The sequence below is a fragment of the Microbacterium sp. NPDC058062 genome (assembly GCF_042885375.1).
In the GTDB taxonomy this organism is placed as follows: Bacteria; Actinomycetota; Actinomycetes; order Actinomycetales; family Microbacteriaceae; genus Microbacterium; species Microbacterium trichothecenolyticum_C.
The window spans coordinates 225,586-324,300 of record NZ_JBHVSC010000006.1; the positions used below are offsets into that span (position 1 = coordinate 225,586).

General features: G+C 70.8%; 97 protein-coding genes (1 of these 97 only partly in view). 65 read left to right on the forward strand and 32 right to left on the reverse strand.

What is annotated here, in order from left to right:
- The 3 genes from efeO to ACFVSU_RS19290 all read left to right on the forward strand — a co-directional run.
- Positions 1-955: the 3' portion of an iron uptake system protein EfeO gene (efeO, locus tag ACFVSU_RS19280; RefSeq protein ID WP_387146720.1), read on the forward strand. It extends 275 nt beyond the left edge of the window; only the last 955 of its 1,230 coding nucleotides appear in the window; the start codon falls outside the window, past its left edge; its stop codon occupies positions 953-955.
- A 61-nt stretch (positions 956-1,016) separates the two neighbouring features.
- Positions 1,017-2,291, forward strand: a complete 1,275-nt coding sequence (gene efeB, locus ACFVSU_RS19285) for an iron uptake transporter deferrochelatase/peroxidase subunit (protein WP_387146999.1) — start codon at positions 1,017-1,019, stop codon at positions 2,289-2,291.
- Positions 2,292-2,342: 51 nt separating this feature from the next.
- The gene (locus tag ACFVSU_RS19290) at positions 2,343-3,191 is read left to right on the forward strand and encodes an SDR family oxidoreductase (RefSeq protein WP_387146723.1); all 849 of its coding nucleotides are present in this window, start codon (positions 2,343-2,345) and stop codon (positions 3,189-3,191) included.
- A 47-nt stretch (positions 3,192-3,238) separates the two neighbouring features.
- On the opposite strand, the gene ACFVSU_RS19295 is transcribed toward ACFVSU_RS19290, so the two are convergent.
- Together ACFVSU_RS19295 and ACFVSU_RS19300 are read right to left on the reverse strand one after the other, a co-directional pair.
- Positions 3,239-4,441: an oxygenase MpaB family protein gene (locus ACFVSU_RS19295; protein WP_387146727.1), complete on the reverse strand. Its 1,203-nt coding sequence runs from the start codon at positions 4,439-4,441 to the stop codon at positions 3,239-3,241.
- 170 nt (positions 4,442-4,611) lie between these two features.
- On the reverse strand, positions 4,612-5,793 hold the full coding sequence (locus ACFVSU_RS19300) for an acyltransferase family protein (RefSeq protein ID WP_387146730.1): 1,182 nt from the start codon (positions 5,791-5,793) through the stop codon (positions 4,612-4,614).
- Positions 5,794-5,925: 132 nt separating this feature from the next.
- Between ACFVSU_RS19300 and ACFVSU_RS19305 the strand changes: the two genes are divergently transcribed.
- Both ACFVSU_RS19305 and ACFVSU_RS19310 read left to right on the forward strand, forming a co-directional pair.
- Positions 5,926-7,422 carry a carboxylesterase/lipase family protein gene (locus tag ACFVSU_RS19305; RefSeq protein ID WP_387146733.1) on the forward strand — a complete coding sequence of 499 codons (1,497 nt, stop codon included), beginning with the start codon at positions 5,926-5,928 and terminating at the stop codon, positions 7,420-7,422.
- Between the two features lie 13 nt (positions 7,423-7,435).
- A complete protein-coding gene (locus ACFVSU_RS19310; protein WP_387146736.1) occupies positions 7,436-8,317 on the forward strand; it encodes an alpha/beta fold hydrolase in 882 nt (293 codons plus the stop codon).
- A gap of 40 nt (positions 8,318-8,357) precedes the next feature.
- Here ACFVSU_RS19310 and ACFVSU_RS19315 read toward each other — a convergent pair whose 3' ends face one another.
- From ACFVSU_RS19315 to ACFVSU_RS19330, 4 genes are read right to left on the reverse strand one after another with little or no spacing between them, the layout of a single operon-like run.
- Positions 8,358-9,275 carry a carbohydrate ABC transporter permease gene (locus tag ACFVSU_RS19315; RefSeq protein ID WP_387146739.1) on the reverse strand — a complete coding sequence of 306 codons (918 nt, stop codon included), beginning with the start codon at positions 9,273-9,275 and terminating at the stop codon, positions 8,358-8,360.
- Entirely contained in the window at positions 9,275-10,213 is a 939-nt protein-coding gene (locus ACFVSU_RS19320) for a carbohydrate ABC transporter permease (RefSeq protein ID WP_082497075.1), read from the reverse strand. The genes ACFVSU_RS19315 and ACFVSU_RS19320 overlap by 1 nt, the downstream gene beginning before the upstream one ends.
- Position 10,214: 1 nt before the next feature.
- On the reverse strand, positions 10,215-11,501 hold the full coding sequence (locus ACFVSU_RS19325) for an ABC transporter substrate-binding protein (protein WP_387146743.1): 1,287 nt from the start codon (positions 11,499-11,501) through the stop codon (positions 10,215-10,217).
- Between the two features lie 33 nt (positions 11,502-11,534).
- Positions 11,535-13,703, reverse strand: coding sequence for an alpha-galactosidase (locus tag ACFVSU_RS19330; RefSeq protein WP_387146746.1), 2,169 nt, complete (start codon positions 13,701-13,703; stop codon positions 11,535-11,537).
- Between the two features lie 125 nt (positions 13,704-13,828).
- Here ACFVSU_RS19330 and ACFVSU_RS19335 point away from each other — a divergent pair, with 125 nt between their 5' ends.
- The 3 genes from ACFVSU_RS19335 (at position 13,829) to ACFVSU_RS19345 (ending at position 16,963) form a co-directional block, all read left to right on the forward strand.
- On the forward strand, positions 13,829-14,944 hold the full coding sequence (locus tag ACFVSU_RS19335) for an ROK family protein (RefSeq protein ID WP_387146749.1): 1,116 nt from the start codon (positions 13,829-13,831) through the stop codon (positions 14,942-14,944).
- Between the two features lie 167 nt (positions 14,945-15,111).
- Positions 15,112-16,311, forward strand: a complete 1,200-nt coding sequence (locus ACFVSU_RS19340) for an LLM class flavin-dependent oxidoreductase (protein ID WP_387147002.1) — start codon at positions 15,112-15,114, stop codon at positions 16,309-16,311.
- Between the two features lies 1 nt (position 16,312).
- Positions 16,313-16,963 carry an FMN reductase gene (locus ACFVSU_RS19345; RefSeq protein ID WP_375872812.1) on the forward strand — a complete coding sequence of 217 codons (651 nt, stop codon included), beginning with the start codon at positions 16,313-16,315 and terminating at the stop codon, positions 16,961-16,963.
- Between the two features lie 3 nt (positions 16,964-16,966).
- On the opposite strand, the gene ACFVSU_RS19350 is transcribed toward ACFVSU_RS19345, so the two are convergent.
- Together ACFVSU_RS19350 and ACFVSU_RS19355 are read right to left on the reverse strand one after the other, a co-directional pair.
- Positions 16,967-17,779, reverse strand: a complete 813-nt coding sequence (locus ACFVSU_RS19350) for a DNA/RNA non-specific endonuclease (RefSeq protein ID WP_387147004.1) — start codon at positions 17,777-17,779, stop codon at positions 16,967-16,969.
- A 54-nt stretch (positions 17,780-17,833) separates the two neighbouring features.
- Entirely contained in the window at positions 17,834-18,442 is a 609-nt protein-coding gene (locus ACFVSU_RS19355; protein WP_387146753.1) for a DedA family protein, read from the reverse strand.
- A 139-nt stretch (positions 18,443-18,581) separates the two neighbouring features.
- Here ACFVSU_RS19355 and ACFVSU_RS19360 point away from each other — a divergent pair, with 139 nt between their 5' ends.
- On the forward strand, positions 18,582-20,564 hold the full coding sequence (locus ACFVSU_RS19360) for a GDSL-type esterase/lipase family protein (protein WP_387146756.1): 1,983 nt from the start codon (positions 18,582-18,584) through the stop codon (positions 20,562-20,564).
- A 132-nt stretch (positions 20,565-20,696) separates the two neighbouring features.
- On the opposite strand, the gene ACFVSU_RS19365 is transcribed toward ACFVSU_RS19360, so the two are convergent.
- From ACFVSU_RS19365 to ACFVSU_RS19380, 4 genes are all read right to left on the reverse strand, one after another.
- A complete protein-coding gene (locus ACFVSU_RS19365) occupies positions 20,697-21,353 on the reverse strand; it encodes a hypothetical protein (protein WP_387146759.1) in 657 nt (218 codons plus the stop codon).
- Positions 21,350-22,717 (reverse strand): glutamate decarboxylase, encoded by a 1,368-nt coding sequence (locus ACFVSU_RS19370; protein WP_387146762.1) that lies wholly within the window; start codon positions 22,715-22,717, stop codon positions 21,350-21,352. Before ACFVSU_RS19370 ends, ACFVSU_RS19365 begins: the two co-directional genes overlap by 4 nt.
- 168 nt (positions 22,718-22,885) lie before the next feature.
- Positions 22,886-23,578 carry a response regulator gene (locus ACFVSU_RS19375; RefSeq protein ID WP_387146765.1) on the reverse strand — a complete coding sequence of 231 codons (693 nt, stop codon included), beginning with the start codon at positions 23,576-23,578 and terminating at the stop codon, positions 22,886-22,888.
- Positions 23,575-24,840 carry an ATP-binding protein gene (locus ACFVSU_RS19380; RefSeq protein ID WP_387146768.1) on the reverse strand — a complete coding sequence of 422 codons (1,266 nt, stop codon included), beginning with the start codon at positions 24,838-24,840 and terminating at the stop codon, positions 23,575-23,577. The genes ACFVSU_RS19375 and ACFVSU_RS19380 overlap by 4 nt, the downstream gene beginning before the upstream one ends.
- A gap of 184 nt (positions 24,841-25,024) precedes the next feature.
- Here ACFVSU_RS19380 and ACFVSU_RS19385 point away from each other — a divergent pair, with 184 nt between their 5' ends.
- Positions 25,025-26,476 (forward strand): cation:dicarboxylate symporter family transporter, encoded by a 1,452-nt coding sequence (locus ACFVSU_RS19385; protein WP_387146771.1) that lies wholly within the window; start codon positions 25,025-25,027, stop codon positions 26,474-26,476.
- Between the two features lie 44 nt (positions 26,477-26,520).
- Here the strand turns inward: ACFVSU_RS19385 and ACFVSU_RS19390 are convergent, their stop codons facing one another.
- From ACFVSU_RS19390 to ACFVSU_RS19400, 3 genes are read right to left on the reverse strand one after another with little or no spacing between them, the layout of a single operon-like run.
- Complete coding sequence (locus ACFVSU_RS19390; protein WP_045297299.1) at positions 26,521-26,706, reverse strand: hypothetical protein; 186 nt, start codon at positions 26,704-26,706, stop codon at positions 26,521-26,523.
- Between the two features lie 13 nt (positions 26,707-26,719).
- Entirely contained in the window at positions 26,720-26,854 is a 135-nt protein-coding gene (locus ACFVSU_RS19395; RefSeq protein WP_310289824.1) for a hypothetical protein, read from the reverse strand.
- Between the two features lie 9 nt (positions 26,855-26,863).
- The gene (locus ACFVSU_RS19400) at positions 26,864-27,046 is read right to left on the reverse strand and encodes a DUF5302 domain-containing protein (RefSeq protein WP_310289826.1); all 183 of its coding nucleotides are present in this window, start codon (positions 27,044-27,046) and stop codon (positions 26,864-26,866) included.
- Positions 27,047-27,357: 311 nt separating this feature from the next.
- Between ACFVSU_RS19400 and ACFVSU_RS19405 the strand changes: the two genes are divergently transcribed.
- The 3 genes from ACFVSU_RS19405 (at position 27,358) to ACFVSU_RS19415 (ending at position 31,709) form a co-directional block, all read left to right on the forward strand.
- Positions 27,358-29,637, forward strand: coding sequence for a polyribonucleotide nucleotidyltransferase (locus ACFVSU_RS19405; protein ID WP_387146775.1), 2,280 nt, complete (start codon positions 27,358-27,360; stop codon positions 29,635-29,637).
- 289 nt (positions 29,638-29,926) lie between these two features.
- Entirely contained in the window at positions 29,927-30,979 is a 1,053-nt protein-coding gene (locus ACFVSU_RS19410; RefSeq protein ID WP_387146779.1) for an aldo/keto reductase, read from the forward strand.
- 127 nt (positions 30,980-31,106) lie between these two features.
- Complete coding sequence (locus ACFVSU_RS19415) at positions 31,107-31,709, forward strand: histidine phosphatase family protein (protein ID WP_387146782.1); 603 nt, start codon at positions 31,107-31,109, stop codon at positions 31,707-31,709.
- A gap of 13 nt (positions 31,710-31,722) precedes the next feature.
- Here the strand turns inward: ACFVSU_RS19415 and ACFVSU_RS19420 are convergent, their stop codons facing one another.
- Positions 31,723-32,196, reverse strand: a complete 474-nt coding sequence (locus ACFVSU_RS19420) for a GNAT family N-acetyltransferase (protein ID WP_387146785.1) — start codon at positions 32,194-32,196, stop codon at positions 31,723-31,725.
- A gap of 71 nt (positions 32,197-32,267) precedes the next feature.
- On the opposite strand from ACFVSU_RS19420, the gene ACFVSU_RS19425 reads away from it, so the two are divergent.
- Together ACFVSU_RS19425 and ACFVSU_RS19430 are read left to right on the forward strand one after the other, a co-directional pair.
- Complete coding sequence (locus ACFVSU_RS19425) at positions 32,268-33,083, forward strand: 4-hydroxy-tetrahydrodipicolinate reductase (RefSeq protein ID WP_387146788.1); 816 nt, start codon at positions 32,268-32,270, stop codon at positions 33,081-33,083.
- The gene (locus ACFVSU_RS19430) at positions 33,080-33,529 is read left to right on the forward strand and encodes a hypothetical protein (protein ID WP_387146791.1); all 450 of its coding nucleotides are present in this window, start codon (positions 33,080-33,082) and stop codon (positions 33,527-33,529) included. Before ACFVSU_RS19425 ends, ACFVSU_RS19430 begins: the two co-directional genes overlap by 4 nt.
- A gap of 13 nt (positions 33,530-33,542) precedes the next feature.
- Here ACFVSU_RS19430 and ACFVSU_RS19435 read toward each other — a convergent pair whose 3' ends face one another.
- The 4 genes from ACFVSU_RS19435 to ACFVSU_RS19450 all read right to left on the reverse strand — a co-directional run bounded on the left by ACFVSU_RS19435 (position 33,543) and on the right by ACFVSU_RS19450 (position 35,992).
- Entirely contained in the window at positions 33,543-34,472 is a 930-nt protein-coding gene (locus ACFVSU_RS19435) for a TIGR01777 family oxidoreductase (protein ID WP_387146794.1), read from the reverse strand.
- Complete coding sequence (locus tag ACFVSU_RS19440) at positions 34,465-34,890, reverse strand: OsmC family peroxiredoxin (RefSeq protein ID WP_045297285.1); 426 nt, start codon at positions 34,888-34,890, stop codon at positions 34,465-34,467. The genes ACFVSU_RS19435 and ACFVSU_RS19440 overlap by 8 nt, the downstream gene beginning before the upstream one ends.
- Positions 34,891-35,019: 129 nt before the next feature.
- Positions 35,020-35,562: a DUF4395 domain-containing protein gene (locus tag ACFVSU_RS19445; protein WP_387146797.1), complete on the reverse strand. Its 543-nt coding sequence runs from the start codon at positions 35,560-35,562 to the stop codon at positions 35,020-35,022.
- Complete coding sequence (locus ACFVSU_RS19450; RefSeq protein ID WP_387146800.1) at positions 35,555-35,992, reverse strand: TlpA family protein disulfide reductase; 438 nt, start codon at positions 35,990-35,992, stop codon at positions 35,555-35,557. The genes ACFVSU_RS19445 and ACFVSU_RS19450 overlap by 8 nt, the downstream gene beginning before the upstream one ends.
- A 149-nt stretch (positions 35,993-36,141) precedes the next feature.
- Between ACFVSU_RS19450 and ACFVSU_RS19455 the strand changes: the two genes are divergently transcribed.
- The 18 genes from ACFVSU_RS19455 (at position 36,142) to dapF (ending at position 53,388) form a co-directional block, all read left to right on the forward strand.
- Positions 36,142-36,951, forward strand: coding sequence for a thymidylate synthase (locus ACFVSU_RS19455; RefSeq protein ID WP_387146803.1), 810 nt, complete (start codon positions 36,142-36,144; stop codon positions 36,949-36,951).
- The gene (locus ACFVSU_RS19460; RefSeq protein WP_387146806.1) at positions 36,948-37,472 is read left to right on the forward strand and encodes a dihydrofolate reductase; all 525 of its coding nucleotides are present in this window, start codon (positions 36,948-36,950) and stop codon (positions 37,470-37,472) included. The genes ACFVSU_RS19455 and ACFVSU_RS19460 overlap by 4 nt, the downstream gene beginning before the upstream one ends.
- Before the next feature lie 22 nt (positions 37,473-37,494).
- Positions 37,495-38,259 carry an SDR family NAD(P)-dependent oxidoreductase gene (locus ACFVSU_RS19465; RefSeq protein WP_387146809.1) on the forward strand — a complete coding sequence of 255 codons (765 nt, stop codon included), beginning with the start codon at positions 37,495-37,497 and terminating at the stop codon, positions 38,257-38,259.
- Positions 38,260-38,315: 56 nt separating this feature from the next.
- The gene (gene dapA, locus ACFVSU_RS19470) at positions 38,316-39,293 is read left to right on the forward strand and encodes a 4-hydroxy-tetrahydrodipicolinate synthase (protein ID WP_310289856.1); all 978 of its coding nucleotides are present in this window, start codon (positions 38,316-38,318) and stop codon (positions 39,291-39,293) included.
- A 70-nt stretch (positions 39,294-39,363) separates the two neighbouring features.
- Positions 39,364-41,040 (forward strand): ribonuclease J, encoded by a 1,677-nt coding sequence (locus tag ACFVSU_RS19475; RefSeq protein WP_387146812.1) that lies wholly within the window; start codon positions 39,364-39,366, stop codon positions 41,038-41,040.
- Between the two features lie 58 nt (positions 41,041-41,098).
- Positions 41,099-41,593 (forward strand): GNAT family N-acetyltransferase, encoded by a 495-nt coding sequence (locus ACFVSU_RS19480; RefSeq protein ID WP_387146815.1) that lies wholly within the window; start codon positions 41,099-41,101, stop codon positions 41,591-41,593.
- A 98-nt stretch (positions 41,594-41,691) separates the two neighbouring features.
- Entirely contained in the window at positions 41,692-44,442 is a 2,751-nt protein-coding gene (locus ACFVSU_RS19485) for a DNA translocase FtsK 4TM domain-containing protein (protein ID WP_387146818.1), read from the forward strand.
- A gap of 58 nt (positions 44,443-44,500) precedes the next feature.
- Complete coding sequence (pgsA, locus tag ACFVSU_RS19490) at positions 44,501-45,073, forward strand: CDP-diacylglycerol--glycerol-3-phosphate 3-phosphatidyltransferase (RefSeq protein ID WP_387146821.1); 573 nt, start codon at positions 44,501-44,503, stop codon at positions 45,071-45,073.
- Positions 45,070-45,552: a CinA family protein gene (locus tag ACFVSU_RS19495; protein ID WP_387146824.1), complete on the forward strand. Its 483-nt coding sequence runs from the start codon at positions 45,070-45,072 to the stop codon at positions 45,550-45,552. Before pgsA ends, ACFVSU_RS19495 begins: the two co-directional genes overlap by 4 nt.
- Before the next feature lie 150 nt (positions 45,553-45,702).
- On the forward strand, positions 45,703-46,011 hold the full coding sequence (locus ACFVSU_RS19500; RefSeq protein ID WP_018172206.1) for a helix-turn-helix domain-containing protein: 309 nt from the start codon (positions 45,703-45,705) through the stop codon (positions 46,009-46,011).
- 17 nt (positions 46,012-46,028) lie between these two features.
- Positions 46,029-46,253 (forward strand): DUF3046 domain-containing protein, encoded by a 225-nt coding sequence (locus tag ACFVSU_RS19505; protein WP_387146827.1) that lies wholly within the window; start codon positions 46,029-46,031, stop codon positions 46,251-46,253.
- Between the two features lie 259 nt (positions 46,254-46,512).
- Positions 46,513-47,562 (forward strand): recombinase RecA, encoded by a 1,050-nt coding sequence (gene recA, locus ACFVSU_RS19510; protein ID WP_387146829.1) that lies wholly within the window; start codon positions 46,513-46,515, stop codon positions 47,560-47,562.
- A complete protein-coding gene (locus ACFVSU_RS19515; protein WP_387146831.1) occupies positions 47,562-48,425 on the forward strand; it encodes a regulatory protein RecX in 864 nt (287 codons plus the stop codon). Before recA ends, ACFVSU_RS19515 begins: the two co-directional genes overlap by 1 nt.
- A 67-nt stretch (positions 48,426-48,492) precedes the next feature.
- Positions 48,493-49,485 (forward strand): phosphotransferase family protein, encoded by a 993-nt coding sequence (locus ACFVSU_RS19520; RefSeq protein ID WP_387146835.1) that lies wholly within the window; start codon positions 48,493-48,495, stop codon positions 49,483-49,485.
- 67 nt (positions 49,486-49,552) lie between these two features.
- Complete coding sequence (miaB, locus tag ACFVSU_RS19525; RefSeq protein ID WP_387146838.1) at positions 49,553-51,103, forward strand: tRNA (N6-isopentenyl adenosine(37)-C2)-methylthiotransferase MiaB; 1,551 nt, start codon at positions 49,553-49,555, stop codon at positions 51,101-51,103.
- An 8-nt stretch (positions 51,104-51,111) separates the two neighbouring features.
- On the forward strand, positions 51,112-52,050 hold the full coding sequence (gene miaA / locus ACFVSU_RS19530) for a tRNA (adenosine(37)-N6)-dimethylallyltransferase MiaA (RefSeq protein ID WP_387146841.1): 939 nt from the start codon (positions 51,112-51,114) through the stop codon (positions 52,048-52,050).
- Positions 52,047-52,469, forward strand: a complete 423-nt coding sequence (locus tag ACFVSU_RS19535; RefSeq protein WP_387146843.1) for a GNAT family acetyltransferase — start codon at positions 52,047-52,049, stop codon at positions 52,467-52,469. Before miaA ends, ACFVSU_RS19535 begins: the two co-directional genes overlap by 4 nt.
- A gap of 46 nt (positions 52,470-52,515) precedes the next feature.
- A complete protein-coding gene (gene dapF, locus ACFVSU_RS19540; RefSeq protein ID WP_387146846.1) occupies positions 52,516-53,388 on the forward strand; it encodes a diaminopimelate epimerase in 873 nt (290 codons plus the stop codon).
- 6 nt (positions 53,389-53,394) lie between these two features.
- On the opposite strand, the gene ACFVSU_RS19545 is transcribed toward dapF, so the two are convergent.
- Complete coding sequence (locus ACFVSU_RS19545; RefSeq protein ID WP_387146849.1) at positions 53,395-54,051, reverse strand: class I SAM-dependent methyltransferase; 657 nt, start codon at positions 54,049-54,051, stop codon at positions 53,395-53,397.
- A gap of 115 nt (positions 54,052-54,166) precedes the next feature.
- Between ACFVSU_RS19545 and hflX the strand changes: the two genes are divergently transcribed.
- Positions 54,167-55,684, forward strand: a complete 1,518-nt coding sequence (gene hflX, locus ACFVSU_RS19550; protein ID WP_387146852.1) for a GTPase HflX — start codon at positions 54,167-54,169, stop codon at positions 55,682-55,684.
- 24 nt (positions 55,685-55,708) lie between these two features.
- Here the strand turns inward: hflX and ACFVSU_RS19555 are convergent, their stop codons facing one another.
- Complete coding sequence (locus tag ACFVSU_RS19555) at positions 55,709-57,643, reverse strand: prolyl oligopeptidase family serine peptidase (protein ID WP_387146855.1); 1,935 nt, start codon at positions 57,641-57,643, stop codon at positions 55,709-55,711.
- A 274-nt stretch (positions 57,644-57,917) separates the two neighbouring features.
- Between ACFVSU_RS19555 and ACFVSU_RS19560 the strand changes: the two genes are divergently transcribed.
- Together ACFVSU_RS19560 and metE are read left to right on the forward strand one after the other, a co-directional pair.
- Positions 57,918-58,880 carry a methylenetetrahydrofolate reductase gene (locus tag ACFVSU_RS19560; protein ID WP_387146858.1) on the forward strand — a complete coding sequence of 321 codons (963 nt, stop codon included), beginning with the start codon at positions 57,918-57,920 and terminating at the stop codon, positions 58,878-58,880.
- A 95-nt stretch (positions 58,881-58,975) separates the two neighbouring features.
- Positions 58,976-61,372 (forward strand): 5-methyltetrahydropteroyltriglutamate--homocysteine S-methyltransferase, encoded by a 2,397-nt coding sequence (metE, locus tag ACFVSU_RS19565; protein WP_387146861.1) that lies wholly within the window; start codon positions 58,976-58,978, stop codon positions 61,370-61,372.
- On the opposite strand, the gene ACFVSU_RS19570 is transcribed toward metE, so the two are convergent.
- Positions 61,369-62,889: a hypothetical protein gene (locus ACFVSU_RS19570; protein WP_387146864.1), complete on the reverse strand. Its 1,521-nt coding sequence runs from the start codon at positions 62,887-62,889 to the stop codon at positions 61,369-61,371. The two genes, metE and ACFVSU_RS19570, sit on opposite strands and share 4 nt — an antisense overlap.
- A gap of 69 nt (positions 62,890-62,958) precedes the next feature.
- Positions 62,959-63,639, reverse strand: a complete 681-nt coding sequence (gene lexA, locus ACFVSU_RS19575; RefSeq protein WP_387146866.1) for a transcriptional repressor LexA — start codon at positions 63,637-63,639, stop codon at positions 62,959-62,961.
- Positions 63,640-63,902: 263 nt separating this feature from the next.
- On the opposite strand from lexA, the gene ACFVSU_RS19580 reads away from it, so the two are divergent.
- The 7 genes from ACFVSU_RS19580 to ACFVSU_RS19610 all read left to right on the forward strand — a co-directional run bounded on the left by ACFVSU_RS19580 (position 63,903) and on the right by ACFVSU_RS19610 (position 69,788).
- Positions 63,903-64,313 carry a LysM peptidoglycan-binding domain-containing protein gene (locus ACFVSU_RS19580; protein ID WP_387146869.1) on the forward strand — a complete coding sequence of 137 codons (411 nt, stop codon included), beginning with the start codon at positions 63,903-63,905 and terminating at the stop codon, positions 64,311-64,313.
- Positions 64,314-64,371: 58 nt separating this feature from the next.
- Positions 64,372-65,466, forward strand: a complete 1,095-nt coding sequence (locus tag ACFVSU_RS19585) for a histidinol-phosphate transaminase (protein ID WP_387147008.1) — start codon at positions 64,372-64,374, stop codon at positions 65,464-65,466.
- Positions 65,463-66,071 carry an imidazoleglycerol-phosphate dehydratase HisB gene (gene hisB / locus ACFVSU_RS19590; RefSeq protein WP_387146872.1) on the forward strand — a complete coding sequence of 203 codons (609 nt, stop codon included), beginning with the start codon at positions 65,463-65,465 and terminating at the stop codon, positions 66,069-66,071. Before ACFVSU_RS19585 ends, hisB begins: the two co-directional genes overlap by 4 nt.
- The gene (gene hisH / locus ACFVSU_RS19595) at positions 66,068-66,739 is read left to right on the forward strand and encodes an imidazole glycerol phosphate synthase subunit HisH (protein ID WP_387146875.1); all 672 of its coding nucleotides are present in this window, start codon (positions 66,068-66,070) and stop codon (positions 66,737-66,739) included. Before hisB ends, hisH begins: the two co-directional genes overlap by 4 nt.
- A gap of 72 nt (positions 66,740-66,811) precedes the next feature.
- Positions 66,812-67,558: a bifunctional 1-(5-phosphoribosyl)-5-((5-phosphoribosylamino)methylideneamino)imidazole-4-carboxamide isomerase/phosphoribosylanthranilate isomerase PriA gene (priA, locus tag ACFVSU_RS19600; RefSeq protein WP_045297251.1), complete on the forward strand. Its 747-nt coding sequence runs from the start codon at positions 66,812-66,814 to the stop codon at positions 67,556-67,558.
- Positions 67,542-68,333, forward strand: a complete 792-nt coding sequence (locus tag ACFVSU_RS19605; RefSeq protein WP_387146879.1) for an SseB family protein — start codon at positions 67,542-67,544, stop codon at positions 68,331-68,333. The genes priA and ACFVSU_RS19605 overlap by 17 nt, the downstream gene beginning before the upstream one ends.
- A 60-nt stretch (positions 68,334-68,393) precedes the next feature.
- Positions 68,394-69,788 (forward strand): pyridoxal phosphate-dependent decarboxylase family protein, encoded by a 1,395-nt coding sequence (locus tag ACFVSU_RS19610; protein WP_387146882.1) that lies wholly within the window; start codon positions 68,394-68,396, stop codon positions 69,786-69,788.
- Between the two features lie 28 nt (positions 69,789-69,816).
- Here the strand turns inward: ACFVSU_RS19610 and ACFVSU_RS19615 are convergent, their stop codons facing one another.
- Positions 69,817-70,233: a DUF1844 domain-containing protein gene (locus ACFVSU_RS19615; protein WP_387146885.1), complete on the reverse strand. Its 417-nt coding sequence runs from the start codon at positions 70,231-70,233 to the stop codon at positions 69,817-69,819.
- Between the two features lie 269 nt (positions 70,234-70,502).
- On the opposite strand from ACFVSU_RS19615, the gene infC reads away from it, so the two are divergent.
- From infC to ACFVSU_RS19670, 11 genes are all read left to right on the forward strand, one after another.
- Entirely contained in the window at positions 70,503-71,192 is a 690-nt protein-coding gene (gene infC, locus ACFVSU_RS19620) for a translation initiation factor IF-3 (protein ID WP_310290083.1), read from the forward strand.
- A 71-nt stretch (positions 71,193-71,263) separates the two neighbouring features.
- The gene (rpmI, locus tag ACFVSU_RS19625; RefSeq protein ID WP_045297246.1) at positions 71,264-71,458 is read left to right on the forward strand and encodes a 50S ribosomal protein L35; all 195 of its coding nucleotides are present in this window, start codon (positions 71,264-71,266) and stop codon (positions 71,456-71,458) included.
- Positions 71,459-71,490: 32 nt separating this feature from the next.
- On the forward strand, positions 71,491-71,874 hold the full coding sequence (gene rplT / locus ACFVSU_RS19630) for a 50S ribosomal protein L20 (protein WP_045297244.1): 384 nt from the start codon (positions 71,491-71,493) through the stop codon (positions 71,872-71,874).
- A 127-nt stretch (positions 71,875-72,001) separates the two neighbouring features.
- The gene (locus tag ACFVSU_RS19635; RefSeq protein WP_387146890.1) at positions 72,002-72,802 is read left to right on the forward strand and encodes a TrmH family RNA methyltransferase; all 801 of its coding nucleotides are present in this window, start codon (positions 72,002-72,004) and stop codon (positions 72,800-72,802) included.
- Between the two features lie 76 nt (positions 72,803-72,878).
- On the forward strand, positions 72,879-73,694 hold the full coding sequence (locus ACFVSU_RS19640; RefSeq protein WP_387146893.1) for an amino acid ABC transporter ATP-binding protein: 816 nt from the start codon (positions 72,879-72,881) through the stop codon (positions 73,692-73,694).
- A 117-nt stretch (positions 73,695-73,811) separates the two neighbouring features.
- Positions 73,812-74,729 (forward strand): glutamate ABC transporter substrate-binding protein, encoded by a 918-nt coding sequence (locus ACFVSU_RS19645; RefSeq protein ID WP_387146896.1) that lies wholly within the window; start codon positions 73,812-73,814, stop codon positions 74,727-74,729.
- A gap of 78 nt (positions 74,730-74,807) precedes the next feature.
- Positions 74,808-75,455, forward strand: coding sequence for an amino acid ABC transporter permease (locus ACFVSU_RS19650; protein ID WP_387146899.1), 648 nt, complete (start codon positions 74,808-74,810; stop codon positions 75,453-75,455).
- Entirely contained in the window at positions 75,452-76,369 is a 918-nt protein-coding gene (locus ACFVSU_RS19655; RefSeq protein WP_387146903.1) for an amino acid ABC transporter permease, read from the forward strand. Before ACFVSU_RS19650 ends, ACFVSU_RS19655 begins: the two co-directional genes overlap by 4 nt.
- Before the next feature lie 44 nt (positions 76,370-76,413).
- A complete protein-coding gene (gene pheS / locus ACFVSU_RS19660; RefSeq protein ID WP_387146905.1) occupies positions 76,414-77,463 on the forward strand; it encodes a phenylalanine--tRNA ligase subunit alpha in 1,050 nt (349 codons plus the stop codon).
- Positions 77,463-79,997, forward strand: a complete 2,535-nt coding sequence (pheT, locus tag ACFVSU_RS19665; RefSeq protein WP_387146908.1) for a phenylalanine--tRNA ligase subunit beta — start codon at positions 77,463-77,465, stop codon at positions 79,995-79,997. Before pheS ends, pheT begins: the two co-directional genes overlap by 1 nt.
- Before the next feature lie 22 nt (positions 79,998-80,019).
- Complete coding sequence (locus ACFVSU_RS19670) at positions 80,020-80,760, forward strand: dienelactone hydrolase family protein (RefSeq protein WP_387146911.1); 741 nt, start codon at positions 80,020-80,022, stop codon at positions 80,758-80,760.
- Positions 80,761-80,809: 49 nt separating this feature from the next.
- Here ACFVSU_RS19670 and ACFVSU_RS19675 read toward each other — a convergent pair whose 3' ends face one another.
- On the reverse strand, positions 80,810-82,219 hold the full coding sequence (locus ACFVSU_RS19675; protein ID WP_387146914.1) for a PLP-dependent aminotransferase family protein: 1,410 nt from the start codon (positions 82,217-82,219) through the stop codon (positions 80,810-80,812).
- A gap of 78 nt (positions 82,220-82,297) precedes the next feature.
- On the opposite strand from ACFVSU_RS19675, the gene ACFVSU_RS19680 reads away from it, so the two are divergent.
- A complete protein-coding gene (locus tag ACFVSU_RS19680) occupies positions 82,298-82,870 on the forward strand; it encodes a dihydrofolate reductase family protein (RefSeq protein ID WP_387146917.1) in 573 nt (190 codons plus the stop codon).
- Between the two features lie 61 nt (positions 82,871-82,931).
- Complete coding sequence (locus ACFVSU_RS19685) at positions 82,932-83,912, forward strand: NAD-dependent epimerase/dehydratase family protein (RefSeq protein ID WP_387146920.1); 981 nt, start codon at positions 82,932-82,934, stop codon at positions 83,910-83,912.
- Here the strand turns inward: ACFVSU_RS19685 and ACFVSU_RS19690 are convergent.
- From ACFVSU_RS19690 to ACFVSU_RS19705, 4 genes are read right to left on the reverse strand one after another with little or no spacing between them, the layout of a single operon-like run.
- Positions 83,903-84,655: an ABC transporter permease gene (locus ACFVSU_RS19690; RefSeq protein WP_387146923.1), complete on the reverse strand. Its 753-nt coding sequence runs from the start codon at positions 84,653-84,655 to the stop codon at positions 83,903-83,905. The two genes, ACFVSU_RS19685 and ACFVSU_RS19690, sit on opposite strands and share 10 nt — an antisense overlap.
- The gene (locus ACFVSU_RS19695) at positions 84,655-85,596 is read right to left on the reverse strand and encodes an ABC transporter ATP-binding protein (protein ID WP_387146926.1); all 942 of its coding nucleotides are present in this window, start codon (positions 85,594-85,596) and stop codon (positions 84,655-84,657) included. Before ACFVSU_RS19695 ends, ACFVSU_RS19690 begins: the two co-directional genes overlap by 1 nt.
- Entirely contained in the window at positions 85,593-85,892 is a 300-nt protein-coding gene (locus tag ACFVSU_RS19700) for a transcriptional regulator (RefSeq protein ID WP_387146929.1), read from the reverse strand. Before ACFVSU_RS19700 ends, ACFVSU_RS19695 begins: the two co-directional genes overlap by 4 nt.
- Complete coding sequence (locus ACFVSU_RS19705; protein ID WP_387146932.1) at positions 85,885-86,547, reverse strand: hypothetical protein; 663 nt, start codon at positions 86,545-86,547, stop codon at positions 85,885-85,887. Before ACFVSU_RS19705 ends, ACFVSU_RS19700 begins: the two co-directional genes overlap by 8 nt.
- 280 nt (positions 86,548-86,827) lie before the next feature.
- Here ACFVSU_RS19705 and argC point away from each other — a divergent pair, with 280 nt between their 5' ends.
- The 7 genes from argC to argH are packed head-to-tail and all read left to right on the forward strand — an operon-like array spanning position 86,828 to position 94,736.
- Positions 86,828-87,919, forward strand: a complete 1,092-nt coding sequence (gene argC, locus ACFVSU_RS19710) for an N-acetyl-gamma-glutamyl-phosphate reductase (protein ID WP_387146936.1) — start codon at positions 86,828-86,830, stop codon at positions 87,917-87,919.
- Positions 87,916-89,073: a bifunctional glutamate N-acetyltransferase/amino-acid acetyltransferase ArgJ gene (gene argJ / locus ACFVSU_RS19715; protein ID WP_387146939.1), complete on the forward strand. Its 1,158-nt coding sequence runs from the start codon at positions 87,916-87,918 to the stop codon at positions 89,071-89,073. The genes argC and argJ overlap by 4 nt, the downstream gene beginning before the upstream one ends.
- Positions 89,070-89,969, forward strand: coding sequence for an acetylglutamate kinase (gene argB, locus ACFVSU_RS19720; protein WP_310289958.1), 900 nt, complete (start codon positions 89,070-89,072; stop codon positions 89,967-89,969). Before argJ ends, argB begins: the two co-directional genes overlap by 4 nt.
- Positions 89,966-91,180, forward strand: a complete 1,215-nt coding sequence (locus tag ACFVSU_RS19725) for an acetylornithine transaminase (protein WP_387146942.1) — start codon at positions 89,966-89,968, stop codon at positions 91,178-91,180. The genes argB and ACFVSU_RS19725 overlap by 4 nt, the downstream gene beginning before the upstream one ends.
- Positions 91,177-92,100 (forward strand): ornithine carbamoyltransferase, encoded by a 924-nt coding sequence (gene argF, locus ACFVSU_RS19730; protein ID WP_387146945.1) that lies wholly within the window; start codon positions 91,177-91,179, stop codon positions 92,098-92,100. The genes ACFVSU_RS19725 and argF overlap by 4 nt, the downstream gene beginning before the upstream one ends.
- A 13-nt stretch (positions 92,101-92,113) precedes the next feature.
- Positions 92,114-93,259 carry a heparan-alpha-glucosaminide N-acetyltransferase domain-containing protein gene (locus tag ACFVSU_RS19735; RefSeq protein WP_387146948.1) on the forward strand — a complete coding sequence of 382 codons (1,146 nt, stop codon included), beginning with the start codon at positions 92,114-92,116 and terminating at the stop codon, positions 93,257-93,259.
- A gap of 43 nt (positions 93,260-93,302) precedes the next feature.
- A complete protein-coding gene (gene argH / locus ACFVSU_RS19740; protein ID WP_387146951.1) occupies positions 93,303-94,736 on the forward strand; it encodes an argininosuccinate lyase in 1,434 nt (477 codons plus the stop codon).
- Between the two features lie 26 nt (positions 94,737-94,762).
- On the opposite strand, the gene ACFVSU_RS19745 is transcribed toward argH, so the two are convergent.
- Both ACFVSU_RS19745 and ACFVSU_RS19750 read right to left on the reverse strand, forming a co-directional pair.
- A complete protein-coding gene (locus tag ACFVSU_RS19745; RefSeq protein ID WP_387146954.1) occupies positions 94,763-95,359 on the reverse strand; it encodes a hypothetical protein in 597 nt (198 codons plus the stop codon).
- Between the two features lie 4 nt (positions 95,360-95,363).
- Positions 95,364-95,963, reverse strand: a complete 600-nt coding sequence (locus tag ACFVSU_RS19750) for a DNA-binding protein (protein WP_387146957.1) — start codon at positions 95,961-95,963, stop codon at positions 95,364-95,366.
- Between the two features lie 200 nt (positions 95,964-96,163).
- On the opposite strand from ACFVSU_RS19750, the gene tyrS reads away from it, so the two are divergent.
- On the forward strand, positions 96,164-97,465 hold the full coding sequence (gene tyrS / locus ACFVSU_RS19755; protein WP_387146960.1) for a tyrosine--tRNA ligase: 1,302 nt from the start codon (positions 96,164-96,166) through the stop codon (positions 97,463-97,465).
- A 45-nt stretch (positions 97,466-97,510) separates the two neighbouring features.
- Positions 97,511-98,332 (forward strand): DUF4184 family protein, encoded by an 822-nt coding sequence (locus ACFVSU_RS19760; protein ID WP_387146963.1) that lies wholly within the window; start codon positions 97,511-97,513, stop codon positions 98,330-98,332.
- The last annotated feature ends 383 nt before the right edge of the window (positions 98,333-98,715 follow it).

Genomic DNA, 98,715 nt, shown 5'->3' on the forward strand with positions numbered 1-98,715 from the left:
GCGCACCCTCACCGTCGTCGCCCAGCCCGGCGACTACTACACGCTCTGCAAGCCCGGCATGATCGGCGAGGGCATCGGCAAGGCCGCGTTCGCGGTCTCGGGCGACGCGGTCGAGCTGTCGGGTGAGGATGCCGAGCAGAAGCAGCAGGCCGTCGACCTGTACGCCGCGTTCGTCAAGGACCAGGTCGGGCAGCTCGCCCCGGCCGTGTCGGAGTTCGTCGCCGCATACGAGTCGGGCGACGACGAGACGGCGCGCACGCAGTTCCCCGCCGTGCGCGCGTACTACGAGCGCATCGAGCCGGTGGCAGAGGCGCTGGGCGACCTCGACCCGCGCATCGACTACCGCGAGGTCGACGCGGTCGCCGAGGGTCTCGATTGGACCGGCTTCCACCGCATCGAGAAGGACCTGTGGGTGCCTGCCGCGGACGCGCTGAACGCCGACCTCGAGACTCCGGCGTGGCAGGACTGGGCGCCGTCGACGACCGAGGAGCGCGCCGCGTTCGGCGACCAGCTCATCGCCGATGTGCAGGAGTTGTACGACTACGTGCACTCCGACGAGTTCCAGGAATCGCTCGACGCGCAGGGTATCGCCGGCATCTCGAACGGTGCGATCGCGCTCCTCGACGAGGTCGCGACCGGCAAGATCCAGGGCGAGGAGGACTGGTGGTCGGGCACCGACCTGTCGGACTTCGCGGCGAACGTCGAGGGCTCGAAGATGGCGTTCTCGCTGGTGCGCGACTTCGCCGTGGCGCAGGGCGACGACGGCACGGCGCTCGCCGACGAGATCGACGCCGGGTACGCCGATCTCGAGGCCGCGCTGGCGGAGTACGGCTCGCTCGACGACGGCTTCGTCGTGTACACCGAGCTCACCGACGACGACAAGCGCGGGCTCACCGACCTCATCAACGCCCTCGCCGAGCCGCTCGCGCAGCTCACGAACACGGTGCTCGCCTGAGGTGACCGCGTCCTCGACCGGCCCGAAGGCCGCTGACGGCACCGTCTCCACCACGGAGGCGGTGCCGCCGGCGCCCGCGGGGCTGTCGCGCCGCGGCGTCCTCGGTCTCGCGCTCGGTGCCGGTGCGGCAGGCCTCGCGCTGGGTGCCGGCGCGGGTGCGACGGCGGGGGTCGCCGTCGGGCGGGCGCGCGAACAGGATGCCGCGGCATCCGTCTACGACTTCTTCGGCGCCCATCAGGCCGGCGTCACCACCCCGGTGCAGGACCACCTGCACTTCGCGTCGTTCGACATGATGGCGCGCACCGATCGAGACGACCTCGTCACACTGCTGCAGGACTGGTCGTACGCCGCGGCGCGCATGACGCAGGGACTCGACGTAAGCGCGACGGGCGCCGTCGGCGGGTCTCCCGAGGCGCCGCCGGACGACACCGGCGAGGCGCTGGGGCTGGCGGCGAGCGGCCTCACGATCACCTTCGGCTTCGGTCCCACCCTCTTCGAGAACGACGGCGAGGACCGTTACGGCCTCGCCGCCCAGCGGCCGGCGCAGCTCGAGAAGCTCCCCGCGTTCCTCGGCGACGACCTCGACCCGGCCCACTCCGGCGGCGACCTGTGCATCCAGGCATGCGCCGACGATCCGCAGGTCGCCGTGCACGCGATCCGCAACCTCAGCCGCATCGCCTTCGGGCGGGCGCGCCTGCGGTGGTCGCAGCTCGGATTCGGGCGCACGTCGCGCACGACCGCCGCGCAGTCGACGCCCCGCAACCTGTTCGGCTTCAAGGACGGCACCGCGAACATCCTCGCGACCGACCAGGCCGCCCTCGACGACCACGTGTGGGTCGCGGCATCCGATGAGCCGGCATGGATGGCCGGCGGCTCGTACCTGGTGGCGCGCAAGATCGCGATGCTCATCGAGACGTGGGACCGTGTGCGCCTCTCCGAGCAGGAGTCGATCATCGGCCGCACCAAGGGCGCCGGCGCCCCGCTCTCGGGCGGCGAGGAGTTCACCGAGCCCGACTTCCACGCGATCGGGGCCGACGGCGAGCCGGCGATCCCGGTGACGAGCCACGTGCGTCTCGCGCACCCCGAGCTCAACGACGGCAACCGGATCCTCCGCCGCGGCTACAACTTCGTCGACGGCAACAACGAACTCGGTCCCCTCGACGCGGGCCTCTTCTTCCTGTCCTATCAGCGCTCGCCCGGGCAGTTCGTGACGCTGCAGCGCGCGCTGTCGACCGACACGATGAACGAGTACATCCGTCACGTGGGCTCGGGGCTGTGGGCGATCCCGGCCGGCGCCACGCCGGGCTCGTACGTCGGGGCGGCGCTCTTCGCCTGAACCCGTCGCGCACCCGTTGCGCCCGCGACCGTCGTCCGGTGTGCTGGACGCATGACGCGTCCCCCACGCAACGTGCTCGTGACCGGCTGTTCCACGGGCATCGGCCGCCATGCGGCATCCGCCCTCGCCCTGCGCGGCTGGCGCGTCTACGCGACGGCTCGTCGTCTCGACGCCATCGCGGATCTCGAGAGGCATGGATGCCGCCTCCTCGAGCTCGACGTGACCGATGAGGCTTCGCGGGCCGCCGCCGTCGATGCGGTCATGGCGGCTGAGGGCGCGGTCGGCGTGCTGGTGAACAACGCCGGCATCAGCGAGCTCGGTGCGACGGCGGCCATGCCGGTGGCGCGCGTGGAGCGGATGTTCGCGACCAACGTCTTCGGCATGCTGAGCCTCACGCAGCTCGTGGTCCCGGGCATGCGCACCCGCGGCGCCGGGCGCATCGTGAACATCGGCTCGATGAACGGCCGCTGGACGATGCCGGGCATGGGCTCGTACGCCGCCACCAAGCACGCGCTCGAGGCGTTCAGCGACGCCCTGCGCTACGAGCTCCGGCCCTTCGGCATCGAGGTCTCGCTCATCGCGCCCGGCATGGTGACGACCAGGTTCGGGCACTCGGCGGCGCAGCGCAGCGACGCCGCCGCAGATGACGCGCAGTGGGCGGACTTCACGGCCCGCGCGTCGGAGCTGACGCTCACGTGGGACGCGGGGCCGCGCGCCCGGCTCGCCTGCTCGCCGCGCGACGTCGCCGAGCGCGTGGTGCGCGCAGCCGAGTCTCCGCGGCCGCGGGCCCGCTACCGGGTCGCGCCGTCGGCGACGATGATGCTGTCGCTGCGCCGGGTGCTTCCGGAGCGGGCGTTCGAGCGCGTGCTGCGCACGCAGTTCCCGTCCCCGCGGCCCTGACGCCGGCCGATGGCCGGGCCGGCGAGCGACCCGGCCATCGGCGATCGTCAGGAAGTGGGGCGGTTCATGTCGGGGATGGTGATCGGAGTGGTGGTCCCCGATGCGCCGCGATTCAGGAAGGCCATCGCGATCCCGCGGAGCAGCTGGTCGAACAGGTAGAAGTTCGCCGGCATGATCGGGAGGAGTCCCTCTCGGAACGCGATATAGCTCGGCCAGCCGACCCGGATGGTGGCGGCCGACACGTAGTCGCGCGGCAGGCCCAGCCAGTCGCCGATCTCGTTGCCGAGCTGGTACCGGACGAACTCGTTGAGGAAGCCGCGCGTCACGCCGAGGTCGACCTGTGCGGTGAGCCCGAGAAGCGTCTCGGCGAGCTCCTGGCCCTCGGGCGTCCACGCGAGCTTGGGCGTCAGGATCTGCGCAGCCTGGGCGTGTGCGGCATCCCAGGTCGCGGGGATGTACTCGTCCCGAACGCCGAGGAAGTGCAGCGCCACCTGCCACGAGTGCAGGAAGGCGTCCTGGTCGGCCGTCGACATCGGCACCCGCCACTCCTTGAGCTTCTTGTGGGCGAAGGTGCCGGTGCTGTGGAAGGTGACGAGGATGTCGTGGTTGCTGATCGGGATCTGCTCGTCGTGCCCGCTCTGCTGCCAGTGCGGCGACTGCGGCAGGAGGTGGCGGACGGCGGAGTGCACCATGCGCGTCTTGTTCGACGTCACCATGAACTCGCCCGTCCTCTCGAACGCGTTGATGTCGCTCAGGTCGTAGCCGAAGCTGAACGTCTTCGCCGCGCGGTCCTGCATGTCGGCGCCGCCCTTCGAGTGGTACACCGACCGCGCCTCGCGCGGGATGACGGTGCTCATGATGCCGCCGCCGATCCCGTAGATCATGAAGAGGTAGGTGTCCTTGCGGCGGTTGAAGTCCGCCGCGCGGCGCAGCTTGGTCCGGTCGGCCCAGGACGGCAGCTGGGTCGAGCCCTGCAGGAAGCCCGCCAGCTCCGGCGGGAGGCCGGTGGGCACCGGCTGCCAGTTGTTGACCCACGGCAGGATCGCGTCGTTGACCGCGGCCGTCTGACCGCTGGAGATGACGGAGGCCATGATGCGGTCGAGGTCGTCGTCCCACACCCACTGCGGATCGACGCCGGAGCCGGTGCCGAGCACCGACCCGGCGGGCGACCACGACCAGGCCGCTTTGGGGATGGCGACGCCGGCGAGACCGAGCGCGGCCCCCAGCGTCAGGACGGAACGTCTGGTCATTTCGGGCATGGGGGTACCTGCTTCCCGACGGGGGACGGATCACGCCCGGCGACATCCTCGACGCCGGTTCCCGCGTGTCGATCCATCCAGGACGAATGTGATTCGCCGTTAACATATGTGGTGCGGGCGCGCCGCACAACCCCCTGATGTCCAGGGGTTTCGGAACGGGGTCAGCCGTTCTGGCGCGGATCGGGTCGGGGCGCCCGCGGTTCCTCCCGCGGCCGGCGCGATCCGGTGGGATCGTTGCGCCGTCCCTCGCGGCGGGCGAGGGTGGGATCGGCGAACAGCCAGGTCGGACGCGGCTCGACCAGCGGGCGGAAGATGCGCCGCACGGGTTTCGTCGCAAGCCCGAGGGCGATCAGCACGGATCCGACGATCACGAGCGGCAGCCACAGCCACGTCGGCTCGGCGTTGCGCAGTAGGCCGTTCTCGCGGAACGGGTAGAGCACGAACGAGTGCAGCAGGTAGACGTACATCGTGTACTGGCCGAAGTGCGTCCACCAGTGCGTGTCCCGCGGCACGAGCGCGAAGAACGCGGTCGACAGCACCACCGCGACGAGCATCAGCGCGAGGCGGACGCCGCCCGCCCACCATTGCGTGCCGCCGATCGAGGCGTAGTTCTCGTCGTAGAACAGCCACTCGCGCAGGTTCATGGCGCGCCAGTCGTCGACGAAGAACCACGCCGCCCATCCGGCGACGGCGAAGAGTCCGAGCCCGCCCGCGAGCACCCACCACGGCCGGCGGTCGAGGAGCCGAAGCCGTGCGACGACGTCGTGCTCGCGCAGCCACCAGCCGAGCGTGAAGAACGGCAGCAGGCCGAGCGTGCGCGACAGCGAGAACGTCGAGCCGATGTTCGGCAGGTAGCCGGCGCCGATCGAGATCACGATGGTCCACAGCAGCGGCCAGCGCAGCAGCGCCAGATACGGCAGCACGAGTCGGAAGATGCCGAGCGCCAGCAAGAACCACAGCGTCCAGGAGGGCTGGGTGATGTTGGGGTTCGCCTGACCCTCGACGATCCACTTGGTGAGGGTCCACAGCCCTTCGAACACGATGTACGGCACCAGGATGTCGGTGATCACGCGTGCCATCTGCGTCTTGGTCGGGGCATCCGACTTCGAGAAGTAGCCCGAGATGATCGCGAACGCCGGCATGTGGAACGCGTAGATCACGAGGTACAGGCCCAGCGCGATGTCGGAGTCGTACGTCAGCCGCTGCACGGCGTGGCCGAGCACCACGAACACGATGCACGCGAAGCGCGCGTTGTCCCAGAACGGCGTGCGCCGCCGCGGACGGGCGATGGATCCCGTCGGGGTGGGGGTCGTCGCCGTGGGCGGAACGCTGCTGCCGTTCATCGTCACCTCTCGCCGGGGCGCAGACCAGACTAGCCGCGTGCGCCGCGCGGCGCTCTCGCTTGACACCGAGTCCCACGCTGGCTGAATCTGAGTACGAGCGTGCCGACGGCGGTCGCCGGGAGGGATTCACCGATGACGGATGCTGCGACCCAGGCCGGTGCGACAGGCTCGGTGGGCGCCCGCCCGGTGGTGACCGTGAGCACCGGCGCGCTCCGGGGCACCCGGGAGGGCGCGCTCGACCGCTTCCTCGGCATCCCGTACGCCGCCCCGCCGGTGGGTGAGCGCCGCTTCCGGGCTCCCGAGCCCGCCGCGGCGTGGGTGGGGGAGCGGGATGCCTCGGCCTTCGGTCCGACCGCGCCCCAGCGGCCGTACAGCCCGGCGATCGCGAAGTACCTCGCCTCCGTCGAGATCCCCGGCGACGACATCCTCACCGTAAACGTGTGGACGCCTGCGGACCGCACCCCGGACGCCGCTCTGCCCGTGCTGGTGTTCGTGCACGGCGGCGCGCTCACGCGGGGCGCGACGGCGCTGCCCACCTACGACGGCGAGCGATTCGCGCGGCACGGCATCGTGTACGTGTCGATCCAGTACCGGCTCGGCCAGGAGGGCTTCGCGGTGCTCGACGATGTGCCGCAGAACCTCGGCGTGCTCGACCAGGAGCTCGCCCTGCGCTGGGTGCGCCGCGAGATCGCCGCTTTCGGCGGAGACGCCGCCCGCGTCACGGTCATGGGGCATTCGGCCGGCGCCAACACGCTGACGGCTCTGCTCGCCCTGCCGCACGCGAAGGAGCTGTTCGACCGGGCGATCCTGCAGTCAGGCCCGCTCGAGGCGCGGCCGCCCAAGAAGGCGGGCCGCATGACCCGCGAGATCGCCCGGCGCCTCAAGGTCGCCACCACCCGTGCGGGGTTCTCCGGCGTCCCCGCGGACGAGCTCGTCTCGCAGCAGACCGCGCTCGCCGTCGGCGGTTCTCCGCTCGGCGGCGGGCCGACGGTAGCGCTGGTGATCGGGGGCGAGGCCGTGCCGCGCAGCCCGCTCGATGCGCTGCTCGCGGGAGCGGGTCGAGGCATCCCGGTGCTGATCGGCTCCACCAGCGAGGAGTATCGGCTCTGGCTCGTCCCATCCGGGGCGGTCGACAAGGCGAGCTGGCTCACGGTGACCGTCGCGCGGCTGGCCGCGCGCGTGCCGGCGCGGATCGTGCGGGCTCACCGCGCGCGCCGCCCCGGCGCGAAGCCCGGAGAGGTGCTGGGCGAGGTGATCGGCGACATGCTGCTGCGCGGACCCATCACGCGGTTCGCCGACAGTCGCGTCGGCGCGCCGGAGTCGCCGACGTGGGTGTACGAGTTCCGCTGGCGCAGCCCCGTCGACGGACTCGGCGCCGCACATGTCATGGAGCTCGGGTACGTGTTCGACAGGCTCGCCGAGCCCGACGCGGTCGGCATCGGCGGCCCCGACGGACCGCAGGCGCTGGCCGACGCGATGCACCGGGCGTGGGTGTCGTTCGTGGTCGACGGCGACCCGGGCTGGGAGGCATGGTCGGCGCGGCGGCCGGTGCAGGCGTTCGATGCCGACGGCGGGCACATCGACTACGCGCCGCGTCAGAACGAGCTCGACGGTCTTCCCGAGGGGTAGTCTCGCAGGCGCGATGACGACGATCGACGACGCGCTGCAGCGCGACCAGGCCATTCCCGACCTCGATTGGCATGTGTTCCCGAGTGGCACCGAGCGCGACGTGTTCCGCGCCCCGAGCGGCGGCCTCGCACGGGTGCGCCTGGGCGACCGCGATGCGCCGAGGGTCGTGCTCGTCCCCGGCGTGGCGGGATCGAAGGAGGACTTCGTCCTGCTGTTCCCGCTGCTCGCCGCCGCCGGGTACCGCGTCGAGTCGTACGACATCGCCGGCCACTACGAGTCGGCGGGGGCCGGCCCGCAGCACCTCCACCCGCCGCGCGACCAGTACGACTATGCCCTCTTCGTCGACGATCTCATCGCGGTCCTCGAGGACGGCGGCCCCGCCCACGTGCTCGGCTACAGCTTCGCGGGGCTGGTCACCGAGCTCGCGCTCGTCGAGCGGCCCGATCTGTTCCGCAGCCTCACGCTCATGGCTGCGCCGCCCGCGACCGGCCAGGTCTTCCGTGGTGTGAAGCACATCGGGCCGATCTCCGACATGTCGCCGCACCGCGCCGCGGGGCTCATCCTGTGGGGTATCCGGTACAACCTCAACCGCACGCCGCCCGGCCGCATCGCCTTCGTGCGCGAGCGGCTCGGCGTCACGGGCCGCGCCTGCATCGACGACGTCGTCGGACTCATGATGTCGACGCCCGACTTCGCCGACGCCGTCGCGGCCACGGGCATCCCGAAGCTCATCGCCGTCGGCGATCAGGACCTCTGGCCCCAGGCGCAGCACGATGCCTACGCCGCGCGCATCGGCGCCCGCGTCGCGACGTACCCCACGGGGCACGCGCCGTGCGAGACCGCCCCGCACCAGCTCGCGCGCGACATGCTGCAGCTCTTCGCCGACGCGCAATGAGGGGAGTGGATGCCGCGGGCCGCGGCATCCACCCCTCGTCTCACTTGATCGAGCCCCGCGTGACGCCCGAGATCACCCAGCGCTGGCTGAAGATGTAGACGATGAGCAGCGGCGCCATCGCCATCAGGTAGGACGCGAACGCCACCGTGTAGTCGGTGTTGAACTGCCCCTGGAAGACGTACTGTGCGAGCGACAGCGTCCGCGCCGCGGGCTCGGTGAGCACGACGAGCGGCATGATGAAGTCGTTCCACGCCCACACGCACGTGAGGATGCCGACCGTCGCGTTCATCGGCATGAGCAGCGGGAAGATCACCTGCCAGAACACCCTCCACGTCGATGCGCCGTCGACGCGCGCGGCCTCTTCGAGCTCGATCGGAATCGAGCGGATGTAAGCCGTGTAGATGAAGATGTTCAGCGACAGCCCGTAGATCGTGTACAGGATGATCATGCCGGCCTGGTTGTCGAGTCCCAGGATGGACGTCTGCTTGACGAGCGGCAGCATGATGATCGGGAACGGGATGAACAGCGCCGCCAGCAGGTAGAAGAACACACCCTTGAAGAACGGGCGGTGGATGTTGCGTGCCAGCGCGTACGCCACGATCGAGCTCGTCAGCAGTGTGAACGCCACCGAGCCGACCGTGATGATCGCCGTGTTCAGCAGCGCCTGCGGGAAGCTCGTCCGCACCCAAGCGTCGGCGAAGTTCTCCCAGCGGATCGGGTTCGGCAGTTCGAACCCGGTGCCCTCGGTCAGCTGAGCCGGCGTCTTGAGGGCGACGACGACCGCGAGGTACAGCGGGATCAGCACGGTGAGCGAGCACACCGCGATGAGCGCCGTCGCCCACCAGTTGGTCTTGCGCGTGTCGTCGTCAGGCTCCCTGCGACGCTTGCGGCGATCGTTCGCCGTGACGGCGTCGACCTCCTGCTCGAGCTGGGACGCGGTGTTGGTCATGGTGGTCATCAGAAATCGGCCTCTCTGCGCTGAAGGACCCGGAACTGCAAGAGCGAGACGACGGTGATCACGATGAAGAAGATCACCGCGTTGGCCGTCTGGTAGGCGAACTCGCCGCCCGAGAAGCCGCCCCGGAAGATGAGCAGCGTCACCGATTCGGTCGACGTGCCCGGTCCGCCGTTGGTGAGGGCGACGATCGGGTCGAAGACCTGGAGGAACCCCTTGAGGCTCAGCACCACGTTGATGGTGAAGAAGGCGCCGATGAGGGGGAAGGTGATCGACCGGAACTGCCGCCACGGGCTGGCGCCGTCGAGGGACGACGCCTCGTAGAGCTCCGACGGGATCGTCTGCAGCCCCGACAGGTAGATGATGATCGCGAAGGCGCACGCCTGCCAGACGGCGAGCGCGACGATCGCGGTCCACGCCCACGTCTCGTTGGTGAGGATGTTGTCGCGGAACAGCGGGATGCCCGAGAGGATCTTCGGCAGCGAGTTCGAGAAGAAGAACTGGAACACGTAGCCGATCACGAGGATCGCGAGGATGTAGGGCACGAAGTACACGCCGCGCCAGAAGTTTCGCGCCTTGATCTTCGCGTTCAGTCCGAGGGCGATCGCCAGCGAGAACACGTTCGTCAGGATCGTGGCGACGATGGCGAACAGGAACGAGAAGCCGTAGGCCTGCAGGACGCGGTCGTCTTTGAACAGGTTGAGGTAGTTCGACAGACCCACGAAGTTCCAGGCGCCGTAGCCGGCGTAGTTCGTGAAGCTGAAGAAGATGCCCACCACGACCGGCAGGGTGTGGAACGCGGCGAACGCGATGACCGCGGGCCACACCATCCAGTAGTAGGCGGGGAGGGCACGCGAGGAGTCGCTGCGCGTGCGGGACGCACGCTTGCGCGCGGTGCCGACCGGAGTGGACCGAACGGCTTGGGTCAGGGTGGTGGCCATGTCATTCTCCCGTCACGGGGATCGTGCGGGCGGCCACTTTGGCCCACTCGCTGTCGAGGGTCTGGAGCGCCTTCTGGGCGTCCCCGTCGAACAGGAACTGCTGGTCGGTGGGGATGAGGGGAAGGGCCGGCGGGATCTGGTGGTCGATGAAGCCGGTGATCCGCTGATCCTCGAAGTACGGCCGCACCGACTGCAGCGCGGGATCGTCGCTGAGCTCGGCGCCCTCGACCGAGGGCACCATGTTCTGCGAGGCGGCGAACTTCTCGATCACCTCCGGCTGGAACACGTAGTCGATGAAGCGCATCGCCGCGTCGTGCTTGGGGCTGTCCTTTCCGAGCGTGAAGACGACGTCGACGCCCGAGACGAGGAGGCTCTCACCCGGCTCGTCGGTGGGGTAGGGGAAGATCCCCATCCGGATGTCGGGGTTCACCTGCTTGATCGGGTTGGTGGCCCATATGCCTTGCAGCAGCATCGCCGATTCGCCGCGTGCGAACGCCGCGTTGCCGTCGTCGTAGGTCTTGCCGCGGTAGCCGTCCTGCATGTACGAGTACAGCTGGTACTGGCGATCCATCGCCTCGGCGAAGTCCTTCTCGAACGACACCTCGGAGTCGGGGCCGACGTTCTCGCCCTCTTCGCGCATCTTGTCGAAGAAGCCGTCCTGCGCCGGGTAGGCTCCCAGCGCGTTCCACGAGGGAATGCCCGTCCACGAGTCGGCGAGCGTGCCGTAGAAGGGCTGGATGCCGGCATCCTGCAGTGTGTCGCACACGGCGATGAACTCGTCCCAGGTCTGCGGGACCTCCAGCCCCTGCTCCTCGAAGATGTCCTGGTTGTAGATCACACCGTTGGCGTTGTTGACGTAGCCGAGCCCGTTCACCTCGTCGCCGTAGGTGCCGAGGTCGGCGAGGATGTCCTGCACGGCGGGGCTGATCGTGTCGAGCACCGGCTCGTTCGAGAAGTCGTAGAACACGCCGGCCTGGGCGAGCCGGCCGAAGTTGCCGTTCGCGTTGAGGGTGATGACATCGGGGATGCGATCCTTCACCAGCAACGTGCGGATCGCGGTGTCGGCGTCTGCGACCTGGTTCTGCACCACCTTGATGTCGGGGTTCTCGGCCTCGAAGCCCGCGATGATCTCGTTGAAGTCCTCGAGCGCCTCGCCCTTGAACTGGAAGAAGTTCAAGGTCGTCACGCCGTCGGCGGGGTTCTGGGCGCAGCCGCCGACGGCAACGGCGGTTGCGGCGACGACCGCGACCGCGAGCGGCCGGATCCATCGTCGGTGAATGGTTCTCATCGTGCGCCTCCTTGCGCGTGGGGTGGGGAGTGTTCAGTTCTCGGCGATGAGTTCGACGACCATCGCCTGTTGCGGGCGCTGCACGGGTGGGCGCACGCCCACTTCTGCGAGCTGCAGCCCGGTGAGCACGGTCGTGGTCTCGGCCCATTCGAGGGAGGACTGCCCGGCCTCTTCGCGATCGCGCGTCAGGACGCGAAGCCGGTAGGTCCGTGCCGGCTCGAGTCCCGGCATCCGGATGCGTCCGGGCGGGTAGGCGGCGCTCGTCGCGGTCTGGACGATGGTGAACACGCCGGATGACGCATCCGCCGCGACCACACCGCGCACGTCGATCCCCGGCTCGACGCCGTCGACATGAACCACACGGCCCGACGCGATGAGCGGGCGCAGGCGCTTCGCCAGCGCGACCCACTCCGCCACCTCGGCACGACCGGCGTCGTCGAGGGTCGTCAGATCCCACTCGATGCCGAAGTGGCCGAGCAGGGCGACAGCGCCGCTGAGGCCGACGGAGACCGTGCGACCGGAGGAGTGGACGACGGGGGTCGTCAGGTGCATGCCGAGCATCTCGGGCGGCACCACGATGCCGGTGTGCTTCTGGTTGTCGAGCCGCTCGAGCGGATCGAGGCTGTCGCTGGTCCAGACGCGGTCGGTGCGGTCCAGGATCCCGAGGTCGACGCGCGCGCCACCGGAGGCGCAGCTCTCGATCTCGAGTCCGGGGTGCGCCGCCTTGAGCTCGTCGAGCAGGCGGTAGACCGCGAGGGTGTGCTCGTGGACCCGGGCGGAGCCGGCGGGCCCGCTCGCCGCGTCGACGAGGTCGCGATTGTGGTCCCACTTCAGATACGCGATGGGGTACTCGTCGAGGAGCGCATGCAGGTGCTCGGCGATGTGGGCGTACGCCTCCGGGTGTGCGAGGTCGAGGACCTGCTGTTGGCGTGCCGACGGCGGCAGCGACATCCGTCCCCGCAGGATCCAGTCCGGATGCCGGCGCGCGAGGTCGCTGTCGGGGTTGACCATCTCGGGCTCGACCCAGATGCCGAACTCCATGCCGAGCGCGCGCACGTGGTCGACCAGCGGATGCAGGCCGTCCGGCCACACGTCGGTGTCGACCGTCCAGTCGCCGAGTCCGGCGGTGTCGTCGCGACGGCCCTCGAACCAGCCGTCGTCGAGGACGAAACGCTCGATGCCGACGGATGCCGCGGCATCGGCGAGTGCGGTGAGACGCTCGAGGGAGTGGTCGAAGTACACCGCCTCCCAGGTGTTGAGCGTGACAGGGCGAGCTCGCCGCGGATGCTGCGGGCGCGCGCGCCACTCGGCATGGAAGCGCGCCGAGAGCTCGGTCAGGCCGTCGCCCCACGAGCCGATCACCCAGGGGGAGCTGTAGGCGGCGCCGGCGGCCAGCACTACCTCGCCGGGCAGCAGCAGCTCGCCGCCCGAGAGGAACGCGTCGCCCGTGGTCGTCCGCTCGGCGATGACCCGGTGATTGCCGCTCCACGCCACGTGGATGCCGTGCACACGCCCCCGCTCGAAGCCGAAGCCCGGCCGGCCGGCCGCGAGCAGGATCGCGGAGTCGGCGCCGGTGCGGCCGCGACGGCTCTCGCGGACGTGGGAGCCGATGCCCAGGGTGCGCCGCTGCGGTGAGCGTTCGCGGAGGTGGTGGCCTGTCGTGTCGAAGACCTCGGTGGCGTCCCAGGGGAGAGGGAAGGTGGGATGGGCCGACTGCAGGGTGTAGGGCGTGCCACCGGTGTTGCGCACGGTGACGCGCTGGTGGAACAGGCCGCTCATGCCGATCCTCACCTCCACGCGCACCGCGAGGCCCGCCTCGGCGTCGGCGAGAGCGATGCTCGCGCGGTGGTCGCCGGCCTGGACATCGGCCAGCGCGAGCCGGGTGCTCAGCCCCGAGCCCTCGCGGTGTCCCTCGAGACCGGGGGTTCCGAACCAGCCCTCGGCGCCGGTGGGGAGCAGTGTCAGTGCGGGCGTCGCGTCGAGACCTCCCGACACGCGCTGTGCTCGGGCGGCGATGGCGAGCGAGCGGAGCGTCTCCGGCGTCGAATCCGCGAGAGCAGCGCCCCAATGGACGATGGCCGGCGCCGGGGCGGCATCGAGATCGATGACGACACTCGTTCCTCCCCGGCCGAGGTGGAGAACGCGAGGATCCGGGGCAGAGACGGTGTGCTCGGCGGCGAGCTGCCTGTCGGTGCTGTGCATGGAGTTAGTTCTACCATGGAAGTAATAATGGGAGCAAGGGGGTGATTGTGCACGGGTATCCCGCTTCAGTAGTGCGATTCGTGCCAGAATGAAAGCATTTCGGCCCGGATGGGAGATCAACGAGGATGCTGACCGACAGCGAGCGCGCACTCGCCCGAGCCGTGCTCATCCATGGCCCGATCGCTCGCAGTGCACTGACGACCCGCCTGGGGCTCTCGCCGGCGAGCCTCACCCGACTCGCGAAGCCCTTCCTCGATCGCGGGTACCTCGTCGAACTCGACGACCTCGCCGACGGGTCGGTCGGGCGGCCGGTGCGCCCGCTCGACGTCGCGCCGGGCCTCGGGAGCTTCGCCGGAGTGAAGATCACCGGCGACGCGATCGAAGTGGTCGTCACCGACGTTCGTGCGGGGCTCCTCGCCCAGCGCACGCTGCCGCTCGACACGCACGAACCCGCGATGGTCGCTGTACGTATCGCCGAGGCGATTCGCGCGCTCGACATCGACTCGCTCGTCGGAGTCGGCGTCGCGCTCGGCGGAGCCGTCGACGCGGGCGTCGTGCGATACGCCCCGTTCCTGGAGTGGGAGGATGTCGCGTTCGCGTCGCTGCTCGAGCAGCATCTCGGTGTTCCGGTCGCGCTCGAGAACGACCTCGTCGCGCTCGCCGAGGCGGAGCGCTGGTTCGGACTCGGTCGGGGCATCTCCGGCTTCGTCGTGCTGACGATCGGCGCGGGCGTCGGCTACGGCCTCGTCGTGGGCGGCGAGGTGGTGCGCACGGCGGAGGCAGGGCTCGGCCTGGGCGGCCACATCCCCCTGAGCGACAACGGTCCGCTCTGCCAGGCCGGCCATCGTGGCTGCTCGCAGGCCATGCTCACGTCGGGGTCGATCGCCGCGCAGGTGTCGGCGGCACTGCAGCGCCCCGTGAGCTACGACGAGGTGCTGGCGCTCGCCGCCGGAGGTGAGCCTGCCGCCGTGACGGTGGTCGACGCCGCGGCCGACGCGCTCGGCCGGTTCATCGCGCTCGCGGCCAATCTCACCTTCCAGACTGCGGCGGTGCTGGCCGGCGAGGGCATCGGGCTCTACGCGATCGGCGAGGAACGCGTGCGCGCGGCGATCTCCGCGGGGCGGGATCCGCGGGCGGAGCCCGTTCGGCTCTTCGTCGATGACTCGGCCTTCACCGCGTGGGCGCGCGGCGCGGCCGCCGTCGCGATCCAGGCGGCCGTCGACCGGCTGCGCCTCGACTGAACACCGGCGCGCGCGGACGGCGCGAGGTCGCGGCATCCGTTTCGGAATAATCTTGGTGCGCACACGTTGCACGAGATACATTCATTTGCATGAATTCGCACGACGGAGAACCCGCACGGCGAAAGAGCGGAGAAGCGATCGTGAGCGAGAGCACCACGTGGTCGGGTATGCAGTTCGGCATCTTCACGGTGTCCGACATCACCCAGGACCCGACCGACGGCACCACGCCCAGTGAGGCGGAGCGGATCAAGGCGACCCTGAAGATCGCCAAGCACGCCGAGGAGGTGGGCCTCGACGTCTTCGCGCTCGGCGAGCACCACAACCCGCCGTTCTGGTCGTCGTCGCCGACCACGACGCTCGCGTACATCGCGGCGCAGACCGAGCGCCTCATCCTCTCGACCGCCACGACGCTCATCACCACGAACGACCCGGTGAAGATCGCCGAGGACTACGCGATGCTGCAGCACGTGTCGAACGGCCGCGCCGATCTCATGATCGGACGCGGCAACACCGGCCCGGTGTACCCGTGGTTCGGCAAGGACATCCGCCAGGGCCTGCCCCTCGCGATCGAGAACTACAACCTGCTGCACCGCCTCTGGCGTGAGGACGTCGTGGACTGGGAGGGCCAGTTCCGCACGCCGCTGCAGGGATTCACTTCGACCCCGCGCCCGCTCGACGGCGTGGCGCCCTTCGTGTGGCACGGCTCGATCCGCACGCCCGAGATCGCGGAGCAGGCCGCGTACTACGGTGACGGCTTCTTCGCGAACAACATCTTCTGGCCCAAGGAGCACTACCAGCGCCTGATCCAGCTCTACCGCCAGCGCTACGCGCACTACGGTCACGGCACGCCCGAGCAGGCGATCGTCGGCCTCGGCGGACAGGTCTTCATGGCTGCGAACTCGCAGGACGCGGTGAAGCAGTTCCGCCCGTACTTCGACAACGCGCCGGTCTACGGCCACGGCCCGTCGCTCGAGGACTTCAGCGAGATGACGCCGCTCACGGTGGGATCGCCCCAGCAGGTGATCGACCGTTACGCCGCGATGCGTGAGACCTACGGCGACTACCAGCGCCAGCTGTTCCTCATGGACCACGCCGGGCTGCCCCTCAAGACCGTGCTCGAGCAGCTCGACATCCTGGGCGGCGAGGTGGTTCCGGTGCTGCGCAAGGAGCTGCAGAAGAACCGTCCGGCGGACGTTCCGGATGCCCCGACCCACGCGAACCTCGTGACCGCGAAGTACGGCGACGAGGCGCCGCGCCAGGCCGTTCCCGGCGCGAACCGCGGCGACAACCTCGTGGGCTCGAGCCCCTACGCCGACACCCCCGCCCCTGCGGGCGCGGCGTTCGGTCTCGGCCGGAAGGAGGCATGACATGACCAGCTCCGCACGCCGCATCGCGGTGATCTCGGCCGGACTGTCGAACCCGTCGTCGACCCGCATGCTCGCCGACCGGCTCGCCGCAGCGACCGCGAAGCAGCTCTCCGAGCGCGGCATCGAGGTCGAGGTCGACGTGTTCGAGCTGCGCGACTACGCGCACGACATCACGAACAACCTCCTCACGGGGTTCGCGCCGCCGGCGCTCGAGTCGGTGATCAACGCGGTCGTGTCGGCCGACGCGGTCATCGCAGTGACGCCGATCTTCTCGACCAGCTACTCGGGACTCTTCAAGTCGTTCATCGACGTGCTCGACCCCGACGCGCTCACCGGCAAGCCCGTGCTGATCGGCGCGAACGCGGGCACCGCCCGCCACTCGCTCGCGATCGACTACGCGATCCGGCCGCTGTTCACGTACCTGCACGCCGAGCCCGTCTCGACCGGAGTGTTCGCCGCGTCCAGCGACTGGGGTGCCTCGGCCGACAACATCGCCCCGCTGGGCGAGCGCGTCGACCGCGGCGCCCGGGAGCTCGCCGACGCCATGGCGCGCCGCGAGCCGGCCTCCGACGCCGACCCGTTCGACCCCGCCAACTACCTCGGCGAGGGACGCTCGTTCGGCCACCTGCTCGGCGGTCTCGCGGGGGAGTAGCCCTCAGCCGAGAACGACATCCTCCGGTTCGCGGAGGGGGCGCCACGCGCTCTCTCCGCGGACCGTCGTCGTTGCGAGCACATCGGCATCGACGAGCGCGCCGAGGTCGATGCCCGACAGCTCCTCGATGTCGGCGATCCGCACCTGGAAGGTGCGGAAGGCGCCGAGCGTCGGCACGTCGAGCACCCCCTCGCGCAGGTCGATCAGCTCCGACTGATCCAGCACGAACCCGGCCGCGGCGAGGCGCGGCGCCCCGTCCTCCCGCGTCGTCCACGCGGCGACCTTGAAGAATCGGCGCGGGACGTGGATGCCGCGGTACGGCGGATCGTCTTCGGCCAGCACCGGTGCGGTGAAGACGCTGATCCGCTCGTCGGTGGTCTCGGCGAATTCGAGCACGTGGTCCTCGAGTCCGAGCCACAGCTCCTTCGACTGGTTGAACCCGCTCGCCTGCGGTGCGGCGTTCGGGTAGGTGAACGTCGCCTCCGTCGCCCGCCGGGCCTCTTCGGCCGACCCCCAGCCGGGGTCGCGGCGCCGCACGAGGTGGCCGCGGTCCAGGTCGTTCGAGGCGTAGACGGCCGGACCCGCCTGCTCCGCCGCGGGGATCCGCGGATCGAGATCCCAGCTGCCCGTCCGTGGCGGGTCCTGCAGCGCGGCGCCGTCGATGTTCACTCCGGTCACCGCCGCGAGCCGGCGCTCCGGATCGAGCAGCACGGTGAACCGCGGGTAGGTCAGCTCGCGCACGTCGCGTCCGTCGCCGGGACGGGGGAGCGGGAGCGGGATGCCGAGGAAGGCGTCGTCGTATGCGTCCGAGGTCACGTCTGCCACGCGCCCATCATGGCCCCGGCGGGCGACATCGCGCGACGCCGCGGCTCACTCACCGTCGGCCGCCCTTCTCGCGCCGAGCCGACGGGCGAGGACCGCGTCGATGGCGAGCCCGAGTCCGACCGCGAACGCGACCGAGACGACCACGGCCACGACCGGCCCGCCGGGCACCAGCGTCGCCACCACCGCCCCCACGAGGGCCTGGTAGATCGCCCAGGCGAGGGCGGCGAGGCCCGCGACCGCGAGGTAGCGCGGCGCGGGCAGGCGCGTCGCACCCGCCGTCAGGTTGACCGCGAGTCGTGCGAACGGGATGAACCGGGCGGTGAACAGCACCAGGGCCGCGCGGCGCTCCAGGCGCAGCCGCGCCCAGGCGAAGGCGGCCTGCGCGCGCGACGTGCGCATCCAGCGCCACCGCTGGAGGCCGATCGTGCGCCCCACGAGGTAGCACGCCGCGTCGCCGGTGAGAGCGGCCGCCGCGGCCACGAGCACGATCGCCACGAGGGCGGGCTCGCCCTGCGACACCGCCAGCGCCCCCAGCGCGGTGACGGCGGCCTCGCCCGGTATCACCACCAGGAACGCGTCGCCCAGCACGAGCACGAACAGCAGCGGCAGCGCCCATGCGCTCGACGCCACCGTGGTGAGCAGGTCCTCGACCATGTCTTCTTGGTAGCCGCCCGCGGTGAACGGCGACGGAACGGGGCACGTCCGGTGACCCGCCGCGGTGCATCCGGTGAACTCTTGCGCACGGACGCCGGTTCGCGGCATCCGTCCTCGTTCGTCCCGTCACCCTGGAGGCGTGAGAGTCGCACTGCTCGCCGAATCGTTCCTGCCCCACATGAACGGGGTGACGGGGTCGGTGCTCCACGTCCTGCGGCATCTGGCCGCCGAAGGACACGAGACGCTCGTCATCGCACCGCGCGCCGGGGAGATCACCACCGATCTCCACGGCGCCCGCACCGAGCTGCTGCGCTCGGCGCCCCTGCCGTCGTATCCCGAGGTGCGCGTGGTGTTCGCGCGCGCCGCCCGGCTGACGGCGATCCTCCGCGAATTCCGGCCGGACGTCGTGCATCTGGCGTCGCCGTTCGTACTCGGCTGGCAGGGTCTCGCGGCCGCCGACGCGCTGCGCGTGCCCTCCGTCGCCGTCTACCAGACCGACGTGGTCGCGTACGCGGAGAAGTACGGGATGCCGCAGGCCGCCGCGCTCGTCGGACGCCACATCGGGCGGCTGCACCGACGCGCGACGCTCACCCTGGCGCCGTCGACGGCGTCGCTGCTGCAGCTCGAGCGCCTCGGCGTCGACCGCCTCCGCCGCTGGGGGCGCGGGGTCGACGTCGAGCGCTTCGGCCCGGAGCGGCGCAGCGACGGCTGGCGTGCGGAGGTCGCGCGGGGAGAGACGATCGTCGGCTACGTCGGCCGCCTCGCCCCCGAGAAGCAGGTCGAGGATCTCGCGGCGCTCGCCGGGCTCCCGGGGACGCGCCTGGTGATCGTCGGCGACGGACCGTCACGACCCGCACTCGAGCGCGCGCTGCCCGACGCAGTCTTCACCGGGCACCTCACCGGAGCCGCGCTCGCCGAGGCGCTCGCGAGCTTCGACGTGTTCGTGCACCCCGGCGAGAGCGAGACGTTCGGGCAGACGATCCAGGAGGCGCTCGCCAGCGGCGTGCCGGTCGTCGCGACCGGCGTCGGCGGACCCGTCGATCTGGTGCGATCGTCGGTCGACGGCTGGCTTTACCGGCCCGGCGACCTGGTCGACCTGCGCGCGCGGGTCGCCGATCTCGTCGGCGACGACGGCAAACGCCGGGCGTTCGCTGCGGCGGCGCGCGAGTCGGTGCGCGAGCGCACGTGGCACGCCGTCTGCAGCCGCCTGGTCGAGCATTACGACGAGGCACGGATGCTGCGCCCCATCGACGACGCGCAACCCCAGCGTGCGGCGACCCGGCCGGCGGTCCCCACGCCCGCTCCGCGGCGCTCGTGGTCGCGGTTCGTCGCGCTGGGCGACTCCATCACCGAGGGACTGTGCGACGCCTCGCGCATGCCGGCGGGCCAGTACCGCGGGTGGGCGGACCGGCTCGCACAGCTGCTCGCGCACGCGGGCGGCTCCGGGGAACCGTTCCGCTACGCCAATCTCGCGGTGCGCAGCCGCCGGGTGCGCCACCTGGTCGAGGAGCAGGTGCCGCAGGCGCTCGCCCTGCGGCCCGAGCTGGTGTCGATCCTCATCGGCGCGAACGACCTCGTCGCACGCCGAGTCGATCCGGTCGCCGTCGCCGGCGAGCTGGAGCAGGCGGTGCGCGCGCTGCGCGGCGCCGGGGTGGACGTCCTGCTCGCGACGCCGTTCCTTCCGCGCCGCCGTGCCGCCCGGCTTTTCGCCCGCCGGTTCGCGGTGTTCGCGTCGGAGCTGCGGCGCATCGCGGCGGCGACGGGCGCCGTGCTGCTCGACACGGACGCGTTCCTCGACGGGCAGGGCCTGCCTGCGATCGGCGACCTGGACCTGTGGGCCGACGACAAGGTGCACCTGCGCCCTCGCGGGCACCGCTACCTCGCGTACCGCGCGGCCGAGGCGCTCGGGGTTCCCGACGCCGAGGCGCTCGGCGAGCTCGATGCCAGCCTCCACGCTGACGACGACCCGGTGCTGCCGGGCACGTGGCTGCGGCGGGATGCCCTGCCGTGGGTCTGGCGGCGCCTCCACGGGCGCACGGCCGGCGACGGGCTCGTCGCCAAGCACACGGACTACGTGCTCATCGGCCCCGGTGATGTGCCGGCCCGCGTGCACGCAGGCTGAGGCATCCACGCGCCTCCGCCCGCGCCGCGCGATCCGCCACAACTCCTCAGATCCGAACGAACAGCGCGCCCTCGGACGCTCGGTCCGAGGAACTCCGCCGCATCTGAGGAGTTGTGACAACGATCGACCCGGTCAATCCGCCTGTCCGATCGTGCGCCGGGCCAGCAGCGCGGCCGCGAAGAAGCAGAGCGCGCCGACGCCCGTGCCGAGGTTCGCCCACAGCGGGCTCACGAGCTCACCGGTCGACGGCACCACGAACGCTGCGACCGCCGACACCCCGAAGGCGATTGACCCCAGCAGGTTGAGGCCGGTGCCGTGCCACGTGCGCGCGTCGCGATCCCACAGCGTCCCCCGGTCCTTCGTCGCCACGACCGCCAGCACGCTGGAGACGAGGAAGGCCGCGGAGCCCCACGCGTCAGGCCGCCATCCGGCCCCGACGTAGTCCGGATCCGTGACCGCGGCGATGAGGGCGGCGGCGGTCGACACGTTGAACAGGAGCGTGCCGGCGAACTGGATGGCCGCGGCCCACCAGTCGAAGCGGTCCGCCCGGTTCATGCGCGCGTCCGGTGTGCGGCGCCCGCTCAGCAGGAGCTGGATGAGACCCGCCGTGGTGAAGAAGATCGATCCGGCGAAGAACGTGACGTTCGCGCCGACAGGACCCGCCCACGCGGCGTAGGCCGGGACGACGCCGATGAAGAACAGCGCCGACCCGACCGCGAATCCCCAGGACTCCCGCCGGAGTCGCCGGATCCGCCGCGCGGTCGGGTCCAGCGGTCGTCGCGCGCTCAATGGTGGAAGCTGGGGCCGATGCCGGGGTGGGGCATGGGGCTGTCGAGCGAGTCGAGGAACTCGGTCTCGCTCTTGATGTCCTTCAGCAGGTCCTCGGCGAGGTCGCGGCTGAGCCCGTTCCGGCACACGATGCGCATGACGGTCTGCTCCGACAGCTCTCCCGAGAGCGGATACGCGGGGACGAGCCATCCCTTGATCCGCAGTCGTTCGGACAGGTGGTACAGCGTCCACTTGTCGGTGTGGCCCTCCGTGAGCCGCCAGGCGAACACCGGGATGTCGGTGCCGTCGCTGAGCAGCTCGAACGCGTCGAGCTCGCCGATCGCCGACGAGAGGAACACGGCGACGTCCTGCGAGGCCTGCTGGATCGCGGTGTAGCCGGCGCGACCGAGGCGTAGGAACCGGAAGTACTGCAACAGCACCTGCGTGCCGGGGCGCGAGAAGTTGAGCGCGAAGGTCGGCATCGAGCCGCCCAGGTAGCTCACCTTGAAGACGAGGTCGTCGGGCAGCGCTGCGGCGTTGCGCCAGACGACCCAGCCGACGCCCGGGTACACGAGCCCGTACTTGTGACCCGACGTGTTGATGGACTGCACGCGCTCCACCCGGAAGTCCCACTCGAGGTCGGGCTGCAGGAACGGCGCGATCATGGCTCCCGACGCGCCGTCGACGTGCATCGGGATGTCGAGCCCGGTCTTCGCCTGGATCTCGTCGAGCTTCGCGGCGATGGCCTTCACCGGCTCGTAGGCGCCGGTGTAGGTGACGCCCACGATCGCGACGACGCCGATCGTGTTCTCGTCGACGTAGTCCTCGAGCCCCGTGCCGTCCATCAGCGGATGCTCCTCGGTGACGGGGACCAGCCGCATCTCGACGTCGAAGTAGTTGCAGAACTTCTCCCAGCACACCTGGACGGCCGAGCTCATGATGAGGTTCGGCTTCTCGGTGGACTTGCCGGCGGCGCGTCGCGCGTGCTGCCAGCGGCGCTTGAGCGCGAGACCGCCGAGCATGCACGCCTCGGACGAGCCGATGGTCGACGTGCCGATCACGTCGTCGTTGTCGGGGACGTTCCACAGGTCGCCGAGGATGCGCCAGCAGCACTCCTCGATGGCGGCCGTGGCCGGGTACTCGTCCTTGTCGATCATGTTCTTGTCGGCGGAGTCGACGGCGAGCTTGTTGGCGTAGTCGTCCATCCAGGTGCCGACGAAGGTGGCGAGGTTCAGCCGCGCGTTGCCGTCCAGCATCGTCTGGTCGCGGATCACCCGGTACGCCGTCTCGGGCAGCATCTCGCCCTCGGGGATGACGTTGTACCTCGCGGTCGTCGCCTCGCCGGCGCGGGTGAAGGTGGGCTGGAGCGCTTCGTCCTGGTACATGCATCCTCCGTCGCTTGCGGACCTGTCGCGCGGGCGCGCGCCACGGCGCATGCGATGCCCAGTCCACCGCACCCCCGGATCGGTCCCTTCCGTGCCGAAGCTATACCGCTGAGGTCGTGCCGTCATCCCCTAGATCGCGTGAGAGGGCGATGTCCCGTCGCTGCTCGCCTACGTGCGGGATGGATGCTGCGCCCACGCGTACTCGGACTCCGGCCGGCCGCGCGTGCCGTAGCGCGCCGCGCGCTCTGCGCGACCCTCGGCCACGAGATGCTCGAGGTAGCGACGGGCGGCGACGCGCGACATCCCCAGCCGCTCCGCGGCCTCCGCGGCCGAGACAGGTCCGCGCTCGCGCACCTCGTCGCTGATGCGGGCGAGCGTATCGGCGGAGAGGCCCTTCGGCAGCGCGACCGGCGTCGCGGGTCGCAGCGCCCCGAGGAGCGCGTCGATCTCGGCCTGCGTCGGCGCGCCCGCGGCTTCGGCCGCGCGCCGCCGGAACTCGCGGTATTGCTCCAGGCGCTCGCGGAAGACCGCGAAGGTGAACGGCTTGACGAGGTACTGCGCGACGCCGAGCGACACCATCTGCCGCACGACGTCGGCGTCGCGGACTCCCGTGATCGCGATGACATCGACGGCGGCGCCGCGGGCGCGCACGTGCCGCAGCACGTCCAGCCCCGTGCCGTCCGGCATCGTGACGTCCAACAGCACGAGGTCGATCTCGTCCCCGCGCTCCAGCACGGCGTCGATCGCGGCCCGAGCGCCCGTGCACTCGGCGACGGCCTCGAAGTCGTCCAGGCGCGCAAGGTAGTCCCGGTGCAGCTCGAGCGTGAGTGCATCGTCGTCGACGAGGAGGACGCGGATCATGTCGCCCTCGCCGGAAGGATGACCACGAAGACCGTCGGGTCGTCGCGCAGCTCGACGTGGCCGCCGGCGCTCGCCACGATCGAGCGCACGAGCGCGAGGCCCACACCGCGTCCCTCGGCTCCGCCGGGCTTGGTGCTGAAGCCGTGCTCGTAGATGCGCTCGCGCAGCGCCTCGGGCACGCCGGTGCCGCTGTCCGACACCTCCATCCGCAGGGCCGCGGGGGAGGAGGTCGTCCTCCCGAACACGACGCGCACCCAGCGCGGCGCATCGGCGGCGGCCGCAGCATCCATCGCGTTGTCGATCAGGTTGCCCACGACCGACACCGCGTCGACAGGCGACAGCACGCTGCGCGGCGCGTCCGGGTCGATCTCGGCCGACCACTCGATGCCGCGCTCACGTGCCTGGGCCGCCTTGCCGAGCAGCAGCGCCCCCACGGTGGGGTCGCCGCCGCGCCGGGCGGCCACCTGGTCGACGAGCTCCTGGCTCTGCCGTGACGTCTCGGTGAGGATCTCGATCGCCTCGCCGGTGCGGCCGAGCTCGAGCAGCGACACGGCGGTGTGCATGCGGTTGCCGTGCTCGTGGGTCTGCGCGCGCAGCGCCTCGCCGAGCGTCCGCACGGACTCGTACGACGCGACGGCGTCGCGGATCGTCCCGGCGGGCAGGTCGCCCGCGACGCGCCGTGTCGTGCGACGGGCGAGCCACGCGCCCACGAGGCCCGCCGCGAGGAGAGCGAGGGCGATCGACACGACGAACGGCAGCCGCGGCAGGATCTTCGACCAGATGCTGCCGATCGTGACGCCGACCGAGACCCAGCCGACGAGTTCGCCCTCGGCCGTCACCGGCACGATCGTCCGCACCGACGGGCCCAGCGTGCCCGTGAACTCCTCGGTGAAGACGCTCGGCGTGCTCGGGATCGTGCCGAGATAGTGCCGGCCGATCTCGGCGGGGTCGCGGTGGCTGACGCGGATGCCGTCCGGGGTCATGATCGTGACGAAGTCGAGGCCCGTCTGCGCCATCACGTCAGCCGCGAGCGGCTGCAGCGCCTCCGAAGGGTCGGGTGCGCTCAGGGACTCGGCCACCTCGGGCAGTGACGCGAGGGACGACGCGACGGCTCGCGTCACCTCCTCCGCCTCGTTCCGTTCGGAGCGCTCCGCGTCGAGCACGAGCACGGCGGCGAGGGCGGCGACGATCACGGCCGCCGAGACGGCGACGACGACGAACACGCGCGATGCCGCGCTGCCCTGCTGCGTCTTCGCTGACATGGCCCTCCTCGTCGATGCCGCCGCATCCATCCTCGCCCGTCGAGGGCGGCTGAAGGGAGTCCGCGGGTGCGACCAATACGACCGTAAATCGCCGGCCGCCGCCGCGGCGCGCACGCTGTCTCACACGCCGCACCATCGAGCGGCACCGCGGAAACACCGCCGTTTCATCCCGCAGGAGGCAATGATGGCTCTCTCGACCCGCACCACGTCCTTCACGCTCCCCGGCTTCAACTGGAGGCGTGGCAAGCAGGCGTGGGACAAGCACACCTGGCTCTACCTCTCGGTCATCGCCGCCGTCGTCCTCGGCGCGATCGTCGGGCTGGTCTGGCCCGACGTCGGCGTCGCGCTCAAGCCGCTCGGCGAGGGCTTCGTCGCCCTCATCAAGATGATGATCGCGCCTATCATCTTCTGCACGATCGTCGTGGGCGTCGGGTCCATCGCGAAAGCGGCCACCGTCGGCAAGATCGGCGGTCTCGCGCTGCTGTACTTCATGGTGATGTCGACGTTCGCGCTCGCCATCGGCCTCGTCGTCGGCAACCTGCTGCACCCGGGCGAGGGCCTGAACATGGCGAACGCCACCTACGAGGCGACCGCCGAGGCGAAGACGACGCAGGAGTTCATCCTCGGCATCATCCCGACGACGTTCTTCTCGGCCTTCACCGGTGAGAGCGTGCTGCAGGTCCTGTTCATCGCGCTGCTCGTCGGCTTCGCGCTGCAGCAGATGGGCGACAAGGGCACGCCGATCATGAACGCGGTGAAGCACCTGCAGGCGCTGGTCTTCCGCATCCTCGGCATGATCCTGTGGCTCGCGCCGATCGGAGCCTTCGGCGCGATCGCCGCCGTGGTCGGCACCACCGGCGTCGCCGCGATCTGGGCGCTCGGCACCCTGATGGTCGCGTTCTACATCACGTGCGTGATCTTCATCGTGGGCGTCCTCGGCACGCTGCTGTACGCCGTCACCCGCGTGAACATCTTCAGCCTCATCAAGTACCTGGCGCGCGAGTACCTGCTGATCGTGGGGACGTCCTCGTCCGAGTCGGCTCTGCCCCGCCTCATCGCGAAGATGGAGCACCTCGGCGTCTCGAAGCCGGTGGTGGGCATCACCGTGCCGACCGGATACTCCTTCAACCTCGACGGCACCGCGATCTACCTGACGATGGCATCGCTGTTCATCGCGAGCGGCATGGGGGCCCCGATGTCGATCGGCCAGCAGATCGGCCTTCTCGTCTTCATGATCATCGCCTCGAAGGGCGCGGCCGGCGTCACCGGTGCGGGCCTGGCGACTCTCGCCGGCGGTCTGCAGGCGTACCGGCCCGACCTGGTGAACGGCGTCGGCGTCATCGTCGGCATCGACCGGTTCATGTCGGAGGGCCGTGCCCTCACGAACTTCACCGGCAACGCCGTCGCGACGGTGCTGATCGGCACGTGGACGAAGGAGTTCGACGCCTCCCGCGCGCGCCGCGTGCTCGCCGGGGAGCTGCCGTTCGACGAGACGACCTTGTCGGGCGACGGCCACGACGGGATGTCGCCCGCCACGGACGCGGTCGGGGTGCAGGGCCTCGAGGAGGCTGCGATCAGCGAGGCGGAGGCCAAGGAGCGCCGCGCCCGGGAACGCGAGCAGCTGCTGTCGCGCTGAGCGGACGGCACGGGCGGGCGCGGGTCGGACCCGCGCCCGCCCGTTCAGTCGTCCGGGGCGATCTCGCCGGCCTCGATCGCCGACTCGCGCTCCTCGAGCTCGAGCTCGTCGACATCCTCTTCGACCGCCTCGAGCGGGTCGATGGTCGGCGGCGGGAGCTCGAACTCCACACTGTCGTCGACGGGCACGTCGCGCTCGTCGTCGGGGATGCGCTCTCGGAAGTCGCTCATGGCCTGCTCGCGATCATTCCTCGCCGTACGGCGGCAGCTCGTCTTCCTCGATCTCGCCCTCGAGGGGAGGGGCGTCGTCCTGACCGTCCAGGTCGGGCAGCTCGTCGGCCTCGTTCGAGATCTCGTGGAACGTCGGGTCGAAGACCATGGCCTGCTCCTATCCGCTCTTGCGACGGAACTCGCGCTTCGTGACCGCGCCGTGCGTGCCGTGGATCGCCGAGTCGCCATCCATGTGGGACTCGCCCTCGCGGTGATTCGCGTTCTTCTTGTCGAGTGCTTCCTTGAACTTGCGCTTCATCTCATCGGATGCCGCAGACGCCGGCTTCTCGTCGGTGCTCATGCCCCCACCCTAGGCGCGGCATCCGACGCTCGCCAGGGTGGGGGTCATCCGGGGTGCTGCTGATAGGCTTGGGCGGGTTGCCCTGGGGCAACCGCTCAATTCCACATGTGAGCTACACGGAGCAGGCCGGCAGGAAGCTGGTCCCCTGTGGTGGATTCCCCGCCGGACGACGTCGGGTGATCTTCTACTGGTGACCAGCGCTGGCGAACCCCGCGGCACTCCCGCGCGCCGAGATCTGCCTGTTCCTGCTCCTTCGCACAAGCTCGTGCGCGAAACGCGCGTGCGAGCCTAAACAAAGAAGGAGAGACCTCTTGGAAGGTCCTGAAATCACCGCCGCTGAAGCCGTTCTCGACAACGGCCGCTTCGGCACCCGTACCGTCCGGTTCGAGACCGGGCGACTCGCGCAGCAGGCACAGGGTGCCGTCGCCGCGTACCTCGACGAGGAGACGATGCTCCTGTCGGCGACCAGCGCCGGCAAGTCGCCTCGTGAGGGCTTCGACTTCTTCCCGCTGACCGTCGACGTCGAAGAGCGCTCGTACGCCGCGGGCAAGATCCCCGGATCGTTCTTCCGTCGCGAGGGCCGCCCCTCGACCGAGGCGATCCTCGTCTGCCGTCTCATCGACCGCCCGCTGCGCCCGTCCTTCGTCGACGGTCTCCGCAACGAGGTGCAGATCGTCGTCACGGTGCTCTCGATCGCGCCGGGCGAGTTCTACGACGCGCTCGCGATCAACGCGGCCTCGCTGTCGACCCAGATCTCGGGTCTGCCGTTCTCGGGCCCGATCGCCGGTGTGCGCCTCGCGCTCATCCCGGGTCACGGCGAGCACGCCGACCAGTGGATCGCGTTCCCGACGGTCACCCAGCTCGAGGAGGCCGTGTTCGACCTCATCGTCGCCGGTCGCGTCCTGCCCGACGGCGACGTCGCGATCATGATGGTCGAGGCCGAGGCCACCGAGCACAGCTGGAACCTCATCAAGGCCGGTGCCACCAAGCCGAACGAGGAGATCGTCGCGCAGGGCCTCGAGGCCTCGAAGCCCTTCATCAAGGAGCTCGTCGCGGCGCAGAACGTCGTCGCCAACACCGCGGCGAAGGAGATCAAGGAGTTCCCCGTCTTCCTGCCGTACAGCCAGGAGACGTACGACTTCGTCGCGCACCGCGCGTACGACAAGCTCGTCCCGATCTACCAGATCGCCGACAAGCAGGACCGCCAGAACGCCGACGACGAGCTGAAGGACGCCGTCAAGGCGGAGCTGCTCGCCGCCGTCGAGGCGGGCGAGCTCCCGGCCGTCGCGACGACCGAGTTCTCCGCCGCCTACAAGTCGGTCACCAAGAAGATCGTCCGCGGTCGCATCCTCGCCGAGGGCGTCCGCATGGACGGCCGTGGCTTGGCCGACATCCGTCCGCTCGACGCCGAGGTGCAGGTCATCCCGCGCGTCCACGGCTCGGCGATCTTCCAGCGCGGCGAGACCCAGATCCTGGGCGTCACCACGCTGAACATGCTCAAGATGGAGCAGCAGATCGACTCGCTGTCGCCGGTGACGAGCAAGCGCTACATGCACCACTACAACTTCCCGCCCTACTCGACCGGTGAGACCGGCCGTGTCGGCAGCCCGAAGCGTCGCGAGATCGGGCACGGCTTCCTGGCCGAGCGCGCGCTCGTGCCGGTGCTGCCCAGCCGCGAGGAGTTCCCGTACGCGATCCGCCAGGTGTCCGAGGCTCTCGGCTCCAACGGCTCGACGTCCATGGGATCGGTGTGCGCCTCGACCCTGTCGCTGCTGAACGCGGGTGTGCCGCTGCGCGCCCCCGTCGCCGGCATCGCGATGGGTCTCGTGTCGGACGAGGTCGACGGCCAGACGCGCTACGCCGCGCTGACCGACATCCTCGGCGCCGAGGACGCCCTCGGTGACATGGACTTCAAGGTGGCCGGCACGAGCGAGTTCGTCACCGCGATCCAGCTCGACACGAAGCTCGACGGCATCCCGTCGTCGGTGCTCGCCGCCGCGCTCACGCAGGCCAAGGACGCGCGCCTCACGATCCTGGGCGTGCTCAACGCCGCGATCGACGGCCCGGACGAGATGGCTCCGACCGCCCCGCGCGTCATCAGCGTGCAGATCCCGGTCGACAAGATCGGCGAGCTGATCGGCCCGAAGGGCAAGACGATCAACGCGATCCAGGACGAGACCGGCGCGCAGATCTCCATCGAGGAGGACGGCACCGTCTACATCGGCGCGACCGACGGCCCCTCGGCCGAGGCCGCCCGTGCCCAGGTCAACGCGATCGCCAACCCCACCAACCCGGAGGTCGGCGAGCAGTTCCTCGGAACCGTCGTCAAGATCGCGACGTTCGGCGCGTTCATCTCGCTCCTGCCCGGCAAGGACGGCCTGCTGCACGTCAGCGAGGTCCGCAAGCTCGCCGGCGGCAAGCGCGTGGAGAACGTCGAGGACGTGCTCTCGGTCGGTCAGAAGCTGCTCGTCAAGATCACCAAGATCGACGACCGCGGCAAGCTCTCGCTCGAGCCGGTGCTCGAGGAGCCTGCTGACCAGGAGGGTCGCGCCGCGGCCAGCGAGGGCCCGGAGGCTCCCGCCGAAGGTTGACACACCTCGCCGTCCGGTGGAACCGGTCGATGAACGACGGATGCCCGTCCCCGAGGGGGCGGGCATCCGTCGTAGGTCGTCCGGTAGGTGCTTCACGCACCCTGTCCACCGAACAGGGGACGTATCCCCTAGGGATCAGCGCTTCGTGACCAAAGCGTTATGTAATGTTTATCCATAGTTCGCCTCAGTGAACGGCTCCCTGTCCGGACTGGCCTACCCTGTGTGTAAGCGCCGGGGGGCGCGCATAGTGATCACGACTCCCGTAGGGGATCTCGTGAGGGGGTGGCACATGGCTTACTTCGGCGTTGACTCGACGCTCCCGTCGTCGAGTCCGGATGTCGCGTCCGCGCAGCCGGGCGCCGTCGTGCGCGGCCCGCATCCCTCGGCTCCGATCCCCGTGCAGGGCCCTTCGATCGGCAGCAACGTGCGCGTCGCGCTCGGCGAGAGCGGCTCGCACATCTTCCCGCTGATCCTCGGCGCCGCCGAGTTCGGGTGGAACGTCGATCTCGAGTCGAGCCACGCGATCCTCGACACGTACGCCGAACTGGGCGGCAATGCCGTGCACACCGCCGACAGCTACTCGAGCGGGCGCAGCGAGCACATCATCGGTCAGTGGCTGCAGTCCCGCGGTCTCCGCGATGACATCGTCCTGGCCGTCCGCGTGGGCGGCCACGCCGACAACCCCGGTCTCGGCCCGGTCAACCTCGTGCGCGCCGTCGAGGCTTCACTGACCCGCCTGCGCACCGACCGCATCGACGTCCTCTACCTCGACGCGACCACCGATCGTGCGTCGTCGCTCGAAGACACGCTCGCCACGGCGGAGTGGCTCGTCGAGACCGGCAAGGTGCGGGCGCTGGGCGCGATCGGCTACAGCGCCGCGCAGCTCGTCGAGGCGCGCATCTTCGCGTCGGCGGGCTACCCCCGCATCACGGTGCTCGACGTCCCCTTCAACGTGCTGCGCCGCCACGAGTTCGACGCCGATCTGCGTCTCGTCGCCGGGGCGCAGGGCATGGCGGTGACGCCGTCGCACGCGCTCGAGCACGGGTTCCTCGCGGGCCGGCAGCGCTCGAAGATCCGCGGCGCCCTCTCGGTGCGCGGCGCGCAGCTCGCGGCCAACCTCAACCGCCGGGGGAGTCGTACGCTGCGCGCGCTCGACGCCGTCGGCGCCGAGCTGGGCGTCCCCGATGCGGCCGTGGCCGTCGCGTGGCTGCTCTCGCAGAAGCTCGTCACCGCGCCCATCGTGAACGCGTACGCGCCGCAGCATGTCGAGGAGCTCGTGCAGGGCGTCGGCGTCCGCCTCAGCCGCGGCCAGCTGTCCGACATCGGCCGCGCCTCGGAGTAGCCTCCACGCGGGTCCGGAGCCTCGGCGACGCGCCCGTTCACAGGCTCGCGGGCCGCATCCCCGGGTTGTCGTAGGGTGGAGGAAGTGCCTTTCCCCCAGGCACGCGATCCCCGACGGAGTGAGCTGCGTGACGCACTACATCTACCTCGTGCGGCACGGCGAGCATCAGGACGCCGAGCACGGACTCGTCGACGGACCGCTGTCGCCTCGCGGTCGCCGGCAGGCCGCGCTGCTGGCCGACCGGCTCTCCGGGGTTCCGTTCGACGCGCTCTGGCACTCGCCGCTCGAACGCGCCAGCCAGACCGCTCGCGCGGTCACCGAACGGATGCCGTCGCTCACGCCTGAACCGTCCGCGCTGCTGTTCGACTGCGTGCCGACGGGCATGACCGACGAGACCCCCGCCGCCTTCGAGCCGTTCTTCGGATCGATCACCGAGGCCGAGATCGAGGCGGGTCGCGCCCAGATGTCGGACGCGACGAGCGAGTTCCTGGCGCGCAAGCGCGGCGAGGTGCACGAACTCCTGATCACCCACAACTTCGTGATCGCGTGGTTCGTCCGCGAGGTGCTGCAGGCGCCCGACTGGCGCTGGATGACGCTCAACCAGGCGCACTGCGGGCTGACGGTGATCGCGCAGAAGCAGGGGCGCCCGTGGACGCTCCTGTCGCACAACGACCTCGCGCACCTTCCGGTCGAGCTGCGGACCGGCCTGCCCGAGGTCTACCCCGTCTGACCCGTCTCCGCGCTCAGAGCACCTTGCCGTACCAGCGGGACGCGTTCGGGTTGTCGTTGTAGGGCTCGATCGCGACGAATCCGGTGCGCGCGTAGAGCGCTCCGGCGGCCTCGAGCGAGTGGTGCGTGTCGAGCACGAGCTCGGCGGCGCCGAATCCGCGGGCGCGCTCGACGAGGTCCTCGACGAGCAGGCGCCCCCATCCGCGCCCGCGGGTGACCGGCCGCAGGTACAGGTGCTTCAGCTCGTATCGCGGGCCGAGCGGCCCGTCGGGGATGAGGCGGATGCCTCCGCAGCCCTGTGCGGCGCCCTCGTCGTCGTCGAGCACGACGAAGACGCCGGCGGGCGGCACGAAGGCCGCCGGATCGGGGAAGGTCGTCCGATACGCGACGCCCTGGTCGGCGAATCCCTCGGTGCGGATCCGGAAGTACTCGGCGAGGAGGTCGTGGGCGTCGGGCGCGTCGACGGGGGAGGGGCGTAGAGTCACCACACCTCCAGCGTAGGCGTCTGCCGCGGTTGGAAGGCCCGGCTGCTCGCCGGCCCCCCGCCTAGGATGGAGGCATGACGACACGCGTGGCCATCGTCGGCGGCACCGGAAAGCTCGGAGCGATCATCCGCGACGTGGTCGACGCCGAACCCGGATTCGAGGTCGCCGGGGTGCTGTCGTCCCGGTCGGAGCTGTCGGAGCTCGACGGCGCCGACCTGGTGGTCGACGCGTCGACGCCCGCCGTGTCGATCGACGTCGTCCGCGCCGCGATCGAGCGCGGCATCAACGTGCTCATCGGCACCTCCGGATGGTCGGCGGAGCGCATCGCGCTGGTCCGTCCCCTCGTCGAAGCCGCCGGCACCGGCGCCGTCTTCATCCCCAACTTCTCCCTCGGCTCGGTGCTGGGCTCGGCGCTCGCGGCCGCCGCGGCGCCGTTCTTCCCGTCGATCGAGATCGTCGAGGCGCACCGTGAGACCAAGATCGACTCGCCCAGCGGCACCGCCGTGCGCACTGCGGAGCTCATCGCCGCCGCGCGCGACGGCGTCGGCCCGGTCGAGTCGCCGCACGTCGACCAGCGCGCCCGCGGCCAGCAGGTCGCGAGCGTGCCGATCCACTCGCTGCGCCGTCCGGGCGTCGTCGCCCGCCAGGAGACGATCCTCTCGGGCGCGGGGGAGTCGCTCACCATCGTGCACGACACCGTGGAGCCGGCACAGGCGTACGGTCCGGGCATCCGTCTGGCCCTCGCGGCCGCACGCGATGCCTCGGGCGTCACCGTCGGCCTCGACAGCCTCATCGACATCGGCATCGGCCGCCGCACGGCGCAGCCCGACGGTCGCCCCGTCGACGAGGGCGGTGTGCCCGGCCAGGTCGCCCGCACCACCGGGGCATGAGCGCGCGCATCGGCGTCGCCGTCATGGCGGCGCTGCTCGCGCTGTACATCGTGCTCGTCGGGCAGCGCGCGTGGCTGCTGCTCGTGAGCGGCGACCCGGTCGGCATCGCGATGGGCGCGGCGCTCGTCGTGCTGCCGCTCATCGCCGCGTGGGCGCTCGGGCGGGAGCTGTGGTTCGGCGTGCGCGCGCAGCAGCTGGGCAAGCGGCTCGAGGCCGAGGACGCCCTGCCGCAGGAGGAGGTCGCCGTGCGCCCGAGCGGCCGCGTGATGCGCGAGGACGGAGACGCCGTCTTCCCCGCGTATCGCGCCGACGTCGAGGCCCACCCCGACGACTGGCGGGCGTGGTACCGGCTCGGACTCGCCTACGACGCCGCCGGCGACCGCCGCCGCGCGCGCGAGGCGGTGCGGGCCGCCATCCGGCTCGAGAAGGCGGACCGCCCCGGCTGAACCCGTCGCGGGATCAGGATGCCGCGGGCACGGCCGCCGCGACCGCGTCTTCCACCGTCGGGTGCGAGAACACGAACCCCGACTCCTCGAGCGCCTGCGGCACGACATGCGCATCCGCGGTGAGGATCGCCTCGGTGGCGTCCGCGCCGAGCGCGAGCTTCATGCCCCACACCGGCGCGCGCAGCAGGAACGGGCGATTCATCCGCACCGCGAGTGCGAACCCGAGATCGTTCGCCGTGGCGCGCGTGGGTCCGGACAGGTTCACCGGACCGGTCAGGCGGGCGTCGATCACATGCCGGATCGCGCGCACTTCGTCCTCGAGCGAGATCCACGGCCACGCCTGCGTCCCACGGCCGATCGGGCCGGAGAGACCGAGCTTCGTCAGGAGCATCAGCGGCTTCAGCACGCCGTCGGCGTGCACGACCGGCGCCGTGCGCAGCACCGACACCGCAGCATCCGTCCCCGCGCCGTACGCCGCGGCCTCCCACTCGCCGCAGAGATCCGCGAGGAACGACTCCCCGCGCGGTGCGTCCTCCGCGAGGCGCGCGCCCGGCACCGAGCCGTAGTAGCCCACGGCCGAGGCCGACACGAGATGCGGGGCCCCCGCACCGAGCTCGCGCACCGCGCGAGCGAGCGCGCGGGTGGGCGCGATGCGCGACCAGAGCAGGGTGCTCTTGTACGACGGCGTCCAGGGGAATCGCCCGATGCTCGCGCCGTTGAGCCCGACGACGGCGTCCGCACCCTCGAGCACGGCAGGATCCAGCGGCTCGGCGGTCGTGAGCCACTCGACCTCGTGCGCGGCCTCGGCGGGCCGGCGCACGAGGGTCGTCACCTCGGCGCCGTCGGCGCGGAGGCTCTCGACGAGCGCCCGGCCGATGAGGCCGGACGCCCCGGCGACGACGATGCGCCGACCGTCGTCACCGCCCGGAGGGCCTTCAGGCAAGCGTGGCCTCGATGGTGATCTCGATGCCCGCCAGGGCCTGCGAGACGGGGCAGCCGGCCTTCGCGCTCTGGGCGAGCCGCTCGAAGTCCTCGGGCTCGAGTCCCGGGACGACGGCATTGACGTTCAGGTGGCTGCCGGTGATGCCCGTGCCCGGCTTGAACGTGACCGAGGCGGTCGTGTCGATCGACTCCGGGGGAGTGCCGTTCTCCGCCAGGGCGAGCGAGAACGCCATGCTGAAGCACGACGCGTGCGCGGCCGCGATGAGCTCTTCCGGCGTCGTGACGGACGTCGAGCCTTCGCTGCGCGCCTTCCAGTTGACGGGGAAGGTCCCGAGGCCGGACGACACGAACGTGGTCTCGCCGGAGCCGTCGAACAGCCCGCCCTTCCATACCGTGGTTGCTTCGCTCGTGACGGTCATGTGGGCCTCCTCGCTGGCGGGGCGCCCGCGTGCCGGGCGTCTCGCGTCAGCCTATGGCGTCGGGCTGCCGCACCGCGATGGGTTGACAGCGGATGCTGCGCCCTCGGCCTGCGGACGGCCGACGCGGCGTCAGGCAGAGGCCGGGCGGGTGCGGCCGACGATGCCGGCGCGCTGCAGCAGGAGGTACAGCTGGCAGCCGAGGCAGAGGCCGAACACGGCGTTGAGGAACGCGGCGATGAAGGCGGCCGCCGCGGCGATCGTCAATGCCCACGGCACGCCGAACAGCTGCAGCACGAGACCGAGAGCCGACACGAAGAGGCCGACGCCCTGCGCGAAGCGCGGCGGGCGCGGGTCCTCGAGCTCGGTCGGAGCCGACAGGCGCGGCGCCACGACCGCGCGGTAGAGCGCACCCCACGGCGCGGTGCGCGGCGAGACCACGCCCCACAGGAAGAGGAGGGTCGTGACGAGCAGCAGGAGGAAGGCCGGGTCGAGGATCCGCTCGGCGACGCTCGCCGCGGAGATCGCCCATCCCTCGGACGTCTGCGCCGTCGACAGGCCGGTGAGCCCGAGGAACACGACGATCAGCAGGAGCACGGCGGTGATGCCGGCCGCGAAGCGCGGACCGCGGGGGTCGATGCCTCGTGGGGTCGCAGCATCCCGTCGCTCAGACATTCGCGTCCTCCGCGATCAGGCGGTTGAGCTCGAGCTCGAGCACATCACGACCCGGGGCGCCGCCGAAGCGGGTCTGCACGACGCCGTTGCGGTCGAGCACGAGCGTGGTCGGCGTCTGCAGCACGTGGAAGTGCTTCGCGATGTCAGGGCGGTAGGTGAGGTCGACGTCGAGGTGGCGGACGCCCTCGTGGTCGTCCGCAATCGCCGCCAGCGTGCGGTGCACACCGGGACAGCGGGCGCAGAGCTCGGTGCTGAACTGCAGGAGGGTGGCGACTTCGCCCAGTCCATCGGCGCCGAGGCGGTGAGGTTCGATGACCTCGTGCTCGACGTTGCGGCGGGCGTGGGACTGTCGCCAGTTGAGGAAGACACCGAGTGCCACCGTCGCCGCGAGGAGCGCGGCGAGGGCGATGAGGGCGCCGACGAGGTTCACAGCAGATCAGGCTAACCCCTTTCACCTGAATGGAGGCCGAATCGGCGAATATGACGCGATCGATGTCACAGAAGGCGGGTCGGCGCTGTGAGGGGAGCACACGGTGCGGGCACGGCCGGGATGCCCTGGGCGCGGGTATCGTGGCAGCCGTGACGACGCCGATCCCGACCCCGTACGAAGACCTTCTGCGAGACGTGCTCGAGCACGGCACCCACAAGGACGACCGCACCGGCACCGGCACGACCAGTGCGTTCGGCCGGCAGATCCGGTTCGACCTCGCACAGGGCTTCCCGCTCATCACCACGAAGCGTGTGCACTTCAAGTCGATCGCATACGAGCTGCTGTGGTTCCTCCGCGGCGAGTCGAATGTGGCATGGCTGCAGGAGAACGGCGTCACCATCTGGGACGAATGGGCGGATGCCTCCGGCGAGCTGGGCCCGGTCTACGGAGTGCAGTGGCGGTCGTGGCCGACGCCGTCGGGCGACCACATCGACCAGATCGCGCTCGTGCTCGACCAGATCCGCGCGAATCCGGATTCGCGGCGGCTGATCGTGTCGGCGTGGAACCCCGCCGACATCCCCGACATGGCGCTCGCGCCGTGCCATGCGATGTTCCAGTTCTACGTGGCCGACGGCAAGCTGTCGTGCCAGCTGTACCAGCGCAGTGCCGACCTCTTCCTCGGCGTCCCCTTCAACATCGCGTCCTACGCGCTGCTGACCCTCATGGTGGCGCAGCAGGCGGGGCTCGAGCCGGGCGACTTCGTGTGGACCGGCGGCGACTGCCACATCTACGACAACCACGTCGAGCAGGTGCGCGAGCAGCTCACCCGCGAGCCGTACCCGTATCCGACGCTGCGCATCGCGCGCACGCCCGAGTCGATCTTCGACTACCGCTACGACGACTTCGTGCTCGAGGACTACCAGCACCACCCCGCGATCCGCGGGGCGGTCGCGGTATGACGGCCCCGATCGGCCTCATCTGGGCGGAGGCGCATGACGGCGTGATCGGCGCCGACGGCGGCATGCCGTGGCACGTGCCCGAAGACCTCGCGCACTTCAAGGCCCTGACGCTCGGCGCACCGGTCGTCATGGGCCGCCGCACGTGGGAGTCCTTCCCGGCGCGCTTCCGCCCGCTGCCGGGGCGGCGCAACATCGTCATCACCCGGCAGGACGAGTGGATGGATGCCGGCGCCGAGCGCACCGCATCGCTCGGGGCCGCGCTGGACCTGGCCGGCGAAGGCGCGCCCGAGCGCATCTGGGTGATCGGCGGCGGGCAGATCTTCCAGGAGGCCATGGCGCTCGCCGACCTCCTCGAGGTCACCGAGCTCGACGTCGCGGTCGAGGGCGACACCCTGGCGCCCGACCGCGCCGGCTGGATCACGGCCGCGACGGACCCGGTCGACGGCTGGCATACCTCGGGTTCCGGCATCCGCTACCGCTTCCTGCGGCTGGTGCGACCTGCGGAGCACGGCCCTCGCTGACAACCGCAATAGGCTGGCGCGCATGGCGAAGACGGCGCTCATCACCGGTGCGAGTTCGGGACTCGGTGCGGAGTACGCGCGCCAGCTGGCGGCGAAGGGCGCGCACCTCGTGCTCGTCGCACGCGACCGGCAGGCGCTCGAGCAGCTCGCCGTCCGGCTGCGGTCGACGTACGGGGTCGAGGTCGAAGTCCTCGCGGCCGACCTGCTGAAGCGCCGCCAGCGCGATCGGGTCGCGGCGCGCGTCGCCGACGAGGCCCGGCCGATCGAGATCCTGGTGAACAACGCGGGCTTCGGGCTGCCCCTGGCGTTCGAGCGCAACGACATCGAGGACGAGGTCCGCCACCTGGAGCTGCACGTCGAGGTGCCCATGCGCCTCACCCACGCGGCCCTGGGGGCGATGCTCGCGCGCGGGCACGGCCGCATCATCAACGTCGCATCGGTGGCCGCCTTCATCCCGCGCTCGACGTACGGCGCCTGCAAGGGGTGGCTCGTGAGCTTCAGCCGCTGGGCGAACGGCCGCTACGGTCCGCGCGGTGTCACGGTGACCGCGGTCTGCCCCGGGTACACCCACACGAACTTCCACGAGCGCCTCGGGCTGCCGCCGGGCCAGGAGGGCGTACCCGACGGGATGTGGCTCGACGCGCGCGACGTCGTGGCCGAGTCGCTGCGTGATGCGGCACGCGGTGCGGCCGTGTCGATCCCGTCGCTGCGGTACAAGGCGCTCGTGACCCTGGCCCGCTTCGCCCCGCCGTCGGTCGCCGCGCGCATCGGAGAGCGCGGCCGCTGAGCCGGGCCCGGCGTCACCGGGCGCGCCGGGGCGCGGCATCCCGATAACCTGAGTGCATGACGCATACGGGCAATCCCTTCGGACAGGTGCTCGTCGCGCTCGTCACCCCCATGACGGCCGACGGCGAGGTCGACTGGCCCGCTGTCGAGAAGCACATCGACGACGTCATCACCGCGGGGGCCGACGGCATCGTCGTGACCGGCACCACGGGTGAGACGTCGACCCTCACCGACGCGGAGAAGATCCGCCTCGTCGAGGTCGGAAAGGATGTCGCCGCCGGCCGCGCCAAGATCATCACGGGCGGCGGGTCGAACGAGACCGCGCACGCGATCGAGCTCTACAAGGCCAGCGAGAAGGTCGGCGCCGACGGCATCATGATCGTCACGCCGTACTACAACAAGCCCACGCAGGCGGGCATCCTCACGCACTTCCGCCTGGTCGCGGACGCCACCGACCTGCCGGTGATCCTGTACGACATCCCGGGCCGCACCGGCGTGCCGATCCGGTACGAGACGATCCTGCGCCTCGCCAAGCACCCGAACATCCTCGCCATCAAGGACGCCAAGGGCGACTTCAGCGAGGTGAGCCGCGTGCTCAACCAGACCGACCTGATGTACTTCTCGGGCGATGACGCCAACGTGCTGCCGCACCTCGCGATCGGCGCCACGGGGCTCATCGGCGTCACCGCGAACATCGCGGCGCAGCCCTACCGTGCGATCGTCGACGCCGTGAACGCCGGGGACCTCAAGACGGCCACCGCGGCGCACCAGCAGCTCGAGCCGCTCGTGCGCGCCGTGATGACCCACGTGCCCGGGACGGTGTCGGCGAAGTACATCCTCCACGGCCTCGGCCGCATCGGCAGCCCGCGTGTGCGGCTGCCGCTGGTCGGACCGGAGGAGTGGGAGGCCGCCAAGATCGAGGACGAGCTCGCGCTCGTGAACGATGTGCCCGGCGCCGACTTCTCGAACTTCCGCCCCGACCGCAACGCCGCCGCCGGCGGCGCGCTGCCGAAGGTCTCAGGCACCACGAGATGACGAATAGCGCCGTCGAACGGTCGACGGCGCGCAGATGACGGGCGTCCCAGCGCCCGGAGGAGGCTTCGCAATGCCCACCACCCCGTACGACCCGCCGGAGCTCGCAGCAGGAACCCTACGGATCGTCCCGCTCGGCGGCCTCGGCGAGGTTGGGCGCAACATGACGGTGTTCGAGTACGGCGGGAAGCTCCTCGTCGTCGACTGCGGCGTGCTGTTCCCCGAGGAGCACCAGCCCGGCGTCGACCTGATCCTCCCCGACTTCGAGCCGCTCAAGAAGCGGCTCGACGACATCGTCGGCGTCGTGCTCACGCACGGCCACGAGGACCACATCGGGGCGGTGCCGTACCTGCTCAAGCTCAAGAGCGACATCCCGATCATCGGATCGGGGCTGACCCTCGCGCTCACCGAGGCGAAGCTCAAGGAACACCGGATCAAGCCGTACAGCCTCACGGTGGCGGAGGGGCAGAGCGAGAACCTCGGGCCGTTCGAGCTCGAGTTCGTCGCGGTGAACCACTCGATCCCCGACGCGCTCGCCGTCGCGATCCGCACGCCCGCGGGTCTCGTGCTCGCGACCGGCGACTTCAAGATGGACCAGCTGCCGCTCGACGGCCGGCTGACCGACCTCCGCGCGTTCTCGCGGCTGGGGGAGGAGGGCGTCGACCTCTTCCTCGTCGACTCGACCAACGCCGATGTGCCCGGCTTCACGCCCCTCGAGCGGTCGATCGGCCCGGTGCTCGACCAGGTGATCGGAAAGGCGCCCCGGCGTGTGATCGTGGCGAGCTTCTCGAGCCACGTCCACCGCGTGCAGCAGGTGCTCGATGCGGCCGCCGCCCACGGCCGTCGCGTGGCGCTCCTCGGCCGCAGCATGCTGCGCAACATGACGATCGCCGAAGACCTCGGGTATCTGCACGTGCCGGAAGGCGTGCTCATCGACTACAAGAAGGCGCGCGACCTGCCCGACGACAAGATCGTCTACATGTCGACCGGATCGCAGGGCGAGCCGATGGCCGTGCTCAGTCGCATGGCGAACCTCGACCACGCGATCGAGCCCGGTCCCGGCGACACCGTGATCCTGGCGTCGAGCCTCATCCCCGGCAACGAGAACGCGGTGTACCGCGTGATCGACGGGCTCACCAAGCTCGGTGCGAACGTCGTGCACAAGGGCAACGCGAAGGTGCACGTGTCGGGGCACGCCGCGGCCGGCGAGCTGCTCTACTGCTACAACATCCTGAAGCCGAAGAATGTGCTGCCGGTGCACGGCGAGTACCGCCACCTGATGGCGAACGCGCGTCTCGCGCAGGACACGGGCATCGAGCCCGAGCGCACGATCCTCGCCGAGAACGGCACCGTGATCGATCTCAAGGACGGCGACGCGCACGTCGTCGGCCAGCTCGACCTCGGCTTCGTCTACGTCGACGGGTCGACCGTCGGGGAGATCACGGACGCCGACCTCAAGGACCGCCGGATCCTCGGCGAAGAGGGCTTCATCTCAGTGATCGTCGTCGTCGACGCCTCGACGGGCAAGGTGATCTCCGGCCCCGAGGTCCACGCGCGCGGCTTCGCCGAGGACGACGCCGTGTTCGAGGACGTCAAGCCGAAGATCGCTGCAGCGCTCGCCGAGGCCGCCAAGTCCGGCGTCCGCGACCCGCACGCGCTGTCGCAGATCGTGCGCCGCACGATCGGCCGCTGGGTCAACCAGTCGCTGCGCCGCCGGCCGATGATCGTGCCGCTGGTGATCGAAGCGTAGCGAGATCGCCATCACGCGGAGTATCGAGTCGTAACACGCGGCCCGTACGATCGGCGTCGTGGCCTCCTCGTTCCGCACCCGCCCCGCCGTGTCGGCAGACGGCGCCTTCCTCGGCGACATGGTCGTCGAAGCGGCGAACTGGCGCCAGGGCGGCGCGCGGCCCCGCCACGAGGTGATCGGCGGCGCCGAGCACCGGCGTTACGTGGCGGGCTGGATGCGGCCGGGCGATGCGGGTTTCGTGGCCGAGGACGCCAACGGCGAGCCGGTGGGCGCCGCCTGGTACCGCATGCTCCCTCGTGACGACCCGGGCTTCGGGTATGTCGGCACGGGGGTGCCCGAGCTCATCATCGGCGTGCGCCCGATCTGGCGTGCCCACGGGGTGGGGCGCGCACTCCTGCAGAGACTGTGCGAGCATGCGGCAGCGCAGGGGTTCGCGCGGATCAGCCTGAGTGTCGAGCGGGGCAACTTCGCCTCGACGCTGTACCGCAGCGAGGGCTTCGCCGTCACGCAGAGCGGATCGGGCCGCGACACGATGGTCAAGCGCCTGCGCTGAGGGATCCGGCGACGCGGGCCTTCGCGACGCGCCGGGCCTGCGGCCGCTCGGCGGCGTGGTTGCGGGCAAATGTCGGGGTGTCGGCCTACCGTGGGGGGATGGCCAGGAGCTCAAGCCCGACCAGCCGGTCGCGCGCGTCTTCGAGCGCGTCGACGAACGCGCGCTCGAGCGCGTCCTCGTCGGCGCGCAAGCCCGCGGCCGCCAAGCCGGCACCCGCACCCAAGCGCTACGTGAACGAACCCGACCGGCCGCCGGTCATCGCGCGGGCGTGGATGGGTCTCGCGCACGCCACCGGCAGTCTGTTCCGCGCCTTCGGTCCCGAGGCGCTCGAGAAGGACCAGCGCCGCGACGGCTTCCCGTTCCTGCTCGTGCTGCTGGCGATCGCCGGCGCCGTGAACGAGTGGTTCTTCATCGGCAACGAGGTCGCGAAGACGATCAGCGCGTACACCGTCGGAATGCTGATCGGCCGCGAGGCCTTCGTCATGCCGGTGCTCCTGCTGCTGCTCGCGGGCTGGATGTTCCGGCATCCGTCGTCCGTGCACGACAACGGCCGCGTGGGCATCGGCTTCGGCCTGCTCGTCCTCACGATCGCGGGCTTCTGCCACGTCGCAGGCGGCCGCCCCCAGCCGAACCAGGGGCTTCCCGCGCTGAGCGAGGCGGGCGGCCTCTTCGGCTGGATGCTCGGCGAGCCGCTCGCCATGGTCCTCACCGACGTCGGCGCGTACATCGTGCTGTCGCTGCTGGCGGTGCTCAGCATCCTGATCATCACGAAGACGCCCCCGAACCGCATCGGGCGCCGCCTGGGCGAGCTGTACGCCTGGATGTTCGGCGCCGAGCCGCGGGAAGAGAAGGCGACGGCGGATGCTGCGGCCCCGGCCGCCGCGGACGACGACGGCGACTCCTCCCTGCCGTTCTGGCGCCGCAACAAGACCGGTCGCGAGAAGGACCCCGAGGGCGGGCTCGGCTCGCAGGACCTCACCGAGCTGCTGACGCCCGGCACGTCGCAGGGCGGGTTCGAGCAGGCGATGGCCACGCCCGTGACCCCTCCGCCGGCACCCGCGACCGACGCGCTCACCGAGGTCATCGACCCCGCCGTGCTGTCGGCGGCGAAGGCAGCGACCTCGTCGCGCACGTCGCTGCGCGACGACGCCGAGGTCATCGAGGACGACGGCACGCTTCCCGGCCTCGACGGCATCGGCTCGGCCACCGCCGTCGACTCGCCGTCCGCGCCGTACCGGCTGCCGTCCGTCAACTCTCTGGCCGCAGGATCGCCCCACGTGGCGCGCTCCCAGGCCAACGACGACACGGTGCGCGCGATCACGAGCGTGCTCGAGCAGTTCAATGTGGATGCACGCGTCACCGGCTTCTCGCGCGGTCCGACCGTGACGCAGTACGAGATCGAGGTCGGTCACGGCGTGAAGGTGGAGCGCATCACCGCGCTCACGAACAACTTCGCGTACGCCGTCGCCTCCAACGAGGTGCGCATCCTCGCGCCGATCCCGGGCAAGAGCGCCATCGGCGTCGAGATCCCCAACACCGACCGCGAGATCGTGACGCTCGGCGACGTGCTGCGCTCGCAGACCGCGACGAGCCAGACGCACCCCATGACGATCGGCGTCGGCAAGGACGTCGGCGGCGGCTACGTCATCGCGAACCTCGCAAAGATGCCTCACCTGCTGGTGGCAGGCTCCACCGGCTCGGGCAAGTCGAGCTTCGTGAACTCGATGATCACGAGCCTGCTGATGCGGGCGAAGCCCGCCGACGTGCGCATGGTGCTCATCGATCCCAAGCGCGTCGAGCTGACGTCATACGCGGGCGTGCCGCACCTGATCACACCCATCATCACGAACCCCAAGAAGGCCGCCGAGGCGCTGCAGTGGGTCGTGAAGGAGATGGACATGCGGTACGACGACCTCGCGTCGTTCGGCTTCCGTCACATCGACGACTTCAACAAGGCGGTCGTGGCCGGTGAGATCACGCTGCCGCCGGGCAGCGAGCGCGTGCTCAAGCCGTACCCTTACCTGCTCGTGGTCGTCGACGAGCTCGCCGACCTCATGATGGTCGCGCCTCGTGACGTCGAGGACTCGATCGTCCGCATCACACAGCTCGCGCGCGCCTCGGGCATCCACCTCGTGCTCGCGACGCAGCGGCCCTCGGTCGACGTCGTCACGGGCCTCATCAAGGCCAACGTGCCGTCGCGCCTCGCGTTCGCCGTGACGAGCGTCACGGACTCCCGCGTCATCCTCGACCAGCCCGGCGCCGACCGCCTCATCGGCCAGGGCGACGGCCTGTTCCTGCCGATGGGCGCCTCGAAGGCGCTCCGCGTTCAGGGCGCCTGGGTGAGCGAGAAGGAGATCGAAGAGGTCGTCAAGCACGTCACGCACCAGGCGCGGCCGGAGTATCGCGCCGACGTCGCGGCGGTGGCCGAGAAGAAGGAGATCGACGCCGACATCGGGGACGACCTCGAGCTGCTGCTGGCGGCGGCCGAGCTCGTCGTATCGAGCCAGTTCGGCTCGACGTCGATGCTCCAGCGCAAGCTCCGCGTCGGTTTCGCGAAGGCCGGCCGTCTGATGGATCTCCTGGAGTCCCGCGAGATCGTCGGCCCGTCCGAGGGCTCCAAGGCCCGCGATGTGCTGGTGACGGTGGAGCAGCTGCCCTCGGTGCTCGCGCGCCTGCGCGGCGAGGACGTGCCTGTCGCGGCGCCCGCACCTGCAGCGCCGGCCGCGGAGGCGGAGGCGGACGACCGCTACGGAACGGATGCCGTGGCCTCGCAGTACGACGGCTACCCCGTGGTCGAGAGCGACGACGACGGCTCCGAAGACGCGTGGGGTCTCACCGGTCGCGACTGACCGCCGTGCAGCGCCGCCGCGGCCGCATCGCGACCGCGCCCGCCGATAGGCTCGGGCCATGGCGATCCCCCGGCAGCTGCCCAACGCGATCACGATCGTGCGCATCCTGTGCGCGCCGGTCTTCCTGTGGATGCTCCTGGCCGACGGGGGAGCGGACGGCGCGCTGCGGTGGTGGGCGGCCGCGCTGTTCATCGTGGCGATCGCAACCGATGGGATCGACGGCTACCTCGCGCGGAAGTACGAGATCGTCACCGACCTCGGCAAGCTCCTCGACCCCATCGCCGACAAGGTGCTCACCGGCTTCGCCTTCATCGGCCTGTCCATCCTCGGCGAGCTGCCGTGGTGGATCACGATCATCGTGCTCGTCCGCGAGATCGGGATCACGGTGTACCGGTTCATGGTCGTGAGCGATCACGTGCTGGCCGCCGCCTGGATGGGCAAGCTCAAGACCCTCGCGCAGGGGCTGGCCCTCTCGTTCGCTCTGCTGCCGCTGTGGACCCTCGTGGGCGACTGGATCTTCTGGGTCAACGGGGTGCTCATGACGATCGCGGTGATCCTCACGATCGCGAGCGGCATCGACTACATCGTGACCGAGATGCGTGCCGCGCGCGCGAAGCGGAGAGACGCGTGACGGATGCCGCAGCCGCGGTGCTTCGCGCCCTCGACGGCCGCGGCTGGTCGATCGCGGCAGCCGAGTCGCTGACCGGAGGGCGCGTGACCGCGACGCTCGTCGACGTGCCGGGGGCGTCCGCGCACGTGCGAGGCGGGATCGTCGCGTACGCCACCGACATCAAGGCGACCCAGCTGGGCGTGGATCCCGATCTCCTGGCGGAGCGCGGACCGGTCGACGCGGACGTCGCGGTGCAGATGGCGAAGGGCGTGCGTCGCGCGCTGCAGGCGGACGTGGGCGTCGCGACGACCGGAGTCGCCGGCCCGGATCCGCAGGACGGCAAGCCCGTCGGCACCGTCCACATCGCTGTCGTGACACCCGACGAGGTCGTGTCGTCGTCGCTCGAACTGTCGGGAACGCGCGATGAGATCCGCACCCGGACGGTGCAGAGCGTGCTGGAGCTCGCTCTCACCGTGGTGGGAGGCATCCGTCATCCGTGAGACCGGGTCCGGGAACAGACGGTGTTTCGTCTCGGTTACATTCGGTGATTCCCACCCATTGCCCAGTTCACGGGATTAGATTGACATCATCCGGTGCTGTACTGTTGGCCACCCGGACGACGGTGGAATCAGAAGTGAGGAGGGGCCCTGATGATCCTGGTACGTCAAGAGATCGGCGAAGTGCTTCGTGATTTCCGCCAGCAGAAGGGGCGGACCCTCCGCCAGGTGGCCAGCCGAGCGAGTGTCGCGCTGGGCTATCTGAGCGAGGTGGAGCGCGGCCAGAAGGAGGCCTCGAGCGAGATCCTCGCGTCGGTGGCCGAGGCGCTCGATGTTCCCATCTCGATCATCATGCGCGAGGTGGGCGACCGCATCTCGGTCCTCGAGGGCCTGCAGACCTTCCCCGACGTCGTCCCCGACGACCTCGTGGCCTCGGTCGACGCCGAGCTGTCGCTGCGCTGACCCCGCCGCTTTCTCATATGCGTCGCAGTGAGTTCCAACGTGCCGTGAGCGACGAGTTCGGCGCGCGCGCGAACGCCGTCGTGACGGATCTGTATCTGTCGAAGGTGGGCGGTCGCACGGCCGCCGACGCGATCGATGCCGGGGTCGACCCGCGCGAGGTGTGGCTCGCCCTGTGCGAGGAGCTCGACGTTCCCGCCGAGCGCCGGTACGGCGTCGGGCGACTCGAGCCGCGCCGCCGCTGACCTGCACGGCGGTACGCGTTTCCGCTGCCGCGACGCGGCGTGTCATCGAAGAAGTGTTCGAGATCCGCGTAGGCTCCTGCACAGCAGGTGTCGAGAGCGTGTTTTCCACGCAGCGGGAAGGAGCGAAGACGGATGTCGGAGCCCCTCCCTAACGTGAACAGCGTCGAACGACACCTCACGCCTTGTCGCAGCATCCGTCCCACCGGGGTGGAGCGCGACAGCCTACAGGCGACGGAACGCGAGCACTGAGGAGCACGTCATGCCATCACCCGTTGACCGCGAGAAGGCCCTGGAATCGGCCCTCGCCCAGATCGACCGGCAGTTCGGGAAGGGCTCGGTGATGCGCCTCGGCAGCGACGAGCGTGCTCCCGTCGAGGTCGTGCCCACCGGCTCGATCGCCCTCGATGTCGCGCTCGGCATCGGCGGTCTCCCGCGCGGCCGCATCATCGAGATCTACGGACCGGAGTCGTCGGGTAAGACGACGCTGACCCTGCACGCGATCGCCAACGCGCAGCGCGCCGGCGGCATCGCGGCGTTCATCGACGCGGAGCACGCGCTCGACCCCGACTACGCGCAGAAGCTCGGCGTCGACATCGACGCGCTTCTCGTCTCGCAGCCCGACACGGGTGAGCAGGCGCTCGAGATCGCCGACATGCTCGTGCGCTCCGGTGCGATCGACCTCATCGTGATCGACTCCGTCGCCGCCCTCGTGCCCAAGGCCGAGATCGAAGGCGAGATGGGCGACTCCCACGTGGGTCTGCAGGCGCGCCTCATGTCGCAGGCGCTGCGCAAGCTCACCGGTGGTCTCAACCAGACCAACACCACGATGATCTTCATCAACCAGCTGCGCGAGAAGATCGGCGTGTTCTTCGGCTCGCCCGAGACCACCGCCGGTGGTAAGGCGCTCAAGTTCTACGCGTCGGTCCGTCTCGACATCCGTCGCATCGAGACGCTGAAGGACGGCGCTGAGGCTGTCGGCAACCGCACCCGCGTCAAGGTCGTCAAGAACAAGATGGCGCCGCCGTTCAAGCAGGCGGAGTTCGACATCCTCTACGGCGTGGGCATCTCGCGCGAGGGCAGCCTCATCGACTTCGGCGTGGAGCACGCCATCGTCAAGAAGTCCGGTGCCTGGTACACCTACGAGGGCGAGCAGCTCGGGCAGGGCAAGGAGAACGCCCGCAACTTCCTCCTGAAGACCCCGGATGTCGCGGCCGAGATCGAGACGAAGATCAAGACGAAGCTCGGCATCGGCGTGCCCAAGGCCACGGGCGAGGTCGCGGACGAGCTGGCGGCGCGCCGCCCGGCCTGATGGTCCGTTTCGTCGACAGCGGTGGCGAGTCCGACGCGGAGAACAGCGACGGACTCGCCCCCGTGACATCGCTCTTCGGCGACCGCAGCGCAAAGGCCTACCCGAAGACCGCGGCGGACGTCCGGCAGGAGCTCGAGGACCGCATCCCCGCCGGCCGAGCAAACCAGGACTCGTGGGTGGAGCACGGCCCCGCATCGTCGGCACCGGCTGCGGCCGAGTGGCGGACCGAGTGGAACGACGGCCCCGGCGCGAGCACGACCGCACACCACGCACCCGAGCGCGATGAGCGTGATGAGCGCCCCATCGACCTCGACGCCGAGCGCGCCGGTCGGGCTCGTTCCGGGGCGAGTCGGCGAGGTGGGGCGGAGGCCGCCGATCCCGCCGATGCGGCCGAGCTCGGCCTGCTGAAGAAGCTGCGTGCCCGGCAGGTGTCCGTGTCGGAGGCGAAGACGTACCTCGGCCAGTACGAGCTCGGCCGCGAAGGCGTCGAGGCGATCCTCGACTCCTTCCTCGAACGCGGCTACCTCGACGACGCCCGGCTCGCGGAGCAGGTGGTGCACGCCGGCGTCGATCGCAAGGGACAAGGACGCCAGGCGCTCTCGCAGAGCCTCGCGAAGCGGGGTATCCCGCGCGACATCGCCGATGCTGCGCTGGCGGAGCTGCCCGACGACGACGCAGAACGGGCGCTCGAGTTCGCGCGATCCAAGGCGGGCTCCATGCGCGGGCTCGAGCGCGACGTCGCGCTTCGTCGCCTCGCCGGCCAGCTGGCGCGCCGCGGCTACGGAGGCTCGGCGGCGCTCAACGCCGCCCGGCAGGCGCTGGACGAGTCGATGCGTCCCACCGGGCGCGTGCGATTCGACTGACGCCCACCGCTCGAGCCCGCCCGTTTCGTGCACGAAGCAGGCCAGCACGCGCCGCTAGGGTGAGCGGATGCTCACGAAGTTCCTCGTCGATGAGGCGCAGCTGACCGACCTCGTCGCGCCCGTGGGGCGTCTGTCGTCGGCGGAACCGCTGTCGGGCGGGATGTTCGCGACGGCGTTCCGCCTCCACTTCGACGACGGCCGCCGTGCGGTCGCGAAGATCGTCGGTGCCGACACATCCCGGTTCCTGACCTACGAGCTCGGGCTGCTCGGCACGGAAGCCCTCACATACCGCATGCTCGAGGGCAGCGGAGTGCCCGTGCCGCGTGTGCTCCACACCGATTTCACGCGCGAGCTGCTGGACGCCGATCTGGTCGTCGCCGAGCACCTTCCCGGCGTGCCGTGGCTCGGGCGCGAGCTCGACGAGGCGCAGACCGCGGTCGTGCGTCGCAACCTCGGCGCGGTCATGGCGGGCCTGCATCGGGTGGATGCGCCGTCGTTCGGCTACCCGGCAGCGGATGCCGGGCTCAGCGCCGCCACCTGGCGTGAGGCCTTCGTCCTGATGATCGAGGCCGTGCTCGCCGACGCGGAGCGGTGGCAGGTCGTGCTTCCGGCGGAGCGCGTGCGCGCGGCGGTCGCCGCCCACGCCGACGCCCTCGACACCGTCAGTCGCGCCGCGGTGGTCCACACCGATCTGTGGGAGGGCAACGTCTTCATCGATCCCGACAGCCTCGACGTCGTCGGGATCATCGACACCGAGCGGACGCTCTGGGGCGACCCGCTGCACGAGCTCGTCGGCGCCGATCAGTTCGGCACCGGGGAGCCGAACGCCGACCTGCTCGCGGGCGACGCGGCAGCCGGCGGCGTCCTCGCCCGTGAGCTCGCCACGCCGACCGGCCCGACGCGCCTCCAGCTGTCGCGGCTTTACTTCTCGCTCGTGCTCGCGGTCGAGCCCACGATGCGCGGCTACGAGGGGGAGTGGGCCGCCGGATACGAGCATGGAGCACGCGCCAACCTCGACCTCGCGCTGGATCGACTCGAGTCGACCTCGGCCGCTTCCTGACCGGCCGGGGACGCAGCATCCACTACCAGCCTCCGTGCATGCGGACGGCTCGTAGAATGGCGGGATCATGTCTTCCCCTTCCGCCACCCCGACTCTCATCGCGCCCTCCGAGGCCGCGCACGATGTCGACGGGCGTGCGCGCACCTACGAGGTGCGCACGTTCGGCTGCCAGATGAACGTGCACGACTCCGAGCGCCTCTCCGGTTCGCTCGAGAGCGCCGGCTACGTCCGTGCCGAGGCGGGTCAAGAGGCCGACGTCGTCGTCATCAACACGTGTGCCGTGCGCGACAACGCTGCCGGCAAGCTGTACGGCACGCTCGGTCACCTCAAGTCCCGCAAGGACAAGCACGAGGGCATGCAGATCGCCGTCGGCGGCTGCCTCGCGCAGATGGACAAGGACGTCGTCCAGCAGAAGGCGCCCTGGGTCGACGTCGTCTTCGGCACCCACAACATGGGATCGCTGCCGAGCCTGCTCGAGCGGGCACGCCACAACGGCGAGGCCGAGCTCGAGATCCTCGAGTCGCTCGAGATCTTCCCGTCTACGCTCCCCACCAAGCGCGACAGCGTCTACAGCGGCTGGGTGTCGATCTCGGTCGGCTGCAACAACACGTGCACGTTCTGCATCGTGCCGAGCCTGCGCGGCAAGGAGAAGGACCGCCGCCCCGGCGACATCCTGAACGAGATCCGCCTCCTCGTCGACGACGGAGCGATGGAGGTCACCCTCCTCGGCCAGAACGTCAACTCGTACGGCGTCGAGTTCGGTGACCGCCAGGCGTTCGGCAAGCTGCTGCGCGCCGCCGGCGAGATCGAGGGCCTCGAGCGCATCCGCTTCACGAGCCCGCACCCCGCCGCGTTCACGGACGACGTCATCGACGCCATGGCCGAGACTCCGGCCGTCATGCCGCAGCTCCACATGCCGCTGCAGTCGGGCAGCGACCGCATCCTCAAGGCGATGCGCCGGTCGTACCGCAGCGAGAAGTTCCTGGGCATCCTCGATCGTGTGCGGGCCCAGATGCCCGACGCCGCCATCACCACCGACATCATCGTGGGCTTCCCGGGCGAGACCGACGAGGACTTCGAGGACACGATGCGCGTCGTCGAGCAGGCCCGGTTCGCCAGCGCCTTCACGTTCCAGTACTCGATCCGCGAGGGCACCCCGGCGGCCACCATGCCCGACCAGGTGCCGAAGGAGATCGTGCAGGAGCGCTACGAGCGCCTCGCCGCCCTGCAAGAGCGCATCTCGCGCGAAGAGAACGAGAAGCAGCTCGGCCGCGAGCTGCAGGTGCTCGTCTCGACCGGCGAAGGCAAGAAGGACGCCGAGACCCACCGCCTGACGGGCCGCGCCGAAGACAACCGGCTCGTGCACTTCGAGGTGCCCGAGGGCTCCGGGATCCCGCGCCCCGGCGACGTCGTCTCGGTCGTGGTGACGCACGCCGCTCCGTTCCACCTGCTCGCCGACTCGACCGACGGCGCGCCGCTGCGCATCCGCCGGACGCGCTCGGGCGACGCGTGGGATCGCTCGCAGGCCGAGTCGTGCGGCATCCCGGCGCCCGCGGGCGAGTCCGCTGGGCCGCGCTCGGTCTCGCTCGGGCTGCCGACCCTGCGCATCGGCGTCTGACGCGCTCAGTGAACACCACGGCCGACGACGTCCCGCCGCCGCGCCTGTGGGCCGTCGTCGGTGCGACGGGGACGGGCAAGACCGCGCTGTCGCTCGAGCTGGCCGAAGCGCTCGCGGCCGGCGGCCGCCCGGCCGAGATCGTGAACGCCGACGCGATGCAGTTCTATCGCGGCATGGATATCGGCACCGCGAAGCTTCCCGAGGCCGAGCGGCGAGGCATCCGTCATCACCTCTTCGACGAACTGGACGTCACCGAGGACGCCGCAGTCGCCTGGTATCAGGATGCTGCGCGCACGGCGATCCGCGAGATCCACGGGCGCGGCGCCGACGCCGTGCTGGTCGGCGGTTCCGGGCTGTACGTGTCGAGCGTGCTGTTCGACTTCCGCTTCCCGCCGCGCGATGAGGAGCTCCGCGCCCGGCTCGAGGTGGAGCTCGACGAGCACGGCCCCGGCGCCCTCTACGCCCGCCTCCGCGAGCTGGATCCCGCGACCGCGGCCAAGGTCGACCCGCGCAACGGCCGCCGCATCGTGCGCGCCCTCGAGGTGCTCGAGCTCGGTGAGCGCACCCATGGCGCGATGCTGCCCGACGCGCCCGTCCTCTGGTACCCCGACACTCGCATCGTCGGCGTCGCCGTGCCCCGCGACGAGCTCGTGCTCCGCCTCGATGCACGCGTTGAGGGGATGTGGCGGGACGGCCTCCTCGATGAGGTGAGGGCGCTGCGTGCGCAGGGCCTCGAGCGCGGTGTGACGGCGCGACGAGCCATCGGCTACGCGCAGGCGCTCGCGCAGCTGACGGGCGAGATGACGGAGGCCGAGGCGATCGCCGAGACCCAAACGCTGACGCGCCGCTACGCCCGCCGCCAGGTGTCGTGGTTCAAGCGCTACGAGGATCTCCGGTGGGTGGATCCGGAGACGGACGCCGCCGCCCTGGCAGACTCGTGGTCATGAGCATCGCGATCCGGGCCTTCGATCTCCCCGACACCGAGGCGGTCGTCTCGCTGTGGCAGCAGACGGGGCTCACGCGGCCGTGGAACAACCCGTACCAGGACATCCGCCGCAAGCTCTCCGTCCAGCCGGAGCTGTTCCTCGTCGCCGTCGACGACCGGACGATCGTCGGCACGGTCATGGCCGGCTACGACGGCCACCGCGGCTGGCTCTACTACCTCGCGAGCGCGCCGGACCGGCGCGGCGAGGGGATCGCACGCAAGCTGGTCGCCGAAGCCGAGGAGCTGCTGACCGAGATGGGCTGCCCGAAGGTGCAGCTCATGGTGCGGCCCGAGAACGGCATCGCACAAGGTTTCTACGACTCGCTCGGCTACGAGCCGTTCGAGACGTGGAACACCGGCAAGCGCCTCATCGCCGACTGAGCCCGGCCGGGACCGGAGCCTCGGATCCCGCCCGTAGACTGGTGCGATGCCGCAGACGATCGCGTTCACCAAGGGCCACGGCACCGGCAACGACTTCGTGATCGTCCCCGACCCCGACGGTGCGCTCGACCTCAGCGACGACCAGGTCGCGGTGCTGTGCGACCGGCGCTTCGGGATCGGCGGCGACGGCATCCTGCGCGTGGTGCGTGCGAGCGCCATCGACGAGGGCGCCGAGGCGGCAGCATCCGGAGCTGAATGGTTCATGGACTACCGCAACGCCGATGGTTCGAAGGCGGAGATGTGCGGCAACGGCGTGCGGGTCTTCGTGCGCTACCTCGCCGACGTCGGCTGGGCCGATGTCGACGGCGAGCCGCTCAAGGTCGGCACCCGCGCGGGTATCAAGACCGTCACGCGCAGCGACCGCGGGTACGAGGTAGACCTCGGCCCATTCGTCGTCGACGACTCCGGGGTGCTCGTGCGCACGCGCGGCGGGGGTGCTCCTCGTCCGGGTGTCGGGATCGATGTCGGCAACCCCCACGTCGTCGTGGCGCTGCCCGACGACGCGGAGCTCGAGGGACTCGACCTCGCCGCGCAGCCGCTGCTGCAGCCTGAGCCTCCGCATGGTGCGAACGTCGAGTTCGTCGTCCCGAGCGACCCGCTCGTGCACGAGGGCGTCGGCTCGATCCGCATGCGCGTGTTCGAGCGCGGGGTGGGCGAGACGCTGAGCTGCGGCACCGGTGTCGCCGCCGCGGCGCTGGCGGTGCGGCACTGGGCCGGTCCCGCGGCACCCGACCACTGGGTCGTCGAGGTCCCCGGCGGCACGCTGGGCGTACGGATGCCGGAGGTCGACGGCGAGCGGCACGTGCTCCTGTCAGGACCCGCGACGCTCGTCTACACCGGCGAGGTCACGCTCGCGTAGCGGACCTCAGACCTCGGGCAGCTCGGGCAGGTCGATCGGCTCGCTCGGCGGTGAGCCGTGGCGGCGCACCTTGAGCACGCGGAAGCCGCGGGCCGTCGCCGCACGGTGGACGGTGAAGCGCCGGTCGAGCGTGGCGGCGAGCCAGCGCTGCAGCGAATCCGAGCCGAGGTTGCGCTGCACAACGAGCCACGCGTCCGCGCGTTCGTCGAGCCGGGGGAGCCAGCGTTCGAGCAGGCCGTGCAGTTCGTTCTTGCCCACGCGGATGGGCGGATTCGACCGGATCGTGCGGAACAGGATGTCGTCGGGAACATCATCGGGCAGCGACGCGTTGACGTTGTCGAGCCCGAGTGCCGCCGCGTTGCGGCGCACCAGGTCGAGCGCACGCTCGTTCACGTCGACGGCCCACACCGTCGCGTGCGGCGCGTCGAGCGCGAGGCTGAGTGCGATCGGTCCCCACCCGCACCCGAGGTCGAGGAAGTTCCCGCTCGCCGGAGGCGGGGGAGTGTTCGACAGCAGCACCGCGGTTCCCGAGTCCACGTGATCGGGGCTGAAGACGCCCCCGGCAGTCGTGACCTCGAGATCGCGACCGGACAGTGTGACCCGGATGCGGCGCAGATTCTCGGGGCTGGCGGGTGTCGCACTGAAATAGTGGTCACTCCCCATGGCTGACGAGCCTAGCGGAGGTGCTCCGCACAACGGGAAGCTAGAATTCACGGATGCCGCGAACCGGCCGATGAGCGGCGGAAAACGGCATCCACCGCAACAAGCGAAGGAACACATGACGGATACCACGACACCCCAGAGCACCGACGAGACGCCGGTGGACCCGGTGGATCGCGTGCTGGCGCGCGCCGAAGCGCGCTCGGGGGTGCACGTCTTCGGAGCCGCTCAGGCGCTCCAGGACGAGGCAACGATCGGGCGCACCGACACCGACGGCGAGCAGTGGGATCGCGAGGAGCGCGCCGCGCTCCGGCGCGTCCCCGGGCTCTCCACGGAGCTCGAAGACGTCACCGAGGTCGAGTACCGGCAGCTGCGACTCGAGAACGTCGTGCTGGTCGGCGTGCACGCGCAGGGCGAGACGGAGGATGCCGAGAACTCGCTGCGTGAGCTCTCGGCGCTGGCCGAGACCGCCGGCGCCGTCGTGCTCGACGGGGTGCTGCAGCGGCGTCCCCACCCGGACCCCGCGACCTACGTGGGTCGCGGCAAGGCGGAGGAGCTGCGCGACATCGTCGCCTCGGTCGGCGCCGACACCGTGATCGCCGACACCGAGCTCGCGCCCAGCCAGCGGCGCGCCCTCGAGGACGTCGTCAAGGTCAAGGTGATCGACCGTACGACGGTGATCCTCGACATCTTCAGCCAGCACGCGAAGAGCCGCGAGGGCAAGGCCCAGGTCGAGCTGGCGCAGCTCGAGTACCTCCTCCCGCGCCTTCGCGGCTGGGGTGACTCGATGAGCCGCCAGGCCGGTGGACAGGTGGGCGCGGGCGGTGCGGGCATGGGCTCGCGCGGCCCCGGTGAGACGAAGATCGAGCTCGATCGTCGCCGCATCCGCACGCGCATGGCGCAGCTGCGCAAGCAGATCCGCGACTTCGCCCCGGCGCGCGACGCCAAGCGGGCCGAGCGCAAGCGCAACACGATCCCGTCGGTCGCGATCGCCGGGTACACCAACGCCGGCAAGTCGTCGCTGCTGAACCGCCTCACGAGCGCGGGCGTGCTCGTCGAGAACGCCCTGTTCGCGACGCTGGACGCCACGGTGCGGCGCACGGAGACGAACGACGGCCGGATCTACACGCTGACCGACACCGTCGGTTTCGTGCGCAACCTGCCCCACCAGCTGGTGGAGGCGTTCCGGTCGACGCTCGAGGAGGTCGGCGACGCCGACGTCATCGTGCACGTCGTCGACGGCTCGCACCCCGACCCGGCCGCCCAGCTGGCGACGGTGCGCGATGTGATCGGCGACGTCGGCGCCCGCGACATCCCCGAGATCATCGTCTTCAACAAGGCCGATCTGATCGACGACGACGCGCGCCTGCTGCTGCGCGGACTCGAGCCCAAGGCGGTGTTCGCATCCTCCCGCACCGGCGAGGGGATCGACGAGCTGCGGGCCATCATCGAGGACACGCTGCCGCTGCCGGCCGTCGAGGTGCGGGCGCTCGTGCCCTACGACCGCGGCGACCTCGTCTCGGCGATCCACGAGCAGGGGATGATCCTCGCGCAGGAGCACGAGGAGGGCGGCACCGCCGTGCACGCCCGCGTGGGCGAGCACCTCGCCGCACGCCTCGCCCCCTTCGCGGTCTGAGGACGCGAGCCGCCGCTCGAGCCGCTAGTCGAGCTCGAGCGGCGGCACTCCCGGCGTCTCGAAGCCGAACACCTGGCCGAGGAACGCGAGCTCGGCCTCCATGGTCCGAACGAGCGTCGTCGCGCTGCGGAAGCCGTGCCCTTCCCCCTCGAACGCGAGGTAGGCGTGGGCGACGCCGTTCGCCGCGAGGGCGTCGCGCACAGCCTCGGACTGCGACGGCGGCACGACGCGATCGTCGAGGCCCTGCTCGATCAGCAGCGGTGTGCTCAGTCGATCGAGGTGCGACAGCGGCGACCGCTGGACATACAGCTCCTCGGCCTCGGGCAGCGGCCCGACCATGCCGTCGAGATAGCGGGCTTCGAAGTCGTGCGTGTCCTCGGCGAGCGTGCGCAGGTCGGCCACGCCGTACCGGCTGATGCCCGCGCCGAACGCGTCGGAGTTCGTCAGTGCGCACAGCACCGTCCAGCCGCCCGCCGAGCCGCCCGCGATCGCGAGCCTGGCCCCATCGGCGGTGCCCGCCTCCGCGAGCCCGCGGGCCGCGGCCACGACATCGTCGACGTCCACGACGCCCCACTGCCCGAGCAGGCGCTCGCGGTAGGCGCGGCCGTAGCCGCTGGAGCCGCCGTAGTTGACGTCCAGCACGCCGATTCCGCGGCTGGTCAGGTAAGCGATCTTCCCGGATGCTGCGCCGCCCACGTGATCGGTCGGACCGCCGTGCACGAACACCACGTACGGGGGCCGCTCGCCGTCGGGTCCGACGAATCCCGGGTTCGCCGGCGGATAGTCGAATGCGTGGACGGGACCATGCGGCCCCGGCACGGTGATCGGGCGGGAGCGCGGCATCCACTCGGCTCCCCACGGCGACGTGCCGCCGACGATGAGCCGCGTCGCCGCGGGATCGTCGACGTCGACCTCCCAGAGCCCTGCGCCGCCGGAGCCGGCGCCCGAGAGGAGCAGACGGGTGCCGCGGGCGTCCTCGATCGACAGGCGCGTCACCGCGTCGACGGGCACCGCGCGGCGCCCACCGGCGGTGTCGAGCACCACGAGCTCCTCCGCGCCGTTCGCCTCGACCGCGGCGATGCGCCCGTCGGCGAGCAGCGTGAACCACCGCGTGCCGAGCACCCACAGCGGCCCGCCGGTGTCGGCATCGACGGCAGCGATCGGCTCGTGGGGGAGGTCGGCCGTCAGCCGCAGCCGCCACAGGTTCCAGCGGCCCGTCGGGTCATCGGCGTAGACGAGATCGTCGTCGTCGACCCACACGGGCTGCAGCGGCGAGGAGCCGCCGCCCGCGACCGTGGTCCACTCCGGGCCGTCGCCGCCCTGGAGGCGGCCGATACGCAGCTCCGCGCGATCCCAGGCCATGTGGGGGTGATTCCACGCGATCCAGGCGAGGCGCGAGCCGTCGGGCGACAGCGCGGGGTGGGCGACGAAGTCGCTGCCGCTCGCGAGCGAGCTCAGGCGCGCAGCATCCGCTCCACCGTCCCGGGGGATGTCCACGATGTCGCGAGCCGGAACCGCGGTGCCGCGGGTGTGGTCCTCGCGCACGGCGAGCAGGCGGCCGTGCTGCAGCGTCAGGCCGCCGAAGCGGACGTCGCCGGCCTCGGGCGTGAGCGGGCGCGGCTCACCGCCCGGTTCGAGCCGCCAGACGCGCTGGTCGGTCTTCTCGACGAAGTACAGCACGCCGTCGTCGTCGGCCGTCCACGAGCCGCCGCCGTACTCGTGCACGCGCGACCTGGCGCTCCACGGCGCGGGGAGCACATCGACGACGGCTCCGGATGCCGCCCTCCGGCGCACGGCGGAGCGGCCGCCCTCTTCGGGCACGGACTCGCCCCACCACACCTCCGGCTCGTCGGCGCCGACGAAGCGCGCACCCTCCAGACGTGGTGAGGCCGCGGAGACCTCCGCGGCCGAGATGGGGGAGGGCCAGCTGCCGTAGGGGCGCACGTCCGGTGTCGTCACGCACCCCACGCTACGACGAAGCACACGGAAGCCGCGATCGAAACAGAACGTCACAGGCGACACCGCGGCGGCGCGCTCCGCTACCGTGGACGAATCGTCGCCCGGTCGTCCTCACGGACGCCCCGAACCTCGGGGCCCGGGCAGGAGCGACAGCCGAGCCCGGCACCCGCCCGCGAATGACACCCCTTCCGCCGTCCGGCGGGTGGAGGTGCCGCGGCCGATCGGGCCTTCCCGTACGGCTCAGCCCTGTCCGCCGATCCCTGAGAAGCAGGCCATGTCGATCGACCTGAGCACTCCTCCCGTGCCGATCTCCTTCGAGGTGTACCCGCCGCGCTCCGACGCGGGCGTCGCCGCCCTTCACGAGACGATCCGCCACCTGGCGTCGGTCGACCCGCGGTTCATCTCGGTGACCTACGGAGCGGGCGGCTCCACCGGCGGTCGCTCCCTCGAGCTGCTGACCCACATCCTGCGCGAGACCCACGTCGAGCCCCTCGCCCACCTCACGTGCGTCGGGAACACCTACGCCGGCGCGAACGCGCTGATCCGCGAATTCCTGGATGCCGGGATCACGAGCTTCCTCGCACTCCGAGGCGATCCTCCGGCGGGCGTGTCAGAAGATGACGTCTTCCTCGGCGACCTCGACAGCGCGGCGCAGCTCGTGCAGCTCATCGACTGCGTGCAGGCGGAGCGTGAGCCCTACAGCGAAGCGCCCATCCCCGGCGTGCCGGGTGCCGTGCGGCTCGCGGAGCGCCCCCGCGTCGACATCGCCGTGGCGGCGTTCCCGAACGGTCACCCTCGGTCGAGGCATCCGTTCGAAGACATCGACGCGCTGCTCGCGAAGCAGGCGGCCGGTGCGACGCTCGCGATCACGCAGCTGTTCTTCCACGCCGACGACTACCTGGCGTTCGTGCAGCGATCGCGCGAGGCCGGTGTCACGATCCCGATCCTCCCCGGCATCATGCCGATCACCTCGCCCACTCGGCTGCGCCGCGTGCTGGAGCTGACGGGGGAGCAGCGGCCGGCGGACCTCGCCGTCGCGCTCGACCTCGAGCCGACCGTCGACGGACAGCGCGAGGTGGGCGTCGCGCACGCCGCGCGCCTGGCCCGCGAGGTCGTGGAGGGGGGCGCCCCCGGCGTCCACCTGTACGCGTTCAACAACCACGAGACGGTGCTCAACGTGCTGAGCGAAGCCGGCGTGCTCGCCTCCGCCGCGCGAATGCCCGACGCCGTCCGCTGACCCGGACGCCGCGATCCGTCGGATGACCGACGGGTCTCTTCGGCGACCCCGAAACCCCCCCACTCCGAGATGAACGAAGCGAAAGAGAGAGCACGATGACCGAACCTCGCAGCACCTTCCCCCACGGCACGATCCTGGGCTATCCCCGGATCGGGCGTCGCCGCGAACTCAAGCGCGCGGTCGAGGCGTACTGGGCCGGCGCCACCGACGCACCGACCCTGGAGCAGACGGCGGCCGGCCTGCGCCGCGCGACGCGCGAACGGCTCGCCGCGCTCGGCCTCGGCCGCGACGACTCGTCGATCCCCGAGTCGTTCTCGTTCTACGACCAGGTGCACGACGCGGCCGTGACCGTCGGGGCGCTGCCCGAGCGGTTCGCCGCGCTGCGCGACGCCGACGGTGCGATCGGGATCGACGCGTACTTCACCGCCGCACGCGGGGCGGGCGACGATGCTCCCCTCGAGATGACCAAGTGGTTCGACACGAACTACCACTTCCTCGTGCCCGAGATCGGCCCCGAGACGGTCTTCTCCCTGTCGAGCGACCGGTTCGCGCGCCAGGTGGCCGAGGCGAAGGCCGACGGCTTCACGGTGCGTCCGGTCGTGGTCGGCCCGGTGACGCTCCTCGCTCTGGCGAAGGCGGCGGTCCCCACGCCCACTCCACGCGCCGCTGGCGCGTCGCGCGGAGCCTCCGGGCGCGTGGGCCCAGCCGCGCCCCAGGGCTTCGATCCGCTCAGCCGCCTCGACGACCTGCTGCCGGTGTACGCCGAGCTGCTGTCCGCCCTTCGCGCCGCAGGCGCCGAGTGGGTGCAGCTGGACGAGCCCGCCCTGGTGAGCGAGAGCCTGCCCGCGGACGCTGCCGTGCTGGCGGATGCCGCGGCTCGCGCGTATGCCGCGCTGGGCGTCCGCGGCGACCGCCCGGCGATCCTCGTCGCGGCGGGGTACGCGCAGCTGTCGCCCCAGGCGTGGACGGCGCTGGCGGCGGCCCCGATCGAGGCCATCGCCATCGATCTCACCCGGGGCGCCGTGCCCGACGCGGTTCCGGGCCTCGACCGCAAGACCCTGGTGGGCGGCGTCGTCGACGGACGGAACGTCTGGCGCGGTGACCTCGACGCCGCGTGGGAGCGCCTGCAGGCGCTGAGCGCCGTGGGCGCGTCGGAGATCAGCGCGGGCACCTCGACCTCGCTCCAGCACGTGCCCCACGACGTCGCCGACGAGTCCGCGCTCGACCCGCGGCTGGCGTCGTGGCTCGCGTTCGCCGACCAGAAGGTCGCGCAGGTGGTGACGCTCGCCACCGGCCTGGTCGAGGGTCGCGAGGCCATCGCCGAGCCGCTGGCCGAGGCATCCGCCGCCCTCGCGGACCGTCGCAGCGCGCCCGGGGTGCGCGACGGCGCCGTGCGCGAGCGGGCCGCGGTGCTGGACGCCGGTGACTTCGAGCGCGGCGACTACGACGCCCGCGTCGCGGCGCAGGATGCAGAGCTCGCGCTGCCCGTGCTGCCCACCACCACGATCGGGTCGTTCCCGCAGACCGGCGACATCCGCCGGGCGCGGGCTCGTCACGGTCGCGGGGAGCTCGGTGCCGACGAGTACCAGCGGTTCCTGCGCGACGAGATCGCGCGCGTCGTGACGCTCCAGGAGGACATCGGCCTCGACGTCCTCGTGCACGGCGAGGCCGAGCGCAACGACATGGTGCAGTACTTCGCCGAGAACCTCGACGGCTTCGCGGTGACCGAGAACGGCTGGGTGCAGTCGTACGGCTCGCGTGCGACGCGGCCGTCGATCCTGTGGGGCGACGTGTCACGGCCGACGGCGATCACGGTCGCGTGGTCGACGTTCGCGCAGTCGCTCACCGACAAGCCCATGAAGGGCATGCTGACCGGGCCGGTGACGATCCTGGCGTGGTCGTTCGTCCGCGACGACCAGCCGCTCGGCGAGACGGCGAACCAGGTGGCGCTGGCGCTGCGCGATGAGATCGCCGACCTCGAGGGCGCGGGCATCCGCGTCATCCAGGTCGACGAGCCGGCGCTGCGGGAGCTCCTTCCCCTCAAGGCGGCGGACCAGCCCGCCTACCTCGAGTGGTCGGTCGGCTCGTTCCGCCTCGCGACCGCGGGGGCCGCGCCGGCGACGCAGGTGCACACCCACCTCTGCTACTCGGAGTTCGACGTGGTCATCGACGCGATCGCGGCCCTCGACGCCGACGTGACCTCGATCGAGGCCGCCCGCAGCCGCGGTGAAGTGATCGGCGACATCCGGGCGTCGGGCTTCGCGGCCGGGATCGGCCCTGGCGTCTACGACATCCACTCGCCGCGCGTGCCCTCGGTCGACGAGATCACCGACCTCCTGGACCGCACGGTCGGCGAGCTCTCCCTGCGGCGCGTCTGGGTCAACCCCGACTGCGGGCTCAAGACGCGGGGGTACGACGAGACGGTCGCCTCGCTTCGGAATCTCGTCGAGGCGACCGGACTCGTGCGGGAGCGTGTCGGCGTCAGCCTCTAGGCGCGCGGCTTCTTCCCGGATGCCTCGGCCGGCGCGGATGCGTCGGTCGAGGCATCCCCGGCGTCGGGGATGACCTCGGTGTCGTTCTCGTCTTCGATGACCACCGTGTCGGCGTCGATGACGAGGGTGTCGGCGGTGCCGTCGGCGTCGTCGTCCTCGGCATCGACGGACTCCGCGACCGCCACCGCCTCGTCGGGGCGGACCTGCAGCAGCTCGAGGATCCAGGTCACGACGAGCGCGACGATGAGCACGAGGAAGATGTCGCCGGCCGACAGCGGTCGCAGTGCGAACAGCCAGATGACCGCGAGGACGATGATGAGCGTGCGCACCAGGGTGCGGTAGCGGTAGAGCCAGGCGCCGAAGCGTCCCGTGCCGAACCCGTGACTCGCCAGCTGCCGTCGTGCCGACGCGTTGAGGCTCGCAACGGCCTGGCGTGAGCGCACGGCCGGCGTCCAACGGCCGGCGAACCAGCCCAGGATCGCGATGACGACGCCGAGCAGCACGGCGATGGACGCGGTCTGCTGCATCGCGCCGACGAGGCTCTGGTAGACGACGTCGAGCGCTGTGACCGAGAGACCGAGCTGTGCCGCCGTCTGTCCGATGACCGGGTAGCCGACGGCGAACGCGATCGCCAGGGCACCGCCGCCGAGCGCGAATCCGATGCCCGAGCCGAGCACCGCCGTGCTCCGGCGGCGCGCGATGAGGATGCCGAGCACGAAGAGCCCGATCGTGATGATCGGCAGCCACCAGCCCAGCGCCGTGGCGAGGGCGTACGTGGTGCGGATCGTCACGAGCGTGTCGCCGGTGCCGATGATGATGACCTTGTCGACGGCAGGGATCAGCTGCGCGATGCCGACGCCGCGATCGATGAGGTTCTGCTTGACGCGCTCGACGATCGCGCCGAGCTGGATGCCGAGGCCCTGGTCGTTCATCACCACGATGCCGCCGCCGTCGGACGTCGCCGCGGCGGTCAGGGCGCGGTGGGCGGCGCGGGTGGTCGCCGTCCATGTATCGGCGAAGGCGTCCGATTCGACGACGCGGGTGACGGTCTGCGTGAGGAGGTTCTGGAGTCCCTCCGCGGCCGGTGCCTGCAGCAGCTTGAGGGCCTGTGATGCGCGGGGCGGCAGCCCGAGCTGATCGATGCCGTCGAAGACGTTGGCCGTCAGCTCCTCGAAATCGACCTGGGCTTGCACGGCCTCGACGGTCTCGTCGATGATCATCTGCTGCACGGCGGGGTCGTCGGCGAGCGGAGCCAGCGTCTGCACGAACGCGGCCTCGTCGACGAGCTCCAGCCGCGCCCACGCGGTGACGATCGAGATCGGGACGAGGATCGACGCGATCACGATGCACAGCGCGGAGAAGAACGCGCGCCAGCCGCTGCCTGCCGGGCGATTCGCCGCCCTGCCGGTGGCCGGCGCGGGCGCGGCGCCCGCTCTGAGGAGGGCGTTCTCGGCCTCGAGCGCGTCCAGGCGGGCCTGGAGGTCGGGAACGTCTGGCGAGGGCGTGACGGCGGTCATTCCACCCTTATAGCGCGTCGCGCGTACTGCCCACCACCTCTGGCGTCGCGCGATTCGTGCGAAATGGCGTCAGACCGCGCGCAGCACCGCGACGACCTTGCCGAGCACGCTGGCGTCGTCGCCCAGGATCGGCTCGAACGCCGAGTTGCGGGGGAGGAGCCAGGTGTGGCCGTCGCGCTGGCGGAACGTCTTCACGGTCGCCTCGCCGTCGAGCATCGCGGCGACGATGTCGCCGTTGTCGGCGGTGGCCTGCGATCGCACCACGACCCAGTCGCCGTCGCAGATCGCGGCGTCGATCATCGACTCCCCGGAGACCTTGAGCATGAACAGGTCGCCCTTGCCGACGAGCTGGCGCGGGAGGGGGAAGATCTCCTCCACCTGCTGCTCGGCCGTGATGGGGACGCCCGCGGCGATGCGGCCGACCAGCGGCACGAGCGCGGCGTCGCCGACCGACGGAGCGGCGTCGGCGGGGCTCTCGGTGGCGGTCCCGGGCAGGTCGATGAGGACCTCCATGGCGCGGGTCTTGCCCGCGTCGCGCCGCAGGTAACCGCTCAGCTCGAGCTGGTTGAGCTGGTGCGTGACGCTCGACAGCGACTTGAGGCCGACCGCATCGCCGATCTCGCGCATGCTGGGCGGGTAGCCGTGGCGGGCGATCGAGCGCTGGATCACCTCGAGGATCGCGAGCTGCTTCTCGCTCAGGCTCTTGCGCCGGCGGGTCTGGGGCTTCTCTCGCCCGGCCGCGTCGCTCATCTTCCGGCTCCGTCCTGCGCTCGGCCGCCGAGCGCTGTTTCTTCGAATGTCGGAGGCCCGTGGTGGGGTTCTCGTATCGAAACCGTATCCGGATCCCAGGCGATGAGGTGGCAACCTCGCCGCGTGTCGCGTTCGAGAGATCGACGTCGGAATCCGGTATTGACATCGTACAGACTCGAAGATAGCTTCGGAAGAGAGGTTCGCATTCTTCACTCCCGGCCGAGTGGAGAATGCGAATCTCTCCCCATCAGGAGGAGACGAGCATGACCGCGATCGACTTCACGACGTCCATTCCGTCGCCGGCCCGCGCCGCCGGTGCCGCAGCCCAGCGCGCCACGCGTGCCGTGGCCGGGCGATCAACGCGTCTGCGGTTGACGGTGCGCGGTCGTCGTGTGCTCGCCGTGCTGGCCGCGCTTCCGGCCGTGATCGCCCTGAGCGTCGCGGTGCTCGGCGGCGGCGCGGCGCTCGCCTCGCGCGACTCGGGCGCTCCCGCCGGCTCGTTCACGACCGTCACCGTCGCGCCCGGCGAATCGCTGTGGACGATCGCCGAAGAGGTCGCCCCCGACCGCGACCCGCGCGACGTGGTCGACGAGCTCGTGCGGCTGAACGCCCTCGACACCGTCCTCGTCCAGGCGGGCCAGCGCCTCGCGATCCCCGCGGCGTACGACCACTGATCGCGCGGCGCGTCGCGCGACGTCACGCGGCGAGAGGGGCCCGATGGGCGGGCCTACCATGGGATGGGTGAGTGCACGTCTCGAAGATCTCCCCTTACGCGCCGACCTCCGGGGGCAGAAGCCCTACGGCGCCCCGCAGGCACCGCTTCCGGTCGCCCTGAACGTCAACGAGAACACGCATCCGGTTCCGGCCGAGGTCGCAGACGACATCCTCGACTCGATCGCACTCGCTCTGCGCGACGTCAACCGCTACCCCGACCGCGAGTTCACCGCCCTGCGCGAGGGCTTCGCCGACTATCTCGGTCACGGCCTCACCCGCGACCAGATCTGGGCCGCGAACGGCTCGAACGAGGTGCTGCAGCACATCCTGCAGGCCTTCGCGGGGCCGGGTCGCACCGCCTTCGGCTTCACTCCGACGTACTCGATGTACCCGCTGCTCACGCGCGGCACCGGCGCCGAATGGATCTCGGGCACCCGATCGGCCGACTTCACGATCGACGCCGAAGACGCGGCATCCCAGATCGCCGACGCCTCGCCCGACGTGGTCTTCCTCTGCTCGCCGAACAACCCGACCGGCACGCCCCTCGGTCTCGACGTCGTGGAGGCCGTGTACGAGGCCGCCGACGGGATCGTCATCGTCGACGAGGCGTACTTCGAGTTCGCCCCGCACGATGAGCGCTCCGCGCTGACGCTGCTGCCCGGGCGCGAACGACTCGTCGTCTCGCGCACCATGAGCAAGGCGTTCGCGTTCGCCGGTGCGCGCGTCGGCTACCTGGCCGCCGATCCCGCCCTCATCGACGCACTGCGGCTCGTGCGTCTGCCCTACCACCTCAGTGCGCTGACTCAGGCGGCGGCTTCCGCAGCGCTGCGTCATGCTCCGGTCATGCTGGGCATGGTCGACGAGATCGTCGCCCAGCGCGACCGCATCTCGGCCACGGTCGAGGCGCTCGGCTACACGCCCCACGAGTCCTGGACGAACTTCGTGCTGTTCGGCGGCGTGGCCGATCCGGCGGCCACCTGGCAGGCCCTGTACGACGAGGGCGTGCTCATCCGCGACGTCGGCATCCCGTCGCACCTGCGGGTCACCGCGGGCACCGCGGACGAGACCACCGCATTCCTCGACGCCCTCGCCTCGGTAGGATCGGCGGCATGAGCGCCGCACCACGTACCGCCTCGCTGCGCCGGGCGACGAGTGAGTCGACGGTCGAGCTGGAGCTCGATCTCGACGGCACCGGCCGCAGCCGCATCGACACCACGGTGCCGTTCTTCGACCACCTCCTGACCGCGTTCGCGAAGCACTCGCTCACCGACCTGACGGTGCGGGCGTCGGGTGACACCGACATCGACGCCCACCACACCGTCGAAGACATCTCGATCGTGCTCGGCCAGGCGATCCGCGAGGCCCTCGGCGACAAGTCGGGCATCTCGCGCTACGGCGACGCTCTGGTGCCGCTCGACGAGGCGCTCGCGCAGGCCGTGGTCGACATCAGCGGCCGCCCCTACCTGGTGCACACCGGCGAGCCGGCCGGCTTCGAGCACCACCTCATCGGCGGCCACTTCACCGGTTCGCTCGTGCGACACACCTTCGAGGCCGTCTCTTTCAACGCGGCACTGACCGTGCACGTCCGCGTGCTGTCGGGGCGCGACCCGCACCACATCGCCGAGGCGGAGTACAAGGCGTTCGCCCGCGCGTTCCGCCAGGCGAAGGCGCTGGACCCGCTCGTCGAGGGCATCCCGAGCACGAAGGGCGCCCTGTGACCGAAAGCGCTCCCGCCGAGCGGGAGAAGCCGCTCGTCGCCGTCCTCGACTACGGTTCGGGCAATGTCCACTCCGCGGTCAAGGCCTTGATCGCGGCGGGTGCCGACGCGCGGCTGACCTCCGATCGCGGTCTGATCATGGACGCCGACGGGCTCTTCGTGCCCGGTGTCGGCGCGTTCCGCGCGGTGGCCGAGGCGCTGCGCGCGAGCCGCGGCGACGAGCTCATCGAACGCCGGCTCGCCGGCGGCCGCCCGGTGCTCGGCGTGTGCGTCGGCATGCAGATCTTCTTCGAGCGCGGCGTGGAGCGCGGTGTCGACACCGAGGGCATGGGGGAGTGGCCGGGCGTCGTGACCGAGCTCGACGCCCCCGTGCTGCCCCACATGGGCTGGAACACCGTCGAGCCGGGCGAGGGCTCGCGCCTCTTCCGGGGCATCGAGCACGAGCGGTTCTACTTCGTCCACTCGTTCGGTGCGCAGAAGTGGCTGCTCGACGTCCAGCCGCCGTTCCCCGAGCCCGTCCTGACGTGGTGCGAGTACGGCACGCCGTTCCTCGCCGCGGTCGAGAACGGGCCGCTGTCGGCCACGCAGTTCCACCCGGAGAAGTCCGGGGATGCCGGCATCCGTCTTCTCACGAATTGGATCGACGGCCTCGGCGGGGCTACCCTCTGAGACCGTGCCGTCTGCGGGAGCGCGTGCTTCCGTGATCCGCCCCACAGCTTCCCCACGTCTGAGTCAGGATCCATGAACGATTTCGCGTCCACACCCAAGCTCGTCCTCCTGCCCGCCGTCGATGTCGCCGACGGCAAGGCCGTCCGCCTGACGCAGGGCGAGGCCGGCACCGAGACCAGCTACGGCGACCCCGTCGACGCAGCCCTCGACTTCGCGCGGCAGGGTGCCGAGTGGATCCACCTCGTCGACCTCGACGCCGCGTTCGGTCGTGGCAGCAACGCCGGCGTGCTCCGCAAGGTCATCAAGCAGGTCCGCGGCGTGCAGGTCGAGCTCTCGGGCGGCATCCGCGATGACCGCACGCTCGAGGCGGCACTCGAGAGCGGCGCGTCGCGCATCAACCTCGGCACCGCGGCGCTCGAGAACCCCGAGTGGGCCGCTGATGTCATCGGCCGCTACGGCGACGCGATCGCCGTGGGCCTGGACGTGCGCGGCACGACGCTCGCCGCGCGCGGCTGGACGCGCGAGGGCGGCGACCTGTGGACGGTGCTCGACCGCCTCGAAGCGGCCGGCTGCAGCCGCTACGTCGTCACCGACGTCACGAAGGACGGCACCCTCAAGGGCCCGAACCTCGATCTCCTGCGCGAGCTGACCACGCGCACCCCGAAGCCGATCGTCGCCTCGGGCGGCGTGTCGAGCCTCGACGACATCGCGGCACTGCGCGACCTCGTCCCGCTCGGCGTCGAGGGCGCGATCGTGGGCAAGGCGCTGTATGCCGGAGCCTTCACGCTCGCCGAGGCGCTGGATGTCGCCGGACACTGACCCCCACGGCCACCACGGCCACGCGCACGGCGGCGACTCCGCCGGCGTGCCGTGGGAGGGTCGCAGCTTCCAGGCGAACCCGCACTCCTCCGACGACGGCTCGGCCGATCCGGCGCTGCTCGCCGCGCTCACCGCGTTCCGCGCGGGAACGGGCGGTGAGCGTGAGGTCGTCGACGCCTACCGGGCGGCGCGCCTGCTGATCCCGCTCGTCGCCGAGAAGGGCGACCACGGCATCGGGGCGCACGGCCTCGAGGTCGACAAGACGCAGGAGCTCTCCATCGTCACGGTGGCCGCTCCCGACGGCCGTCGCGTGCTGCCCGTGTTCACGTCGGTCGATGCCATGAGGCGATGGGATGCCGCGGCCCGGCCGGTTCCGGCCGACGGCGTCCGCACCGCCCTGTCTGCTGCGGCCGACGACACCGACCTCATCGTGGTCGACCCGGCGTCCGAGACCGAGTTCGTCATCCGGCGTCCCGCCGTGTGGGCGATCGGCCAGGGGATCCCGTGGGAGCCGAGCTTCCTGTCGCCCGAAGTCGTGGCGGGGCTCCACGAGAGCATCGGCGGTGAGCTGTCCGTCATCGACCTCGCCGTCGAGCCCGGCGACCCCGATGCGCGACTGCGCGGCCCCGAGCTGGTGGTCCGCCTGCACCTGATGGACGGGCTCGAGAAGGCCGAGCTCGACGCGGTGCTCGCACGCCTCGCCAAGCGGTGGGCGGCCGACGACCGCATCGCCGTCCTGGTCGACTCCCTGACGGTCAAGCTCGTCCGCGCCTGACGGACGAGCCCTTGCGGCCCCCGGCCGGCCAGTGGATGATCGGCTCCGCGGAGGTGGCGGATGGAGCACGGGGCGAGCAGTGACTACGGGCGGGCGCTGCACACGGCGCACCGCCACGCGATGGCGTGGCTCGATTCGCTCGACGAGCGCCCGATCCGCCCTGAGCTCGATGCCGATGCGGTCCGCGATCGCTTCGCAGCCGAATTGCCCGATGAGCCCAGCGACGCGACCTCCGTCGTGGCGGAGCTCGTGGCTGCCGCGGAACCGGGTCTCATGGCGATGGGCTCTTCACGCTTCTACGGCCTTGTGACCGGTGGCACCTATCCGGCGGCACTCGCGGCGGACTGGCTCGTGTCGGCCTGGGACCAGAACACGGGGCCACGTCAGGTCGCCGGGGCGACGGCTGCCGTGGAGGAGACCGCCGGACGATGGCTCCTCGACGTCCTCGGGCTGCCGCCCGACAGCGGAGTCGGCTCCTCGACCGGCGCCACGGGCGCGAACCTGGCCTGTCTGATCGCCGCCCGCGACGCCCTCGTCCGCGAACGTGGGGGCGACCCCTCCGCCGGACTGCATGATCTGCCGCCCGTCCGCTTCTTCGCGGGCGACGCCGTACACACCTCGGTCGTCCTGGCGGGACGCATGTCGGGCCTCGGTGCTCCCCGAACAGTGGGCGCGGACGCGCAGGGCCGGATCGACGTCGACGGACTGGCGCGGGCGCTGCACGAGCACGGCGACGACCCCGCGATCGTCGCCCTGCAGGCGGGCGACGTGCACTCCGGCGCCTTCGACGACTTCGTCGCGGCCGTGGAAGTGGCGCATCTGGCGGGCGCGTGGGTGCACGTCGACGGTGCATTCGGACTATGGGCCGCCGCGAGCCCGCGATCGCGGCACCTGGTCGAGGGTGTCGCGCACGCGGATTCGTGGGCGACGGACGCCCACAAGACGCTCAACGTCCCCTACGACTGCGGGGTCGCGATCGTCCGCGACGAGGCGGCGATGACCGCGGCCCTCGGCGCGCACGCGGCCTATCTCCCCGAGACGGCCGGCGTCGCCGACCCCTACGACCACGTCACCGAGATGTCGCGCCGGGCGCGCGGGGTTCCGGTCTGGGCCGCGCTGCGGTCGCTCGGCCGTCAGGGAGTCGCCCAGCTGGTGGACGGGCTGACGGATGCTGCAACCGCCCTCGCGGCCGGATTCCGGGCGATTCCCGGGCTCGAGGTGCTCAACGACGTCGTGTTCACGCAGGTGTGCCTCGCCGCGAGGGATGATGCGTCGACCGCGGCGCTGGGGGAGTGGCTGCGCGCCGAGGGGACGGTGTGGGCCTCATCCTCGACCTGGCACGGACGCGCGGTGGTGCGGTTCTCGGTGAGCAACCACGGCACCGATGCGGAGGCGGTCCGCCGCACCGTCGACGCGGTCGCGCGCGGCGCGGCGGCTCTGGGGCTCGAGGACTGAGCCCCAGGAGCCGGGGAGTGTCACCGGGTCAGGTGACCGGGCCGGTCCACTTCTCGCCGGGGCCCCTGCCGATCGGGTCGGGGATGACCGAGGCCTCGCGGAAGGCGAGCTGCACCGAGCGCAGGCCGTCGCGGAGCGAGCGGGCGTGCATGTCGCTGATCTCGGGCGCGCCGGCGGTGATGAGCCCTGCGAGGGCGTTGATGAGCTTGCGGGCCTCGTCGAGGTCGGTCTGCGTCTCGGGGTCGTCGGCCAGCCCCACCTTGACGGCGGCGGCGCTCATCAGGTGAACCGCGGCTGTCGTGATGACCTCGACGGCCGACACATCGGCGATGTCGCGCGAGGCCGAGGCGGCCGCCCGCTCCTGCTCCTCCCAGCGCGCCTGGCGCTCAGCATCCACTGCCGTCGCGCTCGTCTGATCGCCGTCCTGGTCTCGAATCGTGTCCACGCCGTTCTCTCTGATAGACTGCTGCGGTCTCCGGTGCGTTCTGTACCGGATCGGAAAGTGGATCACATCCCACCCGCGCTTGCCGTTCCAGGCTACCGGGTCATGCACTCCGCCCCGACCGTTCTGCGGCCGGGGTAGCCGTCGGGGCGACCGGACGGGAACTCCATCACCGGAGAGGGTGCAGGAAGTCGGCGCTCGAAGCGTCTGACGGGTGGAGTGGATCTTCCTCCGCCCGCGATACGACTGCGTGTCGCGGTGGTCCAGCCCATATACCCAAGGAGTTCCGCATCAGCGATCCCCGCACCAACGACCGCATCCGGGTCCCCGAGGTCCGCCTCGTCGGTCCGAACGGAGAGCAGGTCGGCGTCGTCCGCATCGAGGTGGCGCTGCGCCTGGCCCAGGAGGCCGACCTCGATCTCGTCGAGGTGGCCCCCAACTCGAAGCCGCCCGTGGTCAAGATCATGGACTACGGCAAGTTCAAGTACGAGGCTGCGCAGAAGGCCAAGGAAGCGCGTCGCAATCAGGCGAACACCGTCCTCAAGGAGGTCCGGTTCCGTCTGAAGATCGAGGCCCACGACTACATCACCAAGCTCAAGCGCGCCGAGGGCTTCCTCCAGTCCGGCGACAAGGTCAAGGCGATGATCCTGTTCCGCGGTCGCGAGCAGTCGCGTCCCGAGCAGGGCGTGCGCCTGCTCCGCAAGTTCGCGGAGGACGTCGCCGAGTTCGGCACGGTCGAATCGAACCCCACGATCGACGGCCGCAACATGGTGATGGTGGTCGCACCGCACAAGAACAAGTCCGAGGTGAAGACCGAGCAGAACGCTCAGCGCGCCGCGAACAAGGAAGCTGCCCGCTCCGCCCGGAGCGGCGGCGCGACGACGGCCGACGCCGCCGAGGCGACCGAGGCCCCTGCGGCCGACGCGCCGGCCGCAGCCCCCGAGGCAGCGACGGCCGAGTAAGGCCCCACAGACTCCCGCACCGCGGGATACCGACTCCCGCCTGGGCGGGAAGTGAAACGAAGGAAGAAGAGATGCCGAAGCAGAAGACCCACTCGGGCGCCAAGAAGCGCTTCAAGGTCACCGGCAGCGGGAAGCTCATGAAGCAGCAGGCGAACCTTCGCCACAACTTCGAGGGCAAGCCCAGCCGCCGTACCCGCCGCCTGTCGCAGGAGCAGGTCCTCGCCCCGGGCGACGCCAAGGTCGCGAAGAAGCTCCTCGGCCGCTGACGCGCGCCGACGCAAGTTAGGAACATCAAGAAATGGCTAGAGTCAAGCGGGCCGTCAACGCCCACAAGAAGCGTCGCGTCATCCTCGAGCGTGCCTCGGGTTACCGTGGCCAGCGTTCGCGCCTGTACCGCAAGGCGAAGGAGCAGGTCACCCACTCGCTCGTCTACGCGTACCGCGACCGTCGCAAGCGCAAGGGCGACTTCCGCCGCCTGTGGATCCAGCGCATCAACGCCGCTGCCCGTCAGAACGGCATCACGTACAACCGCTTCATCCAGGGCCTCGGCCTCGCGGGTGTGCAGGTCGACCGTCGCATGCTCGCCGAGCTCGCGGTGAACGAGCCCAAGACGTTCGCGTCGCTCGTCCAGACCGCCAAGAAGGCGCTGCCCGAGAACGTCAACGCTCCCAAGAGCGCCTGAATCGGCATCCGTTGTCTCGAAAGGGGCGTCCTCCTCACGGAGGGCGCCCTTTTCGCATGTGCGGACGGCGGCAGACGGTGAGAAACGCATTCCGGGATGGGGATGCCGCGACTCTAGACTGAGAGCCGTGCTCGAGAACCCTCGCTCTCCGCGTGTCCGCGCCGTCGCGAAGCTGACGAAGCGCAGCGCCCGCCAGGAGACCGGCCTGTTCCTGCTGGAGGGTCCGCAGGCCGCCCGCGAGGCGCTGGCGTACCGGCCCGACACGCTCGTCGAGATCTTCGCCACGCCCACCGCGCTCGAGAAGCACACCGACGTGCGCGACGCCGCGAAGGACGCCGGACTCGAGGTCGTCTACACGACCGAGGCGGTGCTCGACGCGATGGCCGACACCGTGACCCCGCAGGGCATCGTCGCGGTCGCCCGTCAGTCGCCGACGTCCCTGCGCGACGTCTTCGCCGCCTCGCCGCGTCTCGTCGCGATCTGCGAGGAGGTGCGCGACCCCGGCAACCTCGGCACGATCATCCGCGCGGCCGACGCCGCCGGCGCGGACGCCGTCGTGCTCACCGGACGCACCGTCGATCCGTACAACCCCAAGGTCGTGCGCGCGACGACCGGGTCCCTGTTCCACGTGCCGGTCGCGGTCGGAGTCGATCTCGCGACGGCCGTGGCGAAGGCGCACGAGGCGGGCGTCCGCGTGATCGCCGCCGATGTCGGGGGAGGGGACTTCCTCGGGTCGCGCGACGTGCTCGCGGAGCCGACGGCGTGGCTCTTCGGCAACGAGGCCCGCGGCCTCGAGGAGGACGCGCTGGCGCTGGCAGACCTCTCGCTGCGGCTGCCGATCTACGGCGCGGCCGAATCGCTGAACCTGGCCACCGCGGCCAGCGTCTGCCTGTACGAGACCGCCTTCGCGCAGCGCGCGGCGCGCTGAGGGGCCCTGTTACAACACGGTTAAGACGCGGGCGAGCCTCTGGCATCGTGTCGGAGCGCGGTTCTAGGGTGTGGCTATGACGCCCGATGACAGTGCGCAGGCGCAACAGCCGGCCGCGCAGGCGAATCCGACGAGCAACATCTCGGTCCGCCGCGGTGATCCCCTCGTCCAGATCTCGAACGTTCAGAAGCACTACGGCGACTTCCAGGCGCTGAAAGACATCGACCTCACCGTCAGCCGCGGTGAGGTCGTCGTCGTGATCGGTCCCTCCGGCTCTGGCAAGTCGACCCTGTGCCGCACGATCAACCGCCTCGAGACGATCACGAGCGGCACGATCACGATCGACGGCAAGGAGCTCCCGAAGGAGGGCAAGGCCCTCGCAGGGCTGCGTGCCGACGTCGGCATGGTGTTCCAGTCGTTCAACCTGTTCTCGCATCTGACGATCCTCGAGAACGTCACCCTCGGGCCGATCAAGGTCAAGAAGATGAAGAAGGCGGACGCCGAGGCCGTCGCCAAGCAGCTGCTCGACCGCGTCGGGGTCGGGCACCAGGCGTCCAAGCTCCCGGCCCAGCTGTCGGGCGGTCAGCAGCAGCGCGTCGCCATCGCACGCGCCCTGGCGATGCAGCCCAAGGTGATGCTGTTCGACGAGCCCACCAGCGCGCTCGACCCGGAGATGATCAACGAGGTGCTCGACGTCATGGTCGGCCTCGCCCAGGACGGCATGACGATGATCGTCGTCACGCACGAGATGGGCTTCGCCCGCAAGGCGGCCGACCGCGTCGTCTTCATGGCCGACGGGCAGATCGTCGAGGAATCGACCCCCGAGCAGTTCTTCACGAACCCGCAGAGCTCGCGCGCGAAGGACTTCCTCTCGAAGCTGCTCACGCACTGAACCCCTCGCCGCAGCCGTCGGAAGGACGACACGAGCACACATCTCAGACTTCGAACCGCACGAACCCGACGTCGGAACATACGGAACCCGTGGAAACACATGCAACAGGAGGAACACATGCGCAAGACGAAGTTGATCGCGGGCGTCGGCCTGGCAGCCGCCGCCCTTCTCGCCCTCACCGCGTGCAACAGCGGCACGCCGGGGGCGGCCCCGTCGGAGTCGGCGGCGGGTGGTGACGAGGAGACCTCGTCGACGCCCTGGACCGTCGCCACCGACGTCACGATCGAGGGCAGCCCGACCTTCGACGCCATGACCGAGCGCGGGAGCGTCAAGGTCGGCGTCAAGGAGGACCAGCCCGGTCTCGGCTACCTCGACCCCACCACCGGTGAGCGGACCGGCTTCGACATCGACATCGCACGCTGGATCGCCGCCTCGCTCGGCTTCGACGAGGACCAGATCGAGTTCCAGGCGATCCCGTCGGCGAACCGCGAGCAGGCGATCGTGAACGGCGACATCGACTACTACGTCGGCACGTACTCGATCACCGACAAGCGCAAGGAGCAGATCTCCTTCGCCGGTCCGTACTTCGTGACCGGCCAGGGCCTGCTGGTCGCCGCCGACAACGACACCATCGACGGGCCTGAATCGCTCACGTCCGACATGGTGGTCTGCTCGGCGACGGGTTCCACCTCGATCCAGCGGATCAAGGACATGGGCACGGCGCAGACGAAGGAGTACGACACCTACTCCGCCTGTGTCGAAGACCTGAAGAACGGCCAGGTCGACGCGGTGACCACCGACGAGGCGATCCTCATCGGCTACGCCGCGCAGGACCCTGACAACCTCAAGGTCGTCGGCGACGTCTTCAGCGAGGAGCGCTACGGCGTGGGTCTCGCCAAGGGCGACACGGCGCTGCAGGAGTACATCAACACGATGTTCACCGACGGCGGCGACATCTGGCAGCAGATCTTCGACAACAACCTCGGCGCTTCGGGCGTCAAGGGCGAGCAGCCGGAGGTCGACCCGGTCAGCTGACCCGATCCGTGGCGGCGCCCTCGCGGCGCCGCCACGGCGGGTCGGTTGCCGCGGCGATGAACGAGGAAAGGCGGTGCGATGGGAGTCATCACAGACAACGGCGACCTGTGGAGCGAGGCGATCGTCGGCACACTGGTGCTGTTCTTCGGCGGCGGGTTGATCGCGCTCGTGCTCGGGTTCATCGTGGGCGCCATGCGCGTCTCGCCGGTGCCGATCGCGCGCGCCGTCGGCGGGGTGTACGTCAACTGGATCCGCAACACCCCGCTCACCCTCGTGATGTTCTTCTTCGCGTTCTGCCTGCCGATCATGCTGCAGCAGCGCGTGTCGCCGATCGTGCTGGCGACCGCCGCACTCGGCATCTACACGGCGACGTACGTCGCCGAGACGATCCGCTCGGGCGTGAACACCGTTCCGGTCGGGCAGGCCGAGGCGGCCCGTGCGCTCGGCCTCACGTTCGGCCAGGTGATGTCGCTGGTCGTGCTCCCGCAGGCGACCCGATCGGTGATCCCGCCGATGATGAGCGTGTTCATCGCCCTGCTCAAGAACACGACGGTCGCCGCCGGCTTCTCCGTCGTGAATCTCGGAACGGTGCGCTCGAACCTCAGCGAGCGCGGTGAGAACCAGCTGGTCGTGCTGCTGTGGGTGATGGTGATCTTCGTCGTGCTGGTGCTCCTGCTCGCCTGGCTCCAACGCATCCTCGAGCGCAAGTGGAGGATCGCACGATGAGCAGTTCCGTCCTCTACGACGTCCCCGGTCCCCGCGCGGTCGTCCGCAACCGCATCATCGGCGCGGTGACGATCCTCGTCGTGCTCGGCTTCATCGGCTGGGTGCTCTGGCGCTTCTACGAGACCGGCCAGTTCAGCCCCGAGAAGTGGGAGCTCTTCACCTACTCCTCGATCTGGATGCTGTTCCTCGAGGCGACGTGGAACACGCTGTCGGCGTTCGCCGTCGCCGCCGTCGGCGCCATCGCGCTCGGCTTCGTCCTGGCGCTCGGACGCATGTCCGACCACGCGTGGCTGAGGATCCCCGTGGGCTGGATCGTCGAGATCCTCCGGGCCATCCCCGTCCTGATCTTCATGATGCTGCTGTACTACGGCCTGCCCGTGGTCGGCATCAAGATGTCGCCGTACTGGGCCGTCGTCATCGCCCTGATCGCCTACAACGGCTCGGTGCTCGCCGAGGTGATCCGCGCCGGCGTCGAGTCGCTGCCCCGCGGGCAGAGCGAGGCCGGGTACGCGATCGGGCTGCGCAAGTCGGGAGTCATGCGGCTCGTGCTGCTCCCGCAGGCGGTCCGAGCGATGCTCCCGGTCATCATCTCGCAGCTCGTCGTCACCCTGAAGGACACCGCGCTCGGCTTCATCATCACCTTCCACGAGCTGCTGTACCTCGTGAAGCTGCTGGGCTCGCAGGCGCTGTACAACTCGCCGCTCATCCCGTCCGCCATCATCGGCGGGTCGATCTACGTGGCGCTGTGTCTGGCGCTCTCGTATGTGGCGTACCTCGTCGAGAAGCGCACGCGGCGCTCGCCGCGGGTGCCGCAGGTCGCTGCCGCCAACGCGCCGGCGGGCACCGACACCGAGCTCATCGTCGCGCAGCGCGTCAACGACGGATCCGACTACCGCACGGGCGGAGGCGCCTGAACCCGGACCGGTCCTGCCCCGAGCCGTCGGTAGACTCGTCTCTCGTGTCCGACGCTCCCGAAACCACCGAGATCTCGCCTGAGGCGGTGAACGCCGCCGTCGACGCCGCCCTCGAGGCCATCGCGGCCGCGGGCGACACCGCAGCGCTGAAGGCCGCGCGCTCCGCGCACTCCGCGGAGGGCTCGCCGCTGGCGAAGCTCAATGCGCGGCTGCGCGACGTGCCGAACGACAAGAAGGCCGAGTTCGGCAAGCTGGTCGGTCAGGCCCGCGGCCGCGTGAACCAGGCGTTCGCCGCCCGCGAGGAGGAGCTCGCCGCGGCCGAGACCGCCGCGAAGCTCGAGGCGGAGCGCGTCGACATCACCGCGCTCGCGGCTCGCGCGCGCGTGGGGGCGCGGCATCCGATCTCTCTCCTGCAGGAGCAGATCGCCGACATCTTCGTCGGCATGGGATGGGAGATCGCCGAGGGGCCCGAGCTCGAGCACGAGTGGTTCAACTTCGACGCGCTGAACTTCGACGTCGACCACCCCGCCCGCCAGATGCAGGACACGTTCTTCGTCGACCCGGTGGAGCGTCACCTCGTCATGCGCACGCACACGAGCCCGGTCCAGGTGCGCTCGATGCTCGAGCGCGACCTGCCGCTGTACGTCCTGTGCCCCGGGCGCGTGTACCGCACCGACGAGTTCGACGCGACGCACCTGCCCGTCTTCACCCAGTTCGAGGGCATCGTCGTCGACAAGGGCATCACGATGGCGCACCTCAAGGGCACGCTCGACCACGCCGCCAAGGTGCTGTTCGGCGCCGAGGCGAAGACGCGCTTCCGCGCGAACTTCTTCCCCTTCACCGAGCCGTCGGCCGAGCTCGACCTGTGGCACCCCACCTTCAAGGGCGGCGCCCGATGGATCGAGTGGGGCGGCTGCGGCATGATCAACCCGAACGTGCTGCGCGCGGCGGGGATCGACCCGGAGGAGTACTCGGGCTTCGCATTCGGCATGGGCATCGAGCGGACGCTGATGTTCCGCAGCGACGTCCAGGACATGCGCGACATGGCCGAGGGCGATGTCCGCTTCAGCGAGCAGTTCGGAATGGTGGTCTGATGCGCGTCCCGCTCTCATGGCTTCGTGAGTACGTCGACGTCCCCGCGGATGCCGCGCCCGAGGACGTCCTCGCGGCGCTCGTGCGCGTCGGGTTCGAAGAGGAGGACGTCCACCGCTTCGAGCTGCAGGGTCCGATCGTCGTGGGCGAGGTCCTCGAGTTCGTCGAGGAGCCGCAGTCCAACGGCAAGACGATCCGCTGGTGCCAGGTGCGCGTCGCGCCCGACGGCGAGACCGCGGCGGACGGCGGCGACGCGGTGCACGGCATCGTGTGCGGCGCCCGCAACTTCTTCGTCGGCGACAAGGTCGTGGTGACGCTTCCCGGCGCGGTGCTCCCCGGCCCGTTCCCGATCGCCGCGCGCAAGACCTACGGCCATGTGTCGGACGGCATGATCGCCTCGGCCCGTGAACTGGGGCTCGGCGACGAGCACAACGGCATCCTCCGGCTCGTCGAACTCGGCATCGACGCGCCTGTCGGCACCGACGCGATCTCGCTGCTCGGCCTCGACGACGTCGCCGTCGAGATCAACGTGACGCCCGACCGCGGCTATGCGCTGTCGATCCGCGGTGTCGCGCGCGAGTACTCGCACTCGACCGGCGCCGCGTTCCGCGACCCGGCTGAGCGCACGTGGGAAGACATCGCGCCGGGCGCGGGCTTCCCCGTGAGCGCCGACGACCTCGCCCCCATCCGCGGCCGCGCGGGCGTGACAGAGTTCGTGGCCCGTGTCGTGCGCGACGTCGATCCCACGAAGCCGACCCCCGCGTGGATGATCTCGCGCCTGTCGCTCGCGGGCATCCGCTCGCTCGGCATCCTGATCGACATCACCAACTACGTGATGCTCGAGCTCGGCCAGCCGATCCACGGCTACGACCTCGACAAGCTGCAGGGCGGCATCACCGTGCGGCGGGCAACTCCGGGCGAGAAGCTCGAGACGCTCGACGGCAAGGTCCGCACGCTCGATGTCGAAGACCTCCTCATCACCGACGACTCTGGCCCGATCGGCCTGGCCGGCGTCATGGGCGGCGGCACGACCGAGATGGGCGACGCGACGCGCAACGTGCTCATCGAGGCCGCGACGTTCGACACCGTGTCGATCGCGCGCACGGCCCGTCGGCACAAGCTGCCGAGCGAGGCATCCCGCCGCTTTGAGCGCGGCGTCGACCCGCTCGTGCCCTTCGTCGCCGCACGTCGCGTGGCCGACCTCATGGTCGAGTACGCCGGCGGCACCAGCGACGACGCGTACGGCGCCGCCCTCTTCGCCGAGGTGTTCATCCCCGGCATCGAGCTGCCGCCGACGTTCGTGCAGCGCCTCATCGGCGTCGACTACACGCCGGGCCAGATCGAGGCCGCACTGCGGCTCATCGGCTGCGAGGTCGTCGGCGCCGAGGGCAGCGAAGGATGGCAGGTCATCCCGCCATCGTGGCGCCCCGACCTCACCGACAAGTGGACGCTCGCCGAGGAGGTCGCCCGCATCGAGGGCTATGACCGCATCCCGTCGGTGCTGCCGCTGCCGCCGTCGGGCCGCGGTCTCACCGCCGCGCAGCAGGGCCGCCGTCGCGTGGCGAACGCGCTCGCCGCTGCGGGCTTCGTCGAGACGCCGTCGTTCGGGTTCACCACCGAGGACCAGAACGACCTCCACGGCTCCGCCTCGGGGCAGCACCTCCCGAGCGTGAAGCTCGCGAACCCGCTCGACGGGCAGGCCCCGTTCCTGCGCCGCTCGCTCGTGCCCGGCCTCCTGCAGGTCGCGCACCGCAACGTGTCGCGCGGCTTCACCGACCTGTCGCTCTTCGAGACCGGCGTCGTCTTCCTCCCGAAGGCCGGCGTGCCATATGGAACGACGTTCGTGCCGCCGCTGGCAGTGCGACCGGATGCCGCGACCCTTGCCGAGCTCGACGCCTCGATCCCGCCGCAGCACCGGCACGTCGCCGTGCTGCTCACGGGCAGCCTCGTCGCGAAGCAGCCCGGCATCGCGCCGGTGACCGCGGACCTCGCCGACGCGCTCGATGCCGTCCGCACGATCGCGGCCGCCGCGGGCGTCACGATCGATGTCGCTCAGGGGCAGCGCGCCGCGCTGCACCCGGGCCGCACCGGTGTGCTCTCCGTCGACGGCACCGAGGTCGGCTACGTCGGCGAGCTGCTGCCGGCCGTGGCCGAGGCATCCGATCTTCCGGGTCGCGTCATCGTCGCGGAGCTCGATCTCGACCTGGTTCTCTCGCTCGCGGGGGACAAGGTCGTCGCGGCCTCGCTGTCGGGCTTCCCGGCCGCGACGCAGGACGTGTCGCTGGTGCTCGGGGCCGACGTGCCGGCCGCAGAGGTGCGCGGAGCGCTCGTCTCGGGCGCCGGCGATCTTCTCGAGTCGGTGCGCCTGGTCGACGACTATCGCGGGCAGGGCGTGCCCGAGGGCGAGAAGAGCCTCACCTTCGCGCTCCGATTCCGCGCCCCCGACCGCACGCTCACGGCCGCCGAGGCGACCGAGGCCAAGCTCGCGGGGGTGGCCGTCGCGACCGAGCGGTTCGGGGCGACGCTGCGCGAGTAGCATCCGTATCGGAGGTGCCCAGATGCCCGAGATGATCACGGTGCCGCTCGCCGACGGCGAGGTCATCGACGTCTACGTCGCCCGCCCCGCGGGCGACCCGATCGGCGGGCTCGTGCTCATCCACGAGATCTGGGGCCTGGTCGGCCACATCACCGACGTGGCCGACCGGTTCGCCGCCGAAGGGTGGCTGGTCGCCGCGCCGGACATCCTGACCCATGGCGGCGTGGCCCCCGCGCTCGGCGAGGAGCTCTTCGCGCTGGTGAACAGCGACGACGAGGAGGCGCGCACCGCGGCGCAGCCGCGGATGCGCGAGGCGTTGTCGGGCATGCGCGCGCCCGAGTACGCAGCCTGGGCGGTCGCCGCGCTCCGCGCCGTGGTCGACTGGCTCGCCGAGCAGCCCGGGGTCGACGATCGGATCGCCGCGACCGGCTTCTGCTTCGGCGGGACGTACGCGTTCCTGCTCGCCGCGCACGACGACCGCGTGCGCGCCGTCGCGCCGTTCTACGGCACGGCGCCGTCGGCCGACCGCATCGCCGGCATCTCCGCACCGGTGCTGGCGATCTACGGGCAGCACGACCCCGCGCTCATCGACGCGCTTCCTGCCGTGACCGAGTCGATGGCGGAGGCCGGTGTCGAGTTCGCCGCAGTCGTGTACCCCGACTCGGCGCACGCGTTCTTCAACGACACCGGCCGCCGGTACAACCCGGCCGACGCGGCCGACGCCTGGGAGCGTGTGACGGCCTTCCTCCGCAACCGCGTCTGACGCTCCGTCGGGGGCCGGACCCGCGCCCCGGTGCGCCCGGCAGCCGAACCTAGCGCCGTCCCATCGCCTGGTCGATGGCGTCGCGAAGCCGGGGGAGCGCGTCGCGCACGCCCTCGCCGTCGATGTCGCCGAAGCCGATCACGAGCGACGGCGGCAGATCACCGCGGTTGCGCGCGAACGATCCGAGTCCCACCACGCGCACCCCGCGCGCCGCGGCCGCTGCCACCACCGCAGACTCGTCCGCACCGACCGGCAGTTCGAGCACGCCGTGGAATCCGGCGGACACCCCGGTGAGCACGAGGTCCCGGCCCAGGCGGGCGAGCGCGTCGAGGACGGTCTCGCGCCGGGCCGCGTACACGGCGCGCATCGCCCTCACGTGCTTGTCGTGGCGTCCTGAGTCGAGCAGGGCTGCGAACGCGAGCTCGCCGAGCACCGGACCGCCCCGATCCGCGACGCGTCGGCGTGCGGCGAGAACGTCGATCAGCGCGCTCGGCGCGGCGATCCAGGCCGTGCGCACCGCGGGGGCGTGGCTCTTGCTGGCCGATCCGACGAGGACGACCCGCGCGGGGGCGAGACCCTGCAGCGCGCCGATCGGCTGCCGGTCGTACCGGAACTCCGAGTCGTAGTCGTCCTCGATGATCCATCCGCCGGTCCGCGCCGCCCACGCGATGAGCTCCCGGCGGCGCGACGCCGACAGCACGACGCCCGTCGGCGACTGGTGCGCGGGCGTGACGAGCACGGCCTGGGCCTGCGCCTGGTCGAGGAGCTCGACCCGGAGGCCGTCGGCATCGACGGGGATGGGCGCCAGGGCGACCCCCGCCGCCTGCGCCACGACGTCGATCGCACGGTCGCCGGGGTCTTCCACCGCGAGGACGCGGACCCCGCGCTCGGCGAGTGCCGGCAGGAGCAGGGTGAGCGCCTGAGCGAAGCCCAGGCAGAGCACGACGCGGTCGGGATCGGTGTCGGCCGCGCGCACCCTGCGCAGGTGATCCGCCACGGCCGCGCGTGCCCGGGGGCGACCCCGCCCGTCGCCGTAGTCGACGTCCGCGGCCCCGATGCTCCGCGTCGCCTCGGCGTACGCCCACGCCCAGTCGCCGGCGGGGAAGCGACGCAGGTCGGGGACTCCCGGCCGAAGATCCAGACGCGGGGACGCGGCGGCGCGGGCCGGCTTGGCCGAGCCGGCGGACGGCGTCGCTCCGGAGGCGACGCGGGTGCGGCCGCCCGGCTGCGCGACGAGGTATCCCTCGGCGGCGAGCTGCTCGTAGACGTGGACCACGGTTCCCCGGGCGACGCCCAGCTCGACCGCCAGCTCGCGCGTCGGCGGGAGGATGTCGCCGGGCCGGAGCACGCCACCGCGGACCGCGTCGCGCAGCGCGGCCTGCATCCGCACCCCGAGACGCGCGCCGGGCCGGATGGCGAGGGCGAGCACCAGATCCGAAGTGGTCCATTTCTGTGCCACGAAATCGGACCATATCACTGGTCCGCTGCCGCCGTACGCTCCTCGTGTCGGAGCTTCCGATCGCGAAAGGAGCCGCTGATGGGTTCGACGGTGCTGTACGTCACGGTCTCGGTCGACGGATTCGCAACGGGGCCGGGCGACGATCTGTCCCGGCTGCACCGCTGGCTGGACGACGCGGACGGCGCCGACGCCGATCCGTCGGCCGTCGAGCTGATCGACCGCTTCCGGCGAGCGGGCGCGATCATCTTCGGGCGGCGCACCTGGAACGCCGGCCAGGAGCCGTGGGGCGACGACGACGTGTTCTCGAGTCCGGTCTTCGTGCTCACCCATGAGCGGCGGTCGCCGGAGGCGAAGAACGGCACGATCTTCACCTTCGTCTCGGAGGGCCCGGCCACGGCCCTCGCCCAGGCGCGGCGCGCCGCCGGCGACCGCGACGTGGTGATCATGGGCAGCCCCGACGTCGCGCAGCAGTTCCTCCGCGACGGCCTCGTCGATGAGATCCTGCTGCATGTCGTGCCGGTCCTGCTGGGAGGCGGCATCCGGCTGTTCGCCGAGCTCGAGGCGCCGCAGGAGCTGGCGCTCCGATCATGGCGGCGTGGGCGCGACGTCACAGGCGTCGCGTTCGCGGTGCTCGCCGACGCTTCAGGCTGAACCGCTCTGCCGTCGGCGGAGAGGGGATGCCTCGACCCGGGGCGTCTGGTTGGGTGGAGGCATGACCGACGTACTGGTGCTGGGCGGGACGGGCTGGCTGAGCGGGCGCATCGCCGAGCGGTGGGCAGATGCCGGAGCCGCCGTGACGTGCCTCGCCCGAGGCGGACGCGACGCGCCGTACGGGACGACGCTCGTCGTCGCCGACCGCAACGACCCGGACGCGTATGACGAGGTCGCCCGGCGCGAGTGGGACGAGGTCGTCGACGTGTCGTCGAACCCGGTGCACGTCGCCGCCGCCGTCGCGGCGCTGGGGGAGCGCACGCGGCACTGGACCTACATCTCGACCGTGTCCGTGTACGCCGCCGACGACGTGCCGGGCGCGGACGAGACAGCCGAGCTGCTGACGCCTGCCGGCCCCGACGAGGACGAGGACTACGGTCGCGCGAAGGTGCGGGCCGAGGCATCCGTCCGCTCCGTCCTCGGATTCCGCGCGGCGATCGTGCGTCCGGGGCTCATCGTGGGACCCGGTGACCCGACCGACCGGTTCGGATACTGGGTCAGCCGCTTCGCCCTCGCCGGACCGGACGACGTGCTGGGGCCCGACACCGCCGATCGGGGCGCCCAGGTGATCGACGTCGACGACCTCGCGGAGTTCGTGCAGGCGGTCGGCCGCGAGCGATGGACGGGCGTCGTCAACGCCGTCGGCGATCCGGTGGCACTCGACCGGCTCTTCGCGGACGCGCGTGACGTCGCCGGGCACACCGGCGCGCTCGCCGCGGCCGACGACGAGTGGCTCGCGGCGCACGACGTCGCGTACTGGATGGGGGCGCGTTCGCTGCCGCTCTGGCTGCCGGCCGACATGCCGGGGTTCTGGACCCGTTCGAACGCCGCCTACCGCCTGCTCGGTGGCCGCCTCCGTCCCGTGAGCGAGACGCTGGACCGCACCCTCGCCGACGAGCGCGCCCGCGGCCTCGACCGCGATCGCCGGGCCGGGCTGACCCGGCCCGACGAAGTGGCGCTGCTCGGCGAGCTTCAGCGGTAGCGGCGCCCCTCGTCGCGGCGGTACAGCCACACCGCCAAGGCGCCCAGCACCAGCGTCCACGCGAGGATCCCGACCACCGCCCACAGCGGAGCCCCCGTGCCCAGCGCCGTGCCGACGACGATCTCGCGCGCCTGCCGCACCGGCAGGGTCATCGAGACGACGTTCAGCCACTCGGGGAACATCACCGGCGGAAGGAACAGGCCGCCGCCGAACGCCAGCAGGAACATCGCCACCTGCGTGACGGCGATCGCGGCCTTCGGCCCGCACGTCGTGCCGATGATGACGCCGATGAGCGCCGAGGGCACCGCGGTGACGATGACGAGGCCGATCGCCGCGAGCAGATCGAGCGGCTCCGGGCTCGCAGCCGTGAACACCCCGCCGATCACGAGCAGCGGGATCATCGCCACCGCCGCGACGATGAGCGTCGCGGTCATCAGCCCGATGATGCGCGCAGCCGGCGCGCCCGGAAGCGTGCGCAGGTACGGCGCCCACGGCTTGGCGCGCTGTTCAGCGAGATCGATCCCTATCGAGAACAGCCCAGCCGACATGAACGCGAAAACGATCATCGACGCGACGGCGGCTGTCGCGAACTCGGGGTTGTCGACGACCATGCGCTGCGGCAGGACGAACAGGCAGAACGCGAGCGTCGGGAACGCGAGAGAGCCGATCACCGCGATGGGGATGCGGACGGTCTCCAGCAGATTGAACTTGGTGTGGACGGCGGCGAGGCTCAGCGTGGACATCACGCGGCTCCCTTCGTGATCGAGAGGAAGGCCTCCTCGAGGGTCGCACCGCGCACGGTGAGCCTCGAGAAGGGGAGATCGGATGCTGCGAGCCGGCGTACGAACGCATCGGAGTCGGCGAGGACGGCGGTCACGGTGGCGGCATCGGCGTCGTGGGTCACGACCGCTTCGGGGGCGAGCGCCTGGACCTCGGCGGCGTCGAGTCCCGCGAGGGTCACGCGCTGGCGGGCCACACCCGACACGATGGCGGCAAGCGAGTCGTCTGCGCGGACCACGCCCTCGTCGATCACGACCACGCGCTGGGCGAGCTGCTCGATCTCTTCGAGGTGGTGGCTGGTGACGACGACCGCGCAGCCGGCGGCGTGGCGCGAGCGCACCGCGTTCCAGAGGCTCCGGCGGGCGTCGACGTCGAGGCCGGTGGTCGGCTCGTCCAGGAGCACGAGGTCGGGATCGCCGACGAACGCGAGGGCGACGGCCACGCGCCGTTGCTGGCCACCCGAGAGCGCGCCGCACTGCTTGTGCAGCAGGTCACCCAGCCCGAACTCCTCGACGATGCCGGCGCGGCCGGCGGGCGACGGATAGTGCGCCGCGACGAACTCGAGCACCTCGCGCACCTTCAATGCCTCGGGAAGCGCGGTCGCCTGCGGCGTCGTGCCCAGCCGAACCCGCGATGCGGCGTCGCGGGGATCGCCGCCGAACAGCGTCACGGAGCCGGAGGTCGGCACGCGGAGCCCCTCGATGAGGGTCAGCAGGGTCGTCTTGCCGGCGCCGTTCGGTCCGAGCAGGCCCACGCACTCTCCGGCGCGGATGTCGAGCGAGATCCCGGCCAGGGCCGTGACGTCGCCGAAGCGCTTGACGACGGCGTCGGCGCGCACGAGGGCATCACCGGCGTTGGGGTCGCCCGTGCGGGCGAGGGGCTGAGTGCTGACGACGGTGTTCATCGTGATCCTCCGAGGAGTTCGAGCAGCTGGGTGCGGTACGCGCGAAAGGCGGCGCGCCCGCTCGGGGTGATGGCCACGAGGGTCACGGGCTTGCGGCCGGAGAACGTCTTGGTGCTCTCGACGTAGCCCGCGGCCTCGAGCTTCGCGAGGTGCGTGGTGAGGTTGCCCGGTGTCATGTCGAGGAGCTTCTGGAGCAGGGGGAAGGTCATCTCATCCCCCTCCTCGAGCGCCTCGGCGAGCGTGGTCATGATGCGCAGGCGAGCGGGGGCGTGGATGACGGGGTCGAGCTCATTCATGGGCCGTCTCCCGCCGGGGCTCGAGCGGAAGGACCCCGCGCGCCATGAGCACGGCGACGACGATCATCGCGAGGGGGCCGGCGATGGCGTAGACGAGGTAGTGGTAGGGCGCTCCGACGAACGTCGCGATCGCGACGACGACGATCATGACGATGCCGAGCACGTACTGCACGGGGGATCGCCAGAGCGCGCCGCCCGCCAGGTAGAGAACGCCCACCATCAGGACGAACGCGCCGGGATACAGCAGCGAGGACGCCTCGGGAGACAGTCCCGCGCGCTGAACGCCCATGAGCAGCAGCCATGTGCCCACCATCGAGATCGTCCACGACCAGCCGTAGAGCATGCCCTGCAGCTGCGATCGGCCACGGATGCCCGATGACCCGCTCCGGATACCCGTCACGATCGACCACACGACGGCGCCCAGGATGCACACGCCGAACACCGTCCAGGCGACGGGTGCAGGCAGCACGTCGGCGCCGCCGACGCCGTCGCCGAACCACAGTGCGGTGAAGCCGATCGCCCACGCCGCCGCCCACACGATCAGCAGCACCGTGTATCCGCGCAGCAGCCGACGGTGGGTGGCGCGGCGCTGGGACTCCATGAGATCGAACATGTGCGCCGCGTCGGCGCGGGCATCCGTGTCGTCTGTGCTCATGCAAAGTACTTTGCAGCACAAAGTACTTTGCGTCAAGAGGTGACGGACCTGATTTGCGGATGCTGCGACCCGGCGGCTATCGTCGGCGCATGCCTTCGGCGACCCAGGGACTCTCGACGCTCGTTCCGAGCGCCGCTCCCGCGCGCCGACGCCGTCTGGGCGAGCGCCGACTCTAGGCGACCCCGCACGCCGTCCTGTCATGGACCGTCGCGAGTGGGCGTCGCCGTCTCCGGCCCTCTGCTGAGCTTCGTCGAAGCGCCCAGACTCTAAGGTGGAATCCATGACATATTCGGTCGCCGTCTCCGGCGCATCCGGCTATGCGGGCGGCGAGATCCTGCGGATCCTCGCCGCGCATCCCGACGTCGAGATCCGCACCGTGACCGCGCACTCCAACGCGGGACAGCCGCTCATCCAGCACCAGCCCCACCTGCGCTCCCTCGCGCATCTGACCCTCGCCGAGACCTCGCCCGAGGTGCTCGCCGGTCACGACATCGTCTTCCTGGCGCTCCCGCACGGCCAGTCCGGGCAGTACACCGACGCCCTCGGCGACACGCCGCTGGTCATCGACGCGGGCGCCGATCACCGGCTCGAGTCGGTCGCCGACTGGGATCGCTTCTACGGCGGCGACTTCCACGACCCCTGGGTCTACGGCGTCCCCGAGCTTCCGGTGGCGGGTTCGAAGCAGCGCGAGCGGCTGGTCGGAGCGTCCCGTATCGCGGCACCGGGCTGCAACGCCTCCACCGTGAGCCTGAGCCTCGCGCCCGGCGTGGCAGCGGGTGTCATCGATCCGTCCGACATCGTGACGGTGCTCGCCGTCGGTCCTTCGGGTGCCGGGAAGAGCCTCAAGACGAACCTGCTCGCCGCCGAGATCCTGGGGTCCGCGAACCCCTACGCGGTAGGCGGATCGCACCGGCACATCCCCGAGATCCGCCAGGCGCTCGCCGCGGCACGCGCTTCGACGGCCTCAGCGACCGAAGCCGCCGCCCCCGGCACCACCGCCGACGAAGGCATCCGCATCTCGTTCACCCCCGTCCTGGTGCCGATGTCGCGGGGGATCCTCGCGACCTCGACGGCGCCGATCGCGCCGGGCGCGACGGACGACGAGATCCGCGCCGCGTGGGAGTCCGCATACGGCGACGAGACGTTCGTGCAGCTGCTGCCGGCGGGCCACTTCCCCCGCACGGCCGACGTCCTGGGTGCCAACACCGCGCTGATGGGCCTCGCCATCGACCGTGCTGCGAACCGCGTGACGGTCGTCACGGCGGTCGACAACCTCGTCAAGGGCACGGCCGGAGCCGCCGTGCAGTCCATGAACATCGCGCTGGGGCTCGCCGAGGGCACCGCGCTCACCGTGAACGGAGTCGCGCCGTGAGCGTCACCGCGCCCCAGGGATTCGAAGCGGCAGGCGTCGCCGTCGGCCTCAAGTCGACAGGCAAGCCCGACGTGGCGGTCGTCGTCAACCGAGGCCCGCTGAAGGTCGGCGCCGCGGTGTTCACGAGCAACCGGGCGAAGGCGAACCCGATCATGTGGTCGCAGGAGGTCATCCGCGACGGCGTGGTCGAGGCGATCGTCCTCAACTCCGGCGGGGCGAACTGCTTCACGGGGTCCTTCGGCTTCCAGACGACGCACCAGACGGCCGAGAAGGCCGCCGAGCTGCTCGATGTGAGTGCCGGCGACATCCTCGTGTGCTCCACGGGGCTCATCGGCACCGGCGACGAGGTGTTCCGCGCGAAGGTGCTCGCCGGCACCGAGCAGGGCATCGCCGAGCTCTCCGCCGACGGCGGGGAGGCAGCATCCCTCGCCATCATGACGACGGATTCGAAGCCGAAGCGTGCGGTCGCGGCCGGCGACGGCTGGGCGATCGGCGGCATGGCGAAGGGCGCCGGGATGCTGGCACCCGGCCTCGCCACGATGCTCGTGGTGATCACGACCGACGCCGTGCTGGACTCGGCAGAGGCCGACGCGGCGCTGCGTGCCGCCACCGGCCGCACGTTCGACCGGCTCGACTCGGACGGCTGCATGTCGACGAACGACCAGGTCACCCTGATGGTCAGCGGCGCCTCCGGCGTCACCCCCGACCCCGACGCGTTCGCCGCGGCGCTCGCCGATGTCTGCCAGGACCTCGCACAGCAGCTGCAGGGCGACGCCGAGGGCGCGAGCCACGACATCACGATCGAGGTCATCAACGCCGCGTCCGAGGAGGACGCGGTCGAGGTCGGCCGGTCGGTCGCGCGCAACAACCTGTTCAAGGCGGCGATCTTCGGCAACGACCCGAACTGGGGTCGTGTGCTCGCCGCGATCGGTACGACCGCGGCCGCGTTCGACCCGTACGACGTCGACGTGTGGATGAACGGCGTGCGCGTCTGCAGCGCCGGCGGTCCTGACGCGCCGCGCGAGGCGGTCGACCTGACGCCGCGCGCGACGCACCTCGTGATCGACCTGAAGGTCGGCGCGGCGACGGCGACGATCCTCACGAACGACCTCACCCACGACTACGTCCACGAGAACAGCGCGTATTCCTCATGACCGACCTGCAAGAGACCGATCCCGGCGAAGCCAGCGCCCGGGCGGTGACCCTCATCGAGTCGCTGCCGTGGCTCAAGCGCTTCCGCGACCAGATCGTCGTCGTGAAGTACGGCGGCAACGCGATGGTGAGCGAGGAGCTGCAGGACGCCTTCGCCGCCGACATCGCCTACCTCCGCTACGTCGGGGTCAAGCCCGTCGTGGTGCATGGCGGCGGCCCGCAGATCTCGTCGATGCTCGACCGCCTCGCGATCCCGAGCGAGTTCAAGGGCGGCTACCGCGTCACCTCGACCGAGGCGATCTCGGTCGTGCGCATGGTGCTCACCGGTCAGATCAACCCGCAGCTCGTGTCGAAGATCAACGCGCACGGCCCGGTCGCGACCGGCCTCAGCGGCGAGGACGCGGGCCTCTTCGGCGGCCGTCGCCGCGGCGTCGTCATCGAGGGCGTCGAGCACGACCTGGGTCGCGTCGGCGACGTCGTCGAGGTCGATCCGCAGCCGGTGCTCGATCAGATCGAGGCAGGGCGCATCCCCGTCGTCTCGAGCATCGCCCCCGACCTCGACCACCCGGGACACTCGCTGAACGTGAACGCGGATGCTGCGGCATCCGCTCTCGCCGTCGCACTCGGTGCGGCGAAGCTCGTGGTGCTCACTGACGTCGCGGGGCTCTATGCCGACTGGCCCAACCGCGACTCGCTCGTGTCGCACCTGACCTCGACGGAGCTGAAGGCGATGCTGCCGACGCTCGAGTCGGGCATGATCCCGAAGATGGCGGCGTGCCTGGAGGCCGTCGAGGGCGGCGTCGAGACCGCGGCCATCATCGACGGGCGGGTGCCGCACTCGGTACTCGTGGAGATCTTCACCAGCAAGGGAATCGGAACAGAGGTGGTGCTCGGATGACGTGGCAGGACGATGCGGGGCGCGACCTCGTGAAGAGCTTCGGTGCTCGCATGCAGATGTTCGTGCGGGGCGAGGGCTCGTACTTGTGGGACGCCGACGGCAAGCGCTACCTCGACTTCCTCGCGGGGATCGCGGTCGACTCGCTCGGCCACGCCCACCCGGTGTTCGTCGACGCGATCGCCACGCAGGCCGCGACGCTGGCGCACGTCTCGAACTACTTCGCGACCCCGCCCCAGCTCGAGCTCGCGGCCACGCTGAAGCGTCTCGCCGGCACCGGCGACGAGGGCCGCGTGTACTTCGGCAACTCCGGCGCCGAGGCGAACGAGGCGGCGTTCAAGCTCGCCCGCCTCCACGGCGGCACCGAGCGCCCGCGCATCCTCGCGCTCACGGACGCGTTCCACGGCCGCACGATGGGCACGCTCGCCCTCACCGGCAAGCCGTACATGCAGGAGCCCTTCCTGCCGATGACGCCGGGCGTCGAGTTCATCGACTCGACGGTCGAGGCGCTCGAGGCGGCGATCGACGACCGCGTGGCCGCCCTGTTCGTCGAGCCCGTCAAGGGCGAGGCCGGCGTGATCCCGCTGCCCGAGGGCTACCTCGCCGCCGCGCGCGAGATCACCGAGCGCCACGGGGCGCTCCTCATCATCGATGAGATCCAGACCGGCGCCGGTCGCACGGGGGAGTGGTTCGCCTTCCAGCACGAGGGCATCACGCCCGACGCGATCACCGTCGCCAAGGGCATCGGCGGCGGCTTCCCGATCGGCGCGCTCATCACCTTCGGTGCTGCGAGCGAGCTGTTCTACCCGGGCACGCACGGCTCGACGTTCGGCGGCAACGCGCTCGGCACCGCCGTCGCGGGGGCCGTGCTCGGCGAGATCGAGCGGGCGGAGCTCGTCCGCAACGCCGCCGAGCGCGGTGCACAGCTGCGCGCGGCGATCGAGGGCATCGACTCGGATCTGATCGACGGATGCCGCGGCTCGGGGCTTCTCATCGGCATCGGGCTGGTTCATCCTGTCTCGAAGGCGCTCGTCGCCGCGGCACAGGAGCACGGCCTGGTGATCAACGCCCCGAACGACGAGACCATCCGCCTCGTCCCCGCCCTCACGATCGGCGACGTCGAGATCGACGAGTTCGTCGAGCTCTTCACCGCGACGCTCCGTACCGTCGAGGATGCGCTCGTGCTCGACACCCCCACGGAGGTTCCCGCATGACCCGCCACCTGCTGCGCGACGACGATCTGACGCAGGCCGAGCAGGACGAGATCCTCGACCTCGCGGTCTCGCTCAAGAAGGACCGCTGGAAGCTCAAGCCCCTCGAGGGTCCGCAGACCGTCGCGGTCATCTTCGACAAGTCGTCGACCCGCACGCGCGTCTCGTTCGCGGTCGGCATCGCCGACCTCGGCGGCTCGCCGCTCATCATCTCGACCGCGAACAGCCAGCTCGGCGGCAAGGAGACCCCGGCCGACACGGCCCGCGTGCTCGAACGCCAGGTGGCGGCCATCGTGTGGCGCACGTACGCGCAGGCCGGCCTCGAGCAGATGGCCGAGGGCACCCGTGTGCCCGTCGTCAACGCGCTGAGCGACGACTTCCACCCGTGCCAGCTGCTCGCCGACCTGCTCACCATCAAGGAGCACAAGGGCGACCTGGCCGGGCTCACCCTCTCGTTCTTCGGCGACGGCAAGTCGAACATGGCCCACTCTTACGTGCTCGCCGGCGTGACCGCCGGCATGCATGTGCGCGTCGCGTCACCCGAGGCGTACGCCCCGCGCGACGACGTGATCGCCGACGCCGACCGCCGCGCGGCCGAGACCGGCGGCTCGGTCACCCTCTACACCGACGCCAACGAGGCGGCGGCCGGTGCCGACGTCATCGTCACCGACACGTGGGTGTCGATGGGCAAGGAGGAGGAGAAGCTCGAGCGCCTCCGCGACCTCGGCGGGTACAAGGTGACCCAGGAGCTCATGGGGCTCGCGAAGGACGACGCGATCTTCATCCACTGCCTGCCTGCCGACCGCGGCTACGAGGTCGACGCCGAGGTGATCGACGGTCCGCAGAGCGTCGTGTGGGACGAGGCCGAGAACCGGCTCCACGCACAGAAGGCACTGCTCGTCTGGCTCCTCCGCCAGGACTGAGAGCGCCCGGTCGGTGAGCGGGCGGGAGCTGAGTGACACCGAGCGCTCCGCGCCGCGCGCCGACGGCTGGCTCGCCACGCGCTGGGAGCGCCTGAACGGTCCCGCGCGCATCGGCGGGGTCGATCTCGCGCGCGGTCTCGCGGTGCTCGGCATGTTCGCCGCGCACCTGCTCTGGATCACCGAGCCGTTCGACGTGCTCGAGCCCGATACCTGGGTCGCCGTCGTCTCGGGCCGGTCGTCGATCCTGTTCGCGACGCTCGCCGGGGTGTCGATCGGCCTGGTCACCGGAGCGCGGGCGCCGCTCACGGGCGATGCGATGACCACGGCGCGCGGGCGGCTGGCCGTGCGGGCGGGACTGCTCTGGGTGCTCGGCATCCTGCTCATCGCCACCGGCGTGCCCGTGTTCGTGATTCTTCCGGCCTATGCGCTGATGTTCCTGCTGGCGCTGCCGCTGACGTCCCTGCCGGCGCGAGTGCTCCTGCCGCTCGCCGCGGGGCTGGCGCTGGTCATGCCGTTCGTCCAGATCGTCCTCGACGCGCTCCCGTTCTGGAGCACCGCGATCGGCGGCCCCGTGTCGCTCGGACTCGGGTGGCACTACCCGTTCACGACCTGGATCGTGTTCGTCGTGGCCGGCCTCGGCGTCGCGCGCGCCGGCGTGACCCGGCTGCGGGTGCAGGTGCGGCTCGTCGTCGCCGGAACGCTGCTCGCCGCGCTCGGCTATGGGCTCGGTGCCGCGACCGGCGCAGACCCCGAGGCCGAAGCGGCGACGTATCTCGGAGCGCTCTGGACCGTCCGCCCGCACTCCACCGGTCTGCTCGAGGTGATCGGCTCCGGCGGCTTCGCGCTCGCCGTCCTCGGGGTGTGCCTGCTCGCGTGCCGCACGTTCCTGGTGTGGGTGGTGCTGCCGCTGCGGGCCGTAGGGGCGATGCCGCTGACCGCGTACGCGCTGCAGCTCCTGGTGTGGGCCGCCGTCGCCGCCGCGGTGCTCGACCGGGTCGGCGACCTCATCGGCTTCCGCGCGCTCCTGCCCTTCTGGCCGCTCACCATCGGCACCGTCGTCCTGTGCACCGCATGGGCGCTCCTCGTCGGCCGCGGCCCGCTCGAGACGCTGCTCGATTCGGCCGCGCGCTTCGCCGTTCCCGCCGATCGGCGACGATGACATCGCGGCGGTCGGGCGGGCGGCGCGTCGGTAGGCTGGTCGGGTGAGTGAATCGAAGGGCGACGGCGGGACCAACGAAGGCGCACTGTGGGGGGCCCGCTTCGCGTCGGGGCCGTCCCCGGCGCTCGCCGAGCTGAGCCGATCGACCCACTTCGACTGGGATCTCGCGCTGTACGACATCGCCGGCTCCCACGCCCACGCGAAGGCCCTCGCCGCGGCCGGGTATCTCACGGCCGACGAAGAGCAGTCCATGCACGAGGGCCTCGATGAGCTCGCCCGAGGCGTGACCGCCGGGACGCTTCGGCCCGGGGCATCCGATGAAGACGTCCACGGCGCTCTCGAGCAGGCGCTGATCGGCGTCGTCGGCGCCGAGCTCGGCGGCAAGCTGCGCGCCGGTCGCAGCCGCAACGACCAGATCGCGACGCTCGTGCGCATGTACCTGCTCGACCACTCGCGCACGATCGCGCGCGAGATCCTCCGCCTCGTCGACGGGCTCGTGGCGCAGGCCGACGCCCACCCCGACGCGATCACGCCGGGGCGCACGCATCTTCAGCACGCGCAGCCCGTGCTCCTCGCGCACCACCTGCAGGCCCACGCGTGGCCGCTGGTGCGCGACCTGGAGCGCCTGCGCGACTGGTCGGCCCGCGCGGCGGTGTCGCCGTACGGCGGCGGAGCGCTCGCCGGCTCGACGCTCGGCCTCGACCCGCAGCTCGTCGCGCGCGAGCTCGGGCTCGACCGTCCGGCGGAGAACTCGCTCGACGGCACGTCCTCGCGCGACGTGGTCGCCGAGTTCGCGTTCATCACGGCCATGATCGGGATCGACGTCTCGCGCTTCGCCGAGGAGATCATCCTCTGGAACACGCGCGAGTTCGGCTTCGTGACCCTCGACGACGGCTACTCGACCGGCTCGAGCATCATGCCGCAGAAGAAGAACCCCGACATCGCCGAGCTCGCGCGCGGCAAGGCGGGCCGCCTCATCGGCAACCTCAGCGGACTGCTCGCGACGCTCAAGGCCCTCCCGCTCGCGTACAACCGCGACTTGCAGGAGGACAAGGAGCCGGTGTTCGACTCCGTCCGCACCCTCGAGACGGTGCTGCCCGCATTCGCCGGCATGGTCGCGACCATGCGCTTCCACACCGACCGCATGGCGGCGCTCGCTCCGCAGGGGTTCTCGCTCGCGACCGACGTCGCCGAGTGGCTCGTGAAGCGGGGCGTCCCGTTCCGCGACGCCCACGAGATCTCGGGGCACCTGGTCCGCGTGTGCGAGGAGAACGGCCTGGAGCTGCATGAGGTCTCCGACGCGCAGCTCGCCGGCGTCTCCGAGCACCTCACGCCCGAGGTCCGCGAGGTGCTGAGCGTGGAGGGCTCGGTCGCGAGCCGCACCGGCGTCGGCGGCACGGCGCCCGTCCGGGTCGCCGAGCAGCGGGCCGAGCTGGTCCAGCGCGTCCAGGACGCGGCGCACGCCCTCGGGCTCTGAGCCTCAGCGGCGCGAGCCCATCGTGATCACCAGATCGCGAGGCGCACCAAGGCCGCGACGACGCACGCCCACACCAGGCTCGAGAGCGTGCCGATGATGAAGCGCTCGCGCGCCTCGGCGGTCGCGAGCTCCGAGAACCGGCCGATGCCCTTGAGCGCCACGACCACGGCGATCGCCTCGGGGAATCCGGCGATGATCCCGAGCGTCACCGCGAGGCGCTCGAGATAGCCGATCGTCGTGCCGCCGCGCATCACCTCGCGGACGGCGCCCTCGCCGGCGACGGCTCCCGGCAGCGACGGCGCGCGCAGGAGGATGCCGCCGTTGTCGCCCTCCTCGACGCGCCCGTGGCTCGCGATCTCGAGGATGCGCCGCGTGATCGGGTTGCCGCCCAGTACTCCGAGGGCGGTGCCGAGCATGGCGATGCCCAGCCCGAGGAGGAGCGGCACGTTGACGGGGGACACCGTCACCGCGAGCAGGCACAGGACGACGAGCACGCCCGCGACCACCAGCGGGATGGTCGAGGGCTTGCGGAGGCTGATCACCACCAGCACGAGTGCGCCGCAGAGCGCGAGGAACAGGAAGATCGTGAGCGCGGCGACGAGGATCACGTCCGGGGAGACCATGGCGTCAGTCTGGCACGGGCCCCGGACTCAGCCGCGCGAGCACGCGGACGAGCGCGGGCACCGCTGCCTCCTCCGTCCGAAGCCCCGCCGACTTCACGCGCAGGCTGACCGCGCCCTCCGAGATGCCGAGGCGCGCGGCGGCTTCGCGCTGCGTGATCCCCTCGGCGAGCAGGTCGTAGATCTCCCACCCCTCGGCGGTGCGTCGATCGCGCAGCTCGACCAGCAGCCGCACGAGCGCCTCGGCGTCGGCCCCGCCCTCCGGTGCGGTGATCGCGACGCGGGTGGCGGCCTTCTTCGCGCGATCGACCGCATCGCGCGCGTTCACGAAGGCCTCGCCGCGTGCGGCCCGTACGCTGTCGGGTAACGGCGATTCGACCTCGCCGGCGCCGACCCCGACGCTCCATGTACCTGAGCGCGTCAGGTCGAGCACGATCTCGAGCAGCGCTGCGGGGTCGGCCACCGCGACCTGGACCTCGTCGCCCGCGGTGCGCTCCGGAGCCAGCGCGAGGCCCTGGTGCCCCTTCGCGTGGACGGATGCCAGAGCCGCAGGTACGAGGTCTGCGCTGCTCCGGCTGTCGCGCTGGTCGCTGGTGATCACGAACATGGCATTCCTTATGCGTGAGAGCTTAAGTGCGGCCAAGTTTAGGTTGAGGGCTTCAGCCACACAAGCCTGTGGGCTAAATATGTTCGATATTTAGCCCAGAGGCTTGAACGCCCGCAGTCCGCCTTCCGTCAGGCGGGCGCACCGCCGAGCCGACCGTGCGCGGGCAGGGCGAGGCATCCGTCGCTGATAGCCTGGCGGGCGTGTCTGAAACCGTCGTGAGCGCGACTGCGCCCGCGATCGACCCGACGTTCGAGAACGTGTGGGATGAGATCGTGTGGCGTGGGCTCGTGCATGTGTCCACCGATCAGGAGGCGCTGCGCGCCCTTCTCGCCGGGGACCCGATCACGTATTACTGCGGCTTCGACCCGACTGCGCCGAGTCTGCACCTTGGAAACCTCGTGCAGCTTCTGACGATGCGCCGCCTGCAGCTCGCGGGCCACAAGCCGCTCGGACTCGTCGGCGGCTCGACCGGACTCGTGGGCGATCCGCGTCCCTCCGCCGAGCGCACGCTCAACACGCGCGAGACGGTGGCCGAATGGGTCGGCTACCTGCGCTCGCAAGTGGAGCGGTTCCTGAGCTTCGAGGGCGACAACGCCGCACGCATCGTCAACAACCTGGACTGGACCGCGCCGATGAGCGCGATCGACTTCCTGCGCGAGATCGGCAAGCACTACCGCGTCGGCACGATGCTCAAGAAGGACGCCGTCGCGGCGCGCCTGAACTCCGAGGCCGGCATCAGCTACACCGAGTTCAGCTACCAGATCCTGCAGGGGATGGACTTCCTCGAGCTCTACCGCCAATACGGCTGCGTGCTGCAGACGGGCGGCAGCGACCAGTGGGGCAATCTCACCAGCGGCACGGACCTCATCCACCGCGTCGAGGGCGTGTCGGTGCACGCGATCGGCACTCCGCTGATCACCAACAGCGACGGAACCAAGTTCGGCAAGAGCGAGGGCAACGCGATCTGGCTCGACGCCGCGATGTGCAGCCCGTACCGCATGTACCAGTTCTGGCTGAACACCGACGACGCCGATGTGATCCAGCGGCTCAAGATCTTCACGTTCCTGACGCGCGCCGAGATCGAGGACTACGAGCGCCTGGTCGCCGACGAGCCGTTCCGCCGCGCCGCGCAGAAGCGCCTGGCTCTCGAGGTCACGGCTTTCGTGCACGGGACGGATGCCGCGGCCGCCGTCATCGCCGCCTCCGAGGCCTTGTTCGGCCAGGGTGACCTCGCCTCGCTCGACGCGATCACTCTGCGTCACGCGCTGGAAGAACTGCCCAACGCCACCGTCGCCTCGGGGACGAACGTGGTGCAGGCGCTGGTCGACACCGGCCTCGTCTCGAGCCTGTCGGAGGGCCGGCGGGCGATCGCCCAGGGCGGTGTCTCGCTCGATGGCTCCAAGGTCGAGGACGAGTCGGCGACCGTGTCCGGCGCTCTTCCCGGCGGAGTCTCGGTGCTGCGGCGCGGCAAGAAGACGCTCGCGGGCGTGTTCGTCGGCTGACGCTCGGTGACGAGCGGCGTGGCTCTGCGGATGGACGGCTGACGGATGCCGTTCACCCCCAGCCACGCCGTCGTCGCGCTGCCGTTCGTGCGCACCCCGCTCGTGCCGGCGGCGATCGCGATCGGCGCGATGGCGCCGGACCTGCCGCTGTTCGTCCGCGGACTGCCGCTGCACTACGGCGTCACGCATGCGTTCGGGTGGGTGCCGGCGACCATGTTGCTGGCATTCGGGCTGCTCCTGGTCTGGCGTGTGCTGCTGCGGCCGGCAGTTCGCGAGCTCTCGCCGCGATGGCTGGCGGCGCGGCTGCCGGGGGAGTGGGATGCCGGCGCCGGCCCAGCCCTCCGCGAGACGCTCGCGATCTCGGGATCACCCGCGCGGGTGTCGTGGAGCGGGATGCTGCTGCTCGTCCTCTCGCTCACGATCGGCGTCGTGAGCCACATCGTGTGGGATCTGTTCACCCACGAGGGTCGGTGGGGGACGACGGTGATCCCGGCCCTGGAGTCCGAGTGGGGACCGCTTCCGGGATTCAAATGGCTGCAGCACGGCTCGAGCGCGATCGGACTCGCGATCCTCGGGATCTGGATGCTGATGTGGCTGGTGCGCCGTCACCCCGAGGCACCCGCTGCGTGTGTGATCCCCTCGTGGGTCCGCGGGGTGTGGTGGGTGTCGCTGCCGGTGACGCTGCTGGCGACGTGGGTGTGGGGACTCGCCGTCTTCGGCCCGCTCGACGCGGAGTTCACCGTCGCCCACCTGGGCTATCGCGTGCTTCCGCCGGCATGCGCGGTGTGGGGCGCGATCACCATCGCGCTGTGCGTGGTGGTGCAGGTACTCCGCCGCCGCACCGCGGGAGTGACGATTCCCGCGTGATTCCGCGGGTGCGGGCGTGCGACACGCCCGGGGCGCGACGCCGATTCGACGAGACACCGGGACGCACGTAAAGTATTACTTGTTCGCCCCACAGGGAAGCGGAGAGGCCGAGAGCCTTACCCCCCTCAAGTGGAGAACCAACCCTCTTCCTTCCACGCTCGTTCGAGCGTCCCGCATGCGGGTCGAGGATGGGGTTCCTGCCTCGGAGACCGCGGTCGCCGACGAGCCAGATGATCTTAAGATCACGGCGTGTCGGTTTGACAGACGGGTCGGGCGGGATAGACTAGTGAAGTTGCCCAGCCGGGGTAGCGGGTCGTGAGATTCGTTGCGGGTTGGTGCGTCCGATCTTTGAGAACTCAACAGCGTGCACTTGTCAAATGCCA

What these genes read in the sequence shown, in the direction of transcription:
- ACFVSU_RS19290 (WP_387146723.1), top strand. Translation starts at nt 2,343, where the DNA reads ATGACGCGTCCCCCACGCAACGTGCTCGTGACCGGCTGTTCCACGGGC.
- ACFVSU_RS19295 (WP_387146727.1), bottom strand. Translation starts at nt 4,441, where the DNA reads ATGACCAGACGTTCCGTCCTGACGCTGGGGGCCGCGCTCGGTCTCGCC.
- ACFVSU_RS19300 (WP_387146730.1), bottom strand. Translation starts at nt 5,793, where the DNA reads ATGAACGGCAGCAGCGTTCCGCCCACGGCGACGACCCCCACCCCGACG.
- ACFVSU_RS19305 (WP_387146733.1), top strand. Translation starts at nt 5,926, where the DNA reads ATGACGGATGCTGCGACCCAGGCCGGTGCGACAGGCTCGGTGGGCGCC.
- ACFVSU_RS19310 (WP_387146736.1), top strand. Translation starts at nt 7,436, where the DNA reads ATGACGACGATCGACGACGCGCTGCAGCGCGACCAGGCCATTCCCGAC.
- ACFVSU_RS19315 (WP_387146739.1), bottom strand. Translation starts at nt 9,275, where the DNA reads ATGACCACCATGACCAACACCGCGTCCCAGCTCGAGCAGGAGGTCGAC.
- ACFVSU_RS19320 (WP_082497075.1), bottom strand. Translation starts at nt 10,213, where the DNA reads ATGGCCACCACCCTGACCCAAGCCGTTCGGTCCACTCCGGTCGGCACC.
- ACFVSU_RS19325 (WP_387146743.1), bottom strand. Translation starts at nt 11,501, where the DNA reads ATGAGAACCATTCACCGACGATGGATCCGGCCGCTCGCGGTCGCGGTC.
- ACFVSU_RS19330 (WP_387146746.1), bottom strand. Translation starts at nt 13,703, where the DNA reads ATGCACAGCACCGACAGGCAGCTCGCCGCCGAGCACACCGTCTCTGCC.
- ACFVSU_RS19335 (WP_387146749.1), top strand. Translation starts at nt 13,829, where the DNA reads ATGCTGACCGACAGCGAGCGCGCACTCGCCCGAGCCGTGCTCATCCAT.
- ACFVSU_RS19340 (WP_387147002.1), top strand. Translation starts at nt 15,112, where the DNA reads ATGCAGTTCGGCATCTTCACGGTGTCCGACATCACCCAGGACCCGACC.
- ACFVSU_RS19345 (WP_375872812.1), top strand. Translation starts at nt 16,313, where the DNA reads ATGACCAGCTCCGCACGCCGCATCGCGGTGATCTCGGCCGGACTGTCG.
- ACFVSU_RS19355 (WP_387146753.1), bottom strand. Translation starts at nt 18,442, where the DNA reads ATGGTCGAGGACCTGCTCACCACGGTGGCGTCGAGCGCATGGGCGCTG.
- ACFVSU_RS19370 (WP_387146762.1), bottom strand. Translation starts at nt 22,717, where the DNA reads ATGTACCAGGACGAAGCGCTCCAGCCCACCTTCACCCGCGCCGGCGAG.
- ACFVSU_RS19375 (WP_387146765.1), bottom strand. Translation starts at nt 23,578, where the DNA reads ATGATCCGCGTCCTCCTCGTCGACGACGATGCACTCACGCTCGAGCTG.
- ACFVSU_RS19380 (WP_387146768.1), bottom strand. Translation starts at nt 24,840, where the DNA reads ATGTCAGCGAAGACGCAGCAGGGCAGCGCGGCATCGCGCGTGTTCGTC.
- ACFVSU_RS19385 (WP_387146771.1), top strand. Translation starts at nt 25,025, where the DNA reads ATGGCTCTCTCGACCCGCACCACGTCCTTCACGCTCCCCGGCTTCAAC.
- ACFVSU_RS19390 (WP_045297299.1), bottom strand. Translation starts at nt 26,706, where the DNA reads ATGAGCGACTTCCGAGAGCGCATCCCCGACGACGAGCGCGACGTGCCC.
- ACFVSU_RS19395 (WP_310289824.1), bottom strand. Translation starts at nt 26,854, where the DNA reads ATGGTCTTCGACCCGACGTTCCACGAGATCTCGAACGAGGCCGACGAG.
- ACFVSU_RS19400 (WP_310289826.1), bottom strand. Translation starts at nt 27,046, where the DNA reads ATGAGCACCGACGAGAAGCCGGCGTCTGCGGCATCCGATGAGATGAAG.
- ACFVSU_RS19410 (WP_387146779.1), top strand. Translation starts at nt 29,927, where the DNA reads ATGGCTTACTTCGGCGTTGACTCGACGCTCCCGTCGTCGAGTCCGGAT.
- ACFVSU_RS19425 (WP_387146788.1), top strand. Translation starts at nt 32,268, where the DNA reads ATGACGACACGCGTGGCCATCGTCGGCGGCACCGGAAAGCTCGGAGCG.
- ACFVSU_RS19430 (WP_387146791.1), top strand. Translation starts at nt 33,080, where the DNA reads ATGAGCGCGCGCATCGGCGTCGCCGTCATGGCGGCGCTGCTCGCGCTG.
- ACFVSU_RS19440 (WP_045297285.1), bottom strand. Translation starts at nt 34,890, where the DNA reads ATGACCGTCACGAGCGAAGCAACCACGGTATGGAAGGGCGGGCTGTTC.
- ACFVSU_RS19445 (WP_387146797.1), bottom strand. Translation starts at nt 35,562, where the DNA reads ATGTCTGAGCGACGGGATGCTGCGACCCCACGAGGCATCGACCCCCGC.
- ACFVSU_RS19460 (WP_387146806.1), top strand. Translation starts at nt 36,948, where the DNA reads ATGACGGCCCCGATCGGCCTCATCTGGGCGGAGGCGCATGACGGCGTG.
- ACFVSU_RS19465 (WP_387146809.1), top strand. Translation starts at nt 37,495, where the DNA reads ATGGCGAAGACGGCGCTCATCACCGGTGCGAGTTCGGGACTCGGTGCG.
- dapA (WP_310289856.1), top strand. Translation starts at nt 38,316, where the DNA reads ATGACGCATACGGGCAATCCCTTCGGACAGGTGCTCGTCGCGCTCGTC.
- ACFVSU_RS19475 (WP_387146812.1), top strand. Translation starts at nt 39,364, where the DNA reads ATGCCCACCACCCCGTACGACCCGCCGGAGCTCGCAGCAGGAACCCTA.
- ACFVSU_RS19485 (WP_387146818.1), top strand. Translation starts at nt 41,692, where the DNA reads ATGGCCAGGAGCTCAAGCCCGACCAGCCGGTCGCGCGCGTCTTCGAGC.
- pgsA (WP_387146821.1), top strand. Translation starts at nt 44,501, where the DNA reads ATGGCGATCCCCCGGCAGCTGCCCAACGCGATCACGATCGTGCGCATC.
- ACFVSU_RS19500 (WP_018172206.1), top strand. Translation starts at nt 45,703, where the DNA reads ATGATCCTGGTACGTCAAGAGATCGGCGAAGTGCTTCGTGATTTCCGC.
- ACFVSU_RS19505 (WP_387146827.1), top strand. Translation starts at nt 46,029, where the DNA reads ATGCGTCGCAGTGAGTTCCAACGTGCCGTGAGCGACGAGTTCGGCGCG.
- recA (WP_387146829.1), top strand. Translation starts at nt 46,513, where the DNA reads ATGCCATCACCCGTTGACCGCGAGAAGGCCCTGGAATCGGCCCTCGCC.
- ACFVSU_RS19515 (WP_387146831.1), top strand. Translation starts at nt 47,562, where the DNA reads ATGGTCCGTTTCGTCGACAGCGGTGGCGAGTCCGACGCGGAGAACAGC.
- ACFVSU_RS19520 (WP_387146835.1), top strand. Translation starts at nt 48,493, where the DNA reads ATGCTCACGAAGTTCCTCGTCGATGAGGCGCAGCTGACCGACCTCGTC.
- miaB (WP_387146838.1), top strand. Translation starts at nt 49,553, where the DNA reads ATGTCTTCCCCTTCCGCCACCCCGACTCTCATCGCGCCCTCCGAGGCC.
- ACFVSU_RS19535 (WP_387146843.1), top strand. Translation starts at nt 52,047, where the DNA reads ATGAGCATCGCGATCCGGGCCTTCGATCTCCCCGACACCGAGGCGGTC.
- dapF (WP_387146846.1), top strand. Translation starts at nt 52,516, where the DNA reads ATGCCGCAGACGATCGCGTTCACCAAGGGCCACGGCACCGGCAACGAC.
- ACFVSU_RS19545 (WP_387146849.1), bottom strand. Translation starts at nt 54,051, where the DNA reads ATGGGGAGTGACCACTATTTCAGTGCGACACCCGCCAGCCCCGAGAAT.
- hflX (WP_387146852.1), top strand. Translation starts at nt 54,167, where the DNA reads ATGACGGATACCACGACACCCCAGAGCACCGACGAGACGCCGGTGGAC.
- ACFVSU_RS19560 (WP_387146858.1), top strand. Translation starts at nt 57,918, where the DNA reads ATGTCGATCGACCTGAGCACTCCTCCCGTGCCGATCTCCTTCGAGGTG.
- metE (WP_387146861.1), top strand. Translation starts at nt 58,976, where the DNA reads ATGACCGAACCTCGCAGCACCTTCCCCCACGGCACGATCCTGGGCTAT.
- ACFVSU_RS19570 (WP_387146864.1), bottom strand. Translation starts at nt 62,889, where the DNA reads ATGACCGCCGTCACGCCCTCGCCAGACGTTCCCGACCTCCAGGCCCGC.
- lexA (WP_387146866.1), bottom strand. Translation starts at nt 63,639, where the DNA reads ATGAGCGACGCGGCCGGGCGAGAGAAGCCCCAGACCCGCCGGCGCAAG.
- ACFVSU_RS19580 (WP_387146869.1), top strand. Translation starts at nt 63,903, where the DNA reads ATGACCGCGATCGACTTCACGACGTCCATTCCGTCGCCGGCCCGCGCC.
- ACFVSU_RS19585 (WP_387147008.1), top strand. Translation starts at nt 64,372, where the DNA reads ATGGGATGGGTGAGTGCACGTCTCGAAGATCTCCCCTTACGCGCCGAC.
- hisB (WP_387146872.1), top strand. Translation starts at nt 65,463, where the DNA reads ATGAGCGCCGCACCACGTACCGCCTCGCTGCGCCGGGCGACGAGTGAG.
- priA (WP_045297251.1), top strand. Translation starts at nt 66,812, where the DNA reads ATGAACGATTTCGCGTCCACACCCAAGCTCGTCCTCCTGCCCGCCGTC.
- ACFVSU_RS19605 (WP_387146879.1), top strand. Translation starts at nt 67,542, where the DNA reads ATGTCGCCGGACACTGACCCCCACGGCCACCACGGCCACGCGCACGGC.
- ACFVSU_RS19610 (WP_387146882.1), top strand. Translation starts at nt 68,394, where the DNA reads ATGGAGCACGGGGCGAGCAGTGACTACGGGCGGGCGCTGCACACGGCG.
- rpmI (WP_045297246.1), top strand. Translation starts at nt 71,264, where the DNA reads ATGCCGAAGCAGAAGACCCACTCGGGCGCCAAGAAGCGCTTCAAGGTC.
- rplT (WP_045297244.1), top strand. Translation starts at nt 71,491, where the DNA reads ATGGCTAGAGTCAAGCGGGCCGTCAACGCCCACAAGAAGCGTCGCGTC.
- ACFVSU_RS19640 (WP_387146893.1), top strand. Translation starts at nt 72,879, where the DNA reads ATGACGCCCGATGACAGTGCGCAGGCGCAACAGCCGGCCGCGCAGGCG.
- ACFVSU_RS19645 (WP_387146896.1), top strand. Translation starts at nt 73,812, where the DNA reads ATGCGCAAGACGAAGTTGATCGCGGGCGTCGGCCTGGCAGCCGCCGCC.
- ACFVSU_RS19650 (WP_387146899.1), top strand. Translation starts at nt 74,808, where the DNA reads ATGGGAGTCATCACAGACAACGGCGACCTGTGGAGCGAGGCGATCGTC.
- ACFVSU_RS19655 (WP_387146903.1), top strand. Translation starts at nt 75,452, where the DNA reads ATGAGCAGTTCCGTCCTCTACGACGTCCCCGGTCCCCGCGCGGTCGTC.
- pheT (WP_387146908.1), top strand. Translation starts at nt 77,463, where the DNA reads ATGCGCGTCCCGCTCTCATGGCTTCGTGAGTACGTCGACGTCCCCGCG.
- ACFVSU_RS19670 (WP_387146911.1), top strand. Translation starts at nt 80,020, where the DNA reads ATGCCCGAGATGATCACGGTGCCGCTCGCCGACGGCGAGGTCATCGAC.
- ACFVSU_RS19680 (WP_387146917.1), top strand. Translation starts at nt 82,298, where the DNA reads ATGGGTTCGACGGTGCTGTACGTCACGGTCTCGGTCGACGGATTCGCA.
- ACFVSU_RS19685 (WP_387146920.1), top strand. Translation starts at nt 82,932, where the DNA reads ATGACCGACGTACTGGTGCTGGGCGGGACGGGCTGGCTGAGCGGGCGC.
- ACFVSU_RS19690 (WP_387146923.1), bottom strand. Translation starts at nt 84,655, where the DNA reads ATGTCCACGCTGAGCCTCGCCGCCGTCCACACCAAGTTCAATCTGCTG.
- ACFVSU_RS19695 (WP_387146926.1), bottom strand. Translation starts at nt 85,596, where the DNA reads ATGAACACCGTCGTCAGCACTCAGCCCCTCGCCCGCACGGGCGACCCC.
- ACFVSU_RS19700 (WP_387146929.1), bottom strand. Translation starts at nt 85,892, where the DNA reads ATGAATGAGCTCGACCCCGTCATCCACGCCCCCGCTCGCCTGCGCATC.
- ACFVSU_RS19705 (WP_387146932.1), bottom strand. Translation starts at nt 86,547, where the DNA reads ATGAGCACAGACGACACGGATGCCCGCGCCGACGCGGCGCACATGTTC.
- argC (WP_387146936.1), top strand. Translation starts at nt 86,828, where the DNA reads ATGACATATTCGGTCGCCGTCTCCGGCGCATCCGGCTATGCGGGCGGC.
- argB (WP_310289958.1), top strand. Translation starts at nt 89,070, where the DNA reads ATGACCGACCTGCAAGAGACCGATCCCGGCGAAGCCAGCGCCCGGGCG.
- ACFVSU_RS19725 (WP_387146942.1), top strand. Translation starts at nt 89,966, where the DNA reads ATGACGTGGCAGGACGATGCGGGGCGCGACCTCGTGAAGAGCTTCGGT.
- argF (WP_387146945.1), top strand. Translation starts at nt 91,177, where the DNA reads ATGACCCGCCACCTGCTGCGCGACGACGATCTGACGCAGGCCGAGCAG.
- ACFVSU_RS19745 (WP_387146954.1), bottom strand. Translation starts at nt 95,359, where the DNA reads ATGGTCTCCCCGGACGTGATCCTCGTCGCCGCGCTCACGATCTTCCTG.
- ACFVSU_RS19750 (WP_387146957.1), bottom strand. Translation starts at nt 95,963, where the DNA reads ATGTTCGTGATCACCAGCGACCAGCGCGACAGCCGGAGCAGCGCAGAC.
- ACFVSU_RS19760 (WP_387146963.1), top strand. Translation starts at nt 97,511, where the DNA reads ATGCCGTTCACCCCCAGCCACGCCGTCGTCGCGCTGCCGTTCGTGCGC.